87 protein-coding genes (1 of these 87 running past the window's edge) are annotated in these 115,343 nt (G+C 41.1%); 32 read left to right on the forward strand and 55 right to left on the reverse strand.

The window, feature by feature from the left end; all coding sequences use genetic code 11:
- The first annotated feature begins 39 nt into the window (after positions 1 to 39).
- On the forward strand, positions 40 to 618 hold the full coding sequence (locus tag N7E81_RS16655; RefSeq protein WP_263050730.1) for a hypothetical protein: 579 nt from the start codon (positions 40 to 42) through the stop codon (positions 616 to 618).
- A 355-nt stretch (positions 619 to 973) separates the two neighbouring features.
- On the opposite strand, the gene N7E81_RS16660 is transcribed toward N7E81_RS16655, so the two are convergent.
- The gene (locus N7E81_RS16660) at positions 974 to 1,369 is read right to left on the reverse strand and encodes a hypothetical protein (RefSeq protein WP_263050731.1); all 396 of its coding nucleotides are present in this window, start codon (positions 1,367 to 1,369) and stop codon (positions 974 to 976) included.
- A gap of 208 nt (positions 1,370 to 1,577) precedes the next feature.
- Between N7E81_RS16660 and N7E81_RS16665 the strand changes: the two genes are divergently transcribed.
- On the forward strand, positions 1,578 to 2,177 hold the full coding sequence (locus tag N7E81_RS16665; RefSeq protein ID WP_263050732.1) for a hypothetical protein: 600 nt from the start codon (positions 1,578 to 1,580) through the stop codon (positions 2,175 to 2,177).
- 188 nt (positions 2,178 to 2,365) lie between these two features.
- Here N7E81_RS16665 and N7E81_RS16670 read toward each other — a convergent pair whose 3' ends face one another.
- Positions 2,366 to 4,885 carry a PspC domain-containing protein gene (locus tag N7E81_RS16670; protein WP_263050733.1) on the reverse strand — a complete coding sequence of 840 codons (2,520 nt, stop codon included), beginning with the start codon at positions 4,883 to 4,885 and terminating at the stop codon, positions 2,366 to 2,368.
- A 77-nt stretch (positions 4,886 to 4,962) separates the two neighbouring features.
- Positions 4,963 to 5,319 carry a PadR family transcriptional regulator gene (locus N7E81_RS16675; RefSeq protein WP_263050734.1) on the reverse strand — a complete coding sequence of 119 codons (357 nt, stop codon included), beginning with the start codon at positions 5,317 to 5,319 and terminating at the stop codon, positions 4,963 to 4,965.
- A gap of 475 nt (positions 5,320 to 5,794) precedes the next feature.
- On the opposite strand from N7E81_RS16675, the gene N7E81_RS16680 reads away from it, so the two are divergent.
- Together N7E81_RS16680 and porU2 are read left to right on the forward strand one after the other, a co-directional pair.
- Positions 5,795 to 6,871 (forward strand): putative type IX sorting system protein PorV2, encoded by a 1,077-nt coding sequence (locus tag N7E81_RS16680; RefSeq protein ID WP_263050735.1) that lies wholly within the window; start codon positions 5,795 to 5,797, stop codon positions 6,869 to 6,871.
- Positions 6,858 to 11,903: a putative type IX secretion system sortase PorU2 gene (gene porU2 / locus N7E81_RS16685; protein ID WP_263050736.1), complete on the forward strand. Its 5,046-nt coding sequence runs from the start codon at positions 6,858 to 6,860 to the stop codon at positions 11,901 to 11,903. The genes N7E81_RS16680 and porU2 overlap by 14 nt, the downstream gene beginning before the upstream one ends.
- Before the next feature lies 1 nt (position 11,904).
- On the opposite strand, the gene N7E81_RS16690 is transcribed toward porU2, so the two are convergent.
- The gene (locus N7E81_RS16690; RefSeq protein ID WP_263050737.1) at positions 11,905 to 12,789 is read right to left on the reverse strand and encodes a phytochrome family protein; all 885 of its coding nucleotides are present in this window, start codon (positions 12,787 to 12,789) and stop codon (positions 11,905 to 11,907) included.
- Between the two features lie 9 nt (positions 12,790 to 12,798).
- Positions 12,799 to 13,695, reverse strand: a complete 897-nt coding sequence (locus N7E81_RS16695; protein ID WP_263050738.1) for a hypothetical protein — start codon at positions 13,693 to 13,695, stop codon at positions 12,799 to 12,801.
- Between the two features lie 217 nt (positions 13,696 to 13,912).
- On the opposite strand from N7E81_RS16695, the gene N7E81_RS16700 reads away from it, so the two are divergent.
- Together N7E81_RS16700 and N7E81_RS16705 are read left to right on the forward strand one after the other, a co-directional pair.
- Positions 13,913 to 14,455 (forward strand): pyridoxamine 5'-phosphate oxidase family protein, encoded by a 543-nt coding sequence (locus N7E81_RS16700; protein ID WP_263050739.1) that lies wholly within the window; start codon positions 13,913 to 13,915, stop codon positions 14,453 to 14,455.
- 1 nt (position 14,456) lies between these two features.
- On the forward strand, positions 14,457 to 15,344 hold the full coding sequence (locus tag N7E81_RS16705; RefSeq protein WP_263050740.1) for a cation diffusion facilitator family transporter: 888 nt from the start codon (positions 14,457 to 14,459) through the stop codon (positions 15,342 to 15,344).
- A gap of 166 nt (positions 15,345 to 15,510) precedes the next feature.
- Here the strand turns inward: N7E81_RS16705 and N7E81_RS16710 are convergent, their stop codons facing one another.
- The 6 genes from N7E81_RS16710 to N7E81_RS16735 all read right to left on the reverse strand — a co-directional run bounded on the left by N7E81_RS16710 (position 15,511) and on the right by N7E81_RS16735 (position 23,192).
- Complete coding sequence (locus N7E81_RS16710; protein ID WP_263050741.1) at positions 15,511 to 17,517, reverse strand: ATP-binding protein; 2,007 nt, start codon at positions 17,515 to 17,517, stop codon at positions 15,511 to 15,513.
- A gap of 142 nt (positions 17,518 to 17,659) precedes the next feature.
- On the reverse strand, positions 17,660 to 18,142 hold the full coding sequence (locus N7E81_RS16715; RefSeq protein WP_263050742.1) for a hypothetical protein: 483 nt from the start codon (positions 18,140 to 18,142) through the stop codon (positions 17,660 to 17,662).
- Entirely contained in the window at positions 18,139 to 20,754 is a 2,616-nt protein-coding gene (locus N7E81_RS16720) for a thiol protease/hemagglutinin PrtT (protein WP_263050743.1), read from the reverse strand. Before N7E81_RS16720 ends, N7E81_RS16715 begins: the two co-directional genes overlap by 4 nt.
- A 55-nt stretch (positions 20,755 to 20,809) precedes the next feature.
- Positions 20,810 to 21,667, reverse strand: coding sequence for an IS3 family transposase (locus tag N7E81_RS16725; protein ID WP_263050744.1), 858 nt, complete (start codon positions 21,665 to 21,667; stop codon positions 20,810 to 20,812).
- Complete coding sequence (locus tag N7E81_RS16730; protein WP_263050745.1) at positions 21,667 to 22,038, reverse strand: transposase; 372 nt, start codon at positions 22,036 to 22,038, stop codon at positions 21,667 to 21,669. Before N7E81_RS16730 ends, N7E81_RS16725 begins: the two co-directional genes overlap by 1 nt.
- A gap of 245 nt (positions 22,039 to 22,283) precedes the next feature.
- Complete coding sequence (locus N7E81_RS16735; protein ID WP_263050746.1) at positions 22,284 to 23,192, reverse strand: hypothetical protein; 909 nt, start codon at positions 23,190 to 23,192, stop codon at positions 22,284 to 22,286.
- A gap of 237 nt (positions 23,193 to 23,429) precedes the next feature.
- Between N7E81_RS16735 and N7E81_RS16740 the strand changes: the two genes are divergently transcribed.
- Complete coding sequence (locus N7E81_RS16740) at positions 23,430 to 24,449, forward strand: IS110 family RNA-guided transposase (protein WP_263049634.1); 1,020 nt, start codon at positions 23,430 to 23,432, stop codon at positions 24,447 to 24,449.
- A gap of 213 nt (positions 24,450 to 24,662) precedes the next feature.
- Here N7E81_RS16740 and N7E81_RS16745 read toward each other — a convergent pair whose 3' ends face one another.
- The 7 genes from N7E81_RS16745 to N7E81_RS16775 all read right to left on the reverse strand — a co-directional run bounded on the left by N7E81_RS16745 (position 24,663) and on the right by N7E81_RS16775 (position 34,991).
- Positions 24,663 to 25,559 (reverse strand): hypothetical protein, encoded by an 897-nt coding sequence (locus N7E81_RS16745; protein WP_263050747.1) that lies wholly within the window; start codon positions 25,557 to 25,559, stop codon positions 24,663 to 24,665.
- Between the two features lie 137 nt (positions 25,560 to 25,696).
- Positions 25,697 to 26,551, reverse strand: coding sequence for a hypothetical protein (locus N7E81_RS16750; protein WP_263050748.1), 855 nt, complete (start codon positions 26,549 to 26,551; stop codon positions 25,697 to 25,699).
- A 22-nt stretch (positions 26,552 to 26,573) separates the two neighbouring features.
- Complete coding sequence (locus N7E81_RS16755) at positions 26,574 to 26,978, reverse strand: UPF0158 family protein (protein WP_263050749.1); 405 nt, start codon at positions 26,976 to 26,978, stop codon at positions 26,574 to 26,576.
- A gap of 294 nt (positions 26,979 to 27,272) precedes the next feature.
- Positions 27,273 to 28,340, reverse strand: a complete 1,068-nt coding sequence (locus N7E81_RS16760; RefSeq protein ID WP_263050750.1) for a DUF1254 domain-containing protein — start codon at positions 28,338 to 28,340, stop codon at positions 27,273 to 27,275.
- 212 nt (positions 28,341 to 28,552) lie between these two features.
- The gene (locus N7E81_RS16765; protein ID WP_263050751.1) at positions 28,553 to 31,831 is read right to left on the reverse strand and encodes a DUF4297 domain-containing protein; all 3,279 of its coding nucleotides are present in this window, start codon (positions 31,829 to 31,831) and stop codon (positions 28,553 to 28,555) included.
- 234 nt (positions 31,832 to 32,065) lie between these two features.
- Positions 32,066 to 33,799 (reverse strand): amidohydrolase, encoded by a 1,734-nt coding sequence (locus N7E81_RS16770; protein WP_263050752.1) that lies wholly within the window; start codon positions 33,797 to 33,799, stop codon positions 32,066 to 32,068.
- A gap of 190 nt (positions 33,800 to 33,989) precedes the next feature.
- Positions 33,990 to 34,991 carry an acyl-CoA reductase gene (locus tag N7E81_RS16775; protein WP_263050753.1) on the reverse strand — a complete coding sequence of 334 codons (1,002 nt, stop codon included), beginning with the start codon at positions 34,989 to 34,991 and terminating at the stop codon, positions 33,990 to 33,992.
- Positions 34,992 to 35,097: 106 nt separating this feature from the next.
- Here N7E81_RS16775 and N7E81_RS16780 point away from each other — a divergent pair, with 106 nt between their 5' ends.
- The 3 genes from N7E81_RS16780 (at position 35,098) to N7E81_RS16790 (ending at position 36,498) form a co-directional block, all read left to right on the forward strand.
- Positions 35,098 to 35,445, forward strand: coding sequence for a 4Fe-4S dicluster domain-containing protein (locus N7E81_RS16780; protein ID WP_263050754.1), 348 nt, complete (start codon positions 35,098 to 35,100; stop codon positions 35,443 to 35,445).
- Positions 35,446 to 35,580: 135 nt separating this feature from the next.
- Complete coding sequence (locus N7E81_RS16785) at positions 35,581 to 36,156, forward strand: Crp/Fnr family transcriptional regulator (RefSeq protein ID WP_263050755.1); 576 nt, start codon at positions 35,581 to 35,583, stop codon at positions 36,154 to 36,156.
- 69 nt (positions 36,157 to 36,225) lie between these two features.
- The gene (locus N7E81_RS16790; RefSeq protein WP_263050756.1) at positions 36,226 to 36,498 is read left to right on the forward strand and encodes a hypothetical protein; all 273 of its coding nucleotides are present in this window, start codon (positions 36,226 to 36,228) and stop codon (positions 36,496 to 36,498) included.
- Positions 36,499 to 36,552: 54 nt separating this feature from the next.
- Here N7E81_RS16790 and amt read toward each other — a convergent pair whose 3' ends face one another.
- A complete protein-coding gene (amt, locus tag N7E81_RS16795) occupies positions 36,553 to 38,868 on the reverse strand; it encodes an ammonium transporter (protein WP_263050757.1) in 2,316 nt (771 codons plus the stop codon).
- A gap of 347 nt (positions 38,869 to 39,215) precedes the next feature.
- Here amt and N7E81_RS16800 point away from each other — a divergent pair, with 347 nt between their 5' ends.
- A complete protein-coding gene (locus N7E81_RS16800) occupies positions 39,216 to 40,253 on the forward strand; it encodes an alpha/beta hydrolase (RefSeq protein ID WP_263050758.1) in 1,038 nt (345 codons plus the stop codon).
- Positions 40,254 to 40,333: 80 nt separating this feature from the next.
- The gene (locus N7E81_RS16805; protein ID WP_263050759.1) at positions 40,334 to 40,903 is read left to right on the forward strand and encodes an acyl-CoA thioesterase; all 570 of its coding nucleotides are present in this window, start codon (positions 40,334 to 40,336) and stop codon (positions 40,901 to 40,903) included.
- On the opposite strand, the gene N7E81_RS16810 is transcribed toward N7E81_RS16805, so the two are convergent.
- The 9 genes from N7E81_RS16810 to N7E81_RS16850 form a co-directional block, all read right to left on the reverse strand.
- Positions 40,900 to 41,274, reverse strand: a complete 375-nt coding sequence (locus N7E81_RS16810; RefSeq protein WP_263050760.1) for a hypothetical protein — start codon at positions 41,272 to 41,274, stop codon at positions 40,900 to 40,902. The two genes, N7E81_RS16805 and N7E81_RS16810, sit on opposite strands and share 4 nt — an antisense overlap.
- 74 nt (positions 41,275 to 41,348) lie before the next feature.
- Positions 41,349 to 42,218 (reverse strand): formyltetrahydrofolate deformylase, encoded by an 870-nt coding sequence (gene purU, locus N7E81_RS16815; RefSeq protein ID WP_263050761.1) that lies wholly within the window; start codon positions 42,216 to 42,218, stop codon positions 41,349 to 41,351.
- Between the two features lie 99 nt (positions 42,219 to 42,317).
- Entirely contained in the window at positions 42,318 to 42,554 is a 237-nt protein-coding gene (locus N7E81_RS16820; protein ID WP_263050762.1) for a hypothetical protein, read from the reverse strand.
- Positions 42,554 to 43,147 carry an aminotransferase class IV gene (locus tag N7E81_RS16825; RefSeq protein WP_263050763.1) on the reverse strand — a complete coding sequence of 198 codons (594 nt, stop codon included), beginning with the start codon at positions 43,145 to 43,147 and terminating at the stop codon, positions 42,554 to 42,556. The genes N7E81_RS16820 and N7E81_RS16825 overlap by 1 nt, the downstream gene beginning before the upstream one ends.
- Positions 43,131 to 44,102, reverse strand: a complete 972-nt coding sequence (locus N7E81_RS16830) for an aminodeoxychorismate synthase component I (protein ID WP_263050764.1) — start codon at positions 44,100 to 44,102, stop codon at positions 43,131 to 43,133. The genes N7E81_RS16825 and N7E81_RS16830 overlap by 17 nt, the downstream gene beginning before the upstream one ends.
- A complete protein-coding gene (locus N7E81_RS16835; protein WP_263050765.1) occupies positions 44,095 to 44,409 on the reverse strand; it encodes a DUF6787 family protein in 315 nt (104 codons plus the stop codon). The genes N7E81_RS16830 and N7E81_RS16835 overlap by 8 nt, the downstream gene beginning before the upstream one ends.
- Before the next feature lie 3 nt (positions 44,410 to 44,412).
- Positions 44,413 to 45,150: an RluA family pseudouridine synthase gene (locus N7E81_RS16840; protein ID WP_263050766.1), complete on the reverse strand. Its 738-nt coding sequence runs from the start codon at positions 45,148 to 45,150 to the stop codon at positions 44,413 to 44,415.
- Positions 45,150 to 47,630, reverse strand: coding sequence for a DUF5686 and carboxypeptidase-like regulatory domain-containing protein (locus tag N7E81_RS16845; protein WP_263050767.1), 2,481 nt, complete (start codon positions 47,628 to 47,630; stop codon positions 45,150 to 45,152). Before N7E81_RS16845 ends, N7E81_RS16840 begins: the two co-directional genes overlap by 1 nt.
- A gap of 203 nt (positions 47,631 to 47,833) precedes the next feature.
- Positions 47,834 to 49,417 (reverse strand): peptide chain release factor 3, encoded by a 1,584-nt coding sequence (locus N7E81_RS16850; protein WP_263050768.1) that lies wholly within the window; start codon positions 49,415 to 49,417, stop codon positions 47,834 to 47,836.
- 227 nt (positions 49,418 to 49,644) lie between these two features.
- Between N7E81_RS16850 and N7E81_RS16855 the strand changes: the two genes are divergently transcribed.
- The 4 genes from N7E81_RS16855 to N7E81_RS16870 all read left to right on the forward strand — a co-directional run bounded on the left by N7E81_RS16855 (position 49,645) and on the right by N7E81_RS16870 (position 53,307).
- On the forward strand, positions 49,645 to 49,998 hold the full coding sequence (locus tag N7E81_RS16855) for a phage holin family protein (RefSeq protein ID WP_263050769.1): 354 nt from the start codon (positions 49,645 to 49,647) through the stop codon (positions 49,996 to 49,998).
- Between the two features lie 13 nt (positions 49,999 to 50,011).
- On the forward strand, positions 50,012 to 50,221 hold the full coding sequence (locus N7E81_RS16860; protein WP_263050770.1) for a hypothetical protein: 210 nt from the start codon (positions 50,012 to 50,014) through the stop codon (positions 50,219 to 50,221).
- A gap of 286 nt (positions 50,222 to 50,507) precedes the next feature.
- A complete protein-coding gene (dnaK, locus tag N7E81_RS16865) occupies positions 50,508 to 52,424 on the forward strand; it encodes a molecular chaperone DnaK (RefSeq protein ID WP_263050771.1) in 1,917 nt (638 codons plus the stop codon).
- Between the two features lie 268 nt (positions 52,425 to 52,692).
- Positions 52,693 to 53,307, forward strand: a complete 615-nt coding sequence (locus N7E81_RS16870) for a PorT family protein (protein ID WP_263050772.1) — start codon at positions 52,693 to 52,695, stop codon at positions 53,305 to 53,307.
- Positions 53,308 to 53,392: 85 nt separating this feature from the next.
- Here the strand turns inward: N7E81_RS16870 and N7E81_RS16875 are convergent, their stop codons facing one another.
- A complete protein-coding gene (locus tag N7E81_RS16875; protein WP_263050773.1) occupies positions 53,393 to 54,952 on the reverse strand; it encodes a sulfatase family protein in 1,560 nt (519 codons plus the stop codon).
- Between the two features lie 519 nt (positions 54,953 to 55,471).
- Here N7E81_RS16875 and N7E81_RS16880 point away from each other — a divergent pair.
- Positions 55,472 to 59,050, forward strand: coding sequence for a choice-of-anchor I family protein (locus N7E81_RS16880; RefSeq protein ID WP_263050774.1), 3,579 nt, complete (start codon positions 55,472 to 55,474; stop codon positions 59,048 to 59,050).
- Between the two features lie 178 nt (positions 59,051 to 59,228).
- Here N7E81_RS16880 and N7E81_RS16885 read toward each other — a convergent pair whose 3' ends face one another.
- Entirely contained in the window at positions 59,229 to 59,840 is a 612-nt protein-coding gene (locus N7E81_RS16885) for an FKBP-type peptidyl-prolyl cis-trans isomerase (RefSeq protein WP_263050775.1), read from the reverse strand.
- Between the two features lie 117 nt (positions 59,841 to 59,957).
- Positions 59,958 to 61,499 (reverse strand): SDR family NAD(P)-dependent oxidoreductase, encoded by a 1,542-nt coding sequence (locus N7E81_RS16890; RefSeq protein WP_263050776.1) that lies wholly within the window; start codon positions 61,497 to 61,499, stop codon positions 59,958 to 59,960.
- Between the two features lie 78 nt (positions 61,500 to 61,577).
- On the opposite strand from N7E81_RS16890, the gene N7E81_RS16895 reads away from it, so the two are divergent.
- The 10 genes from N7E81_RS16895 to N7E81_RS16940 all read left to right on the forward strand — a co-directional run bounded on the left by N7E81_RS16895 (position 61,578) and on the right by N7E81_RS16940 (position 68,134).
- Positions 61,578 to 62,891, forward strand: coding sequence for a DEAD/DEAH box helicase (locus N7E81_RS16895; protein ID WP_263050777.1), 1,314 nt, complete (start codon positions 61,578 to 61,580; stop codon positions 62,889 to 62,891).
- Complete coding sequence (locus N7E81_RS16900) at positions 62,891 to 63,190, forward strand: VF530 family protein (RefSeq protein WP_263050778.1); 300 nt, start codon at positions 62,891 to 62,893, stop codon at positions 63,188 to 63,190. The genes N7E81_RS16895 and N7E81_RS16900 overlap by 1 nt, the downstream gene beginning before the upstream one ends.
- Positions 63,191 to 63,469: 279 nt before the next feature.
- Complete coding sequence (locus N7E81_RS16905) at positions 63,470 to 63,904, forward strand: RrF2 family transcriptional regulator (RefSeq protein WP_263050779.1); 435 nt, start codon at positions 63,470 to 63,472, stop codon at positions 63,902 to 63,904.
- 59 nt (positions 63,905 to 63,963) lie between these two features.
- A complete protein-coding gene (locus tag N7E81_RS16910) occupies positions 63,964 to 64,353 on the forward strand; it encodes a group III truncated hemoglobin (RefSeq protein ID WP_263050780.1) in 390 nt (129 codons plus the stop codon).
- Positions 64,350 to 64,871: a hypothetical protein gene (locus tag N7E81_RS16915; protein WP_263050781.1), complete on the forward strand. Its 522-nt coding sequence runs from the start codon at positions 64,350 to 64,352 to the stop codon at positions 64,869 to 64,871. The genes N7E81_RS16910 and N7E81_RS16915 overlap by 4 nt, the downstream gene beginning before the upstream one ends.
- Positions 64,801 to 65,538, forward strand: coding sequence for an iron-sulfur cluster repair di-iron protein (gene ric, locus N7E81_RS16920; RefSeq protein ID WP_263050782.1), 738 nt, complete (start codon positions 64,801 to 64,803; stop codon positions 65,536 to 65,538). The genes N7E81_RS16915 and ric overlap by 71 nt, the downstream gene beginning before the upstream one ends.
- Positions 65,539 to 65,621: 83 nt before the next feature.
- A complete protein-coding gene (locus N7E81_RS16925; protein ID WP_263050783.1) occupies positions 65,622 to 65,942 on the forward strand; it encodes a phosphoribosylpyrophosphate synthetase in 321 nt (106 codons plus the stop codon).
- Positions 65,939 to 66,403, forward strand: a complete 465-nt coding sequence (locus N7E81_RS16930; RefSeq protein WP_263050784.1) for a hemerythrin domain-containing protein — start codon at positions 65,939 to 65,941, stop codon at positions 66,401 to 66,403. Before N7E81_RS16925 ends, N7E81_RS16930 begins: the two co-directional genes overlap by 4 nt.
- Positions 66,400 to 66,723 carry a 2Fe-2S iron-sulfur cluster-binding protein gene (locus N7E81_RS16935; RefSeq protein ID WP_263050785.1) on the forward strand — a complete coding sequence of 108 codons (324 nt, stop codon included), beginning with the start codon at positions 66,400 to 66,402 and terminating at the stop codon, positions 66,721 to 66,723. The genes N7E81_RS16930 and N7E81_RS16935 overlap by 4 nt, the downstream gene beginning before the upstream one ends.
- A 166-nt stretch (positions 66,724 to 66,889) precedes the next feature.
- Positions 66,890 to 68,134: a DEAD/DEAH box helicase gene (locus N7E81_RS16940; RefSeq protein ID WP_263050786.1), complete on the forward strand. Its 1,245-nt coding sequence runs from the start codon at positions 66,890 to 66,892 to the stop codon at positions 68,132 to 68,134.
- A 110-nt stretch (positions 68,135 to 68,244) separates the two neighbouring features.
- Here the strand turns inward: N7E81_RS16940 and N7E81_RS16945 are convergent, their stop codons facing one another.
- From N7E81_RS16945 to N7E81_RS16970, 6 genes are all read right to left on the reverse strand, one after another.
- A complete protein-coding gene (locus tag N7E81_RS16945; protein ID WP_263050787.1) occupies positions 68,245 to 68,814 on the reverse strand; it encodes a hypothetical protein in 570 nt (189 codons plus the stop codon).
- Complete coding sequence (murQ, locus tag N7E81_RS16950) at positions 68,807 to 69,622, reverse strand: N-acetylmuramic acid 6-phosphate etherase (protein WP_263050788.1); 816 nt, start codon at positions 69,620 to 69,622, stop codon at positions 68,807 to 68,809. Before murQ ends, N7E81_RS16945 begins: the two co-directional genes overlap by 8 nt.
- A gap of 53 nt (positions 69,623 to 69,675) precedes the next feature.
- A complete protein-coding gene (locus N7E81_RS16955; RefSeq protein ID WP_263050789.1) occupies positions 69,676 to 70,515 on the reverse strand; it encodes an N-acetylglucosamine kinase in 840 nt (279 codons plus the stop codon).
- Positions 70,516 to 70,616: 101 nt separating this feature from the next.
- Positions 70,617 to 70,844, reverse strand: coding sequence for a cytochrome b5 domain-containing protein (locus N7E81_RS16960; RefSeq protein ID WP_263053098.1), 228 nt, complete (start codon positions 70,842 to 70,844; stop codon positions 70,617 to 70,619).
- A 5-nt stretch (positions 70,845 to 70,849) separates the two neighbouring features.
- Entirely contained in the window at positions 70,850 to 73,237 is a 2,388-nt protein-coding gene (locus tag N7E81_RS16965; RefSeq protein ID WP_263050790.1) for an endonuclease MutS2, read from the reverse strand.
- 9 nt (positions 73,238 to 73,246) lie between these two features.
- The gene (locus N7E81_RS16970) at positions 73,247 to 73,810 is read right to left on the reverse strand and encodes a DUF4296 domain-containing protein (protein ID WP_263050791.1); all 564 of its coding nucleotides are present in this window, start codon (positions 73,808 to 73,810) and stop codon (positions 73,247 to 73,249) included.
- A gap of 86 nt (positions 73,811 to 73,896) precedes the next feature.
- On the opposite strand from N7E81_RS16970, the gene N7E81_RS16975 reads away from it, so the two are divergent.
- The 3 genes from N7E81_RS16975 to N7E81_RS16985 are packed head-to-tail and all read left to right on the forward strand — an operon-like array spanning position 73,897 to position 76,706.
- On the forward strand, positions 73,897 to 74,775 hold the full coding sequence (locus N7E81_RS16975; protein WP_263050792.1) for a DUF58 domain-containing protein: 879 nt from the start codon (positions 73,897 to 73,899) through the stop codon (positions 74,773 to 74,775).
- Positions 74,768 to 75,661: a hypothetical protein gene (locus N7E81_RS16980; RefSeq protein ID WP_263050793.1), complete on the forward strand. Its 894-nt coding sequence runs from the start codon at positions 74,768 to 74,770 to the stop codon at positions 75,659 to 75,661. The genes N7E81_RS16975 and N7E81_RS16980 overlap by 8 nt, the downstream gene beginning before the upstream one ends.
- Positions 75,654 to 76,706 carry a vWA domain-containing protein gene (locus N7E81_RS16985; RefSeq protein ID WP_263050794.1) on the forward strand — a complete coding sequence of 351 codons (1,053 nt, stop codon included), beginning with the start codon at positions 75,654 to 75,656 and terminating at the stop codon, positions 76,704 to 76,706. The genes N7E81_RS16980 and N7E81_RS16985 overlap by 8 nt, the downstream gene beginning before the upstream one ends.
- On the opposite strand, the gene N7E81_RS16990 is transcribed toward N7E81_RS16985, so the two are convergent.
- The 3 genes from N7E81_RS16990 to murB all read right to left on the reverse strand — a co-directional run bounded on the left by N7E81_RS16990 (position 76,703) and on the right by murB (position 80,946).
- Positions 76,703 to 78,598, reverse strand: coding sequence for an ATP-binding protein (locus N7E81_RS16990; protein ID WP_263050795.1), 1,896 nt, complete (start codon positions 78,596 to 78,598; stop codon positions 76,703 to 76,705). The two genes, N7E81_RS16985 and N7E81_RS16990, sit on opposite strands and share 4 nt — an antisense overlap.
- 179 nt (positions 78,599 to 78,777) lie before the next feature.
- Positions 78,778 to 79,914 carry an MBL fold metallo-hydrolase gene (locus N7E81_RS16995; protein ID WP_263050796.1) on the reverse strand — a complete coding sequence of 379 codons (1,137 nt, stop codon included), beginning with the start codon at positions 79,912 to 79,914 and terminating at the stop codon, positions 78,778 to 78,780.
- A 12-nt stretch (positions 79,915 to 79,926) separates the two neighbouring features.
- Positions 79,927 to 80,946: a UDP-N-acetylmuramate dehydrogenase gene (gene murB, locus N7E81_RS17000; protein WP_263050797.1), complete on the reverse strand. Its 1,020-nt coding sequence runs from the start codon at positions 80,944 to 80,946 to the stop codon at positions 79,927 to 79,929.
- Positions 80,947 to 81,196: 250 nt separating this feature from the next.
- Here murB and gyrB point away from each other — a divergent pair, with 250 nt between their 5' ends.
- Positions 81,197 to 83,155, forward strand: a complete 1,959-nt coding sequence (gene gyrB / locus N7E81_RS17005) for a DNA topoisomerase (ATP-hydrolyzing) subunit B (protein ID WP_263050798.1) — start codon at positions 81,197 to 81,199, stop codon at positions 83,153 to 83,155.
- 89 nt (positions 83,156 to 83,244) lie between these two features.
- On the opposite strand, the gene N7E81_RS17010 is transcribed toward gyrB, so the two are convergent.
- Complete coding sequence (locus N7E81_RS17010; protein WP_263050799.1) at positions 83,245 to 83,622, reverse strand: DUF423 domain-containing protein; 378 nt, start codon at positions 83,620 to 83,622, stop codon at positions 83,245 to 83,247.
- Positions 83,615 to 84,850, reverse strand: coding sequence for a pyridoxal-dependent decarboxylase (locus tag N7E81_RS17015; protein ID WP_263050800.1), 1,236 nt, complete (start codon positions 84,848 to 84,850; stop codon positions 83,615 to 83,617). The genes N7E81_RS17010 and N7E81_RS17015 overlap by 8 nt, the downstream gene beginning before the upstream one ends.
- 1,369 nt (positions 84,851 to 86,219) lie before the next feature.
- Between N7E81_RS17015 and N7E81_RS17020 the strand changes: the two genes are divergently transcribed.
- Positions 86,220 to 95,822 carry a T9SS type A sorting domain-containing protein gene (locus N7E81_RS17020; RefSeq protein ID WP_263050801.1) on the forward strand — a complete coding sequence of 3,201 codons (9,603 nt, stop codon included), beginning with the start codon at positions 86,220 to 86,222 and terminating at the stop codon, positions 95,820 to 95,822.
- A 57-nt stretch (positions 95,823 to 95,879) separates the two neighbouring features.
- Here N7E81_RS17020 and N7E81_RS17025 read toward each other — a convergent pair whose 3' ends face one another.
- The 13 genes from N7E81_RS17025 to N7E81_RS17085 all read right to left on the reverse strand — a co-directional run.
- Complete coding sequence (locus N7E81_RS17025; protein WP_263050802.1) at positions 95,880 to 96,449, reverse strand: uracil-DNA glycosylase family protein; 570 nt, start codon at positions 96,447 to 96,449, stop codon at positions 95,880 to 95,882.
- A 74-nt stretch (positions 96,450 to 96,523) separates the two neighbouring features.
- Entirely contained in the window at positions 96,524 to 97,561 is a 1,038-nt protein-coding gene (locus N7E81_RS17030; protein WP_263050803.1) for a LacI family DNA-binding transcriptional regulator, read from the reverse strand.
- A gap of 196 nt (positions 97,562 to 97,757) precedes the next feature.
- On the reverse strand, positions 97,758 to 100,421 hold the full coding sequence (locus N7E81_RS17035; protein WP_263050804.1) for an Ig-like domain-containing protein: 2,664 nt from the start codon (positions 100,419 to 100,421) through the stop codon (positions 97,758 to 97,760).
- Positions 100,422 to 100,635: 214 nt separating this feature from the next.
- A complete protein-coding gene (locus N7E81_RS17040; protein ID WP_263050805.1) occupies positions 100,636 to 102,417 on the reverse strand; it encodes a DUF4955 domain-containing protein in 1,782 nt (593 codons plus the stop codon).
- Positions 102,418 to 102,618: 201 nt separating this feature from the next.
- Positions 102,619 to 103,446 carry a helix-turn-helix domain-containing protein gene (locus N7E81_RS17045; protein WP_263050806.1) on the reverse strand — a complete coding sequence of 276 codons (828 nt, stop codon included), beginning with the start codon at positions 103,444 to 103,446 and terminating at the stop codon, positions 102,619 to 102,621.
- Positions 103,447 to 103,485: 39 nt separating this feature from the next.
- Positions 103,486 to 104,232 (reverse strand): carbohydrate-binding family 9-like protein, encoded by a 747-nt coding sequence (locus N7E81_RS17050; protein WP_263050807.1) that lies wholly within the window; start codon positions 104,230 to 104,232, stop codon positions 103,486 to 103,488.
- 21 nt (positions 104,233 to 104,253) lie between these two features.
- A complete protein-coding gene (locus N7E81_RS17055; protein ID WP_263050808.1) occupies positions 104,254 to 105,069 on the reverse strand; it encodes an acetolactate decarboxylase in 816 nt (271 codons plus the stop codon).
- A gap of 141 nt (positions 105,070 to 105,210) precedes the next feature.
- Positions 105,211 to 106,806, reverse strand: coding sequence for a DUF4955 domain-containing protein (locus N7E81_RS17060; protein WP_263050809.1), 1,596 nt, complete (start codon positions 106,804 to 106,806; stop codon positions 105,211 to 105,213).
- 84 nt (positions 106,807 to 106,890) lie between these two features.
- The gene (locus N7E81_RS17065; RefSeq protein WP_263050810.1) at positions 106,891 to 107,877 is read right to left on the reverse strand and encodes a Kelch repeat-containing protein; all 987 of its coding nucleotides are present in this window, start codon (positions 107,875 to 107,877) and stop codon (positions 106,891 to 106,893) included.
- Between the two features lie 106 nt (positions 107,878 to 107,983).
- A complete protein-coding gene (locus tag N7E81_RS17070; protein WP_263050811.1) occupies positions 107,984 to 109,744 on the reverse strand; it encodes a family 43 glycosylhydrolase in 1,761 nt (586 codons plus the stop codon).
- Positions 109,745 to 109,812: 68 nt separating this feature from the next.
- Positions 109,813 to 110,931 carry a glycoside hydrolase family protein gene (locus tag N7E81_RS17075; RefSeq protein ID WP_263050812.1) on the reverse strand — a complete coding sequence of 373 codons (1,119 nt, stop codon included), beginning with the start codon at positions 110,929 to 110,931 and terminating at the stop codon, positions 109,813 to 109,815.
- Between the two features lie 3 nt (positions 110,932 to 110,934).
- Positions 110,935 to 114,165 (reverse strand): chondroitinase family polysaccharide lyase, encoded by a 3,231-nt coding sequence (locus tag N7E81_RS17080; RefSeq protein ID WP_263050813.1) that lies wholly within the window; start codon positions 114,163 to 114,165, stop codon positions 110,935 to 110,937.
- A 2-nt stretch (positions 114,166 to 114,167) separates the two neighbouring features.
- Positions 114,168 to 115,343: the 3' portion of a sulfatase family protein gene (locus N7E81_RS17085; RefSeq protein WP_263050814.1), read on the reverse strand. Its footprint extends 366 nt past the window's final position; 1,176 of the gene's 1,542 nt are visible here — the last part of the coding sequence; its start codon lies off the right edge, out of view — the gene reads right to left on this strand; it ends in the stop codon at positions 114,168 to 114,170.

Here is a 115,343-nt window from a genome sequence, read left to right on the forward strand (position 1 = left end):
ATTTTCACACTAATGACTTTTTTAAAATTTACACTACTAATGCTAGTAGGAATAACTTCAATTTGTAGAGGACAAGAATCCTCGAAATATTTGAAATTGAAGAATTCGCCCGACTACCGTACTGGTTATGTGTTTATTCTTGATTCCACAAAAATTGAGGGACTAATTAAACATGATTTTTTGAATGAGGCCGCTAATTATTCTGTTGTAAAATTCATCCATAAGGACGGATCAAAAGAAAAATACTACCCTAACAATTCTATTTCTTTTGGTTATTCATATCACAAATTTATATCTGACGGCTCATCCTTCTTGGAGCTTATCCAAGCTGGTAAGAATATTTCACTATACAAGAATGTCACAAAATCCTCATGGAGTGCGCCTGGTGCGCCTGGGATGAGCTCAACGACCTATTCATCTACTTTTGAGCATTATTATGTTAAAAGAGACAGTGAAGATTCATTTAAGGAAGTTCAAAACAAAAAATTCAAAGAAGTTTTTTCCGAGTACTTTTATGATTGTGAGGCATTGAGCGTTGAAATTTCAAAAGAAGAACTAGGCCTAAAGGACATAAAAACAATTGTTAGAAAATACAATGCCTGCAAATTAAATCGCTAATATCATCCCTCTCTCTAACCCTAGGCTAAACACAAAAATCCTGTAATCTAAAATAAACAAGGGTCTCTGCCCCGAATGATTCGTTAGCTTTTGAGTGATAGTGACAACCAAGCAGATGCTCTCATTGGTTTTGAACCGTAGCAGATCCTACGTGTCTGCTACGGTTCAAGTGTTCTTCAAAAACACTTGAAACTACAAAAAAATAATATACAATCTCTAGAATACTTAGTTCCAGACTTTTGCCATCCTATCCTTTTTTCTAACTCAGAGTTTAAAAAAACTTTAAGGTAAATCGGTAGATCAATAATATGATTTCAAAGTCAATCTAACAAAGGGTAGTCTCTGGATTACTAAATTATTTCACACCTGGATCTATCCCATCTTTGATCCAGCTAATACCAATTGCCTCCCAGTTACCGTTGCTAGAAGCGTCGATATACCTCTCCCATTCGTCGATACCTGTGGTTTTTGCGATTCTTTTGAACTGCATCGTAGAGATCGCACTGCTCAAGACTACGACAGACCTCTCCATTCCTTTTCGCTTGTAGTTCATCTGTCCTTCTTCCATGATACGTTGACTTTCTGCCGGGAGAGGTTTCATTTCTCTCAAGTCAGCAAACAAACCGAAATTTTCAGGAGATTTTTCTAGCAATTCAAGAGATTCTTCATACCATTCTTGCATTTCTTCTTGTTTAATAAACCCGCTAAACGTGAGGTAGTAACCGTAGCTCTTCTGCTCAATTTTATACATAATTAATAGTCTTTATTGTTCTTTCAATAACTGTTGAAATTTCTGGCAAGATACTTTTTTTTCATAAAAATATAATCTTACAACATGCTTAGATACAAACAAGGACATCCACTTTTGAGTGCAGCAGACACTACAACTAGGGAGGGTAAATGATGATTCATTTGTGAAAATGAAGTAACCTTACAGCACTGTTAGAACAAAAAACGTGATGAAAATATTTAAAATGCTCCTCCTGCTTCAACTCACATTAAGCTATGGGGCTTGTTATTCCCAAAAGACTAAAATGAGCAAGGAAGTAGAAGAAATCATCATGCTTGGAAAAGATTCTATTGTGCAATTAGCATTAGCGCTCATTGATAAAAAAATAGACCCTCAAAATTTTTCATCCATAAAAATAATGTCCAATGAAGAGCAAGTTTATGTCTCATTCATGAATCCCATAAAATACCTCCCTATCAAATCCGCATTTTATTTCGACTTAGGTGTAGCTATTTTAGAGCAAACCATCACATACAGTCCTGTTTTCAATGGTGTTGACGAGACCCAAGCACAGATTCCATTCTATATTCCAACCAAGGAAGCAGAGAAAAACATTCAGTTTGTGATAGAAGCCATAAATAAGAGTAATGAAATTGATGCCTTCGATCCGTCTAGTTTTGACGATGATATGATCATTCGCGAACACGAAAACTATTATGCTATACATGTGATTTCAGAGACCACAGAATCATCATATAAAATTGAAAAAACATCTGGAAATATATATGACATGGCGCATGCTCATCTTGCCCCTCCTCCTTTTGACTAACCATATATCATTCCTGAAGAAGCATAGTTTTGTAATTCTACTTGTAGAAACAAAAGCACTTATCTCAAAAATGGGTGGAAATAGAATAACATGGGTAAGGCAATTAGTAAATCTACAATACAAACAAGAAAGGCGGCTTTGATCATGTGATCAAAGCCGCCTTTGGTTTATCTATCCTCGGTAGTTTCTTACCTACCTGATCTGCGTACAGTACTGAGTTCATCTTCGTTGATCACATGCGCATCGGCATCTCCATCATAGCGCACAGTACTGAGACCTGAGGCATCCACCACCAGTCTTTTGTTCGCATTCACTTTGGCATTGGATGCACCAGAAGCTGATACTTCTACAGTTTCGGCTTTTAGCTCAAAGGCCTCCAAGCTAGATGCACCAGACACTTCTGCTTCCAAGTACGATGTGTTACCTTCGAGCCCCATCGAACTGGCGCCATTCAAGTACACGTAGAGTTCTTCTGCTCGGATATTCATATCCGCAGATGAGGCTCCTCCCAAATCGATCTCTAGGTCTTCGACTTCAAAATCTTTGACTTCGAAATAACATAAGCCTTTGCTGCTCAATTTGGTCAATCCAGGCATGGTGATGTATACATCCAATCGCAAATCTTCATCCAAGTCTTTGAGCAAATCCCATTTCTTTCCCGACATATCGATCTCCAATACATCTCCATATTTTTTGATCAACACGTCTTTTTTGTATCGCTCACTCCCTTTCACGCTTATGCTATATTCATCTGCTTGGTTTACGTAGACATTGTATATACCTCGGACTTCTATTTGATCAAAATCTTGAATTTCAAAAATCATCGGTTCACCTGTGTATGTTTTTGACTTAGATTTCGAATGGTATTTGAGTTTGGACTTGTGCTCTTTCGTGTCGTCATGGTCTAACAAACCCCCAGACGTATTTTGCCTTTCGCAAGTCAAGCAATTGAGCCCCTCTTCGGTAAAGATCCATTCATTTTCTTTGTTAATTTGCCAGCTTCTATATCCGTTTCTATTGAAAGTATGCTCAATGATATCAATCATATCGTCGTCCAACACAAACTTTCGGTTGTAAGGAATGTAAAGTGTCATATCCAATTCTTGCGCTCTGAATTTCGCTTTTTCTTTAAACCTATAATCCGAATCAAAAATCAACTCGTTGCCTTTTTGACGTACGTCATAAGTCACCATTTGTGCATTTTGCTCGGCTTGTTGTCTGCTACGACCGTGCGCTTCGTAGCGCATATCCAATCGCACAACAGAATCCTCATTCCCTCGCAGCTTAAGACTGGTGGCATCAATGCCATTAAAGTCCACATAGTCTAGTGTCAGCAAGAGCGGCTGAGAAACCTCCACATCGAAAGTACGTGTCTCTTGATAAGAACCTTCATTTCTAAACTCACCCACCAAACCTGGAATAGTGATAGACAGGCCAACCAGACAGATAACCCACACGCCAAAAATAGACCAGCCTAGTGGTGCACGAAGCACCATTTTCTTGATCACAATGGATATGCCCAAAAGCCCAATGACTAAAAATGGAATGAAGGCTGTCAGGAATATAGCCAAAAAGGTAAACCCTGATATGCTCTCCATTACAATATCAGCTGGGAAAAAAGATGCACTGCCCCAACCGCCAAAGCCTGCAAACAAGCCGAACAAAACACCAGCACCTATAAACAAGCCCATCATACCAGAAATACCGATCATAGCAATAAACAAACCTGCCAACACCCTAATGGCATGCATCAATACATTAGAAAAAGGCCCCAACAATCCCGCTAACGCCGCAAACAAAGCCGCGATTAACCGAAAGGGAAAAAGGAGTACTTTAGCCAATGCACTTTCTTCTCCATCTTCCTGTTTAAGATTGCGTTTCACCTTTTGCTCTATATTGGACAAGGTAACTGGCTCGCCCTGCATCTGCATTTTGTCTGTAATAGACTTCGCTACAGGTGTGATCATCCAAAGGATAATGTAGAGTATAACCCCTGTACCCCCTAGAAAGATAGACACTACGAATAGCAAACGGACGAGCGTAATATCCGTACCGAAGAAGGCCGCAATACCGCTAGCCACTCCACCCAACACCTGATGATCTGGATCTCGAAACATCTTCTTGACCTCTTCGTCATCACCCAGATTTTTAGCCCCTGGTATCACAATCCACAAGACAATATATGCCAAAAAGACCGCTCCACTCAAAGCAGAAATGAAGACATTGAGTAGCATCATAACGGCTATCAGACGGACCCAAAGTGGATCGATGCTGAAATAGTACGCAATACCTGCGGCTACTCCTCCAAGCACCTTCCGTTTTTCGTCACGATGCAGTCGCTGCTTACCAAAATCATTGGCATGATCCGTACGCTCTTTTTGCCCTTTCTTTTCTTGTTTAGGTGTTTCCTCCTCTGCTGAGGATGTCGTAGGTTCATCGTCTTCAATCGCCTCAAAATCCGCCACGGTTCCCATGGTATCGATCAACGCTTGCACGTCTAGTTCGTTGATGATCTGTTTGCCATCATCGAGTTTGGACAAAAATATTTCTGCCACCCTGCTTTCTATATCGGCAATGATCTCGGCGCTGTCTTCATAGGAAGAGAAGTAGTTGTTGATGGTTTCTAAATACCCTTTGAGCTGAGCATAACCATCCTCCTCTATATGAAAAATAATACCGCTTATATTGATACTAATATTTTTTTTCATTGTCTTTTATTTAATACTTGATCTAATAGGCAGGCACCCTATCAGTCCATTTTTGGTTTTAGATTTATTGATGATTGTCATGTTTTGACTGTTTTGTTTTTTGCAGACCGTTTGGCACTGATTTTTTTGGTAGAGGACATCAATTCTTTCCAAGTCTCATCTAGTTTTCCTAAAAAATCGCTACCCTCTTCTGTAATAGTATAATACTTACGTGGCGGTCCTGATTTAGACTCTACCCATTTGTAATCTACTAATCCAGCTTTTCGCAATCGAGTGAGCAATGGGTACAATGTACCCTCTACCACCATGATTTTTGCTGAAGTGAGCTCTTCGAGCATATCCGAAGCATACACTTCTCCCCTTGAAATAATTTGCAAAATGCAAAACTCAAGAATGCCCTTCCTCATCTGTACTTGTGTGTTTTCTATCTTCATATCCTATCTGCTTGAGAATAGCTCAGCTTATCATACTACCTACATAATGGAAGACTAAAGCGAACAAGAGAAAAATTAAAATAATCATGGTCTTGAGTTTTTTGAGTTTAATCGAAGCAATTCTACAAACGAAAGCTGGTTTTGAGTCAGACCAATTCGTCTTGTTTCCTTGCTCCTATTTTAAATTTATTTTCAACCTTGATAACTCTATACGCAATAGTACCTTGCAAGGCCAAGTACTGGGTGAAATATTTAAAAAAACACTCATTTTCTTTATTAAATTCAATCACTTATTTGAATAATTAAAATTTTACCCTTCCTATTCAGCATATTCTTCTATCAACTTTGCTACGTTCACCTTCTCGACAAACAACACTTGTCACTCATCAACCGAGAAATATGCCTGACTGGTAGAATATAATTGAATAGCTAGAGGAGAGTATTTAGATTTGTAGAGACAGATAAGAAGACGCACGTGAGAATAGTCATTGCTGCCATCGTGGGATGGCTAAGTATAAGCACCTCTTTTGCACAGTCCAATACTCCCAAATACAGTAATGAATTTTTGGCTATTGGAGTGAATGCTCGTGCATTGGGCATGGCTAGCGCTTTTACTGCTGTAGCAAACGACGTAAGCGCTGGCTACTGGAACCCCTCTGGACTGACCCAGCTCGAATACCAATACGATGTATCCGTAATGCACGCCCAATATTTTGCAGGCATAGCCAACTACGACTACCTGGGATTTGCAACCAAAATTGACTCTGTGAGCTCCCTTGGACTTTCCGTGATTCGTTTCGGCATCGACGACATCCCTGACACCCGTTTTCTCTACGACGCCAACGGCGCGCTCAACTACGACAACATTCAATTTTTCTCTGCTTCAGACTATGCCTTCTTGTTTTCATATGCTCGTAAATTAGACTGGTTGGGCGGATTAGATGTAGGAGGCAATGCCAAAATTATCTATCGCCATGCGGGGAATTTTGCTACAGCCTGGGGCTATGGCATAGACCTAAGCGCCACCAAATCCTTCAAAAACCTGCAACTTGCTGTGATGCTCAAAGACATCACAGGCACCTACAACGCTTGGTCGCACAACACCGAACTGGTCGCTGACATCTACACTCAAACAGGGAATGTGATCCCCGAAAATTCTATTGAAATCACACTGCCCCGAGCCGTCATTGGTGCCAGCTACACCTTTGCGATCAAACAGAAATTTGGCCTACTGCTTGCCCTCGACTTAGAGACGACCACGGATGGTAAGCGAAACACACTCATCAAGACCAACTCCGTATCGATAGACCCTAGGTTTGGCTTAGAAGCCAGCTACCTATCCTTATTTTTCTTACGGTTTGGCGCAGGCCAATTTCAAGAAATTCAGAATTTCGACCGTTCTACCTCCATGGTTTACCAGCCCAATTTTGGCATTGGTGTCAAGCTCAAAAACTTCAACATCGACTATGCACTGACCGACATTGGCGATCAAGCAGAAACCCCTTACTCGCATGTTATTTCACTTAAACTTGGATTTGATGATAAGAAATAAGTGTTATACCGTACTCTTCCTTCTCCTTGTAGCGTTTCAAGCCGCAGGTCAGCCCTATGGCAATGAATGGATAGACACAAACCAACGTTACTTCAAAATCAACATTGGAGAAAATGGCATCTACCGCATGTCTCGCACGGATTTGGCCGATTTCGGATTTCCTGTAGGTAGTGTAGACCCTAGAAAAATTCAGCTCTTTCACCTAGGACAAGAAGTAGCTATCCATCTCGAAGGTCAACTCGACGGCACCTTTGATCTGTCTGACTATCTGGAATTTTATGCTGAAAAAAGTAATGGAAGTACAGACACGCCACTCTACACTAATCCTGCGACACAACCACATACGTTTTACAATATTTTTTCGGACAGTTCTGCCTATTTTCTGACTTACAAACTCGATCTACAAACAGGCAAGCGGATGGGAGATTTTTATGAAAACAATGTGGGTGGACTTGCTGCACAAAATTATCACATCAGTGAAAACCTAAACCTACGAACAACTACCTACTACGAAGGACAGAGCTATGGATCAGGGGAAGAGATCGTACTACCTACCTACGACGTAGGAGAAGGCTGGACGGGACCATTTGCGTCTCGCGGACAAAATATAGACAACAATATCACAGGACTTATCAACGAAGTGCAAGCCGACTACACCCCCAACATCAAGGTACTCCTTGTAGGAGGTAATAACAACAGTCATGATGTAACAATACTGGTAGGCCCAAACTCTGGGTCGCTACGAACAATAGCCACGGCTACATTCGATGCCGACGAAAATTATTTGGTTTCAGAAAACATTGCATGGACAGACATTTCTGCCAGTGGGAACCTGACCGTAAGGGCTACAGTAAATGGTGTATCAGGTGCTGCCGATCGTGTTTCTGTATCCTACATCTCTGTAAACTACAGCAAAGCCTACAACATGAATTCAGAAACAAGTGCACGAATAGTCATGAAAACCAATGCTGGAAACAAATCCTATATAGAAGTAACCAATGCTCCAACCAGTGTAACTCTCTATGACATCACCAACCCCACAGATCCTATAGACATCGGCATCAACGAAAGTGCAGGCACCTTCCATGCGATGGTCAATAACACCAGCACCCAGCGTACTTTGTATGCTCAGTCGGGACAAAAAGCGGTGACCAACTTCGAAGAAGTTTCTTTCAACCATTTTAACCCCGCTAATTTTAACTATTTGATGGTCAGCCATACGTCACTGAGAGGCAGTACTTCCAGCGGACAAGGCGATCAAGTCACTGCGTACAAAAACTACCGCCAATCTGTAGCTGGTGGAGGGCATACTGTCCTTGACATAGACATTCAAACGATCTTCGACCAATTCAACTATGGCAACCCCTCACCTATCGCAATCAAACGCTTTTGTGAATATGTCTACGACAATGGCACACCAGAATTTTTATTTCTGATAGGCAAAGCTTCCAACGTACAGGCTAATTATTATCGACAAGATCCGCTAGCTCCTACAAATCGACATTACATTCCCACTTATGGATACCCTGGAGCAGATGTACCATTCACTGCAGGGCTCGATGGAGGCACAGGCTACGAGACACTTGCCACTGGCCGAATCAATGCAACAGAACCCGACCACATAGAAGCCTATCTCAACAAGGTAATGGAAGAAGAAGCTCTACCGTTCAACACACTTCGTCAGAAAAGTTTGGTTCACCTAAGTGGTGGCAACACAGAATCTGAGTTAAGAACATTCAAAATTTATGTCGATGATTTTGCCCGTATTGCCGAAGGAGAATTGCTAGGAGGCGCCTCTACTCAACTGTCTAAAAACAACAACGACGCAGTAGAACTCATCAACATTTCTGACGAGATCAACGATGGTGTAATGATGGTGACTTTCTTTGGACATTCTAGTGGCAGCGTCACAGATATAGAAATAGGGCTTGTCTCTGACCCTGCTTTTGGCTATGCCAACAAAGGAAAATACCCGATCTTTATGGTTAATGGTTGTTTAGCTGGAGACTTCTTTAGCGAAAACGAGAGTTTTGGAGTAGACTGGATACTAACCCCTGACTTGGGCGCCTTGGGATTTATGGCACATAGCCATGTGGCCTTCTCCAACAATCTCAGAAGGTTTACAAACCTATATTATGAAGTTGCTTTTACGGAAGAGAATTTCATTGCCAAATCTGTAGGCGAAATCAAAAAAGAAACCGCTAGGAGATATATCAACACATACGGCACCTCAGAATCTCCTCTCTCACAAGTACAACTGGTAAATCTACAAGGCGATCCTGCAGTGAAGGTTTTCGGACCAGACAAGCCAGACTTGGATATCAACGAAGCCTACTTACAAGCAGGTACTTTCGACGATTCTCAGCTTTTGGCTACAATCGATTCCTTCTATATCGAAATGAATATTAGAAATTTTGGGATCTACTCCCCCGACACCTTTGCGATCGCAATCAACCGAACTTTTTCCGACGGGCGAGTGCAAACCATCGGCCCCAACCTGTTTGATCAAGTACTTCGCGAAGACACAATACAATTCACCATTCCTAACGATGTGAGCAACCCAGGAGGATTAAATACTTTCAGCATTACCCTAGACCCAGCCAACAAGATCGACGAAATGGATAAATCCAACAATACAGCCTCTCTAGACGTTTTTCTCTCCTCAGGCAGTACATTCAACCTGTACCCTAACAACCTATCCATCCAGACCGAAGCTTTGCAGGAATTCTACTTTCAATCGTCTAATCTACTGGCTGGCCGCAGATCCTTCGACATCCAAGTAGACACTTCATCTACTTTCAACAGTCCATATTTAATCAGTCAATCTCAGTCTAGTTTAGTCATTGGCAAAGCCAACATCAATTTGGAAGCCACTAGCAGCATTCCCAATGGTAAAGTTTTCTACTGGCGCACGAGGTATTCAGACCCCTTGCCTACCGAAAGCGACGACTGGGTAACCAGCTCTTTTGTATTTGATAAAACCAAAGGGGAAGGGTGGGCACAAACCAATCCGGCTCAATTTTCCGAATCGTTTACAGAAGGTTTATCCTTAGATCCCTCCACTGGGCTTTGGAGTTTTCTTACTTCACAGCTGCACTTAGAAGTTCAAAACTACGGTTCCAATCACCCATCAGCCGACTATCAGGACACAGAAGTGCTACTAGACAACAGAAACTATTTCAATACCAATTCTAATTTAGATGCTGGATGTAGAAACAACACACTAAATTTTATGGCATTCAAACGCCAATCAAACGTCCCTTTCAAAGCTGTACAAACCCCTGGATATGATGAACTCAACTCGTTGGTATGTGGACTAGTACCACAAGTCATCTACAACTACACAGAAGGCGATGTGCCTGGTATTTACGGCCCAGAAGTATTGCTCAACAATATAGAAAGTGGTGACAAAGTACTGATTTTTTCCTTGGGCGATTTCGATTACACCACGCTACCTACTACCCTGCTCGACGACTTGGAGACATTAGGCCTGCAACGTAGTGAACTGAATACCATTGCGAGCGGAAGCGACGAACCAATTATCATGCTTGGTGTAAAAGATGCCGCAGCCAATACGGGACTTATCATTCGAGCAGCGACAACACCGGCAAACGAGCAACAGCTCAACCTAGACGAACAGCTCAATGGCAGTTTCGATTCTGGGGTGATTTCATCCACTCTCATTGGTCCTGCCCTATCTTGGGATCAAATGACAGCTAACATAGGCGACTCCCCTAACCCTGCGGATGACACAAAAAATATAACCTTATATGGTGTGAAATCAGATAAAACCGAAGAAGTGTTGTCTCCACCTACCTTAGGCACTGATGGGTATGACCTAAGCGCATTGAGTGTGAGCGACTATCCTTACCTCAGACTACAACTGGATGTAGCTGACCCTGTGCAACAAACTCCTCTTCAACTCAACTCATGGCAAGTAGACTATGAGACTACTCCCGAAGGCCTCCTATTGATCAGCAGCCCCGAAGGTATAGCTGAGTCGGTAGAAGTACAAGAAGGTCAACCATACAGCAGCGACTATACTTTCTGGAATTATTCAAAAAAGGACTTTCAGGATTCTATCAAAATCAAATATAATCTACTCAATGTAGGAAGTTCAATTCAATTTTCTGACTCACTCAATCTACCAGCACTAGCCAGCGGAGACTCTGCCCAGTTTGAATTTAACTTGACAACCATGGGCAATCAGGGACTGAACGACATGATCTTAAATTCAAACATCGACTACGCTCATGAATTTTATTCTTTCAACAACACTGTCCGCTTTTCCAACTACCTCAAGGTAAATGCCGACGAAACCAACCCATTAGTAGATGTTTCTTTTGATGGTGTACAAATCATGGATGGAGATATCGTATCGCCTACACCGTCTATCGAAGTGTATATCAATGACGACAATGCCTTCTTGCTCATGCAAGACACCACAGGGATCAATATCTATCTAAAACAACCTTGTGAAGATTGTGATTATGAACGTGTGGCTTTTAGCAACCCAACAGTACAATGGAGCCCTGCTACTACTGATGAAAATTTTAAAGCAACGATCAACCCTGAGCGATTAGAGGATGGCCTGTATGGACTTCGTGTATTGGCCAATGACGCCTCTGGAAATCCTTCTGGTCTAAAGCCCTACGAAATCAACTTTGAGGTCATCAATGCCTCTACCATCACCAATTTCTACCCATACCCTAATCCATTTTCATCAAGTACTCGATTTGTATTTACACTTACAGGATCGGAGTTTCCTGAGGATATTAAAATTCAGATACTTACTGTGACTGGTCGTGTGGTAAAAGAAATTTTCATGGATGAACTAGGAGCCATCAACATAGGCAATAACAAAACAGACTACGCTTGGGATGGACGAGACAACTATGGAGACCAGTTAGCCAATGGCGTATATCTTTACCGTGTACTCATCAAAAATGCTGGAGAAAATTTCAAACATCGAGAAACCTCTGCTGATCGTGGATTCAAAAATGGATTTGGCAAAATGTACTTACTGAGATAAGTTATTTCAGTATAGAATTGATCTTTTGCACCACTTTATCAAGGGCTACCGCTTGTTCTTGAATATTTTTCAATTGTGGCTCGTTAGTTACGCTGCCTTTTTCATGATCCAGGATTTCTAATAAACTTAGTATATTAGATAGCGGACGACGCACCACATGGGCATTGTCATAAGCATAATCCTCCAACTCGCGATTACGATTCTCTAATTCAATAGTACGTTCATGCACCAGTTCTTCTAGGTTGTTTTGAATGCGTTTGATCTGGCGCTGCTGATTGGTAAGCAACTCATGTTTCATTGACAATTCTTTGTTCACCAAATCTAGGCGTCTATTGTTGGCCTCGATATGCTCACGTTCTTCATCAAATTTTATCTTTATGTATATAATAACCCCTGCTACTATAACCGAGTTGACCAAATAGCTCGCAGCTAATGGGCTCATCAAATTTTGTGGTTTAGCGATGGTAATCAAAATTTCAGCTTCCGAGTCCAACGTTAAAATCACATTGGTCAAACATAGCGCAAGCACCATATAAAATCTGGTTCGCCCTTCTAATACTCCCAAAAAAAGAACTAGTAATGAAAAATACACATAAGAAAAAGCTCCATCAATACCACCATAGAATTTCCAATACATCACATACAACGGCACCCAACTCAAACAATAGAGTTTTACCAGAAGACTCAAATAGACCCCTCTCTTCCAAACGACCAAAGCCAGCAAGGTAATGGCACATGCTAAGCTATCAATCTTTAGAATGTTCACATCTCCCCCGAGCCACAAGCTTTTTAAAATATTTAAAAGCAAAAGGGTAGCGCCACACAGCAAGGCCACTTTGAATAGCTTACTGTTATCATGGGTGATATTTTGGTCAATAGAATCCACGTATTACCACTAATTTTCAGGGTTGTAATACACTCCTTTTTTTAATTTGTCTGTCACAGACTTGATAGCCAACTGCAAATGATCCACAGACTGTATCAATAAGCTGCCCATCGTCGTTTCTTTAGTTTTATGATCTAATTTATCAATAGACTCTACTGTCGATTCTAAATATGGGCCTATTTCAAAAAGCGTAACAGAGAGGTATTGTTCGATAGATTTTCTTTGATGTAAAAGCTTATCACTTCTTTGCTTAATGTTTTCTTCAAGCCATTCATTAGACAGCTGCAACATCTTCTTTTGCTCCTCCAGCTGTATATTTTGTCTATCTAAGGTCTCTATTTTGCTTTCAAGGTTTTTCCTCTTCTTTCGTAAATTCTCTCGTTTAATATCAAATTGAGTCTTATGATAAAGTAACGCAGTGGTGACTACAATCATAATCCACAAATAATGGCGTGTATTTTGAAAATTAACACTACCATAATTCATCCAATCACTTCTGAAAATCCAGATGTATAACAATCCAATTTCTAACAACACGGAAAGCGTCACAAAGAAAATAAGCCAGCGCCCTTTATGAATAAGAGCCATAAGTACCATTCCTCCTAAAAAATAGTACTCTCCTGTACCATTGAGGCCATTGAGTACAATCCAATTGGCAAACAAAAAAGCCATAACCAAAAAGGAGAAAGGAACCGTGATGTATTCAAACCGAATCTGAAAACGCAGTAAAATAAGGGGCATTCCAAACACCACCAACAATGCACAATCCACTACAAGATCTAAATTGACCGTTTCTAATGGTAAATCACGATAGATAGCAATGACCATGCGTAAAGCTCCTGCTATACAGCCTATCGTAAGTATGTTAGCTTCAAATTGTCGGTTTTGTCGGGCGTGAAAATGCATGGTTAACGGTTAGTGAATACAAAATAAGAAATTTCCCCCGAAAAATCACTACTGTTGTATCAAAACTCAGATGTACAATACCTCATTATTTTTTATTTAAAAACAACAAACTTTTTTTGATATTTTTATTCCAATCAGAGAGATACTCTTTATCTAAATTTGACATCCTAACCCATTACAATTCGTAGAAATAGCCTAAACTAATCATTTAATCATTATGGGAAAACTCCTCCCCTCCATCGATGAGCATACGCTCCAATTTATCAAAACACAAAAAATGTTTTTTGTGGCTACTGCAGCTACTACAGGAAAAGTAAACCTCTCTCCAAAAGGCTCAGACTCTTTCAGAGTACTAAGTCCTAATCAAGTAGCTTGGCTCAACCTGACAGGTAGTGGCAACGAAACGGCTGCCCACTTACTAGAAAATAACCGAATGACCATCATGATGTGCGCCTTTGAAGGAAAACCCAACATCATGCGGCTCTACGGCACAGCCAAGGCCATCTACGAGCAAGACCCCGAATGGACAACTTATAGCCCGCTATTCGAGGACAACACTGGCGCTCGCCAAATCTTTCTCATGGAGGTAAACCAAGTACAGCATTCCTGCGGCATGGCCGTGCCACTATATGACTACATAGAGCAAAGGGATCTCCTTGACAAAACGCATGATAAACTGGGTAGAGAAAAAGTGAAAGAATACTGGAAAGCAAAAAACATGGTATCACTAGACGGATTGCCTACAGGACAAAAAATATAACATGCCACGTCATCACCACGGACACGACCACAACCATCACGATGTAGACAACATCAAGACTGCGTTTTTTCTCAACTTAGGTTTTACCATCGTCGAGATCATAGGCGGACTGTATGTCAATAGTGTGGCCATTATTTCAGATGCCATTCATGATTTTGGCGATAGCGTAAGCTTGGGTATCTCATGGTATTTTCAAAAAATATCTAAAAAAGGAAGAACTCATACGTTCTCTTATGGATACAAACGTTTTTCCGTACTAAGTGCCATTCTCAATTCCGTAGTACTGCTTGCGGGGTCCATTTTTATCCTACGAGAAACGATCCCACGACTCATCCAACCAGAGCAGCCCGATGCTAAAGGTATGATCCTGCTAGCCATCCTCGGCGTAATCGTGAATGGAGCAGCCGTACTCAAAACCAGAAAAGGAAAAACTGCCAATGAGAAAGTAGTGTCGCTGCACCTACTAGAAGATGTACTCGGCTGGATAGCGGTGCTTATAGGTAGCATAGTCATGAGCCTAACGAATTTCCCGATTCTAGATCCCATCCTGTCGCTGATGATTGCTGGCTATATCCTATTCAATGTCTTTAGAAACCTAAAAGCCAGTCTCAAAATTATACTACAGAGCATCCCTCCAGAAGTAGATACCGAATCATTGAAAAAACAGCTTCAGCAAATAACGCATGTGGACCAAGTACACGACATGCACACCTGGACGATGGATGGTGAATATCATGTAATGACACTCCATCTGGTACTCGACGAAGATGTAGACCTAGATATTGGTGCTGTCATCAAGGCTGAAGCCAGACGAATATTGACAGCTGCTGAGATCGATCATGTGACCATCGAACTTGAGTCGCCACAGGAGAATTGTGGCCATCCTTGACTTACTTTCATCCACCTATTGGATCAATAGATTCGACTCCAAAACAGCCAAAAAAATGCATGAAGCATTTTGACTAACTTTATACCGAACAAACCCTGTCCTAACTATTGGGGTATGATCAAAGGGCTCAGGTCGCATATTCATTTTAGTGTTTGTTATGGCCTTTTTATTGGTTTACTGCGAGTCTTGTTAGCTCGTCAGAAGCAGCCCTGTTAATTTCAAATCCTTTCTCTTCAAGTTCCTCAACCACGGACTTTTTAAATTCTAAATTATCAATTAAATGCTTATGATGATGATCGAAGATTTTAAACAAATCGTCCCAAGTCATCGCGTAGATTTCATAGTTGCTCACAGATTCTACGAGAAACTTTTTTCCTTTATTTTTTTGTGATTCGTATTTGCCTTCAATAAACGAGTCCACTCGCTTTCCAACAAGTATAAACTTCCATTTACGTAATTGACTGTTAAAACGAGGTTCATCAATAATGATGTTCATATAGTCTTCCACCTGCCGATATTGATCCTTCCCGATATCAACACTTGGGCGCTTCAACTCGACAATGATATTCTCTTCCAAAGTGTACTCATTCGAGTTTGGGTCAGGAACATCAATTTGTCTACAGATAAAAACATCGGGTCTTTTTAATCGTTTCTTTTCTTCAATCCTGATCTTTTCCTTTTCACCTTTTTCCAGAAAGTACAAGTAGTTACTTAGTACGGTCTCCATGTTTTTATCTGCGGAAACCAAATGATACTGTTCACCAAATAACCAATAATTGTTCTCTATAACTTGTTGAATATGGTCTCTTTCATTTGTGAAAGGTTCAAGATCAAATACTAAGGATTTCAAAATTTGAATTACTGTAAGTCTATTCTCTAGAAGTCTAATTATAGCTGCAACGCTTGTGATTTTAGTTTTCCTTAGAGAATCTGCAAGTTCCTTCCTTTCTTCATCTGAAAGGGAAACAATCCCTTCCATAATATCTAGAACTTTTTCTCGTTCCTCGGAATCAAGAAGTAGGTTCAAAAAGCCTACAAGTGTTTTACTTGCCTCCTTTTTTAAGCCCTGAAAGATTTTGGGTTGAACACAATAGATCTCCCTGACTACATTTTCTAAATCTTTGAGTCTTAACTGCTCATATTCATTACTTCTGAATTTGGGGAAGATGTTCTTGGAATGATAGTCTTCAATGAGTTTTTCGGCTTGCTGTTTCCTTATGAATTCTTTTTCTTTCTCAATAAGAAACTGATTCAGGTTCCGAATCAAAGCTTTGAATGTTCCATCAGCTTGATTCTTACCGTCAAATCCTAGTACGGGTTGATCGGTCTCTGTAAGCTTGAAGTTTTCAAAATAGGAAGACTGGACATAAACAGAATGATGGAAGTCAATAGCCTTGTTGTTGAAAGATGTGTGTTTTCTTTCGACCTCCTTCTTATCGCTGTTTAGAAAATAATAGAAGTATTTGTCACCAATCTTAACATTCCACCTAATGAATGAAACGTTGAAGAGTGTGTCACTAATTGTTACTTGAAAGTCTTCAGAATCGTCAATTATGCTTTGATATTCTAGCGGTTCCCCGTTGATAGATATTTCGTGGTTTGACTCCTTATTCAAATACAAAAACCACCCAAATTCCCCAGCTAAGTAGTCAACAAAATCTTTAGCCTTTAAGTGATCAGAGGAAAGATCGAAAAAGTCATTAAAGTGTACAATTGTGCCTGTGGCAGCTGAATTCGATACCTTGTTTTCAAAGGTGTCAAAAGTGTGCTGCGATGACTTGTTAATGGATATCTTGAATTCTAGGTACTCCCCAGACTCTTCTCTGTAACGGGACTCCCAAACTACATTGTTGCAAAACAGGCTAAAAGAAAAGCGACCTTTTCCCTTCTTTCCCTTGATAAATCCATCAACGTTATAGGAGCTTGTTTTATTTGAGTCCAGAAAGTGTCCAAAGGTTTCTCCAATTTTAGATGAGCTAATTCCTTTGCCATCGTCAGTAATGGTAAATTCGTTTAGGTAGCCTAATTCGTTACCATTGTAATCAATGTTTATGTTAGTTGCACCTGCGTCAAACCCATTCCAAATATATTCGGCAATAGCTTTTTTGTAATCGGAAGGTAATCCGCTTTGCTCTACACTTTTAGATGTAATTTTTGCGTTGTGCTTTTTCATTTTCTATTGTCACTATTGGCCATAACGACCAACTAAAATGAGTATGCGACCCAGTGGCTAGAAGCACCGAAGTATCTGTTTTGTAATGTCCTTTCAGATGACTCAGTTCGCATATTCATTTTAGTGTCTGTTGTGCCTCGTATTATATTTTTCTATACGTTTTGATTTCTCCCGATTTGATCAGTTCGTTAATCTTCTCGATAGTGTTGTTCTGCTCGTTCGGTTGTCCAAGGTTATACAATTCGTCAAATGGTGAAAAGTCAATGATTTTAGATTTCATGGTTTCCAAAGTTGGTGCTTCATCAAGTTCCGAATATTCTTTCAAGGTATATTCAAGATAAACCGTACTTGGGTTCACTCCAATTTGATCAAGAAAGTAGCCATTAGAAAGTTCAAAAGGTTTTAAATCCAAAAATCGTTGAACATCTGATGGTGCCGGATAAGATGTGATTGATCCAATCTTTTCGGAATACATGATTGGTACATTGTTCGAATAATCTTTTTTGCACTTGTAGACAATTACATTTTTTAAATCCATCACATTGAAAGTTGAAACTGCCGTTTTTGTTGAACTACATCCAAATAGCAGGAGACCACAAGTAATTATATAGATCAAAGCTCTCATTTCACTAGAAGTTTTTTGGTTTCAGTTATGCCATTGTAATTTGCTCGTACGAAATAGGTTCCAGAGGATAAATTACTTATTGGTAGTTCTGTTTCATTAGATACATTTTCATTATGCATTATCACCTGCCCTTGAAGGTTGATAATTTCCATTCTATCTATTTTATCTGATCCAGTACCCAATCTTACTTTAAACCTGTCCGATGCAGGGTTGGGGTAAATTGTAAAAACGTCTTGGTTTTGATCCGTACCCAAAACCATTGATCTTTCAAGGTCAATATCAAGTTGATAAGTGCCGCGTTCACCCAAGAAGTACGGTGAAACCACAATTGTTAAAGTCTTATCTCCTTCTGATGTTATTGAGGTTGGCAACAAATCGTCATAAGCCTCTGACCAGTTTTCTCCATCAAACGAATAAAGGAACAGTCCATCGACTGTATACTCATTTCCATTTCCGCTATTGTATGAATCATGCAATCTGATATCAATGGAGTAGTCAAATCCATCATCCAGTTGTACTGAATAAAAATCCCAATCACTTCCAACATGGATGTTTGATCCATTTGTTGAGATGGAAAGGTCATTTCCTGAAAAGTTTGCTGCCAGAGAATGGGCATCCTCAAATTCATCGTTATTTTCATAATTATCTGGATCCAAAGGTGGAACTTGTAGAATCACCTTGAAAGGATTGATGAATGATGAAGATGAACCCGTGATTTCATAATCATAACCATCCCATTGATGAAGTAGAGCCAATAAATAAGTTCCTGGGGGGACGTTTAGGCTGGTTGTTGTGAATGTCAATCCATCAGTGAAATGACATTGAGAGCAAAGGGTAACTCCAGTCTTTTCTTCAATGGTTGCCACAAATTCCCCTTCTAGGTTGTAAAGTGAAACGTCCAAAATTCCAGTGAACTCTTCCGCTGAATAGTTTGCAACATCAAGTTTTACCGAAAGAGTACCTTCATTGTATAAGTTTTCGGTGAGAACATCAATGGTGGAATAAAGGCTTATTATGTTCACATTGACAACTTCAATATCTACATAGTCTGAGGTTAGAAAATCCCAAAAATCTGCCTTCATACCAACCCAATTTCCTCCCGTTGGTCGATAGAAAATGTAGACTCGATATTCACCGGGTAACATGGTAAGTAGTCCGTCAGTACTAAAAGTTAAGCCATTGGTATAGTGAAAGCCGGGTTCTAAGCTCACGCTAGAAATGATTTCAATAAAGTCAACAAAGACATCATTCTCGTCAAAAACTGCTGCCCCATAGTCACCATTAAAAGTATTGTTGCCGTCATTAAGAATATCTGTGGAAATCTCAAAATCTTCTCCGTAGGCAATAGTTGATTTGTTGGAAACAACATCATCGTAGATTTCTAATTCATAAGTCTGGGCTGCATCTGGTGGCTTAATGCCAATCAATGCTTGTTGGTTTTCATTGTATGAACCTGCTCCAGATCCAATTCCGCCAGAACCGGGTGTTAGTGCATCCAGTAAATAATAACCATCCAACTGTCCTCCCCAACCCCAATTCATATGAAAGAAGTCATTGTTGTCATAACCATCACATACCCAAGTGTGACCACCTTGACCAAACCCTGCATACTGTATAGGTCTACCTGCATCAAGTTCTTCTTTGAGTAGGTTTTTCCAATCATTGTCAGAATAATCTGCTCGATATAACCCTTGAATGGATTCTTTGTCATATCCGAAATATGTAATTAGACCATGTTGAACAGTCTGCTCCTCTGGATAGCCGGGGATTATCACATAGCTTCCACTTCCACCTTCAGAGGCAACATTGTACTGCATTTCGACAGCAACACCGCAATGATACATTAAGGTAGCAACAGCATCGTTTGTGCTATTAATCGTATTAGGCATGGATTCCCAGTCATAGTATGTGGAGCTGAAATTGGCTGAAAGTGTTCCGTATTTCTCGTGGTTGTAGGAGTGAAAACCAATTCCTTTGGCTGGATATTTCCAGTACTTCATTATCTGTGCCATAGCGGTTGCTGGACAACCTGTAACGGTTAATTCCTGATATTGAGCATCGTAGGGACATTTGGCATTAACATAGGGACTTTGATCCCATTTTGTTTCAATCAATGGATCAACGGAATTTGTTTCACTAACCCTAGCACTTGATGAAGCATCCTTTAATAAGCTTTCCCATCTTGAAGTTACTTCTTGAGTGGGTTCAATATCATTAGCTTGTATGAACCGAATTTGCTTTTTGTAGGTTTCCAGCCATTTTGCTAGTTGAGGAAAAACTTTATTTTCAGAGTATGTTCCCTCGAAAGAATAACCCAAAATGGGCAATGCAGCATCTTCATTTGAAACGATTATGAATCCAGTTTCTCCGAAATTATAGATGAAGTATGGGTTATTGGTTGGTGAAGAAAGCCTAGCATTGCTGTTAGTTGATGCTGTTGGATATGCTAGAACCAAGTTCAGGTTTTGGGTTGCAATTCTTCCGCTTGAATTTGAAGTTAAACCCGTTAAGAAGTTAGTTGCTACTGCTTTAGCGGTCGGTTCGTCAATCTGCTTGGCAAACCCAGTTACCGTTAGCAGAAGAAGGAGAATTAAGATTTTTAGCTTTGTCATTTTCGTTAGGAGGTATGTCACGTCCTGAAATATGGCTACAGGTTAAAAGTTAAATTTATGCTACTTTGCTGTACACCTGTTCAGGGGTTTTAAGTCCTAAAGATAGGTGTAATCTTTTATTGTTATAGATGTCAATTGCGTTTTTAGTTGCCTGTTTTGCATGGCTTGTATTGACAAAACATTGGTCAAGATAAAACTCATCTTTTAGGATGCCATTCACTCTTTCAGCCACTGCGTTTTCGTAACAATGGTTCTCCTCTGTCATACTGATTTTCATCTTTCGTTTTAGGAGCTCATTGACATATTGTTTACTGCAATATTGGATGCCTCTGTCCGAATGATGAATCAAATTTGATCCTGGTTTCGCTTTTCTAAAAGCAGACTTTAACGCCCTGAGACAGCCTGCTAATTCCAATGAATCACTCACATCAAACCCTACTATTTTCCTTGAATACAAATCGGTAATCAAAGCCAAATAACAGAAGCCTCTGACGGTTCTTATATAGGTGATATCTGATACCCAAACTTGATTGGGAACTGTGATATTCAAGTCCTTTATCAAGTTGTTGTACTTGTAAAAATGATGATATGAATTGGTCGTCTTGCAAGAGACTTTCTTACGCCTGACAAGCATGTCATTGGCTCGTAATATATCGAATAAACGATCTCTGCCTATTTTTATACCTAATCTACTAAAGTCGGTAGCCAGATGCATTTGAAGCTTTTGTGTGCCTACTCTCGATTGAATTTTTCGCTCCTCTTTGACTAAACTGATCACTTTGGCTTCCGTGCTTTTTTGCACCTCAAAACGCTCTTTACATTTGTAGTATGCGTCTCGATTGAGACGCATACTACTACATACTTTTTGAACACTCGCTAGCCCTGTTTTTCTTGATTTTCCTACTGCTCGCATCAGGGCTTGATGTTTAAAGTTTTTTTTAAATCATCCACGCTTTTATAGCCCATATTCTCGGCTGCTACTTCTAAATAAGAGTCAAGCATTAGATTGTCCAGATCTTTCTTCAAGAGTAAGTCTTTGAGTTGCTGGACTTCTTTTTGGAGCTCCTTAATGCGCCCGATTTCGTCTGTTGTTTCCACAGTTACACGAGTGTTCATAAGGTCTTTCCGGTCATACTTTTCGATCCACTTATTGAGGGTGGTGCGGTTGATGTCGTAGATGCGACCTATTTCTGTTTTGTTGTATTTACCTGTACTAAGTTCGGCTAAAACTTTGAGTTTGTAACCTTCGCTGTACCTGCGATTGATTCCGTCATTCTTATACATTTTGCTACGTGATGTGTAGCCTTATTTTAGGACGGGTCATCCTGCACCATAACGTCCATGTATGAGTCGTGGCGGTTTAAAAGCACTAAAGATAGCGGTTTTCTTCAAGCCAATCCTGCGGATTGGCCGCTAATTTTATTCTCCCAAGCGAGCCAGTCCGCAGGATTGGCGGACTATCAGACACCCACTAAGCCTCGACTCTACCACCAACCCGCCATGACTTCATACATTATGTTAGCGGAAGTTTATTCCAGAAATTTTAATCTTTCATTTGTTAAAAACTCATAGATGAAATTCGCAGTTTCTTTGTTCAAAAGTTTCGAAACTGTGAGATCAAATAGTTTGCCTTTTAGCAACTGACTCCATGACTTCTTAGAGAGCCTTTCTTGCATTTGTCTCATCTCTTCGAAATCATCATAAATGATTTCTTGACCAAGTCCGAGTTTGTTCAGTCGTTCAAGTATTTCATCAATTTTTTCATTTAAACTGCTTTCGGTCGCTTGCTTTTCAGTTTTTCGTTTCTTGGAGTTAAGCTTTCTTTCGATGTAATTAGCACCTTTGACGGTTAGCTGAACCTCACTTTTGTTAGAGTACTTGTCTTTTTTGACGACATAGCCTCTTCTGTCAAGATCATCAGCAATTTCAGAAGGTTCGTCTGTTCTGTATGGAATATCATTGTAATCAAGTATTAAAGCAATGTCATAATAATTATCATTGAAAACATGTGATAGTTTTTCCAGTATGTAATCTTGCTTTTCTCTTATACTATTAATCGTTGGTCGTTCTATCCCCTTTAGTGAATCTATCAGCTTTACATAGTCTCTGAAGAATTTAAAAGTCTTCTTCAACCTTGTTACTCGATATTTTTGTTCTTCCAGTTCTGGATGTTTGCTTCGTTCAATATCATACCTAAACCCAAAATCGTCTAATAGACTTATTGTACTGGTGGAAATCATTCCCGTCAGAATTTCAGGTTCAGGTGAGATACTTTTTTGAGCAAAGTCTTCGATCTTTTTCTGAAGTTTCTCAAGTTCCTTTTTAAGCAATTCAGGATTAGTCTGTTGAGAATCCGTTAGAGTGTTGATTGAAATAGAAAATCTATCTAGTTCACCAGTAAAGTCTTGATATTTAATTTTGATTAATGTGAATTTCACGACTTGCAGTAATTTCCGCTAACCTTTAGCTTTCCTGTCTATAATTAATCAAAGAAATAAAGGTTTTACTTTTAATAGTAAAAGAAAGCAAGCCAGAACTACGCGCTAACCAAGTTACCCAGACTTATCGGGCGATTCAGGGCTTGCTTTCCATTGTTAAATGTTCAGATAGATATTCAGGGATCCCGATCCGTCGAGATGCCCTAACATCAAGGTTTTGAACTTAATATTGAAATTATGGAAAATACCACCCCTAAACAAATCTTCTACCCACATATCGTGGGTATAGACATTAGCAAAATGAGTATTGATGTGGCTTTGATTAACAGCTCATCGATGAAGTGCAACAATGCCTTGTTTAGTAATGATAGCGAAGGCTTCCGGAAAATGAAAAGATGGCTTAAACAACATGGCAATGACTGTGGTGAGGACATCCTTTTCTGCATGGAACATACCGGTATCTATACCAGAAACATTGTCAAGTATTTGCTCAAAAGAGGATGCAAAGTTTGGCTGGAATCCTCCCTGCACATCAAAAGAAGCATGGGACTAATCAGGGGTAAGTCAGACAAAATCGACGCTGAAAGAATTGCCAATTTTGCTTTTGATCATCAACGTGATGCCAAACTGGTCAAACTCTCACATCCTACCTTAAACCGCCTCAAAGATCTAATGAAAACCAGAATGAGGCTTCAAAAAAGTTTACACAGTCAGCAAATTGCTGTAGATGAGTTGACCAAAGTAGACCCAAAAGCAGGACGTGAAATCGAAAGAATCAGTAGGTCAGCTATCAGTGGGTTAAAAAAATCTTTAGATAAAGTTGAAGCCAAAATGGACGAATTGATTCAGATAGATAAACACTTAAAGGCCCTCTACGAATTGGTCACTTCGGTGAAAAGTGTAGGCAAGGTTTTGGCCGTGGATCTGATCGTTTATACAGAAGGATTTACTCGCATGTTGGACAACCGAAAGCTGGCTTGTTATTGCGGTGTAGCTCCTTTCGAATACAGTAGTGGAACCAGCATATTTGCCAGTCCAGGCACATCAAGTTTTGCCAACAAACAACTCAAATTTCATCTACACATGTGTGCGATGAATGCCATCAAATGTCACAAAGAACTTCGAGGATATTACCTTCGGAAAACCGAAGAAGGGAAAAGTAAAATGAGTGCACTCAATGCAGTGAGAAACAAACTACTCCATAGAGTAGTCGCCGTAGTAAAAAGAGGAACTCCTTATCAAGAGAAATTGGATTAAAAAAAGACCAATACGCTTGTTTTTACCATAGATATCGCCCAGCTACCCTCCGTGGTGCTTGACGTGTATTTTGTTTCGGTTACAAATTAGGAAAATCTTCGATTTTCATCACTACCTTTTTGATCTAGGTGAGGAAAAGCGAAGATTTTCCGGTGCTGATAGAAACCGCCGCTCTTGACTCTAGCAGTAATCACCATGGAGTGGTAGGTAATGTTATGCCACTTTATGATCTCCAATTAGCTTTGTTTTAGATTCAATTAGATTAAGCTTTTTAAAATCCGGAAACAAGTTACTAACATCCTCAGGTGTATTTAGAGAGGGATGAATTTCTAGGCCTTTGTTGATTAGACTAGATATTGTAACTATTGAATGCTTTAATCTTTCTAAATCCTCGTTATTAGATTCTTTGTAGTATTCATCATTCAATGCCTTTGACTCAGTTTCTATGAGAAGTTCAAGTTGCTTTTTTTGTGCGTCGAGAAATACTTCCTTCTGTTCATTGGCCAGCTCAAGGCTCTTTACGTGTTCTTCAAAAATTTTCCCTTCTTGCTTTTTCTTATGAATAACGGCGCTTGCCCAAGCGATTCCTCCAACCAAGCCAACCGCTAAAGGACTTGCTACAACAACCACAAACCAGATTGATCCATTTTCTACACTTTTGATACTCGTATTTCCGTCAATATTCTTGTGTGAAATCGGAATTGAAATTGATTTGTTTAGTTCATTTGATATTTTGGAAAGTTCAGAAAAATCGTTGGTAGGTGGGAGTTTTATTCTAACAGAATTTTCAAATTCATCCAGAAATACTTCACTCAAAGTTTTGTGCAGGGCTTCAATGGCGATTTTTAAATAGTTATAATTGGTTTCAACTAATCTCCGTTGATTTCCGTCAATTTCGGTTTGATCAGTGGTTTTGCTAACAAAAAAATCACTCCATAGGGGATCTACCTGTTCTGTAAATAATTCATTTTGATGAAGGATTCTAATGGCTTCTTTTGTTACTTTAATTCCAGATACAGAGCCTTTATCCTTACCGTAATCAAATTTTACATTAAGCATCAAATTTGGATAAACTTGCTTAACGATTTGTGAAGTATCTCTAATATTCATTCTTATAGGTTATGTGGCATAACGCCACGCTATCAGGCGTGGGGATTTTTATCTTCTAAAGTTAAATAATGCAATGAACTATCCAACAGTTACAATCTTTCCTAAACAACTGAAACCCCATGACTGATCAGCGAATGTTATGCTCTTTTCTTCGGTTTAAAGTTCTCTTGGTTGATTGTTCTAATAAATCTTGAAAGTTCGTTGGATAATTCTGTCACGTTGTTCATTCGATGATTTTTGACTGATATTCTTTTTGATACACCTTGAAAGTCCAAGTCGATATCATCTGTTGAAAATTTTCGAGTCAAACGTCTCACTTCATCTTTACCGATAACTTCAACTTCGGTTAAAGCTTGAAACTTTATAATATCAGGTTCGTGCTGTGTGTCCACCTCCGCGATAATCTCGAAGTTATCAATCTGACCTGTCAAAATTGGCTCACAAAATTGCCATTTATTTTTATCGTTCTTCAGTTGTTCTCTAAACCCGTGGTTCAATAGCTCTGAAAATGGATGAGTGCTAAATGCCTTTCTTCGTTTATGTAAATCCCAAGTTCCTCGAACAGTTCCAACAACAAGTATGAATAGTGGCATTCCTATTCCTGCACCAAAAATCACTGTCAGAAAGAGTGTTAGTTCAGGTACTTGCCCGTTCAAATAGCCAATTCCGAAAGCTATCAGCACTAGAGCTAGGAAAAGTACTGATGTAAATTTGAACGCAAATACAATTTTAGTCTTATTGAGTTGGAAAAATTCTTTCATGCAGTCGATTGAGCATAACGTCCGCGTATGGCGAGTGCCCTCGCGGTTTCTAAAAGCAGAAAGATAGCCGAATCGCGACAAACCACAAAAGCCTGTATAGCCATTCCTGTTGATTCGAGGCTGCCAGCTAATCCGAATGTCCATTCTACGGCCTTCTACTCTTTCCGAGCGAAGCGGCGGTGCTGTTGCACGCAACGCTTTTGGTAAGGCAGCATGGGCATTCGCTATCACGCTATGTTATGCACCTTTTTCGTTATTCAAGTTGTTCACGAACCCAGCTGATGTATGCCTGTTCCTTGAAGTCAAACCAGTTTTGACGATACTCAGAGTTGTCTATGGCCCAATTGAATTTGCTGAAAGGTTTACGTTGAGAAAGCTGGTTAAAAAGCCGAGTTCGAAAATTCTCGTCAGTTAAGGAGTTCGCAAAGTCTTCCATGACTCTAAATGCCTGATTGGAACCCATCTTCTCAAATCGTTGGTATTCACCCCAATTTGCATCAATTCTGTCTAGGGTCTCTTGCCAAGCTTCGGGATCAAAATATTCACTGTTCGGGTCGGGGTGATGTTCAATCGTACCAGTTGGTTCGTGAAAGAAGCAGAGTTGACCACAATCCAAAAGTTCGGCTATCTCCTTGATATGTTCTTCTGTTGGCTGCATCTGAGTCTTATAGATCGTGGTGCATAACGGTTAGTATATGAAAAGTAGGCGATTTCGAAGCACTAAACTTTCGGTTATGCACAAACTTTGACATGAACCAAAAGCCTTGAACATACTACTATTTCGCCTATTTTTTATATACATTGTTGGCAAATCGTTTTTATTTTCCAAACAGGAATTTAATTTTTGTGAAACCTGAAAAACAGGTTGTGTACCAGAAATTATCATTGAATACTATGGTTCTACAAAAGAGTGATTTTTCCATGCTAATTTTCATTTAAATTAAAAAATGACTTACTTTTTCTCAGCAATCGCAATCGAAATAAATTCATTGATGTAGTCGGCCGTAGCTTTAGGGTCGTTTGGTAAATACAAACGCAAAGAAGCATTCCAACCTTCCACAACATCGACTGAATAAGACGAACCACTATTGAAATCAACGGTTACGGTTCCATCGCCATTGTCTTTCATACGGTCCATGCTGATGTAGAAATTCTCTTTGGCAATCCACGATTTGTCATTATAGGTTGTAATCGAGAAAAATCCGCCATTTTCATAATCTAAGTCAGGCTTAGGGAAGGTTATTGTTTGATTTTTAGCATCGCTCCCTTGACCTTTAATCAAAGCGGTGTACTGCGCATAAGCAGGAGGTAATCCGCCCCAGCCCATCGCGGCACAGTGTAAATAATCTTTTTCGTTTACATCTTCTGGTTTAGTACCAAAACCTGTAAAACTTGAAATCTGCAAACCGTCTTCCGTCACATCTTTAATCAGTTTGTTTCTAAATGCTTCCACGTCTTCTGCTTTATACCCTTTTGCTTCGTAAGGTTTAGCCGATTTGGCATCGATTACCATGCTTTCTTGTGCGCGTTTGGTTTCTTCCATATCGTCAGAAATTCGGGTTCTTGCCAGAATATAAACATAGTCACCACCAGTTAAATCTTCAGATGAAAGGGTTGCCGTTTCTCCTGCAAAAACAACTTTTCTGGTAAAGTGATTTTCATCAATGAGCTGCATCATTTGCATGGCGCCATTTTCCCTTTCGGGGATAGAAAATGTAGCTCCTTTGCTCACATCAACCAACGCCAACGAATAAATAACATCGGCATTAGAGCGGATAATCGTTTGGTTTTCCATGGTTACCGCCTCTTTGTGTAGCCATTCGTTAATCGGTTTTGCATTTTGCTGAATATTGCAATTCCAGTCCGTTTCTGCTTTTACGTAATTATCTTTTGTCACCTCCATCTGCGTTGCGGCAGTTTGTTCGGTTTCTTTTGTTTCTGATTTTGTCTTGTGATTGTTGTTGCATGATGTAAATGCAATCGTGCAAATCATCATTGCTGTAATTGTTATTTTTTTCATTTTACTGGAGTTATAATTATATAAGTTTTGGTTTTTAATGTTTGCCAACGACCAGCTAAAATCCGTAGGCTGGACATCTGTAAATATCTAGAAAGTATCTTAACCCACCAACCTTGGCAAATATCTCAGTAAGCCTATGGATTTTTAGCGTCTGTTAGGTTTTCGTGCATTTTTCCGTCCTGTTTCTGCGTTCTTGTTAGTTCGTTGTTTGCCTAAATTCGTCCAATATTGTAGAGAGGATTATCTTCATCGGTATTATCTTTTTTAAGGTTAAATCGTACTTTAAGAAAATCCCCAACTATTCGGGCATTCTGAATACGAGATTTATTTTCAAGGCCAAGAGTAGGCAAAATGTGAACCGGACTAGTTTCTAAATGCATTCTGAACTCTTCGGTTTTAAAGGCTTCTAATGGAAATTCTATATAGAATTCCTTTTCATCTTGATAAACAATATCATGAAATTTCTTTCCTAATTCTTCTGCATATTCCTCTTCACTTCCCTTAAAATCCTTTAGCTTCTGCTTCGTTTTATAATTGGCAACAAAAAGCAACATTGCCGATAATATTTGCCAATCTAGCCACCCTTCTCGTCTGAGTTCCCAAACAAATTGATGGAAATGCACATTTTGTGTTAGCTTGCTAAGAGTGATGTAAAGACCGTTATAACTATTTTTGTATCGTCCCTTAATGGCTTTAATGGCCTCTTTCTTATCATACTTTTGACTTATATCATTTCGCCAAACAAGAACATCGTTTTGTCTTGGTAAAGAAGCGAATGCGTTGCTATCAATGTTCGCAAGCTCGAATCCATTAAGAAATTCAAATTCCTCTTTTTTAAACAGAAATCTATACATTCTTTGATATAGATTTCCAGACAAGGACCTATTAGGTAAGTCAAAATCCTTCAGAAGTCTTTCAAAAAGGTGTTCAAATTCTTCTTTTTTCAAAAGGCTGAACTCAAGAAGAATCAACTTTAGCGTCAAAGAAACAGATGCTGCGTGAAAATTAATTTCTTCAGGTTTTGGACTATCAAAATGCTTCACAAAAGCTTTCCAAGTATATGCATCAGTTGAGAGTTGTTCAGGAGCTTGTAAATCCTTCGAAAGTTCAAGCTGAATTCTTAATTCACCCTTAACAAAATGGAAATCGAATTCAGAAAGTGCCATTTCAGCTAATAATATCTGGAGAAATGAGCAGAACTCCTCCGCAATTGGGATATTATCAAAATTGTTCTCAAACTCAATTGTCCACTTAATGCCTAAGGCAAGGAATATAATTTCTGAACTATTTCCGAAATCACTAAGTGGATAACTGTCAATTTTTCTGTCAATCAGATTAATAATCTTCTCGTCAGGATACTCTTCTTCAATAATCTCAAATGCGGGTTCTATATAGTTTTCTCCAACTGATCCAAGAGATTTCAAAACTTGTTCAGATAGACCATTTTCATCTTTAGCAATACTTGGAATTGCTTTTAATATGATTGCGAATGCTGAAAAAGTTTCACCGAGCATCTCTTCTTCAAGAATGTTCAAATCATCTGAGCTAAATTCAAATCTGGATGTAATAAAGAGACGAAAATCCCGAATTGCAGAAAGCCACCTTCCCTGCAGAAAATCATAATAAAATAGCATATTGAATCCCTTGATCAATTTGTCAAAATAGATTTCAGTTGTGCCATTTAATAATATCCATAGCCCAGAAAGTGCGTAATTCTTTGCTGCGATATTCAGACCCATAGAGGAGTATAATTGCGAGATGTTTAGAAGAGCAAGAATATGACCTTCGATTGTTTCGCTACGATAGTAGAGGTCTTTTGCTTTATGAAAATAATCCAGAGCTTTTAACAAGAGCCTTCTATCCTTTGATTGCATATAGGAATAACCTCGTTGCACCTGTACTTTAGCCTTACTGAAATCTCCATCTCTTTTGCTTATTAAATCATCCAGTTTTTCATTAAAGGCTTCTAGCTCATTGATCAATTCTAAAAACTTATCGGAATCTATTTTCAATAAGAAAGCACAGTATTTATTGATTCGCTCTCCAAAAGTTGTTACGTGGTATAAATCTGCCTTATCAATATTTTCAAGAACTTTAGAGTAGTACTTAACTAGCTCTTTAGGTATTTCTTTTCTCTTTTCAAGGTTGCTCATCAGAAGAGCTTGGTTGCCTAAAATCTCGTAATAATGGCAGATATCATTTGGATTGATTGAGACTGACAACCTGTTTTCAATTTCTATCTTTAGATTTTTATTCCACTCAATTATTTGTGCAAACTCAATATCTAATTTTTTCGAAAGAGAGGTAGTAAAGCAGATATTGAGTATAGCCTGATAATCTTCGAGTTCTTGTGGATTTTTAAAGTTGTTCAAGTTGCCAAGGTATTCTTTAACAAGGGTCTCATCACCCAATAGATCTCCTGTTGGTTGCTTGAAGTTTTCCTCAGGTAAAACCCTCAGCCAGACATATTCATAAACTGCCTTATTCCTGAGGTACTCGTCTAAGTCAAGTTCCTTGATATAAAAATTCAAAAGGGTAATCCAGAACTCTGAGTGACGATGTAGATGGCTATTTCGTCTACAATGTCTTCCAGCATCAATGATTTCAAATAGCTCTCCAAGGATTAAATGATCAATTTTTTCAACTTCATTCCATCGAGCTTTTACTTCCCAATACCATCGGTCAGTGTCGGAAGAGCTTGACTTTATAAGGCGTTCTAAAATTTTACTGTTAAGATTCCTTTCTTCAGGTATTTTTTGAGTTGCCTTCAGAGAGGCTTCCTTGTAAAGAATACCAAATAAGGACTCTATTTGATGATCTCCTAGATTCAGGTTCAGGTTTTTGAGACGCAGATTGATTCTATCAATTGTTTCGGAAAACTCTAATTGAGGATTTGTTTCTCCAAAAGACCATTTAATATTTCTAACAAAGCTTTCCCATTCTGTATCCTGAATTGATTTTAGTTGCTCTAATGATTCTGAAATTATTTTAGGCTCATATTCCTCTTTTAATTGTTCTGACTTAGATGTTACATATTCAGTAATTATTGCCTTTGTTAATTGTTTACATTTCTCAATTAAATCAGATTCAAGATTATCCTGATTTTCATACCATTGTCTTAGGAGTTCGGCATTGTTGTCTTTGTATTTTCCCGCAATACTGGTATTTGTTTCAAAAACGAATTCTTTGTCAAAATCTTTGTATCCAGTCTTTATGTGGAGAAAAAAGAAGTTTATTAGGCTTTTTACAATTTCCTCACTCTTAAATGAGAAGTTTGAGGCATAGAGTTTGACTTGTCTGAATTTCAATTTTCCATTGGATTCATCTCTTTGAAAAATGTCATCCTCAAATTCACAGAAAATCTCTTCATCCAGCCCGTCTTGATAGTTTTCAATCCATAATTCTAAAGTTCGAAGTATTTGATACTGATAGCCTCTTTGGGAATCAACTGCTTCGGTATTTCTCTGATATATATGGAGTTGGTTATTCATCCTTAGTTAAGTGCGAAAATAAAATTAAAGCTATTTTGCAAGTTTTAGTCTGTGGTTTGGCTTGACTTGCAATTATCAAGAGGATAATCCTCTGCGTCACGGCATGAAACCTAACGGTCTTGTATAACCGCCAGTTATGGGGTTATATGCGTTAATATCCGGTTGAGCATATTCCGATTGGATTTGGACTTAGTAGAATCTGCCGTAATTGCGGTTATATAATGTTGGCAACAGTTACTCTAATTCATATACCTTTTTTCCTTCTTTTATAGATTCTAAGACTTGAATGTCGTGAATTTGAATTGGGTCAATTTTAAGTGGGTTTTTATCTAAAATCACAAAATCAGCTAATTTACCAACTGTAAGTGTACCCTTTCTCCCTTCTTCAAAGTACTGGAAAGCTGCCCAATCTGTTAAGGTTTTCAATCCTTCATAAACTGTAATTCTTTGGTCTGCACCTAGTACTTTACCGCTTCGCGTTACACGGTTAACAGTAGCATCCAATACGCGCATTGAGTTAGGAAAGGTGACTGGTGCATCGTGATGTGAAGTGATAGTAAGTCCAGCGTCAATCACATCTCTACAAGGAGAAATATAGTCTGCTCTTGGCTCTCCCAATACAGACTCTTTATGCCAATCTCCCCAATAAAAGGTATGCATAGGAAATAGAGAAGGAAGGATACTTAATTCAACCAATTCAGGAATTTGATCTTTACGTAAGGTTTGCCCGTGAATAAGTACAGTTCTGTGATCTAGATATCCAAATTCTTTTTCGGCAGCCCCTACAGCTTTTATGTATTGATCTATAGCAGCATCTCCATTACTATGACATAAAATTTGCCATTTGTTTTTAAAAGCCGTTTTTACATATTCGGTTGCTTTATCGTCATCCATAATCGGATAACCTTCATAGCACCCTGTTCTACCTTCAGGATTCACATGATAACATTTGGTAAGCCAAGCTGTTTTTCCTTGTGGAGAACCATCTAAAGTTAACTTTACACCTCCTAATCTAAACTTGTTTTTATACTGGTGTGTTGGTGTATAAGTTCCTTCTGCAACTTGTTCGATGCCTAAAGTCATATCCGGGTAGGCAACGACATCAATATAATAAGCTTGTTCATCGGCTGCTTTTCTAAGTGCAGCAAGCTGATCTGTTGTCGTTCTACCATCTTGTGCTGTTAAGTAGCCTTTTTTGGCATATTCGTCTTGACCTTGCTTAATACACTTGGCTGCCATATCATCGTCAATTTTCCCTAATACAGGGAATAAGACTTTAAAAAAAGCAGCTTCTTCTAAGACTCCGTTAGGATTTCCGTTGCTATCTTTTCTTATGACGCCTCCATCGGGGTTAGGTGTATTTGCTGTGTAGCCCATTAGCTCTAATCCCTTGGAGTTGATAGAAGCTAAATGTCCCGATTGATGAATAATAATAACAGGCAGATCGGTACTTACTTTGTCTAAATCAGAAGCTTTTGGATGATCTTTTTCTGCTAATTGAGAATCATCATAACCGTTACCAATTATCCATCCCAATTTTTCTAAAACATATTTACCTGTTTCTGTTTCCTTGTATTCATTTAATGTTTCAACTACAGAATTAAAGTCTACACCAGGACCATCAGGTGGTGGTAAAATATTCGCACACATAGCTGTAAAGCCTACATTGTAAAAATGCCCATGTCCGTCCAGAAATGCCGGAAGCATTGTTTTTCCTTCCAAATCCACTTGATTTGCTTTGTTGTAATTTTCCGATGCCTCGTCTTTGTTTCCTACAAAAACGATTTTCCCATTTTCTTCTACAACTGCTTCTGCATAAGTTGGCTCATCGCTTTCCATTGTAATAATGTCGCCATTGTAGTAGATTGTAGCCGTTTTTTCAACTACTGAAGTTTCTTTTTTCGTTTGATTGCAGCAAATAAAAACTATAGCAATCAAAATTGTCATTATAAGAAATTTAGTTTTCATATCGCTGTTTTTATAATTGTTGCCAACATCCGGATATCAACCACTAGTGGTTGATATATCCCTTACATCCGGGATTTATCCGTTTTTATACGTTTAAAAATACACTTATTTTTTCAGCATCCTGCAAAGACATCAATAACCTCGAAATATAAGTAGCTAGTTCAGTTTTGGTTTTAATTGCTACTATCGCTTACAACCCAGCCAAAAAAGCCATCGTATCTACCCCATCGGCATAGTCCGCCAGAGCAGGTTTTTGTGCTTCGCCAAATGGAACCTGACCTTGAGCTGCGCCTACTACACACTGAATTTTTTCAGCTGATCCTGACAGCCAGTCATTCAGCTCATTTGTATCCGTATACTCCTGATAAAACAAAACCGAAATCGGAGACACCAATTCTTCGCTGGCTCTGATAAGCAAAAACTCCGTATCGAGATGAGGCTCTCGATTTACCAAATAGATGGATTTGTTATAGTCATAATTGTTACGATACTTGTGATGATTCGCAATAGAAGCAAAGGGTTTCAACCCATCCAAAAATGGAGTAAAACTATACCCCTTGGGTACAAATACTTTTGACACATTGCGACAGCCTAGGCCGTAATATTGAAAAATGTCATGACCTAATTTCTCAAAATCCGCAGACGTCTCCTTTCCTGTGAGCACAGCTACTGAGGTGCGGTTTTTACGAATCACATGGGGCTTGCTTTTGAAATAGTATTCGAAATATCTAGCTGTATTATCGCTACCCGTAGCGATAAAGGCATCTGCCTCATTAAGCCGCTCTACGAATGTGACTTGTGTTTCAAACTCAGGTGCTATTTGAAAAAGAGTATCCAAAACATAGCGCATCAAAATACCATCCTTCGAACTCATCTTGATCATCAGATGGTGACCAGACATAAGCACACACAATACATCATGAAACCCTACCAAAGGAATATTGCCTGCTGCTATCACACCAATTTTTTTCGGTGAGATTTGACTGAAGTCATACGCCTTCAGCCAGATTTCCAAATCTGATTTGTTTAAAAAAAGACCGATTCCATCGAGAGCCCTTTTGACGCTATCCGCTGTAAACCAGGCATTTTCATTTTTAGCGCTCAAGTAGAGCTCGTCGTGCGCCTCCTCTGTGAGATTTTTTAATCGACTTCCTAGTGTTTCAAAGGATATAATTCGGTCTTCCAACAACATAAATGAAATAAATCAGTATAGGTAAACAAAGCTGCCAAACATTTTGGCACGCAAAATTAATCCTTATTTTTGCACACTTATTTTAAGTATTAATAAATAAACGGAAATGGCAATAATTATTACCGACGAATGCATCAACTGCGGAGCTTGTGAGCCAGAATGCCCCAACACTGCGATCTACGAAGGTGGAATCGAGTGGGACTGGGCTGGTGGTACTAGCTTGACCGAAGTTGAACTGGAAGACGGTACTCAGGTGGATGCAAATGCAGCACAAGAGCCCGTTCATGATGACTTGTATTACATCGTTCCTGGAAAATGTACTGAGTGTAACGGCTTCCATGAAGAACCACAGTGTGCAGCTGTTTGTCCGGTGGATTGTTGTGTAGATGATCCTGATTACGTAGAGACAGAAGATGAGCTTTTGGCTAAAAAAGCTTGGTTGCACAACGAGTAAAAAAGACAAGACACCCAAAGCCAAATATTTGGCAACAATGATATATACCACGTCCTTTTCGGACGTGGTTTTTTTTTGCTCTTTTCCTTCTAAATTTAACTAATGAAAGATAACTACAGTCACATAAGGAGCTACATGAATCTAATCTCTCCTATCTCAGACAACTCCTGGAAAGACATACTTTCGATTTTTAAAAAAACAACCTTAGAAAAAGGAGACTATTTCGCCAAAGTAGGCCGTGTAGAAAATCAGTTTGGCATCTTACTAGACGGTGTGTTACGTGCTTATATAACCAATGGAAATGGCTCTGAGTATACCAAAACATTATTCACACCTACCCATTTCAAAACACCCATTTCCTATGTAGGCGCATTAACCTCGTTAGTAACTATGTCTCCTAATCAAGTCAGTATTCAGGCCCTCACTCCATCGGAAATGTTAACTGGCAATTACCTTGATTGGAAATCTTTGATGGATCATAATCAAGAAATAGCTACTTGGAGCAGAAAAATGACTGAATTGTTTTTTATTGGAAAAGAACTCCGTGAATTTGAATATTTCACACTTCATGCTGACGAACGATACAAACTATTCAGAATGCGCTACCCCGAACTTGAAAACCTCATCACTCAATATCAGATTGCTCATTTTTTAGGTATCACTCCTACGCAACTCAGTAGAATCCGTAAAAAAATATTCAGAGAAGACTAATCGCTTTACATATGTAAATGGATTAGTCTATTGTTAGGCTCATATTTGACTCAAACAAAATAGCTAAATATGAAACTACGATTTATTATCCTCTCTCTATTTTTATGCACACTTGCCAGCTGCGAAGAAGACGAACCTGAAACCAATTGCTACAACTGCACCAGACTAATTCAAACGCTCAACAAGGATGCTATACTTATCCTGACCCAAGAAGATCAATATGAACTTTGCAATAAGACAAAAGAAGAAATCACACAATTCGAGTTGGACAATCGCAAAGACGTAACAACAAGCAGTGGGGGTAAACAAGAGTTTTTCACAAACTGTTTTCTTATTGAATAAACGCCCGTTTAGCGTATAATCACACTGTGCCGAGGTACAGTGTGATTATTTAGACTATCTCAATCCAATCCCTACCACAACCACATCGTCGGTCTGAGGACTGTCTTTTTTCCAAGACGTGAAATCTTCTTTAAGTACCTTTTTCTGATCCTCAAAACTCTGTCCATTGAACTGCTTGAGCTGGCTCAACAAGACTTCTTTGGTGATCTTCTGTCCCTGACTATTTTCTTGATCATAATAACCATTGGTAAACAAATAGAGCTTATCCCCTACCTTGTAGTCTATGGTCTTGCGATCAAAGGTAGGATTGTCCGACAGATAACGAAGACCTACCGAAAATGAATTGCCTGGGTATTCCGTTAATGTCCCATTCTTTGAGACTACATGCAAACAACTATTAGCACCTGCATAGTAGATTTTCTGAGCCACCTCTTCTATGATGAGTACCGAAACATCCATAGAGTCCATCAACTTATTGCCCAGCGATTTCACTTTGAGTGAGTGATCGAATTTACGATCCAATAGGCTCAACACCTTTTCAGGGTAATAGACCTTATTGACGCTAAAAATTTCATTGATCAAAGACAATCCCAGCATGCTCAAGAACCCTCCCGATACCCCTGAGCTAGTCGCATTGGATACAATGACTATTTTATAACCTGCCACCTGCTTGAACCAATAAAAATCTCCTGATACATTTTTCTTGGGCTTGAAGTAAATGAAAGAGGATGGAAATAAATCTCGGAAAGAATCTTCATCTCCCAAGATCAGGGTTTGCAATTGGCTCGCATATTTCATTTCGGACGTCATGCCTGCTTGCTTGCTTTTTATTTGATCGCGCTCTTCCTGAACCTTATTTCGCTCTGTCTCCAGAAACAAGCCCAACTGGCGTACGGCGATCAATGGAGGAACCAAATTACCAGACTCATCCATGTATTGGACTTTGTCCTCTTCTATAAGTTGTTTTCTTCTATCTTGAGGAATACCAAGATACTCACTGACCGAATACATATTATACCCTCTTTCTGATATTCTTACAGACACTTGGGTCACGTCCATTTCTGGAGTAGTCATGGTTTTTTCCTGTTCATCCATATCTGCGATAAACGAACCATACCGTTCCTGTAGTGGCGACACTCTCAGCCCAATGGTTTTTTTAATCAAATAAAACATCCCCAAAGCAATAGAACTGGTAAAAGTGAAACACACTAAAACACCAATCGACTGTACGGCAAGCTGAGTCCAACGGTCATTAGCCAATAGGTCAGCATCACCAAAAATTGCTACAGACAAAGTACCAAACACGCCGCCAAAACCGTGCACAGCAATGGCCCCTACAGGATCATCTAGATGCCACTTCTCAGCAATTACTACATAAAAGTAGTTATGAATGATGCCTGCTAAAAAACCGATCGCCAAGCTATTGATAGGCGACACCACATTGCAACAAGCAGTAATGGCGACTAGACCAGTAAGGCTACCTCCTGCTATTTTTTCTATCACATCTTTCTTTTTCTGGAAAAAATAGGCGTGAAAGAAAGCTGCAAAACATGCTGCTGCCCCAGCCAAGTTGGTATTGAGTATAATCTTAACTACGTCATCATTGAAAGCCAATGTACTACCGCCATTGAATCCCCACCAGCCAAGCCAGAGGATCATAACCCCCAAAATACTATATGAATAATCTGAGGATTTCATGGGTTGAATGCGCTTCAAGGCATCGTACCTACCAATCCGTGGGCCTACCATATATATCCCCATCACTGCGATCCATGCCCCCGTAGAGTGCACTACTGTAGAGCCTGCAAAATCCATAAATCCTAAACTAGCCAACCATGGCATGTTGTTAGGATCTGCCAAATTTCCCCACGCCCAATAGCCGAAAATGGGATAGATCACCGTAGCGGTCATCAATGAAGCTATAAAATAAGGAATCACGGCCGTTCGTCCTGACATGGCACCAGATACAATCGTAAGCGCTGTACCTGCAAATGCTAACTGAAACAAAAAGAAGATCAACTCTTTGCCTGTGTCTAATCCTTCGCCGAACAAATACCCGGAACCGAAAAAACCAGACTCAGAAGAGCCAAACATAACACCATAACCAACAAGGAAAAAGGCAATACTACCAGCCACCCAATCCAAAAGGTTTTTGGCTCCGATACCAGCTCGATGTTCTTTTTTGACCAATCCAGTTTCGAGCACTTTGAATCCCGCCTGCATAAAAAAGACCAATGCGGCAGCCACAAGCACCCAGAGATCATTGATATTGAGAGACACTTCGGCCTCTACCTGATCAGACAACGAAACACCACCAAACGATGGCAAACTAAATAATAATATTAGAGTAATGAGGTAAGTTTTCAACATACAAATCCGAGCTTTGGTAAAACAACTGATTGATCATTTTTGGATTTTTGCTGTTAAAAACTACACGGAGATGAGATATACCTCTAGCCACACCTTTGTGCAGGAACAATCACTTTTTCTCTCGCTTAGCTCATCTAAAGGTGGAAAAAAGCCACCCTTTTGATACCTCAAAAATAGATGGTGCACTCATGGATTAAAATGACAGGAAACAGACAACCAACCTCTTTAACCTCAAGGCAAAAACTGTTAAAAAACATATAAATCAAGTAACACACACTTTATCAAAAATTTAAAGTTTCAAAGCTCTGCTTATTGAAAATCTGACCTTTCTATGCGAGATTACAATTATGAATAAGAGTATCAAAATATTCATTGCCCTTGTACTCTTGGTATTTCTGGCTTATTGGCAAGGACCTCAGACCGTTTTTGAGCCCGTATCGAGTGAAATTGTTCCCCTTGATGTTCCCATCACAAAGCTGGACAGTATGCTTACAGCATTCGAGAGTCAATTTCCACATATCAAACCTGAAAATGAGTCTAGAATAATCTGGGCAGACACCGTAAGACAAACACCCTATGCTATGGTCTACCTACATGGCTTCTCTGCAGGCGTCATGGAATCGGATCCTGTACATCGAATACTGGCCAAAAAATACGGATGCAATCTCTATCTGGCGAGACTCTCTCATCACGGATTAAGCGGACAAGATGCCTTCGAGGGGCTTACCCCAGCTGCACTAATGCATTCGGCAGCAGAAGCCGTAGCCGTAGGACGAGTAATAGGCAAAAAAGTAATCTTAATCTCTTGCTCCACAGGAGGCACTTTATCAATCTACCTCACTGCCCACAATCCTGATTTGATCGACGCACAAATCCTATACTCCCCCAATACAGCTATCGATGATCCCACTGCAGCCTTACTCAACAAGCCCTGGGGCAAACACCTGACCCAGCTTGTCATAGGCGACTATAAAATCGGGGATTCTACTCATATAGACACACCCATAGCCCGCTACTGGACGTTAACTTACCGTTCCGATGCACTAATAGCCCTACAAGAACTACTAGACCAGACTATGAAAGATGAAGTATTTGAACAAATCTCTTCCCCCTATTTTATTGGTTATTATTACAAAAACGAAGAGGAGTCTGATCATGTCATCTCTGTACCAGGCATCATAGATTTTGATAGCAAAACAAAAACACCTGCTAATCAAAAGCGAGTGGTCCCCTTCCCCAACGTAGGGCATCATGTCATGGCCTCCGACCTACAGTCCAAAGACATCGAAAGTGTGATAAAAGAAACCAGCTTATTCATAGAACAAGTGTTGGGGCTATCTCCCACATCATACGATTCGCTCAATAGAAACGGCATCAAATTGTAAATATGCTAAAATTGAAAATGAGAGTCGAAAATCAACCCAATATTGTCTAATTTCGAGTTTTGTCATCCAAAATCTATTGTATGAGTATCCCTAAAGCGAATTCTGTAAGTTATTCTAAAACTACCATCACCGAACTGATGATCCCCTCCTATGCCAATTTTGGAGGAAAGATTCATGGTGGAATCTTGTTATCGCTTATAGATAAAGTAGCCTATGCCTGTGCGAGTAAGCATGCGGCCAACTACTGCGTGACTGTATCGGTAGATAATGTGGATTTTTTAGAACCTGTAGAAGTAGGTGATCTTGTACACCTCAAGGCGTCTGTTGTCTATGTGGGCAATTCGTCATTGGTCGTGGGTATCAATGTAATCGCAGAAAACGTGAAAGAAGGCACGGTTAAAAAAACCAACAACTCCTACGTAACCATGGTAGCCAAAGGGGAAGATGACAAGCCAACTAACGTACCTGAGCTCATCCTAGAATCTCAAGAAGAGGTCAGACTATTCTTAGAAGCGATCAAAAGAAAAGAATTGAAAAAAGACTACCGCAAAAAGGTAAAAGAAGTCTCGGATATGCTAGCAGACAATACACCCAAGGACTTGCTAGAAGCTGAAAGATGTGTGCTAGAGTTGAAAAAATTCTCTCTTTAAACCAATTGATGAAGCCCCTCTTTTGTTTTCAACATTTTTGATTTTATACCAAAGGCTTCCATCATTACACGTGCTGCTCCACGAATCAATAAACTCGGCGAAATAATTGTAATGTGACTGATTCTATTTTTGTGTTTTTTCATAGCCGTATACCACTCCTTTCTAGCAGAAGGCTCAAAACCTGTCATTTGGGAGCAGTCCCATACAAAACGGTATGCAACATCTACATTAGCGTCAAACAAGCCAGACCAATACCGAGTCGCATTCTCTGAGGCATCTAAAGTAAACTTATCTTTAAACGAGAAATAAATACAGTTTTGGCCAAGCTCAGGTGCCAAACGTATGGAAATTTTTGGATGCGTATAAGTCATAATGGCTAGATTTTGAATTACATCCCAAGAAGCTGCTTCTCAAATTTAACACATACTTCTTATTGTTTCCACCATCAATCCTCCGTCTCAGGAAACACAATCGTACGATTGCCAGTGACGATGATTCTGTGATCCAAATGATACTTCACCGCTTTGCTCAGCACTTTTCGCTCTATATCCGAGCCTATTTGTGCCAAACTCGCAGGCGTACTGGCATGAGACACTCGCTCTACATCTTGCTCTATAATTGGCCCCTCATCTAGGTCGTCTGTGGCATAGTGCGCTGTAGCTCCGATCATCTTCACCCCTCTCTCATAGGCTCTTCGGTACGGGTTTGCTCCCTGAAAAGCAGGTAAAAAAGCATGATGAATATTGATAATTTTCTCCTGATATTGATTGATAAAATCAGAGGACAGAATTCTCATGAACCGAGCCATCACAATCAAATCTACATCATGCTCAGCTAGCAGTTTCAAAATCACACCTTGCTGCGCCACCCAATTCTCACCATTGATTGGCAGGTAATGAAAAGGCACACCAAACTGATCAGCCACATATTTTACACTTTCATGATTGGCTATAACAAGCGGAATATGACAATGTAGTTTGCCTTCTCCGTGTTTTTCCAAAATATCATACAGACAGTGTGTAGTCTTAGAGGCCATGATGGCGACATTCCTTTTGTCTTCGCTATAGTGCACCCGCCATTTGAGCGCCAACTTATCGGCCACTTGACTAAACCGTGAGGAAAGCTCTTCTCTCCCATAAGTCAAATCTTTGGCATCCAAACTGACACGCATAAAATAGGCCTCTTGAATCGTGTCTGTAAACTGCTGACAGCTAAGGATATTGAAACCCTCTTCGTAGAAAAATGTAGTGACTTTAGAAATGATCCCCTTGCTATCGTGGCATTGGATCAGAAATGTGATTTTATTTTCGGACATAGATTCCCTTACTTATTTTAGTTTTTTGGGGAGTTGTCTTGGCTAAGATAGCCAGACTTTCGCTTTTGCCATTTGAGAAATGGATTAAAAACCCAACGTTTATTCGGCCTCTTCTGCACGCTGAGGCCGCAAGGCATCCCTTACGGCGATCATGTCTTTTTCTTCAATAATCATATAGGCAATGCTGTGCATATCAGTCATATCTTCTGTGCCTATACCCATCGTTTTTATACTCTCCCTTTCGGCAAATTCTTTTAGATGTATGGCATGATGCTCAGCCGTACCTTTGGCATATTGCCCATGCATATCCCAGATCATTTTTATTTTTCTTTCCATTATCGATTTATGTTTTTAATATCAATCTCTACAACGCCCAGATCTAGCATTGCGTTGATAAGGGAAACCTTTTCAAATTTACCCAAATCATCCAGACTAATGGTGGTCTTTTGGATCAGTCCCTGATCGAGCAGTGACTGCCTCCGTACTCCTTCTAGTAGCGGCGAATCTGGCGTCCACCACTCCTCCCCATCATAGAAAGCCAGATTGGCAAAATAGCTATCCGTGACACTTCCGTCTTTCACAATGATAATATTGTCTTGATCAGCCCGCAAAGTATAGAGTTGGTCTAAGGCACGGCGGTTTTCATACTTAAATCGGTAATCAATGTTCCCACCTTCCACGATTTGAAGCGTCTCTATTGTGGGTGTTTGATAAGATTGAAAATCTATTGTGAAATTATCCTTATCATATACCACTTTACATTTGTGTTTCTCTTTGCTAGGTACTTTTCGAATAATTTTGGCCAATTTCATAGGCCTAGCCAGCAAGCCATAATTAGTGAAAAAAGTACGATTCAATCGTGCCTGATGCAAATCCAACAGAAGGGCTTCCCCATCCTCACAACAAATACTCTCAATGAACTGGGACATATACTTTATCTATCATTTCTTGATATTCAGCAGCCGCATCACTCAAAAAATGAATACCTCCGCCACTCTTATAGACGAGCTGCTCGTCTTGTTTTTCTATGTAGCGAATCATCACGCCGCTATCAAAATTCCGCCCATCAAAATACCCTACTATCCCCGTGTAGTAGCCGCGTTGATACCCCTCTACTTGATCGATGATATCCAAGGTTTTCTGCTTGGGTGCTCCACAAATCGAGCCTGCCGGCAATAACGAATAGATGATCTCACCAAGCTGCTTCTGATAATTAGCGGCAAGCTGCCCCGTGATCTTAGAGCTCACTTGTAGTAGGTGCTTTTCGCTCGTGCGAATTTCATCAATGTATCGAAAGTCCTCTACTTTCACCTGATGAGCAAACTGGCTCATATCGTTGCGAATCAGGTCTACAATAGTGGCATGCTCTGCCATTTCTTTGTCGCTAGTCAAGATGGTCTCTGCCGCATGAGGCAACCCTGCATCTATCGTTCCTTTCATCGGATAAGATGATATTTTCCCTTCTTGTATTTTGATAAAAATCTCTGGTGAAAAGACCACAAATTGATCTTTGTACCAAAGTTTGTACTTGGCCTTGCTGTGATAGAATATTTCCTTGAGACTTGCCGTAGTGGTTATCGGTGTAGGCTGAGTCAAGTTCAGTAGATAGGTGTTTCCCTTGGCAATCTCTGCATGTACAGTTTCATATTTGGCTTTGAAATCAGAAAAGGTCATGGGTGTACGATTCAAACGTATAGCCGCAGAAGGTACCACTGACTGCTCGAAATTTCTCACGCCATTGATATCAAACAAAAGCTGATCAGCTTTAATTTGATCGATGGGTAGCACTTGGTTATTTGCACATTGAAAATCAGTGATCAACAAGAAAGGAGTGCCCGACGAGGCCAATAAATTGATTTGCTGAATGGCGGCGGATTTATTCACTTTTGATCTTATGCTTTTGACGGGTCATGCGGTACCACGTCTTCTTTTCGAAGTCCCAAAAGAACGCAAATTGTCCGAAAAGAAAGCCATAGATCAGCAGGATTATGTTGTAGATCGGTAAGATAAAAATGTAATACAAAATGGTGTAGATAGTCTGGTGGCCATCACTTCCGCTAATCCATCCAACAATAGGTGTTTTGAGCCACATCACAGTAAAACCTGTACATGCGAAAGTGACCAAAACCAAGATCACTTGCCTCACACTATCGAGCTTCCACCGTTTTTTCAATGATTGCAAAAAACCCATGATCTAGTAGAGCTTATCCATAAATTTATTCTTCTTAGCAAGCTCCGAAGAAGATTTGTCTAACACTAAAAATTGCTCCCAAAAATCATTGACGGGCACTCCTGCAATCACCTTGACAGGTTCTTTTTTGATCGGGTGAATAAAGTCTAACGATCGAGCGTGGAGATTGATACTGGCGTCTGGATTGGGCTTAGCAAATCCGTACTTGAGATCGCCTCGAATCGGACAACCCATAGAAGCCAACTGTACACGAATCTGATGTGGACGTCCTGTCACAGGCCTTACCTCCAGCAAGTAATGATCATTGAGCTTACCTAATACCTTATAACTCAGTTCCGCTCTTTGTGCTCCATCTCGTGGCACATCATAGGCCGTGGTTTTATTGGTTTTTTCATCTTTTTGTAAGTAATGTACCAATTTATCCTCCTTCTTTGGTGGCTTGCTTTTCACCACAGCCCAGTAGGTTTTATTGATTTTCCGATCCTTAAATAGCTTATTCATACGCTCCAGCGCCTTGGACGTACGGGCAAATACGACCGCACCACTTACAGGACGGTCGAGCCTGTGCACAGTACCGAGAAAGACATCTCCTGGTTTGTCGTATTTCTTTTTGATATACTCCTTGCAGTAATCAAGCAATGGTTTATCCCGGGTCTTGTCTCCTTGCACCAATACCCCTGAAGCTTTATCTACGATGAGCAAATGATTGTCTTCATATATCACTATAAACGGCTTCCCCATTACAAATTGATTTTCATGTTTAACTTAAAAAATAAATTGTCTCTCGTAGACTCGTACGCATACGCACCATATCGATAGACTGCATCAAACCCAAACCCCATGTATCCTACATCGAAATAATTGAGCCTGATTAGCTTTTTGATCCCGATTCCCGATTCAAAATAGCCCTCTTCCATGGTCTTGAATGCTACCCCTTGGTGGCGTTCAGGGTGAGTCAGTCTTCCAATACCTGAGTTATGATACACAATCAATTCGGGCTTCATCACTCGGTTAGAGATCAAAAAGTTGCCAAAGTTATGATTGAAAAACAAAGCAACCTGCTGATCCGACAAAAATTCGTAAATATCCATCGTTTGAAAATACTCTGGCACACTCAAACTCGACGAGGCATTACCCAAGCCTGTAATCATATGACCATAAGGCACATCGCCCGAAACATAGGCTGCCCTGACCAAAAATTCTGACTTACCCAACACATATTTCTTTTTGTATTCTGCACTCATGTCTACTCGGTGATAATTGAAATCCCCCCCCAACCAGCCCGAATTGGCATGACTGTATTTGAAATTGAAAACTGGGAAATCATAATCATAAAGCACCTTGCGCCCATACAAGTCTAAATACTGCTCGTTTTTCACATACCTAAAAGAAAGAGACACCTCATTGATATGATAATAGGTATTGGTATAGTCTGTATTGTTGTATTGGTAATCATAGGTTGGTTTTTGATCCGAAGTAGATACACTCGTCTGCGCATAGAGAAAAGGAGCTATTCGCCTATTCAAACTGAGTTTGTAGGTTTCGTGACGGTCGAACAAACTCCCCTGAAAAGATCGAATTAAATCTTCGATACTCGATATTTTGCCTTCGAAAAACCGCTGTACACCCACTTCTCTTAAATCATTCTGATAAGTAAACAAAAGCCAAGTATCTGTTCTTTTATCAAAATTCCACCTCACATTGGTGCCATATTTCCATTCTTCGTCTGCAAATCCATATCCACCATACCCCCCCAATTTCAATCTTTCAGAAAAATTGTTATTGGTTTCCAACCCTGCTCCCAATCTAAACTTTTCATAATTATTGATCCCAAAGAGATCATCTATACGTAGATCTACCATACCCATCTTCAATCGCATGGTCAGTACGGCTTCTGCCACGCCTTCGATCACTCGTAGGCTCTTGTACATCGAGTCCATGGCCACGAATGTATTCAGCTCCATCGAATCCAATGGCACGGCTCTATTGGCATTCAATATTTGTTCTTGCTGCTTTTTATCTACCCGATTCAGCGCTATTCCTACATCACTAAAGTCCTTTTTTGAGTAATTGGTTTCTAGGTTAATGTCCGACAGATAGCGTCGGTTTTCTAACACCAGATTTCTTCCATAAAATTTAAATTCTTTAAAAATAATATCTGTATTGAGCTGCACTGGAAACCACTGCCCTTTCACCTTAGCATAGCGCTGCTGGATGCTCACGTCGATTTTGGAATTGGCTACCTGAGATTTAGCGGTCACATTGGTTAGGGCGTATTCTTTGGCATGTACCCATAGAAAACCTTCCAACCCATCGAATTTTTTACCTTTTTTAGGTGCATAGCTCACCACAAATACTGTGTCTGTTTCGAAAAAAGTGGTATCTTCTATATAAAAGTCATATTGAGAAAGACCCGACGGGTTGATTGGGTTGATATAATCCTTGTCGAAAATATCCAACACGTCATTGTAAAACCCAAAAGGCTGATACAGACCACTAAAAGCAGCAAACAACCCACCCCTCAAGCCTGAAATCTGTGTCGCCAGTATAGTTTCATTTTTGAGTCCAGGTTCAATAAATTTAGTTTCTGACACAGACTCTGCCACATACAAATGGCGCGTATTAAAGGAACTGTCAACCTTAAAAAATTTAGTATCAGCTTTGGCTATAGTATCAGATTCATCGGTACTATAATCCTCACTTTGTTCTTTCATCAATATTGCCAGAGAATCAGCCGTTTTGGTATCTGCGTCTAGGTGATATACATCTTTGGTGTAGGACTTATAACTATACTGTGGAAACCTCGCTGGGTCGTGTTTCTTGCGGTTGGCGATCACCTGTCGCATCAAAATATTAGCAGGGTTCTCCCCTGCTTCAAAAATCAGTTCCTCCAATTCTGTCACCTCCTTTTCCAAGAAAATAATCGGTGATTGGTTAATTTCAGCCACAGTCAATTGCTTTCGCACAAAACCGACGTGTTGGAATGTGATGGTACCTTGATAACCAGTCGGGACAGCCAAATTGAAACGCCCATCTATGTCTGATATAGTACCAGTGCTGGTTCCACTGATCGCTACAGTCACAAAAGTCAGGGCTTCGTTGTCATCGCTCGAAAATATACGACCAGACACGGATTGAGCAAATAAATTCCCTCCTAGCAGGGTCATCGTCAGCCACGCAGCTACAGCAAAATATACAGTTTTGGCAGAATTGGTGTTCATCAAAAAAATGGCAAAAATTTGACCAGTTATGATTGAAAGTTATATAGATGACATCTTAAACCAAGATTTCCCTCACCCATACCTAAAACAATCAAATCCCTTTAACGTAACTCTTCAAAATTGTTTTAACCTAACTGAGCTGCATTAAAAAAACACACAGACTTCCAAAACAAATTCCAATTACGCACAAGCTGTGAAATTACCTAAAACTCACTGGTAAAGTGGAATTCCATGTCTGGAAAATTATCCTGTACCATTTGTAACCATGCTTTGGATTCTGCCATAAAGACCAATTTGCCATCTTTGTCTTTGGCAATGTGTCGGTACTTGGAATCTATAAACTCGTCTAACTTCTTTTTGTCTTTGCTACTGATCCAGCAAGCCTTATATAGATTCATTGGCATAAATCTACAAGTAGCACCGTATTCGTGTAGCAACCTGTGCTGGATAACTTCAAACTGAAGTGCACCCACTGTGCCCACTACTTTACGAGCGCCCATTTCATAGGTAAAAAGCTGGGCCACCCCTTCGTCCATGAGCTGCTTGAGTCCTTTCTCTAGCTGTTTGGTTTTCATGGCATCCATGTTTACCACTTCTCTAAATATCTCTGGAGAGAAACTAGGAATCCCTTTATACGTTCCTTTTTCACCTTCACTGAGGGTATCGCCTATTTTCAAATTTCCAGTATCATACAGGCCTACGATATCGCCAGGAAAGGCTTCATCGATCACTTCTTTGCTCTGCGCCATAAAGGCTGTGGCATTTGAAAATCTAAATTTCTTGTCTAATCTGGTATGATAATAATTACTACCTCTAGAAAACTGCCCAGCACACACTCTCACGAAGGCAATTCTGTTTCTGTGCTTCGGGTCCATATTGGCATGAATTTTAAACACAAAACCTGAAAACTTGTTCTCTTCTGGCATGATCTGACGCTCTTCTGTATATCTCGGTGCAGGACCAGGAGCGATGTCGATAAAACAATCCAACAGCTCCTGCACGCCAAAATTATTGACCGCACTACCAAAAAATACTGGTGCTACTTCGCCATTTCTATAGGTCTCTATGTCAAATGCAGGATATCCTCCATCTACCAGCTCTACATCTTCTCGCAACGTTTTAGCATATCTCTCTCCAATCAATTCATCCAAAACAGGATCGTTGATATCTTCTATACTAATATCATTGTCTTTATCGAGCTTTTGTTTACTGGCTGTAAATAATTTCAGTTTCTTTTCATACAAGCTATATACGCCCTTGAACGTCTTGCCCATACTGATTGGCCAACTGAGCGGACGCACCTTTATATTTAGTTTGGCTTCGATTTCATCGAGCAAATCGTAAGGGTCTTGACCTTCTCTATCTAGTTTATTGATAAACACCATCACGGGAGTGTTTCTCATGCGACACACCTCCATCAGTTTTTCCGTTTGGATCTCTACTCCCTTCACACAGTCCACGACTAGCACCACACTATCCACAGCGGTCAGCGTACGATAGGTATCCTCTGCAAAATCTTGGTGACCTGGAGTATCCAGCAGATTGATTCGTCGGTTCTTATAGTCGAAGCCCATTACAGATGTAGCTACCGAAATCCCCCTTTGCTTCTCAATCTCCATGAAATCCGAGGTAGCATGCCGGTCGATTTTATTCGACTTTACTGCGCCAGCCGTTTTGATCGCCCCTCCAAAAAGCAAGAGCTTTTCCGTCAGGGTCGTCTTTCCCGCATCCGGGTGACTGATGATACCAAAGGTTTTTCGTTTTTCTATTTCTGCTGAGAGACTCATACTTAAATTATCGCTATTTGGAAAAAGCCAATGGTAGTCACCATCAGCTAATAACTAGTTCCCATTAACCAAGGGAAAATCGGGCGCAAAGATAGTAGAGTTGTGAGTATTCTAGTGCTCAGCATCCAACTTTGATATTATTTATAAAGATGTCATCGCAACAGCTGTGTATAGAATTGTTACATTTAGTAACTTCAAAAGTTGAATCATCTACTTACCTACAAAACATGGAAACTTTAATTAGACTTATTTTATCTGCCATTGCCGTTTTGATCTGTGCCTACATATTGCCTGGTGCGCATGTCGATGGCTTTTTAAGTGCCTTGGTGGCCGCTGGAGTCTTGGTCGTCGTCAACATCATACTCAAGCCTATCCTGATCATACTGACGATACCTATAACTGCAATAACTCTCGGACTTTTCCTACTTTTCATCAATACCTTCATGATCCTCATTGTGAGCTGGCTTGTCCCTGGGTTCAATATAGATGGTTTTTGGTGGGCATTCGCTTACAGCTTTGCCCTATCTATTGTCAACTCCATTTTTGAAGCCATGCAAGGCAATAGTTCAAACAATCAATAAAACAGACAACTACATGAAGAACATCAAATCAGGAATTTTATATTTATTAATTGGGGGATTTTTCGTCTATTGGGCGGAGACCCATTCGCCAAAAAAACTAGGACAAGCCATCGGAAATGTCTTTAGTGGCTCCTATACCATGGATGAAACTTCCTACTATATATGTCTGGGGCTCGGAATAGCCATAGGCCTATTAGGTTTATTTAAGATTCTAAAGAAATAGATCAACCCTTTTTATGCTTACTGGCAAAACATCAGGCATAGACTTTCATAAAAAAACACACCTCACTAATCCAAACAGAGTTTCAACCCCTGCTTGAATTTTCGCACCATTTGTCAGTCTGCCTGAAACCCACCCTCCCAATTCGTCAGTCGACATTCCTAATTTCAAATCCTATTCTGCCAATCTGTCACCACATCAGTCGGTTTTTCGCATTGGCATAGCTGTTGATAAAAGCCTTTACAGTTATTAGAAAAGAATTTAAGAAAGCGATAAATAAATTTATATCATGGGAAAAATAATCGGAATCGATTTAGGAACTACCAACTCTTGCGTATCTGTAATGGAAGGTAATGAGCCTGTCGTTATCCCAAATAGCGAGGGCAAAAGAACGACTCCTTCTATTGTGGCCTTTTTGGACGGCGGTAAAGGAGAAAGAAAAGTGGGTGACCCTGCCAAAAGACAGGCCATCACCAATCCACAAAACACCATTAGCTCTGTCAAGAGATTTATGGGTAAAAAATTCTCTGAAGTTTCTGACGAGATGAAGAATGTCTCTTATGCTGTCGAAAGTGGAAACAACGACGTAGTAAGAGTAAAAATTGGAGACAGAACTTACACTCCTCAAGAATTGTCTGCCATTATTCTTCAAAAAATGAAGACAACGGCAGAAGACTACTTGGGTACTGATGTAAAAGAAGCTGTAATTACTGTACCTGCTTACTTCAACGATGCAGAAAGACAAGCCACTAAAGAGGCTGGAGCAATCGCAGGTTTAGAAGTAAAAAGAATCATCAATGAGCCTACTGCTGCGGCATTGGCTTATGGACTAGACAAGAAAAATGCAGATATGAAAATCGCTGTGTATGACCTTGGTGGTGGTACATTCGATATTTCTATTCTGGAGTTGGGCGATGGTGTATTCGAAGTGAAATCCACCAACGGTGATGTACACCTCGGCGGAGACGACTTTGACTCTGTGATCATCCAGTGGTTGGCAGACGAGTTTAAAAACGACGAAGGTATCGACCTTAGAAAGGATCCTATGGCACTTCAACGTTTAAAAGAAGCTGCTGAAAAAGCAAAAATCGAATTGTCTAGCTCTACGAGCACAGAGATCAATTTGCCATATATCATGCCTGTAGATGGTGTACCTAAGCACTTGGTTAGAACTTTGTCTAGAGCGAAGTTTGAGCAATTGGCAGACACCTTGGTCAAAAGATCAATGAAGCCAGTAGAGAAAGCCTTGAAAGATTCTGGTCTTTCTAAATCTGAAATCGACGAAGTAATCTTGGTAGGCGGATCTACTCGTATTCCAATCATCCAAGAAGAAGTAGAAAAATTCTTTGGCAAAAAGCCTTCTAAAGGTGTAAACCCTGACGAAGTAGTAGCAGTAGGTGCGGCCATCCAAGGTGGTGTATTGACTGGCGAAGTGAAAGATGTATTGTTGCTAGATGTGACTCCATTGGCTTTGGGTATCGAAACCATGGGTGGTGTATTCACCAAGTTGATCGAAGCCAACACAACGATCCCAACGAAAAAGTCTGAGGTATTCTCTACGGCAGCCGATAATCAACCATCTGTAGAAATCCACGTGATCCAAGGTGAAAGACCAATGGCGAAGGACAACAGAAGTTTGGGTAGATTCCACTTGGACGGTATTCCACCAGCACCAAGAGGTATTCCTCAGATCGAAGTGATCTTTGACATAGATGCTAACGGTATCATGAATGTGACCTCTAAAGACAAAGGCACAAACAAAGAACAAAGTATCAGAATCGAAGCGTCTTCAGGATTGACTGACGAAGAAATCGAAAGAATGAAGCAAGAGGCTGAAGCCAACGCTGAATCTGACAAAGTGGAAAAAGAGAAAATAGAAAAACTCAATGGAGCAGATTCTATGATCTTCCAAACTGAAAAGCAGTTGAACGAATTTGGCGATAAATTGTCTGATGACAACAAAGGCAAAATCAGCACTGCCCTAGAGAAGCTAAAAGAAGCACACAAAAGTGCAGATCTAGCAGCTATCGACACAGCTATGGAAGAAATGAACAAAGCATGGGAAGGTGCATCTCAAGAAATGTACGCGGCTTCTCAAGGTGCTGAAGGTGGAGCCCCTGGGGCTGACGCTGGCTCTGAGGCTGGTGCTACCGATTCAGAAGTATCTGATGTAGAGTTCGAAGAAGTAGACGAAGAGAAGAAATAATTTTCGACTCCAGTGAAAATCGAAAATTATTGATGAGCTAGGTCAACTCTAGTAATAGAGCAACCATAAGATCATCACTAGCAATTAGCTAGACTCAATATAGATACAAAGCCTTTCTGGTTTCCCCAGAAAGGCTTTTTTTATGATGTTAAGCCTAAAAATTCACTAGTTAATTAATTCTGCAAGATTGTTTTCTATCTTAGCCAAAGTATTATGAACAAACGATCTTAAGTCGATCAAATAATCTCTTACTATTTCCTAAGACCTAATGAATCCAACCAACTTAAAATCACTTTTTTTTGTATTATTTAGTCTAATATTTAGCTTCTCCAGTTTTAGTCAAGATTCATACTTCGGCATAAAAGGGGGTTACAATAATTCAACTCTTCATTCATCTAATGATGCTAGCCTAGGAATCCAATCTAGAAGCACGTATGGTTTAGGCGTAGTTTTTTGCAGCGCTCCAGACGAGGGAAAGTTAGGGATTGGTTATTCTCTAGAACTTGGATATATGAGAAAAGGCGCCAAAATAGACCACGACACACTCGACTATAAGTTTCACTATATCAACATGCCACTTCTGATCGATTTCTATCCTATAAAACAGATTAAATTAAGCATAGGACCTGAGTTTTCCTTCTTAGCTGGCGCAAACAACCACTCTAACGACTCCACAAAAACGAGTATTTTAAATACTTACAACAAAAAAATGGAGGTTTCTGGCATAGCAAGCATTAGTGGTTCTGTGACCTTTTTCATGGATTTAGGCATGCGATATAGCTACTCTTTCACTAAAATATCGAAATACGATGGCATATTAGATAGACAAGACCTATACAACAGTTATGTTCAGGTTTTTATCTTATTAAAAATCGCCAACTAACAACCCTTTCATTTTTTTATTAAAAAAGGCCTTATGGTTTTGTCAAATGACAAAACCATAAGGCCTTTTAAATATCTGCTCTAATTTATTTCAGTTCTAGCTTTGTTGTGTTTTTACTAAACTCCTCTCCTCTGATAGCAAAAAATCCAGCTTTCATTTCAGCCAGTTTTTCTGGATTGGTCTCAGCCAAATTTTGTTGTTGGCCTAGATCTTCTTTGAGATTGTACAATGCGAAATCTGGCAAATTACCCAATTCGATATTCACCTCTTTGCTGATCGCCGCTCCCTTGTATGGAGGGATCAATACCCAATCGCCTTTTCTGTAAGCCGTACGAGTATTAGCTTCGATCACCAGTTCTTCCCTCGCCGAAGTAGAACGCCCTAAAAAGGCATCGAGAATCGGCTCACTATCCTTGCCCACTGTAGTACTACCCACCAACTGCGCCATGGAAGTCAACAAATCTACCTGACAAACCAATGCCTCAGAAACTGCTGGTTCGATCGTCCCTTTCCAATAAGTGATAAAAGGCACATGAGTACCCGCTTCGAACAAGCTGTACTTGCCTCCTCTAAACGGTCCCCAAGGTTTATGATCGCCTAACTTTTCCACAGCGTCATCATTGTACCCATCATTAATGACAGGGCCATTATCACTAGAAAATACAATCAAGGTATTCTCCAAGATTCCTTCCTCTTCCAAAGTTTTGATAAACTCACCAATACACCAATCCGCTTCCAAAATCACGTCTCCTCTGGGACCCATTCCAGATTTTCCTGCAAATCTCGGATGCGGCGTACGAGGCACATGAGGTTGCTGCATGGCATAGTACAAGAAAAAGGGTGCTTCTTTGTGCTCTTTCACATACTGCTTGGCTTTCGTTAAAAAATGATCTGCCATGTCTTCGTCTACCCATTTAGCAGACTCACCACCTTTCATGTAGCCAATCCTTGGTATCCCGTTCACAATAGAACTATTGTGTCCATGATGCCACATCATTTTAAGCAATTCAGGATTATCTAATCCAGTCGGCTGACCCTCAAAATTCTCTTTGTAATTGATCTCAATCGGATCATTAGGGTCTAACCCATCCACTCTACCATTGTCTATATACACTGTAGGTACACGGTCTTGAGTAGCTGCCATGATATACGACTCGTCAAAACCTACCTGATTAGGACCTGGTGTGATTTCTTCATTCCAATTTACATGGCCAGTACCTAGTCCTAAATGCCATTTGCCTATTACGGCCGTTTGATAGCCATTGGCTTGGAGCATTTTAGGCAAGGTCATCTGTGCAGTATCTATCAACAACGGTGCTGTGCCAGGCAAAATCCTCGCCCCTTTTTTCCGCCAAGGATACTCCCCTGTGAGCAAAGCATATCTACTCGGCGTACAAGTAGATGAAGTAGCGTAGCCATTCACGAATCTCACTCCTCCTGAAGCTAATCGGTCTATATTAGGCGTGCTAATCGTGTTGGATCCATTGGCACTGATATCTCCATAGCCCAAATCGTCTGTATAAATGACTACAATATTAGGCTTAGGTACAGCGGAAGATTCTTCCGATTGCGATGGTTCTTTAGTAGGCGTGCAGGCATACAAACAGCCTAACACAATGGCCAAAAATGTGTGTTTCATATTCATATCTTGATCTCTATTATCTATTAGGAAAGAGCAATATAAAAAGACTTCATTCATCCGTAAAGCAATCCTTGAATTAAAACGTAATTTTTACGTTAATTCATTCTTAGAAATGAAAAAATTCACATTTCAACTTATTTCTTAACGAAACAACACCTACTCTATTTGTCTATTTCAAGGCACCACAGCTTTAACCTGCATGATGGATTAGGACTTGGTGATGAGAGGTTAAAAAGCGATAAATCAGGAAGTTTTGCGAAGAAAGCATAGCACCGCTATGATGACGAGTAAAACGAAACGAAGTGTCTGATTTGAAACTGTTTCAGCTCGGAATAGATTTCATTAATGCATAAAAGCAGGTTTAAATGAAAGTCTCATATTATTTTATATTGAAGTGATTCCTCGGGTTGATTACACTCCATTAACAAACCCTAACGATAGTCAACAAACAGATAACACTACGAAAACCACCAAGCAACATGATAAGATGAGATTTGTTTTTCAATATAAAACAAAGAACTAATGAAACTAAAAAGTTTACTCATCCTTACTTTACTTGCTTTGGGCCTCAGTGCACAAGCGCAATTAACTACTGGAGACATTGCCTTCACGGCTTTCAACACTGACGGAGATGACGATATTGCCTTCGTGACATTCGAGGATATCGCCCCTAATACGACCATCTATTTTGCCGATTCGGAACTGACTGACGGCGCTTTCGGCGACGACGAAGGGGACGTGATCTGGGTATCAGGAGCAAATCCGATTCCTGCAGGCACAGTGATTACTATTTCTTCAATAAGCGATGCGGGTGTTGCATCTATCGGCACTGTGACAGGCGATACTGGTCTTTCATCAAGTGGAGAAGCTGTCTTTGCTTACCTCGGCACTGATGTACGTGTAGTCACTACTTTCCTTGCTGCTATCTCTAATCTAGATTCAGGGTTTGGAGACTTGTCTGGCTCTGGATTATACAAGGGTTCTACAGCCATCGTATTGACAGAAACTGCCGATATAGCAGAATACGTAGGGCCTAAAACTGGGATCGACAAAAACGGATACCTTTCATATCTCAACGATATGTCTAACTGGGTGATACAAGATACTGAAGACGATGATCAAAATGACACTGTAAGCCCAGATCTACCTTTTAACACGACCACATTTGGAATTTCTGCCACAGACGTTACCCCTCCCAATGTGGCTGGTATTGAAGTGGTCTCTCAAAATACAATTCACGTTGTTTTCACTGAAAATGTGGATGAAGTTAGTGCTACTACTACCTCCAACTATGTTTTCTCTCCATCGTCTACAATCAGCGATATTACTTACGATGAGCCTACCCAAACAGCTACCCTCTCTCACAGTGGTCTGACTCCAGGTGCCAGTACTACATTGGCCATATCAAACATCGAAGATTTGGCTTCCAACAGCATGGCTTCTACTTACACAAGCGAAGCTTTCTACTTCAACCCTACGACGCCAGAGTTGATAATTACAGAAATCATGTACAACGCACCTTCCGATGCTTCTAATGATTTAGAATTTATCGAAATATACAACGCTGGAGAAGCTACTGCAGCCCTGGGTGGCATTCAGGTCGTTGACGAAGGAAATTTTGCTTTTTCATTTCCCCAAATGGATTTGGCTGCTGGTGAAACAGTACTCCTAGCAACTAACCCCACCGCAGCAGGGACGTTCTACAGCAAAACTTTCCTTGCGCTAGCCGCCAGCTCTGGCAATTTGCTGGGCAATGGCGGTGAATTGTTGCAAATTAAAAATACAGATGGCACAACCCTATTCGAAGTAGAATACGACGATGCAAGTCCTTGGGCTACTGATGCAGATGGCAATGGCCCTTCATTGGAATTGATTGCGCTAAATAAAGATACAGACGATGGTGCCAGCTGGGTGGCTTCTTCTACGCTCGTAGCTCAATCTGAAGGTCTTGATGTATTTGCTTCTCCTGGTATTTTCACAGAAGTGACTACTCCAGCACTCAGCTTCGACGAAGAATATGTGACAGTAAGCACCGAAGATGCGACAGTGACCATCACCGTCACGCTATCTGATCCTTCTACAAGTGAAATCACTGTAGATGCTGATTTAGTAGATGGATTTGGTTCGTCTAGCATCATTATGGACACTAAGACCTTAACTTTCCCTGCAAATAGTACTGCATCTCAAACTTTCACAGTAGACCTTACTGCTTCTGCTAATAACAATGATTACTTCTTCGTCTTACAACTGGGCAATGCCGCTCATGCTGACCTAGGGTCTCTCACTGAGACAGTAGTCTATGTGCTCAATGAAGACATAGCAGCTCCTACAGCTTCTAGTGAGTTGATCATAGCCCATGCCACTAGCTACCTAGTAGATGAAGATGGTTCTGCAGAGATCGTAGCTTTTGACAAGGACACTGAGCGGTTGTTTGTCTTGAACTCTACGGCCACTAAAGTGGAAATATTAGACTTCAGCAATCCACGAGCGATCACTTCGATCAAAAGCATTGACATGACCTCATATGGTAATGGCGCTACAAGTATTGCCGTAAAGGACGGACTCATAGCTGCAACTGTAGTGGGCGAAAATTTTGCCGATGGTGGCAAAGTCATATTCATGGATACAGACGGAGTTATTCATTCATCTGTGACTGTGGGCAACTTGCCCGACATGGTTACATTTAGCCCTGATGGCAAATACGTATTGACTGCCAACGAAGGCCAGCCCAATGACGACTATAGCGTAGACCCAGAAGGTAGCATCTCCATGATCGATATCTCTGGTGACATTACGGAGTTGACTCAAAGTGATGTAACTACACTTACTTTTAATGCTTTTGATACTCAGATCGATGATTTAAGAACTGCTGGTGTACGTGTATTTGGTTTGAATGCGTCTGTATCTGAAGACATGGAACCAGAGTATATCACCATAAGTTCAGACTCTAAAACTGCCTGGGTGTCTCTTCAGGAAAACAATGCCTTGGCCACCATCAATTTGGAAACAAAGACCATTACTGAAATCAACGCTTTGGGCGTAAAAGATCACAGTTTGGCTAAAAACTCTTTGGATGCATCTGACAAAACAGAGGACGTGATCATGGCCAACTGGCCTGTAAAAGGCATGTATATGCCAGATGCAATTGCTAGCTATACAGTCAATAATGTAACCTATGTAGTAACTGCCAACGAAGGAGACCAACGTGAGTATGATGGAATAGACGAAGATGTGACCATTAGCGATGCAGAGTATGTACTAGACCCTACTACATTCCCTCAAGCTGACTTGATGAAAAAAGAATTTACAATCGGCAGATTGGCAGTATCTCCCTACTCAGGTGATACAGACAACGACGGAGACTTCGACGAAATTCATGCCTTTGGCGCAAGGTCTTTTAGTATTTGGAATACTTCTACAAACGAGATCGTTTACGACAGTGGCAATGACTTCGAATTGATTACTGCTCTGGATCCTACTTATGGAGAGCTATTCAATGCCAGCAATTCGAACAACAATTTTAAAAACAGAAGTGACAACAAAGGACCTGAGCCAGAAGGAATCACTGTAGCAGAAATCGACGGCAAGCAATATGCTTTTATTACACTAGAGCGTACGGGTGGATTGATGACATACAACATCACAGACCCACTAGCTCCAGTATTTGTTGATTATTCTAACAACAGAGACCTAGGAGAAGATGAAGGTGGCGACTTAGGGCCAGAAGGCATCATCTATATCGACCCTGTGAGTAGCCCAGCAGATACTGCTCTGATCGTAATGGCCAATGAAGTAAGTGCTACTGTAAGTGTCTATTACATCAAAAACGTAATAGTGAGTGCTGAAGAAGAGGAAGAAGAAACATCTGAGGTCACTGCTGTGTCTCCAGAAAACTCTAACGCACTAAAAGTGTATCCTACACCAGCATCAGACAAAGTATATTTTAGCCAGCCAACTAGCTATACACTACACGACATGAATGGTGCCCAGCTAAAGCAAGGAACACATGCGGTAAGCTTACATACTTCAGACTTGACCAACGGTATCTATATCCTGAAAAATGCCCAAGGCCAATCGACCAAAATAGTAATTACTCACTAATCAATCGAGTCATCCACAACACAACAACATCAACGTAGTATCAACCACTTATACTACATTTCTAAAGCACAGTCCAAATAGGTTGGACTGTGCTTTTTTATTCTTACTATTAAGTTATAAAACAAAAAGGCCTTAGCTTTTGGCTAAGACCTTCAATATTCTTAATCAGTACTTAAAATTAAGCCACTTCGATCAATTCGATTTCAAAAATCAATGCCGAGAAAGGTGCGATGTCTGCTCCTGCTCCTCTTTCGCCATAGGCCAAATCTTGTGGTATAAAAAGTCTCCATTTATCCCCTGGCACCATTAATTGTAAAGCCTCAGTCCATCCTGCAATCACACCATTCACTGGAAATGTAGCTGGCTGACCACGTTGTACAGAGCTATCAAACACCTTTCCGTCGATCAACGTACCTGTGTAATGCGTAGTCACTTGGCTAGCAGGTGTAGGCTTAGTACCTGACGCATCGCCAGACTCGATCACTTCATATTGCAACCCGCTAGGCAAAGTAGTTACTCCTTCTTTTACGGCATTTACAGCCAAGAATGCTTCACCTTTTTCTTTAGCATCACCAGCAGCTTCTGCTTTCAATTCGCCAATTTTCTTTTGGATCACTTGGTTGATTTCATCAACTGTCAATTCGCTGTGGCCAGCAAATGCATCACCCATTCCACTCATAAAAGCATCCAGATCAAAAATGGTGTTAAATCCTTCGTTGATAAAATTGGTACCTACGCTTTGTCCTAGTCCGTAACTGAATTTTTGCTCTTCAGTATTTAATTCTGTCATTGTCTCTTTTTTTAATAAAGGTGCAAAGGTAGGCCTTTCGAAAAGGCTATCAAACCGATACCGTTTTCATTTTCTTATGAAACACCACAGGCTTTCATTAAGATTTTGAATTCAATACTACCAATCAATCGGAAAGTAGTCCTTTAAGAATTTACCGCACCAGTGCTCGCCCCTATTGATACCATCAAAAACAGGATCCATCACACGAGCAGCACCATCCACAATATCAAGCGGGGGTTGAAAGTCATGTACCTCTTCTTTGAATTTAGCAATTTGAGCAGGATCTTCATCCGTCACCCAACCCGTATCTACAGCATTCATATAAATGCCATATTTGGCTAATTCTCCTGCCGATGTATGCGTCAGCATATTGAGCGCAGCCTTAGCCATGTTGGTATGTGGGTGGCGTGGTTCTTTTTTGAATCGATAAAATTTGCCCTCCATAGCCGTCACGTTCACGATGTGCTTGATACCCGTATTTTCTCTTTTCATCATGGTAGAAAGGCGGTTGCAAAGCACAAAAGGTGCGATGGAATTGACCAACTGAACCTCTAAAAGTTCTGGAGTAGGCACCTCTCCCAATTTAAGTCTCCAAGAGTTGGTCGTACGCAAGTCTACCTGCTGCAGATCCACATCCAGTTTCCCTTCGGGGAAAACCTCTTCATTTTGCAAAGCCCCATCGTAGCTGTATGGAATCTGCGACAATTGTGCAGAAGCACGCAGCCCAAGACCTGGCGCTTTCTCATTCCAAGACACTGCCAACGTAGAAGTATCTTTTCCTGATGAGCTTACCGCTCCGATACGATCGAGGCAGTTGTGATGGCTCGTAAGCAACTGCTGCACATCCACCGAATGCTCGTGAAAAGGCAAACTCTCCTTCTCCATCATATGTGCATAAAACCCTGGCGGACGACGAACAGTCTGAGCGGCATTGTTGATCAGAATATCTAGGCGATCGTAGGTCTGCTCGATGTAGGTACAAAACAGCTCCACACTCGGCGTGTGACGCAAGTCCAACCCATGGATATGCAATCGATCACTCCATTTATAAAAATCTTTTTCTTTGGCAAATCGAATGGCAGAGTCGGCTGGGAAACGAGTAGTAGCAATCACAGTCGCCCCTGCTCGAAGCATCATGAGCGTGACATGATAGCCGATTTTCAGCCGTGAGCCAGTCATCAAAGCTACTTGCCCTGTCAGGTCAGCAGTCTGAAAGCGCTTGGCATAATTCAAGTCTCCACAGGTCTCGCACATGGTATCGTAGAAAGGATGCAGCTTGGTATATTCAGCTTTGCACACATAGCAGTTGCGAGGCGAATTCAGCTCTTGCCCTTCCATATCCAGCTTGGCAGCAGGAAGCAGGATCTGATCAGGAGCTTCGAAGATTTTAGCCGTGCGTGCCGAGCGAATACCTGTGGCTTCTCGGGCTTGCTTGTCTTGCTTCCTGATTTCCGTTTTTTCTTTGTTTTTGAGGTCTTTTCTTCGCTTGCGCAATTCGGTTCTGTCTGGGCGAGACACCTCACCTGCTGCTTTCATCAAAGCCACTCGCTGCTCTTCCGTCAGCTCTACTAGCGCCTCACTATTATCTACCAATCCTTGAAGCGTAGCCAAACACGCCTCAAGTTCTTCCTTACTGATATTTTTCTTCTCTGTTTCCATTCGAGGCGCAAAGATATATTAAAGAGCTTACTTGAAGTAACCTCTTTAATAGGTGAAAATTAACCCTACCTTTGCCGCATGTCAGGACAAATCAAAGATCAAGCGGCCATCCTCAGCAAATTGGGCATCAGCCAACTCAATCCCATGCAAATTGCTGCACAAGAAGCCATCACCCATCATGACGAAGTGGTACTCCTCTCTCCTACAGGTACTGGCAAGACGTTAGCATTTTTATTACCTCTTTTACCTTACTTAGACGTTAGCTTAGAGCAAGTACAACTTTTGATCTTGGTTCCTTCACGGGAATTGGCCATTCAGATCGAACAGGTAGTACGAGAGATGGGTAGTGGCTTTAAAGCCAATGCCGTCTATGGCGGACGCGCAGGGTCTAAAGACAAAATAGACTTGAAACGAGCGCCTGCTATTTTGATCGGTACACCTGGCCGAATCGCAGATCACTTCCGCAGAGAAACCATCGACACTAGCCATATCCATACCTTAGTGCTCGATGAATTTGACAAATCCTTAGAGGTAGGCTTCGAACCCGAAATGACCGAGATCATTGAATCTCTACCCGCTAACACAAAAAAAATACTGACCTCTGCCACCCAAAAAGTAGAAATTCCTGACTTCGTAAGCATTCGTAATCCAGAAAATCTCAATTTTCTAAGCGATGACGAAAGCAAACTCACGCTCAAACTCATTACTGCTTCGTCAAGCGACAAGCTAAACGCACTGATACAGCTGATCGGACACATCGGTGAAGGCAGTGGCATTATTTTCTGCAATTTCAAAGACACCATCCAAGAAGTGAGCGATGCGCTATATGATCACAAGATCAGCCATGCTTGTTTTTATGGCGGACTAGAACAACAAGACCGTGAACGTGCTTTGATCAAATTTAGAAATGGCACAAGCCGATTGCTGCTGGCTACTGACTTGGCAGCCAGAGGGATTGACGTGCCCGCTTTGGACTTTATCATCCACTATCAATTGCCACCCAAAAAAGAAGAGTTTACGCACAGAAATGGACGGACAGCTCGTATGCAGCAGGACGGCACTGCCTATTTACTGAAAGGCAAAAACGAAAAACTGCCTGACTTCATTAAAGGATTAGATGAGGAAACAATTAGCGGTTCGGCTAGGTTTCACGATAGCGAATGGACGACACTTTTTATCTCTGGCGGTAGAAAAGATAAAATCTCAAAAGGCGACATTGCAGGGTTGTTTATGAAACAGGGAAACCTAAACAAAGAAGAATTGGGGATGATCGAACTCAAGCAAGACTGCTCATTTGTGGCCGTGCCCCAATCGAAAGCCAACTCACTTATACAGCAGTTGAACAACAGTAGATTGAAAAAGAAGAAAGTAAGAATTAGCCCATTAGACTAATGAGTGATACTCCAAACGAACAGCCCAACAACCCTCTGCATGGGGTAAAACTAGCAGATATGCTCGAAGAGTTGGTAGAAAAATGTGGCTGGGAAAACCTAGGTCAAGAGGTCAATATAAAATGTTTTACCCACGACCCTTCTATCAAATCAAGTTTGAAATTTCTCCGACAGACACCCTGGGCCAGAGAAAAATTGGAGCGCTTTTACCTACATGTACTCAAGCGTGGCTATAGCCGCCGAGTGAAACCCAAACGCGAACCAGGAAAGCCTAGGTACTACAAGAAGAAATCAGATTGAAAATAGAGCTGAACCTGCTAGTGGGGAGCATCGTCATTCCCCGAAGCGATGCAGGAGCTTTCTGGGAATCCACATCGGCAAGTTATGCTATCATCAAAACTAACCACATCACTGGTGCAAGTTTAGCAAAAGCGTGGCTAATCTAATCAAGCATTTGAAATGTAATCATCCATCCATATTTCCCTCCCCTTATATGATTATTATCATGATTTTAATAAAGGATAAAATTATCCTTTATTAAAGAATAGCTGTACTTTTGATTCATAAAACAAAGCAATTATGTTTTCAAAAGCATGTATGTACGGAATCAGAGCCAGTATCTATGTCTCTTCGCAGTCGCTCAAAGACAACAAAGTAGGTCTGATCGATATTGCCAACAATATAGAATCACCGACAGCATTTACCGCCAAGGTGCTGCAACAATTGGTGCGTAGTGGCATCATAGATTCGACCAAAGGACCTACAGGAGGCTTCCTGATCGACCCCAAGCGAATAGATGAAGTAAAACTTAGTCAAATTGTAGATGCCATAGATGGTGACTCCATCTATAAAGGCTGCGGGCTGGGACTAACAGCCTGTGATGCATCACAACCCTGCCCTGTACATGAGCAGTTTGCCAAAGTACGCAACGAACTCCGACACATGCTCGAAAGCACCAGTCTATATGAACTTGCCACAGGACTAGACATTGGTTTGACTTATTTGAAGAGGTGAAAAATAGATTGAATTAAGGATAATTTGATCAGCTATAATACAAAAGTGACCCACTAATCATGACACAAGAGATTCTACAAATAGAAGACATCAAAAAGCTAGTAAACAGCTTCTACGCTAAAGTACGTAAAGACGATGTACTCGCTGATATTTTTAATGCTCGTATTGGCAACCGCTGGCCAGAGCACCTAGAGAAGATGTATCGGTTTTGGCAAACGGTGCTTCTGGAGGAGCACACCTACTTTGGCAGCCCATTTTTACCTCACGCTAATTTGCCCATAGCAGCAGAGCATTTCGACCGCTGGATTCAGTTGTTTTTTCAGACCATTGACGAGGAGTTTCACGGCGAGAAAGCAGAAAGAGCCAAATGGCAAGGTCAACGCATGGCTGAAATGTTTCTATCCAAAATTGAGTATCACCGCGAAAACAAAAGCAAGCCACTACTATGAAAACCGTAAAATATCCCCTCGTTACTGCGTCTGTATTTCTATGGATAGGGTTTGTAGGTGCCATTAGTTTTATGGAGGCCTGGCTCAAATTTCAAGCACCAGGCATTACGGTCACGCTCGGTTTGGGTATTGGTAGATTGGTGTTTTTCGCACTCAATAAAGTAGAATGGGTACTAGCATTGGCTATAGCGATCTCCTACCTAGCCAACAAAGAACCTCTACTAAACAACCCGAATGGCTACTACTGGATATCCGTAGTCCTACTGACCCTCCAGACCGTCTGGCTCCTGCCTGTACTCGACCATCGAGCCGAACTGCTCATTCAAGGAATAGAAATACCTTCCGCCCCATACCATTTGATATATGTGGGCACAGAAATAGTAAAAATATCATCGCTGATAATATTCGGCATCAAACAATTTAGAGCACATTTAAAAAACGCTTATCATGAAAATCAAAGAGAATCAAATCATTGGCGAACTGGTAGCACAACACTACAAAGTAGCTCGCGTATTTAAAAAGCACAACATAGATTTTTGTTGTAAAGGCAACAGGACATTGGACGAAGCCTGCCAAACCTCTCCCGACTATCTAAAAACAGTGATCGAAGAACTGGAAGCTGAGATCAACCAAACGGAAAGTGCCACAATCGACTTTCAAACTTGGCCATTGGACCTACTAGCCGATTATATCGAAAAGAAACACCACCGATATGTGCAAGAAAAAACAATTGAGATCCAGCCCTATCTCAATAAAATTTGTAACGTGCACGGCGCACAACATCCTGAGCTTATAGAAATCAAAAAGCTCTTTGACGAAGCTGCTGGCGAACTGGCCGCCCATATGAAAAAGGAAGAGCTGATTCTATTTCCTATCGTTAGAAAAATGGTAAAAAAACAAAGCGAAGGTCAGTCATGGGAAGGGGTGCATTTTGGCACCGTACAAAACCCCATACAAATGATGATGATGGAACACGAAACGGAAGGAGACCGATTTGCTAAAATAGCTACGCTCAGCAACAACTACACCCCTCCAAAAGAAGCATGCAACACATATGCTGTCACCTTTGCCTTGCTCCAAGAGTTTGAAGACGACTTGCATTTACATATTCATTTAGAAAATAATATTTTGTTTCCTAAAGCCGTAGTTTTAGAACAAAACATGAATAAAACAACGATCGAATGATCTAACCGTTTAGAAGTATAGGCTGGTTTGAAAAATCATAAACCAGCCTGCTACATGAATTTTTAAAACTAAATAACGATACCATGAGCCAACAAATCTTCTACGACACCGTGAGTGAAGCCACCAAGGGCTTGACCCAACGAGGCTACACCACAGACTTGAAAGTACTCGCTGAGAACGAATGTCTGGTTTGCCAAAGCACAAGCAAACAACTCTCTCCTGATGAATTTGTAATCGACGAAGTACATCGATTCGAAGGAGATACCGATCCATCAGACGAAATGATCGTTTATGCCATTTCGTCTATGCATCACGATATCAAAGGCATATTGGTAAACGCCTATGGGGTAGATGCCGACACCTCCACTTTTCAAATCATTAAGCATCTAAATACACACCTATGAAACCAACACCCATTAAAAGGAACGAACACCTCAAACCCATCAGCCGAGAACACCATCAAGGACTCCTGCTCTGTTGGAAAATCAGAACAGGTCTAAGCCTAAACATACCCATCAAAAGAATCAAAAAATATACAGACTGGTTTTATCAGGAGCACTTACTCCCCCATTTTGAATTAGAAGAAAAACACCTCTTTCCTATTTTGGACGAGCAACACGAAATGGTGACTAAAGCCAAAGCTGAGCACCGCCGACTCAAAAGGTTGTTTGAAGCAAAAGATGAACTCGAAAAAAAGATAAGTCTGATCGAAGAAGAGCTAGAAAGTCATATTCGGTTTGAAGAGCGGGTATTATTCAACGAAATCCAATCCGTGGCTACAGCCGAACAGCTGCAACACATCGATAAAGTACATCAAGAGGAAAAATTTGTAGAGAACCTATCAGACCCTTTTTGGAAAAAATGAAAAACACCATTCAGTTTACCGTAGTTGTAGAAGGTCATAACCACTCTCTTTCCACTTACCCTGATGCTTATCCCAATGTGATGACTCTCATCAAAGACCAGCTGCTCCTCGACGATTTTGGTGAATGCGGCGGCATGGGTAGATGTGCGACTTGCGTGATAAATACCCAAGGACTCTCTGGCGAATCCACCATCAAAGAAAGAAACGAACCAGCTACCTTACACAAATATGGGCTAGATGATCCAGGCACCCGTTTGTCGTGCCAGCTCTTTGTTTCACCTGATCTAGAAGGCACTGAATTGACCTTGATAGAAGTATAGGTACTCACCTACTTAGTAACAAGTCCTCTCTCATGCCATGCACGAAACGAGCCCGCAAGTATTTACTTTCATAATAAAAACTTATTTGGCAACACTTATACCTACCTTTGCGGCATAGAGAGATGCCGAAGTGCATTTCAGCACATTAAAGCACATAAAGCAGGGAATGAAATTCAACGAATTGCCACTCATTGCGCCTATATTGAAGGCGCTCCAAGATAAAAACTACTCCGAACCTACAGCCATACAAGAAAAAGCCATACCGCTGGTATTGCAACAAAATGACGTGATGGGCTGTGCCCAAACAGGCACTGGTAAAACAGCTGCTTTTGCTATACCTATCATCCAGCGTATCCACGAATTGGAAGAAGGAAAAAGCGGAAAGCCTCAACTCCTGTCCCTAATCGTGACACCTACACGTGAGCTAGCCATACAGATCGACGACAACATCCGCCTGTACAGCAAATACACGAACCTGAAACACGCCGTGATATTCGGTGGCGTAAAGCAAGGACAGCAAGTAGAAAAAATGAAACGTGGTGTGCATGTATTAGTCGCCACACCAGGCCGATTACTCGACTTGATCACACAAGGTCATATTTCACTAAGTCAGGTCAAAATTTTCGTACTCGACGAAGCTGACCGTATGCTCGACATGGGTTTTGTAAACGACGTAAAGAAACTACTGAAGCTCTTGCCAACCAAGCGACAGTCGCTCTTCTTCTCCGCCACCATGCCCAAAAGCATCCTCAATCTGGCCAACGAAATACTGACCAACCCTAAGAAAATAGAAGTAAGTCCAGTCTCATCTACTGCTGAGACTATCCAACAATACTTGTATTATACCAACAGATCCGACAAGAAAAAACTGCTGATGCACATCCTCAAGGATGAAAAAATGGATCAGGTATTAATTTTTGGAAGAACCAAGCACGGCGCCGATCGTATCGTTCGGGATTTGCAAAAGCACAAAATCAAGTCGGCGGCTATTCATGGCGACAAAGCTCAAAACCAACGCCAAAAAGCACTGACCGATTTCAAATCGGGCAAGCTCAGGGTATTGGTAGCTACAGATATCGCTGCACGTGGCATCGACATCGACAAGCTCAAGTATGTAATCAATTTCGACGTGCCCGAGGCTGCTGAGACTTATGTACACCGCATAGGTAGATCTGGTCGTGCAGGGGAGTCTGGTATCGCCATCACTATGTCTGAGCCTGAAGAAAACACACTGGTGAAGGACATAGAGAAGCTGACCAAACAAAGCATCCCTGTGATCAAAGATCAGCCGTTTCCCCAAACGGAAAAGCCGATGACAGACGCAGAGAAAAAAGAATGGAACAAAGAAAAACAACGCCGCAAGCAGGAATTTTTCGCCAATAGAAATAAAAACAAATCTGGTAGACGTTAGTCTACCAGATTTGTTTTTCATGTGACTATTTTGAAGAAAATGTTAATCCTCGAATAGATTACTTAACCTCAAATAACTTATTAAACAAGTCTCATCAAGTAACGAGACACCTACATCCCCAACCGTTTCATAACTAAGCTATCTATCGCCTGACACAGAGAGAGTGGCTTTACGGTCCGCCAGTTTTGGATATCGAGCGAACCACCAAAATTGATGTAGCCATCTACGTTATAGTTGGTCATTTCTTCGACCACAAAATCCCTAAAACCTATGCCTACTATCCAGCCATCCTCCACGTCTTCGAGCCACTCTTCGTAGTAGCTATCGTCTGATCCATGAAAATTCAGTACATTTTCACCGATCAAAATATACTTATTGATTCCCTCGAGCTGTAGTTCATCGAGGATGTTTCGTTTGAGGTTCATGATGTCGTTGTTGATGGCATCGTTCCACTCTCCGATAAACTCCAGGATTACATAGCCCAGATCATAGTCTGCAAACAAAGTCTTGAGATACAAGGTCTCTGAGCCAAAATTGTCCCAAGCTGGATCGATATAGTAGCCATAGATCGTCTCTGAATATAGATTGTAGTTGTACTCCTTACCATGAAAAGGCGACAAGGGGTCATTAGCCGAATCATAATGTTTGAGCCAGCCGCTATAAGGTTCTATGTTATGCATCTTCAGCGTTGTAGTGATCGATTGCTTTTCTGACAGACCCCTGTGATTTTACGAGTAGCTCTGCTTTAGTTCTACTTATACCCGTCTCTTCCATCACCATACGAATCGCCCGATCTACCAACTTTTCATTGCTTAACTGCATATCTACCATTTTGTTGCCTTGTACATGACCGAGCCTGATCATGGTAGCCGTAGAGATCATATTGAGTACCAGCTTTTGTGCAGTACCAGCTTTCATACGTGTGCTGCCCGTCACAAACTCTGGCCCTACGACTACTTCTATGGGGTATTGTGCCGTGGCAGCCATTTCGCTACCTGTATTGCAGGTGATGCAACCCGTCACCAATCCGGCCGCATTGGCTTGCGCCAAACCGCCGATCACATAGGGCGTACGCCCCGAGGCCGCAATACCGATCAGTACATCCTTATCGGAAATACCGAAAGCCTGTACATCTCGCCAAGCCTGCTTCGGATCGTCCTCGGCATGCTCCACAGACTTGCGAATGGCGCCGTCGCCACCTGCGATCACACCCACCACTTTGCCTTGCGGCAAACCATAGGTAGGAGGTATCTCAGAAGCATCTACCACACCCAATCGACCACTGGTACCAGCTCCAATGTAAAACAAACGACCACCCTTGGACATCTTGGCTACTATCTGCTGTACGAGGGCTTCTATACTAGGGATGACCTTCTCTACAGCCATAGGCACCGTTTGATCCTCCTTGTTCATATTGGTAAGCAAGTCGGTCACCGACATGTGCTGCAGGTCGGTATAGTTCGAAGGGGATTCGGTCGTATTCTTCATGTTTCAAAAATGAAGGAATCCAACGGAAATGGGAAGGGAAATCAGAGTATTTTTTACTTCGGCTGGTGATAGGCAATGAGCCCATCGATAGGCCCCACCACAATGTCTTTGATTTGGATATCCATGTCGGCACCTACTTTTCTGAGTACCTCTTCATAATAATAGGCTACCGATCCGGTAAAATGTACAGGCACGTTTTTATAGTTTGTGTACTTCATCACGTTGACCTCTATGAATCGTTTGAACGCATCGTACACCAATTGATATATCATAGGATCTTTAAGGTACTTAAAGATAAATTTGGAAAAGCTCGACAGATATAAAATCGGCATGTGATGATGGTAGATATTGTTGAGAATATCAGGTGCCTCTAAGCCGAATTCTTCATCAAACTGTTCTCTAATATAGACAGGAAGTTCTTTTTTGAAATAGTGTTTTAAAAACTGCTTACCTAGGTAATTGCCACTTCCTTCATCTCCTAAGATATAGCCCAGCGACCGTACATTTTCTATGATTCCTATACCATCATACAGGCAGGAATTAGATCCTGTACCAAGGATACAGGCAATACCGGGTTCGATACCGCAAAGTGAACGCGCCGCAGCCAACATATCGTGATTGACCTCAATTTTAGCATTTGGGAAAAGCTGCATAAAACAATCTCTAATCGTCTGCTTATTTCTATTGGACGAGCAACCCGCTCCATAGAAATACACCTCTTTGAATGGCGTATCGATATATTCGATCAATCCCATACGCATCACCTCCAATATACCAGAAGCATCCAAATAATACGGATTGATCCCTCCCGACCGGGCATGAAATACATTTTGTTTGGAATCAATGACCCTCCATTCTGTCTTTGTAGAGCCGCTTTCTGCTATTAGAATCATACCTTTCTTGAGTGTTAAGCACTGTTTGCTTTTGTGCGAGCTTCGAAAATAACAAATTCTGGTAGATTCGATGAGTATGTCAACGATTATATGGTGGATTTTTACGCCAATTTACCAATCACTTCAAACTTCTCAAAGACCTTGGCTGTATGTGGCGCTTCGGCCAATTCTTCGGTAAGATCTTGTCCTGCCCAATGCTCGTAATGCTTACCATCTCTCCACATGCGCGAAGCAGATACATCGTAGATTTGGCCATCTAAAGCCACCCAGATTTCTTCTCTATCTTGCCCATTGCGCAAAGCAAGTTGTTGTTTGGTATATACAGGCAGCTCCATCAATCCCCCAAAGTCACTACCGTGATACCTGCACCACCGTGCTCTATATGTTCATCTTTGGCACTCAGCACTTTAGGGTTTTCACGCAAGACATTTCGAACCAGTTCACGCAAGACGCCATGTCCTTTTCCATGCAGTATTTTCACTTCTACATACCCCAATAGTAGCGCTTCGTCGATGTAGTATTCTACCTTACCTATCGCTTCTTCCGCCCTTACTCCTCGGATATCTAGCGTGGCACTAAAACTCGCCATCTTGTCATTGAGGTTGATACCCGTCATCGTCTGCACTCGCTGATCCGTCGTTTTCTTGAATTCCTTTGAAGATATCTTCACCAAATCATTAAGCTTGACTCTAGACTTGAGACCACCCAGCAACAATTCTGCATGCTTGCCTTTGATGCTATCCACCTCTCCTACTGCCCCAGACTTCAATTGCACTTTGTCGCCTACCTGTATAGGGCTTACATCCACTACTTTTGGTTTTTCCTTTACCGCCTCTTTTTTTACTACTTTTTCGGCGTGTGCTTTGAGCGCTTCGCGAGCTTCGAGTGTACGCTTCTGGTCTGCTTTGGACTCCTTGATGGCTTTGATAGTGGCTTCAATTTTCTTATTCGAAGACTGAATCACACGAGCCGCTTCATCTTGCGCTTGCTTGATGACTTTCGTCTTCTCCTTTTCCAGATATTTTTTCAGATCTTCATAGTCCTTGATAGCATCAGAAAGTCGAGCATTTTTTGCTTCAATCGCCTTTTTATCTTTAGCAATTTGATTTTTCTCTGATTCAAGTTCACTCAGCAATCGATCAAACTGCACGTGTGAAATACCCGCCTTCTTCTTGGCTCGATTGAGCATTTCTGGATTTAGACCAATCTTGCCTGCAATCTCCAAAGCAAACGAACTACCTGGCTTACCGATTTCCAATTCGTACATCGGCTCTAGCTGCTTCACGTCAAATTTCATCGCCGCATTCACAATGCCGTTTTCCTTATCCGCTACTTTTTTCAGGTTGCCATAGTGGGTGGTGATAGCACCAAAAGACTGTGCCTTATTAAGCTCTAGCAATACCACTTCTGCGATGGCTCCGCCAAACTGAGGTTCGGTACCTGTGCCAAACTCATCAATAAGAAAGAGCGTATTTCGTGTGGCGTTTTCCAAAAAATATTTCATGTTCGTCAAGTGCGAACTATAAGTACTCAAGTCGTTTTCTATCGATTGTTCATCTCCTATATCGATAAAAATGGCTTGAAAAGTGCCAAATTCTGAGCTTTCCGATGCTGAGACTGGCAACCCACATTGCACCATATATTGGAGTAGACCTATCGTCTTGATACAGACTGACTTGCCGCCGGCATTAGGGCCAGAGATAAGCATTATTCTTTTTTCTCGCGACAGCGAAATATGAAGCGGAACAATCTTTTTTCCTTGTTCATTTAGAGCTGCCTCTAGTATAGGATGTCTCGCTCGCTGCCAGTTGATCTTTTGACTTTTTGAAAGCTCAGGACAGGTACAATCGAAATCGATACCAAATTTGGCTTTGGCTCGTATGAAATCGATAACACCGAGGATTTTTATACCTTTTCTCACTTCAGGCAAATGCCCCCTCAATTCATCCGTCAGTACGGTCAATATCCTAACTATCTCCCTACGTTCAGCATACTGGAGCTCACGAATTTCGTTGTTGATCTCCAAGGCCTCTGCTGGTTCCATGTACACGGTTTGCCCTGTGGCTGATTCATCATGTACAAACCCCTTGACGTGTCGCTTGTGCTCTGCCAACACAGGGATCACCATTCTACCTTCTCTGATGGTCAGTGCTGGTGTTTCTGGGCAATAGCCATGCTTGCTGGCTTCTTTCAATATTTTATTAACGGCCGTCCTCGCTCGTATTTGGCTTTTGGATATGGCGCTACGAATAGACATCAGCTCACGACTGGCATCATCCCTAAGCTGTCCTTTTTCGTCTATTTTTTTCTCTAGTTCTATATACAAAGAGTCGCCCAAATCAATATGCGACACGCGCTCGCTCAGCACGGGATAATCTTCCTGATGATGTTCAAAAAATCGAAGCATTTTCAATAAAGTACCCAGTACCAATTTTACATCAAAAAACTCATCTTCGTCTAGGAAATTGCCTGGCAATTCGGCCCGCTTGAGGCTAGGGGAAACATCTGTATAATTGGACTGAGGAAATGATGATCCACTGGAGAGAATCTTAATAAACTCACGGGTCTGGTCCATCCACTCATTGATTTTGGACGTATGGGTTGTCAGCGTCAAACGATCCACATAGTCCTCACCTAATGTACTCAAGCACCGGTCTTTGATCAACTGCTTAATTTTGTCAAAACCTAATTTGACCTCAATATCTTTTGGATAAAAATTCAAGAATAATAATTATTTTAATACTGAATCTCGTGTGATTGCTCGTGGCTTAATAGTCGCTTTTCTCTGCCTCAGTGTATCGCTGGCTATAGTCAATGAATCTCGTGGAACCAACAATGAATCAACTATAGCCAAAGAATCTTGTAGCACAAACAGCGAATCTACAGCTAAAGAATCTAGTGATACTGACAAAGAGTCCTGCTCCATTGTCAAGGAGTCTCCCTCAACTGCCATCGAATCATTCTCTAGCTTCACCTGCATCAACTCCGAATCTTCCTGATAGCCGCGCTTCTGTATCACATTGAGACTGTCTACCACTATGGTGTAGATTTTGTCGAGCAAGATTGGATTAGACAAGTAGTATTGATAGCTGACTTCATACTGAGGCTTGTCCACACCACGTTTTTCGAATAGTTCTCTTTCTAGTGTATTGTACACCGCATAGGCGGAGTCATTGGAAAGACGCAACTTATCCACCCTGGCTTCCAGTATGTGTATGTCTATTAGCAATTCGACCATAGTAGCTGAAGGAATAATCTCCTGCTGGTCTTTGGTAGAACTACAACTGAATCCCACGATAACATTTATTAACAAAAAATATTTTTTCACAAACCCATAATATTAAGTAATGGCTTAATTTTAGCGCCTCAAAAGTACAATGAATGAAGGACATCCTCAAGAAGCTTAGGAAATACGAGATCAGGATCAGGAAGGCTATAAATTCCCAGATGCAAGGCGACTTTCATTCGATTTTCAAAGGCTCTGGTCTGGAATTCGACGATGTGCGCTCCTATCAATACGGGGATGATGTACGCTCCATCGACTGGAATGTTTCGGCTAAGGGGCACGGCACTTTTGTAAAAACCTTCAAAGAAGAAAAAGAACAAAACGTATTTTTCATCCTCGATGTCAGCGCCTCTCAAAAAATCGGTAAGGCAGGAAACCAGAAACTAGACATCAGTAAAGAAATCTGCGCACTACTGTCTATCTCTGCCATCAAAGAAAATAGCCAAGTCGGTCTTATTTGTTTTTCAGATCAAAAAGAAAAATATGTAAAACCAGGCAAAGGACTCAAACATTCTTTCAACATCATTTCTAATATTTTTAATTTAGAACCTGAATCTAAGCAAACGAATTTGGCAAAAGCCATCCAGTTTACACTGAATCTACTGAAACGGAAAAGTGTGGTCGTGCTTATTTCGGATTTTGTGGACGAAAACTACGAGCACAATCTAAAATCGCTGGCGAGAGCGCACGATTTGGTAGTGGTGCAAGTATCGGACAAACGAGAAACTACTTTCCCCAATCTGGGTATAGTACCGCTACACGACCAAGAAAGTGGTAAGACCGTATGGAAAAATACCTCCTCGGGATCGTTTAGAAAATTGCTAGACCAGACCTATGGCGAGAGGCAAAAAGAATTAGAACGATTTTGTCTACGAAACCAAGCCAACTACACCAATGTCCGTACGGATGAAGACTACGTACCTAAGCTGATCCGATTGTTTAAAGTGAGAAATAAAATGAGAAAAAGTGGGTAAAGGCATTTCGTTAGGCATATTATTCAGCTTTGTATTTTCGATCAATCATGCACAAGAAATTTCGCCTTTCGGCAAATTTCTAAAAGATAGCGTCATGATCGGCCAAGAGGTGCAGTACTCCCTATCGGTCAAGTACCCAATAGACTGGCAGGTGGTATTTCCAGATTCCACCCACAGCTACGCTCCTTTTGAGTTTTATAGCAAAACCTTCTTTCCTACCCGCACCGACAGCACACACGCATATGATAGTGCCGTATATACTCTGTCTACATTCGAAATCGATCTCGTACAGCAGCTTCAGGTGCCAGTCTACTTGCTCAATGGCAACGACAGTACCGTAATCTTGGCCAACCCCGATTCTATCTTCCTCAAAGAACTCGTAACGATGGTACCAGACTCATTACAGTTTAAAGAAAATGTGACTTTTCAAGCGGTGAGCTATACCTTCAACTACCCTTACTTCCTGATTGGACTAGGCATACTGTTGATATTGGCACTTGGCCTATTTTTCTTCTTTGGAAAAAGCATACGAGCCAAAATCAAGCGCTATCGCATGCGCAAAGCTTATGAAAAATTCTCTTTGGAATTTGAAAGAGGCATTATCAAAATCAAACAAAAACAAAACAACACCCAACTCATCGAAGAAATTCTGGTCATTTGGAAAAAGTATATGGAGAAGCTGGAAGATCGACCATTCACCAAGTATACCTCCAAGGAAATATTGAAAGTAGGGTTTGAAAAAGAACTAAAAGACGTGCTCCAAACGATCGACCGAGCAATCTATGGCGCCATTAGCCATGAAGAAATGCATAAAAACTTCGAAGCACTAGAAGATTTTACATTGGAAAGATATCGCACGAAAACTAAAGAGGTAAGCCATGGGTGAGGAACAAAACAGCGGAGCTAATTGGTATGCATTGGATTGGTTCAAACCATCCACGTTCGAGAATTTTCAATGGGACAATGTAATTTTTCTTTATGCTTTTGCATTGATTCCACTATTCATCCTCATCTGGTGGCTATGGAGTCTGAGCAAGAAGAAAAATTTGGCCATCGCTTTGGTCAGAAAAGATATCAAATGGAGTCCGTCGGCACTACTCAGACACCTCCCTAATCTCATTTTTTTAATTTTCGTCTCTCTATTGGTTATTGCGCTGGCTCGCCCACAGAAAACCAACGAAAAAGTAGAACAATGGACGGAAGGGATCGACATCATGCTGGTGATAGACATCTCAGAATCGATGCAAATTGAAGATTTCAAACCCAATAGACTCGAAGCCGCCAAAGACGTGGCACGCAATTTTATCGCGGGTAGATTTCAAGACCGTATCGGCCTGGTCGTTTTCTCTGGAGAGGCGTACTCTAGGTCACCACTTACCTCGGATTACGAACTATTAGGCGAGTACATCGATGGCATTTCGTTTGACCTGATCGAAAAAGGTGGAACGGCCATTGGGAGTGCGCTGGCCGTAGCAACCAATCGTATGCGCGAATCCGATTCCAAATCGGAGGTAATGATCCTTCTCAGTGATGGAGACAATACCGCAGGGAATATAGATCCTGTAACGGCTGCAGAGCTTGCTAGTGCGTATAACATCAAAATATACACCATCGCCATAGGCAAAGAAGGCAAAGTCCCTTTCGGCAAAGACTTTTTTGGCCGAACCAGATATGTGGAAAATACCCTGGACGAAACCACTCTGCGCAAGATCGCGGAGATAGGTCATGGCAAGTTCTACAGAGTATCTGACAACCAAGCCCTAGAAAGTGTATTCGAGCTGATCGACAAGTATGAAAAGGCAGAAATTAAAGAAAACAGGTTTCGAGACACCACTGATTTCTATCCCATTTATTTAAAATGGGCCATTGTTATGTTATTGTTTTGGATGATGCTCAAATCGACCTTTGTGAGCAACGTACTACAAGACTAGTCTGTATCAGTAGGGAGAAAAACTGAAAATTTAGTCCCCTCTCCTGGTTTGCTTTTAATTTTAATATGACCATTAGACTTCTCCACAAACTCTTTGACCATATTGAGGCCTAAGCCACTCCCTTTTTCATTGACTGTTCCTCTGGTGGATTCATAGATCTGCTCTGAGAGGAGCTGAGCGACCTGATCTTTGGTCATTCCTACACCTTCATCCCTAATTTTCAACCCAACCATCGCTCCTTTTTTTCCTTTTGGTTCTATTTCAACCACACGAATGCTAATTTCTCCTCCCCGTTCAGAAAATTTTATTGCGTTTGATATCACATTCCGACAAATGAATGAAAAAGCTTTCTGATCCACCCTAGCTGAGATATAGGGTAAAATATCCGAATCCACTTCAATTTTCTTGAATTGGATTTGTGTCCTAAAAAGATCTAGAGTTTCCTTCACCACTTCACCAATCAAAACATTAGTCGGCTTAAGCTCGATCCCTCTTTGGTGTGCCAAAGACCATGCAATCAAGTCATCCGTCAGCTGCACAACGGAAGATGCCGACTCACTCAAACCTGATAAAAATTTTGAGCGCTCCGACTTGTCTAAATCCAACCCTTGATCAAGCATTTGTACCATCATTTGAATATTAGCCAGTGGCGACTTAATATCATGAGCGATGAAACCAAACAGTTTGTCTTTCGCTTGATTGGATTGATCCAACAATACTTTATTTTTATATAGCCTAACAAACAGGTAAAGCGTAATAATCAAAAAAAAGATCAACACTCCTCCTGCTAGATATTGAAACTTGATAACTGACTGTTTTGAAGCCAACTCAAGCTCTTTTATCTGATTTTCTTTTTGCAGGAATAAATTCTCTTGCTCTTTTTTTTCAAATTCATATTTACTCATGATGTTCATGAGCTTTTCGTTTTGATTAATGATGTTGAATGAATCCTGAGCAATCGCATAATCCTGATGCACCTGATAGGCTTCATAATATTTACCTTCAGTAGCAAAGCAGGCAGAAATAAGTGCCAACACCCTCGGTTTTTCTCTTAATTCGCCTGTCAGCGCTATGAGTTCAAGGCTTTTGTTATATCGCTCATGTGCCTGTTTATAATTTCTAAGCCCCACCCAACTCTCCCCAATGCAGGAGTTCGTAAAGATTAAACCTGAGTTAAAATTATGCCTTAGCAAAATATCCTCTGATATGGATAAATATTCTAAAGCCTGTTTGTAATCATTCATCCGCAAGTAAGCTTCAGCCAAATTGCCATAAGTAATTCCAGCATCCAACTCGTTCTTTATTTTAAGATTGATTGCTAATGAACTATTGTAATATTTGATCGCTTGCATCATATCGTTTTCAAAATATTTGATTACGCCATGATATTCTAATGAGCTAGCCATACCCGCAGAATCCATACTCGCCATAGCTATGGCTAAAGTTTCTTCATAAATCTCCTTCGCTTTTGAGATTTCTCCTGTGCTCAGATAAATACCCCCTAGAATGTTAGATGCCTCTACGATCTGAACGGTATCTGCCAATGATTTAAACAGGTCTATACTGGAGAGCACTTTTTCAATAGACGCTACATTGTCTCCATATCTCCAAAGGATATGCGACTGCCCCATGAGTGCCGTTGCTTTTTCTTTATAGTACTGATGCTCACCTGCAACCTGAAGTACGAGACCAAACTGCTTATCGGCTTTAATAAAAAAGCCCTGTTTATAATATATCCCCCCGATAAGGTTGTGTAGATTTAAATAGACCTGTAGTGAACTATCCTGTTCATCAAACCTCAAAGCCTGCTCATAATATTGTACTGCATGCTCATAATCCAGCACATTGGCACAGGAATCACCCTTTGATTTATATAAATCACTGGATGCCATAACTGATGATGTAAAAACAGGCCCACTGAATAATAGACCAAGAATTGCCCCTAAATAGAAATGATGTATCCTCAAACCTTCTTCTCTTATTTAATACCGACGAGAAAATACTAATAATTGTGGAATTAATGGGACTTAAGACTCAACTCTTTAAAATAAGAGAAATTTATTTTGTGCTATTATTTATAATTTTCCCACCAGTGTGCACCCCGAACCTCAGAAGGGATGATTAGCATCTCCCCAACGTTGGGCGTATGAGTAGGTAGGTTGTGTTCAGCTGCAGCTTTCAAAAAACGCTGCACAGGCTCCTTCCATGGGTGAAAAGCCAGATTAAACTTTCCCCAATGGATAGGCATGGCGATTTCAGCTTTTACATCTACCGCTGCCTGCACAGACTCCTCAGGCTGCATATGTATATCTCCCCAGTCTTCCTTATTGTAAGCACCGCATTCTATCAGTACAAAGTCGAAAGGACCAAACTTCTCTCCGATGGTCTTGAAACCATCAAAATATCCTGAGTCTCCACTAAAATAGATTTTTTGTGTACTGCCTTCTATTACCCAAGACCCCCAAAGAGTACTCATTTTATCAGACAAGCCTCGTCCTGAGAAATGCTGAGTAGGTGCAAAAGTGAGCCTTACCTGATCGCTCAAAGTAGCATGCTCCCACCAATCGAAAGTCTGAATTTGCTCAGCAGGTATACCCCAAGCCTCCAAATGACCCGCCACTCCCAAGGGTACAAAAAATTTGGTTACACGATCTTTCAAAGCCAAAATGGTAGGATAGTCTAAATGATCGTAATGATCGTGCGAAATAATCACCAAATCCACTTCTGGCAAACGATCTACCGACATGTAATTAGTATAATCAAACTTCTTAGGCCCTATAAACGAAAACATAGACGCTCGCTCACCAAATACAGGATCAGCCAAGATAGTCTTGCCATCAATTTTGAAAATTGCTGAAGAATGTCCAAACCAACTTACCATCAATTCGTCTTCGTTGCGTTGCTGCCAAGTGGCTTTATCGAAAGAGACCGTTTCTATTTGCTCTTGTGGTTCGCGAGGTTTAGTATTCACCATCATCTTGCCCATGATTTCAAAGGATTTGGACAACGGAAAGTTTGTTTCGATGTCTGCCAAATTCACAAACACATCATCTTCATAATACTTGGAAGTTTTCATTTTCTCTAAGCGCTGGCCTGTAGACTTACCTCCGATCTGTGGTGCCGTTTTGAAAAACGTAATAACCAGTACTACTATGGCGATAATAGCCAACACGATAGTCAATAACGTCATTTTAAGTATTTTAAGCATGGGGATTTAATATTAGAGCATGTTTACCTCAGGGGTAATATCTATCTCAAATTTATCTTGTACGGATTTTCTGATCTTCATGGCCAATGCTTTGATATCTTTTCCACTTCCGCCTCCATGGTTCACTAAAACAAGTGCTTGATTTTCATGTACACCGATAGCACCAAACCGGCTACCTTTCCACCCACATTTCTCTATCAACCATCCCGCAGGCACTTTCACTTGTCCATCAGGTTGTGGATAATTAGGCATCTCTGGATAAATCGCTCGCAGCTGTTTAAACTGTCTATTAGAGACTACAGGGTTCTTAAAAAAGCTTCCTGCATTTCCTATTTCTGCGGGATTGGGTAGTTTGGATTGTCTAATCTCAATCACAGCATCGCTCACCTGCTTGATGGTAGGGTTTGTAATTCCTTTTCCTGACAATACATCTCCTATCGCTCCATAGCTGGTATTGAGCTGGTGTACTTTGGTCAATTTCAACACCACTGACGTAATAAAATATTTACCTTTCAGGTCTTTCTTAAATACACTTTCGCGATAGCCAAACTGACAATCAGCCTTGCTGAATTTTTTCACCTCAAAGGTAGTCAGGTGGATTGCTTCTAAAGATTCGAAAACTTCTTTAATTTCTATACCATAAGCGCCTATATTTTGCATAGGTGCCGCTCCCACTGTACCTGGGATAAGCGATAGATTTTCTACTCCTCCCCACCCTTGAGTTATACAATACAACACCAACTGATGCCAAACCTCTCCTGCTCCAGATCGTACCCAAACGTATTCTTCATCTTCTTTGATTTTTTCGATCCCCATGAGTCGATTCACTATGACCAATGGATAACTCGGCTGAGTAAACAAAACATTAGAACCACCACCCAAAATAACAGGAGTCAATCTCTCTTGATCCGCCCACACCATAGATTCTTTAATTTCCTGATTATTAGACACTTCAATCATAAAATCTGCGACAGCATCGATTCCGAAAGTGTTGAATTTGCTAAGAGGAGCTTCCTTTAAAAATTGAGGCATAAGGGATTGAGATTACAGGATTTTTTTATTCGCTTTCGCAATTTACCCAACCGTCAAAATTATCTCAGTGATTATGATAAAAATGTTAAAAAAACGACCGTTTGGGGAGTCATATTTTTGTATTTTTGGCAGATTTTATTCGGGTAATTCATATCCTTATCAAGGATCATGTCTCGGCGGCTTCTAGGCAGCCTTTTATTGAACTAAATGTAGTGCCCTAAACCTGATGAAAGACAATTAAATACGTGAAATGAGCGAAGACAAGAAGAAACCAAACGGAGAATATTCAGCCAGTAATATCACGGTTCTAGAAGGACTAGAAGCAGTAAGAAAAAGACCTGCCATGTACATTGGCGATGTGGGATTCAAAGGTCTCCATCACATGGTTTGGGAAGTGGTGGACAACTCAATTGATGAAGCACTGGCTGGACATTGTGACACCATTACGGTAACGATCAATGAAGATAACTCTATCTCCGTATCTGACAATGGTCGTGGCATCCCCACTGACATGCACGAAAAAGAAGGAAGATCAGCACTAGAGGTAGTGATGACCGTACTTCATGCAGGAGGCAAATTCGACAAAGACACATACAAAGTATCTGGCGGTCTTCACGGCGTAGGCGTATCTTGTGTGAACGCCCTATCAACCATGCTAGAAGTAACCGTCCATAGAGGCGGGAAAATATACCAACAGGAATACTCTAAGGGTATCCCCAAATACTCGGTAAAAGAAACTGGCACAACTGACATCACAGGCACATTTGTTCATTTCATGCCTGATTCAGAAATTTTCACGGTAAGTGAATACAAATACGAAACTGTAGCCACCAGACTCCGAGAACTTTCATTCTTGAATGCTGGTATCAGGATTTCATTAACTGACAAAAGAGAAAAAGACGAAGAAGGCAACTACATCAGCGAGGAATTCTTCTCAGACGGTGGATTAGTTGAGTTTGTGAAATACCTAGACAGCTCTAGAGAAAAATTGATTCCAGATCCTGTGTACATGGAAGGTGAAAAAGGAGACATTCCTGTACAAGTAGCCTTGACCTACAACACCTCATACACTGAAAATGTGGTCTCTTATGTAAACAACATCAACACGATAGAAGGTGGCACACACGTAGCTGGATTCAGAAGAGCACTCACCCGAACATTGAAAGCATACGCCGACAAGTCTGGATTGCTAGAAAAAGCAAAAGTGGAGATTCTTGGTGATGACTTTAGAGAAGGCCTTACTGCTATTATCTCTGTAAAAGTACAAGAGCCACAGTTTGAAGGGCAAACAAAAACTAAATTAGGTAATTCGGACGCCATGGGCGCTGTAGATACTAGTGTAAGCGAAATCCTAAACAACTACCTAGAAGAGCATCCTAAAGAAGCTCGAATGATCGTGCAAAAAGTAATTTTGGCCGCACAGGCAAGGCAAGCCGCACGTAAAGCGAGAGAAATGGTACAGCGTAAGAACGTGATGTCTGGCTCTGGTCTCCCTGGCAAATTGGCCGACTGTTCTTCTCGTGATGCCGCAGAATGCGAACTATACTTGGTAGAGGGAGATTCGGCAGGTGGATCTGCCAAACAAGGTAGAGATAGAAAATTTCAAGCTATCCTTCCGCTAAGGGGTAAAATTCTAAACGTAGAAAAGGCACAAGAACACAGAATCTACGAAAACGAAGAAATCAAAAACATGATCACTGCTTTGGGTATAAAGTTCGGCACCGAAGATGACCCAAAGGGATTGAACATGGAAAAACTGAGATACCACAAAGTAATCATCATGACGGATGCAGATATCGACGGTAGTCACATTCGTACGCTGATTTTGACCTTCTTCTTTAGATACATGAAGGATCTGATTGACAATGGCTACTTGTACATTGCCCTTCCTCCACTTTATCTTTTGAAAAAAGGCAAGCAAGAGCGTTACGCTTGGTCTGAAGAAGATAGAGAAAGAGTGACCAGAGAATTGGCTGGTGATGGCAAAGAAGATGCCGTAGGTCTACAGCGATACAAAGGTCTTGGAGAGATGAATCCTGAGCAACTCTGGACTACCACTATGAATCCAGAATTCAGATCTTTAAAGCAAGTGACAATCGAATCTGCCGCAGAAGCTGATCACATATTTTCTGTATTGATGGGTGATGAAGTAGCACCACGTAGAGACTTCATCGAAAAAAATGCGAAGTATGCCAAAGTGGATGTTTAATCCTCAATAAGTACAAAACTTAAATCGGCTACCTCAATCATCTTAACAAAGACAACTGAAGTAGCCGATTTTTTTATAGTCTACCAGACTTACACCTTGCTTTTCACAATACCAGCAATTAGGCACAACCACCCTCCCATCAGCATCAAACCACCTATAGGAGTAATCGCTCCAAAAATCGCCACGTTTGTAATGCTCAAAATGTATAGCGAACCACTAAATACAAGTACCCCAATCGAGAACAAATAAGTGGCCTTTGCCACCCAGGAGCCTACCAATTTCTCATCCAGCAGCCCGCAGACTAATAGTGCTATTGCATGATAAAATTGATACCTGACACCTGTCTCAAATACCTCTAAGCGACCATTTTCTTCCAAAAGGTCTTTCAAAGCATGTGCACCAAAAGCACCAATCATCACTGTCAGCAAACCAAACACTGCCCCCAACACTAAAGCTTTCTTATTCATTTGTTAATGTTTTATCCAAGTCTAATAAAAACTGATCGAGTATTCCCTCGGTCACATGATCCATTACAACTATTTTCCACCACATAGGATCATCATGATCATCAGGTACCAAAAAATATTTTTCCGCCAGCAATGGATCAACTTTATCTGGCCTCAACGTTACAATATTCATTTTCGGGTGTCTATAAAAAGATATTCCTCTTTTGGTCAATTGCTCACAAAGCCAATCTGTGCGCTCTAGTAAATTTGCAATCTTAGCTTTCCATCCATCGGAACCATAGGCGCGCATAATCATCCATATAGCTACTGCATTAGCTCCAGAGCGACTACCTATGAGCGTATAGTCTTTTCCTTTTACATAATTAGCCTCCTTCGTCATCGCATAGCTGATATAACCTTTTCTAATCAGTACGACACCTGTCCCATAGGGAGACAACAACATCTTATGTGCGTCTAGGGAAAACGAAAATACATGCTGATTCTGAAAAGAATACAGCGGATCTTCCGCTGAAAAGGGGTAAATAAAGCCACCATATGCACCGTCTACATGGATTTTAAAATTCAAATCGAGTGATTGGAATAAATCAACAGCTCCAGCCATATCATCGACCGAGCCAAACATGGTCGTAGACATATTCATTACCAAAATAAAATGCTTGACCCCTACTGCTTTTGCCTTTATCAAATCTGTTTTTAGGTCATCCAACACAATCAAACGAGTCTCATCATCTACAGATGCTACAATAGATTTTATATTCAGCAGGTTAACTCCTTTGGGCATAGAATAGTGAGCATCGCTAGAATACACCATCGCAATCTCCTCATGCCTAGCCTCATGCGCTTCCACAAAGTAATTTCTCATCACCCAGAATGCTTGAATATTGGCCTCTGTACCTCCCGATGCCACGTAGCCATCTACAGCATCAGAAGCCGCACCAAATATTTCCGTGGCACACAATGCTATAAGTTCTTGTTCTAAGGCTTGCGTACCTTTAAATACTGGTTCAGAGTCGCCCATGGTATGGCAGCCTATATGGTTAGGGTTAGCCAACATGGTACTCATAAATGGTGCCTCAGACAAAAAAGGAGCATCTGAATAAAAAACCTTGGGATCGAGGTAAGATGCAGGCAAGCCTATAGGTGGCGACACCCGGTAATTTAGATTTCTATCGATCGACTCAAAGACGATGTCTCTTATCTTCTGCCTGCTGTATTTTTCCCAAAACATATGGTATCTATCATTTTTCAGCAAAATTACACATCCAAAAACAGGATTGTACAACTCCCTCTTCTAAATACTAAAAAAGAAGATCCTTATCATTTTATATTCAACAATGACAGATCATTATTCTGATTCATCTCCGCCCCTCCTTACCCTCATGTACCAATACATTTCTTGATTTGGTTTTCACCATTTTCCCAAATTATATTCTGATCTAATATTTAATTCAATAATGTCAGGAAAAAGACAATATTTTTTTACGGTATTAAATGCTGATACAACAAACTAACCGATCAGTATGAACAATAAAATTCTGCTATCTCTTCAACCCATAATATTTAATTGGCCAATCACCACCTACCTCAGCTACTCCCCTAAAAGCACCTAAAAATAAGAGTAGGGGGATTGTTTTTAGCAAATGTTTTGGGTGTGTTAAAGGTTAAACTCCGCATATGTTGATCTACCTCTTGGTATATCTGACAAAAAAAGCGAGCTTATAAGTGTCGCAGTCTTACAGATAAAGAGTCAAACATTTAACATCCAAAATGCTGGTTTTTCTATTGCTAACATTCGAGAAAAATCAGCCCCATTACTCGATTGGGTTAAACGAAATTCAATCAGTAATTTTCTCATAATAATAAAAAGCGAGGTTTTGGTTTACCTCGCTTTTTTCTACCCTTCATAAAAGAAAAGAAAAACACAATCTATCACCCAATAGCAACTACTTGTTTCGAGCTTTCTTTAACTAATATATTTGTCGTAATTTTACGATTATTCATGATCTCTTAGATGAGGAGTTTGATCATAACAAACCTATTCAGAATAAATAATTCGTGTATTTTCCTCTTAAACAATAGGGTTTGATTTCATTCGACGAAAAAATCAAATCATTCGTAGGAAAACACCTACTTATATTAGGAGAATAACCGTTTTTTTGTAAATAGGGTATTTTACTAATGCAAACACAATAAGAATAGGATAATTTGGCAGAAATTTACTCATTGGGAGTGACACACTATGAAAAGGGGAAAATTTAAACTAACACTATGCTTTTTTGCATTGTATTATACAACCAGTATGGTACCGCATATCATAATCTCTAATGAGAGTGAACTTAAAGAAACACCCTTCCAACTACCCTACAAAAGTACTTTTGAACAATATTTGCCACTCACCTGGCAAAATACCACCAACAACCCTACCTACATTATTACACTTACCAACCCTACCTACCAACAATCAATTGACGGTAACAAAACATTACTGCCAATTTTCTGAAATTAAAAACCAGCCTCTATTTCTATCACCTATTGCATAATATATAATAGTTACACGAACCAATCATACTCAAAATTTTAGTTCAATTTATCTTCATATGAAAAAGTTTCTCTTAGTAGCACTCATTCTAATCATTGGCAACACACTGTATGCCCAGCAGTCAGGCCCTGCGGGACTAGGAACCACCGATGGCAGCTCGCCTTTGGAAATATGGCTCAGAGCTGACCAAGGTATATCCACGATCAACAACAAAGTACAAACTTGGGCAGATTTGAGTGGAAATGGTCGAAACATGACACAAACCACTGCTGGCCGAAGACCCTCTTTCATCTCTGCGTCACCAGACCTAAACGCCAAACCTACAGTCGACTTTGTTGCCTCTTCTAACACTTATCTGAATGGAGCACTCACTCAGGACTTTTTTGGTGTATCAGGAGAACCTACCGAAATTGGAGATGTATTTGTGGTATTCAAACAACCCGCTACTAACTCTGGCTATGTAGTACAGTTTCCTAATACAACTGGCAACAGTAGCTTTCTCACGCTCCTATCTAATGGTGGCGATAGCGCTCCTGCGGATAACAACGTCCTAAACGATGTTCAATTATTTGTAAGGCAAAGTGATGCTTCATTTTCAGTGCTGTCTACTCACAACGATGCAACATACAACGACCATTTCGTTGTTGATCAATTCCATTTAGCTAGGTTTGGTATTGACCCTACTACAGAAGATTTTTGGTTATATGACAATAGTGAGCTACTAAAACAGGCGACTACCGCCAATCAAATTTCATATAATGGAGGTACAGGAGATGAAGTCCTTAGACTTGGTGGGTCTGGTTCCGGCAGCTATTATGATGGAGAAATTGCCGAATTTTTCGTGTTTAGCGAAAAACTCAACAACGCTCAGTTTGTAATCATACAAAACTACCTTAACTCAAGGTATGGCATAAGCACTAGCAATGATCTCTATGCAGGAGACTTAGACATCAATTCCAACCATGATCTCGGTGTATTTGGTATTGGGCAAGCATCTGGTTCCGAAGTTATCAGCAGCGCTACCTATGAAGGTCTCACAATAGAAGCTACCGCTGGTCTCGAAGACAATGACTATCTATTTGCAGGTCACAAAATACTAACAAATACCATCCTAGATACAGACATCGCTGGACTTGCTGGAGCTTCACCAGCCAGAGTTGAGCGTGCATGGTACTTTGATATAACTGACGCAAATACATCCCTTACTACTACCATTACTTTCGATTTGGATGACGCAGGGCTAGAAGATGTAACTTTAGCTAACGCATCCAATTACAAATTAATCTCCCGCTCTACTCCTAATAATGGGAGCTGGTCAGATGCTGGAGGGACTGTCACTATCAATGATTTAGAAAACACCATTTCATTTTCAGGAATCACTGTAACCGATGGCAACTACTATACAGTAGCTACTACCGACAACAACAACAGTCCTTTAGGACATACCAGACAAACCTGGTATTCTTTTCAAACTGGCCCATGGGGAGATCCTAACTCTTGGACACTAGATGGAGCCACCACTCCTCTTTTTGACAATAATGGAAATGAAATTCCTGGGCTAGGCGATAAAGTAATCATCACTTCTGGACGTGTCATATCTATGTATGAAGCAGATGGATCCACCATTCTTGATAATATATCTGTTGAATCCGTTGCACTTAAACCATCTGGCAGGTTAGATTTATTAGCATCTACTGGGCATAATTTTGGTGCTATATCTGGCTCTGGCACCCTGACCTTAACAGGTATACCCAACACAGGCACTCCAACAGCATATATAGAAAACCTACCCGACGGAGATTACAGTGCGTTTGCGGATCAATTACTAGGAGGTACTATTACCTTAAATACCGCTACAAACAATATTCCTCTGGTTCTTAACCAGACCCTTAGCGGAGGTATCTCCCCCGATCCTAACGGAGCCGTGTCAAGAAGTATGACTGTGAATATGGGAGATGCTGATGATATTGTCATTTTACAAAGAAGTCTATACCTCACTCGCAACCTTAACATCACGCAAGGGGTTCTCCAAATTCACAGAAACACTACTGACAGCCATACTGGCATCACGTTTACAGATAGCAACCTGAATATAGACGTAGTCAATAACATAACGATAGCAGCCAATGGCTCTATCACGACAGGCAATGTCAACCAGCGTCACCAGCTCAATAGTTATGGAAATGTTTCAATCAATGGGTCTACCAAATTCACTCAGCGCACCAGTGCTACCCTTACCTCAACTGCTACAGACGGTATCGTAGATCTCAATTTTTTAAATACAGAGGCCGATCAATCTTTAACTTGTAATGCAGTTGCTCATTTTTACAGAATAGAAATCGACAAACAATCAGCGTCCCACACACTAAGTATTACGGCTTCTGCTGATGGAAATTTCAATCTCAACGGTCGAGCCAATTATACTGTTGATTCAGATTTAAACTTTAGGGGTACAAACAATAATGCTTTCGCATTAGTAACTGGAACAGCAAAAATCGGCTCTAATGTCAGCATCCTTTTGAACCAAGGAGGCAACTACTCCATCTCTTCTTCAGCCATGCTATGGGTAGATGGTGGACATGTTTTAAAAACAAATGGATCTGCACTCGTACCTTATGGTACTTTTAAAATTTCAGACGGTGTAGCAGAATTTTTGGTGCAAAGCGGAATTACCATTAGAGATGCAGGAGCCATAGAAGTAACTGGAGGCAGCCTTTATGCCAACCAAATCAGAACATCTATCCAAGCTACCGACGATATCGGTAGTTACCTTCAGAGCGGCGGACATGTGTATGTAAACGGAGGTAGTGGCATAGGATCGTCAACTACTGGCGGTGGTGGCACTCAGACAGATTATTATACTTTTTGTTTGCCAGAGGAAGCCAACGTATTCAGAATGTCTGGTGGTACTTTAGAGATCCAAAGATCAAACTACAATACGACCAGCTCTACTGGCACACCTAACGACGAAGATGCAACAGATGATCTTGGTGGTGGTATATTCATCAACTCTGCTAAACAAAATATTGAAGTAACTGGTGGTACAGTCATCATGAACATGAACAATACTGTCCCTTTCAAGGTCACTTCAAAGGCTCCCTTTTACAATGTTATAATGACCAACTCTCAGGGTAATGCGATCAACGACGCAGATGGCAGCACTACTGTAAATATCAAGACTACCGATGACAATATTGTATTCTTAGCTGGCGGACAATCTGGAGACGGATCAGGCTCAGATGTCATCATGCAAGCGCAGCCATTGGTGGTACTAAACGACCTTACGATTGGTGACGACACAAACCCAATCAGATTTGATCACTTAGGACAAGATGTAACTATAGGTAGAAATTTCACAATCACACACAATGCCCAATACTATTTTGGGAATGAAGACTTACTACCCTCTACAGGTACCTCTGGACTAAACACCGCTGAAAATACAATTATACCTGCAAGTCATCAAAATACAACCACTTTCAACGGAACGTTGAATAGCACCCTTTCATTGGCCAACTTGGATGTATTGACAGACAACAGACCTAGTGGCTACAATGAAGCTGAAAATAATGAGCAAGTTTTCTTCAACATGACGATAAGTAAAGAAAACAATACCACATTAACACTAACAGCTCCCAACAAACCAGTCAGCACAGTATCCAATATTCACAACGCATTAAGGACTGGAGACAATAGTAACTTTAGGTTGGAATCGGGTATTCTGAATCAAGGAAACCGAAGCATTAGGTTTTATGGAAATGTATATAATGCGAGTCAGCTAAGTGTATATGAGGAAGGAGTGACTGACATCAATGCCTTATTAAAATTCAGACCGGCTACATTCACCATAGAAACTGAACCTGGTGCAAAATTTGGCAATTTCAGGTTAAACTGTCAAGACCAAATCATCTCCATCGACAACGACGTTACAATAGAAAGATTGGAATACCTACACGGCCGACTCTACATTGGGAAAAATAGATTGACAGTAGATGAATTAGATGTAAACCTTACAGGTAATGCGGATTATGGAAACTGTAATGGCTGCTTCTCTGTAGAAGATATGATTATCACTGATGGTAACGCATCAGACGGTGGTCTGAGTTTAAAGATCTCCGCAACAAATAACACCACTATAAATGGTGATACTAATTTCGACGGAAACAGTACCATTCAAAGTATTCCTGAAACAGACTTTTTATTCCCCGTAGGTATCGGAGGAGGGGTTCCTAAGTACACGCCTTCCCTACTCAGCATCTCTGATGTTGGTGATCTGGGTGAAGATGGGGAAGGGTACATCATCGTAAATCCAGTCCAAGGTGCGTTAAAAACCACCAAGCAAACAGGTGAAATCCTAAACTACCATTGGAGAGTCAGAACCGAAGGATTTGATGCTGAACCCGAATTGAGTTATATCCAATTCTTTGGAAACAATGCTGACGACCCTTCTTCAGGAGTTAACCTATTGAGCTATGTAGCAGGCAAAGTGCTCGATGGAAGTGATTTTGCAAGAAGCTTCGAGCCTACAAATACAGTAACCACCCCATCACCTCCTTTTGAAAACGTTGATTATTCCATTTTATTCAATGGCTCTGGCTCTGGATTCACACTTGAGAATACTAACTTCACGGCTGGCGACCAAGCAAGATTTGAAGGCTACCCAAGAAAAATATATGCTAGAAAAAATGGACAATGGCACGACCCTACTACCTGGTCTGAAAATGGAAACGGCAGCCCAGCACTTACTTTGGTTTCTGAGCTCCCACAGCTCGGGGATATCGTAATACTCGGTTCTAATGACGGCGCAGCAAACAGACTAGTAGCCATAGACCCTAACAATGCAAACTATGCTCCGATTGATATCGCACGACTCGTAATATTAAGATATCATACAGGTGAGAGCTCTCTATTGACATTCGGAGATAGCGAGGTACAGCGAGATTTACATGATTTTGGTTTTGTGACCAACCAAGACCCTGACATTGCAGACCCAATAAATACAATAAATCATTCTTCTAAGTTGAAATTTGCAGGACCAGGGCTTCCTAAAGGTGACTTTGGTGAATTCGTAAGTGCTCCAAATACCCTTTGGACATATAGTCGCCAATTCCCAGGGACAACCGTAAACATAAGCAACATGGCAGGCGGCAATGTCGCTACAGTTAATTTTGATGGGTATACGATTGACAACTCTATTGATGAGTACCCCACTCTTCAATTTGATGCCTCTGGAAGCACCATCGCAGGAACCAATCGATACATCACATTACCAGATATCGACATCACGGTCAATCAAGACATAAGACACTTTATCGGCTCCAATAGAGTCAAATTCAACACCTCTGCAACTGGCGGAGACGTTCATGTAAAAGGTAATTTAGTTTTTAACTCAGGTACTAACCAATTAGAGTTTCAGGCGACAGGTACTTCTCGTACACTTACCGTAGACGGAGACATCAACTTCAATAACAACGCAGCCTCAAACCGACTTCTAGTAGAGGATGCGGCAAGTTCATTGACACACAACGTGGTATTGTCTGGAAGTATAATCAATAATAACAATTCCTCTAGAGTAACTTTATATCATTCGGCCACCAACACGAAAGCAAACCTGACAGTGGCTGGAATGAGCGATGAAAGCTTGCCTGATTTCAATACCAATATCGCCCTCAACAAACTCATTGTTAACAAAGGAGAAGATCAAACCAATAGCTTTACTGTCCAGGATGTTATTACTTTTCCCGACATTAATGTTTCTGACGAATCTCCAATAGAATTACTAAATGGTAGACTAATTATCGATCATGCAGGCATAGACCTACTGTTGGCCAATGCGGGAACAGGTGATTTCAACCTACCCAACCTACTCAACTCTGAGGCATCCTCTGGATCTGCTGGACTTGAAATCCAACAAGGAACTCTTAGGATTGAAGGTGACGACACAGGAATTATCCTTGATGGTTCTCTCGTTTTAAATGGAGGAAATTTAGACATGAGCAGTGGTGTTGGCAATGGCAACAATTTCATCGAATACTCAGCCACTGGCAATGCAGTAATTGAAGTAACAAACGCATCATCTATACTCTCAGTAGGCTCACAGATAAGAAGAGGTTTTTTCTCAGAAGCTGGCGTTTTAGACCTTAATATTACAGATGGTTCGCTCCTTATAGGTGTATCGTCTAAGGGCGACTACCGAAGAGGTATGCTCGAAGTGGTCAATCCAGGTAGTAACATTACTTTTACAGGTGGTTTGATTGTATTTACCAATCAGAACGGCGTAAATGCCACAGAGGCGATAAAAGCATCCCTCCTACTAGAACCAGACACCTATGATCTCACCGGGTCTACCATCTACGTTGACCTCATAGAGAACACCAATAACAACTTCAGTATCAATAGTGCTATTCCTCTTTACAATTTAACCGTTCAGAGTGATTTTGGTTCTGAGAGCGAAGTGGTACAATTGAAAACTAGAAGCCTGACCATCGAAGGTGACTTGACGCTAAGCAATGATGTAGAATTAAGGTCAAACAACCTCGGCCTTACCTTACAAGGTGATTTAGTAATCAACGACGATGCGGTATATTCTGCAGGAATCAACAAAACCACCTTTAATATCGGTGCTGGAGAAACTAGTATATTAACAGGAACAAACACTAGTGCAGTCTCTTTCTACAACTTCGAAAAGACAGGAGAAGGCACACTTGATCTAAACAAGGACATCAGTATCACTGGTGCTACATTTAAGCTTTCTCAAGGTACTTTGTCAGACAACGACAATGCCATTCACTTTCTGGGTCAAACCATGTCTAATGACGGAGTGCATACATCAGGCAGCAACCTAACGAATGGAGGTATTATATTCGAAAGAACAAACGATGCTCAAGTATTGTCGACCTCTGCAGAAGGCATATTTGGTAACCTCACTATCAACAATGTGAATGGTGTTGCGCTACCAGATGCTAACCAAGACTTTCAGATCACAAATAACTTGACTTTGAACGCTGGTGTTTTCGACATTGGCCCTGCACTACTTCTAATCACCTCTACAGGTACCATCACGAATGGAACTGGAAATGGCAGCAGCCTAAACAACTTTGGGGAAGCAAACCAAATTCAAACCAATAGTTCTATTATTGACTTTGGGTTAGAGAAGGAATTTGCAGCCAACAACACGGCAAATTTTGTATTCCCTGTAGGAGAAGGCAACAGGTACACTCCTGTATTGGTTGATTTCACAAGCCCTGGAGGCAACTCTGGTTCTACCATAGGTAAACTTAGAATAAGACCTAGAAATGCCGTTGCTCCTATCATGCTGAGCGAAGATCAAACCGTACAGGATGCCATTTTACAATATCACTGGTTGATCAATGGAGATAATCTGACCAATTTTTCAGCAGACATCATTGGCAGTTATGACGACGATGTGATTGGAACAGATGACGAAAACACATATAGAGGTGCCAGAGCTATATTCTCTGATCCAGATTTAACCGTAGAAAACCCTTTCCCGAGCAACGACGCCGATTTAGTAGACGATGTAGAAAATACCATCACCTTCCCTATTGCTTCTGAAAGTGATTTCTCTGGAGAGTATTTTGCAGGTAATCCAGACATCATACCAGACAATTTCGAAACGTTAATCTTCGACGGTTTGACAAACACAAATTACGACATCGCTAACAACTACTTCTTTGATGAAAATGACAACGGTGTTTTTGATGGTATAGACGTTAGACAAACAGACCTAAGTGCCGTCATTGGTGGAGCAATAGAAATTGCCTCTACCAAAACCATGGCACTGAACATTGACAATATAAGCTTCAGTAGACTCATCATCCCTGCCGACGGAGTGTTAGAAATCGCAGGAACCAACGGTCATATCTTGGGACAAGTAAGTGGTACTGGTACTATCAGAATTAATAGTGATGGCTCTACTGCAGCTCTACCCGCAGGTGATTATCTCAACTTCTTCGATTGCTCTGGTGGTGCATTAGAATACGGAGGATCGGGTGATTACACCATTTTGGTGGAATCGAATAAAGTAAGACAACTTACTTTGAATGGTTCTGGCACAAAGACATTTGTAAGCAATAGTAATATAGAGATTTGCGAAAATCTGATCATGAATAGTGGTACGCTGAATCTTGCGAGCGAAAAAACGTTTTTGATAGGAGGAGATTTCAATATGAACGGAGGCACAATAAACATGGCTACAGATGGTCTTTTCAAAGTATTGGGTGATGTAGATCTCACAGCAGGTATAATGACTACTTCTGACAATAGCTATTTTGAACTACTCGGTGATTTAAATAGAACAGCGACTACCATATCCTCTGTAGGTGGTACTTCTACGGTATTGTTTTCTGGATCCACAACCCAAAACATTACGGGAGATTTCAATATTGCAAATGTAATCATCAACAATACTGCATCAGGAACAGCAATTAATATCACGGGAGGATCTATCTTTAAAATCAATGGTAGTATCAACTTCCTTGATGGTATAGTAGCTACAGACAATACCAACTTCAAATCTGGTTCATTTACCATCAATAATGTATTGGAGTTTGCAACAAGTGCTAGCTTTACAGGAGGAAGTAGTGCCAGTTTTGTAGATGGGGTAGTAAGAAAAGAAAACCTCGTAGCTAACTCCAACTTCACATTCCCTACAGGAGATGGTTCTACATATGCACCCATATCAATACAAGAAGATGGTACTGGGGGAGAAACTTGGACTACAAGATACATAAGAGTAAATCCAACTACTTATTTGAGTAACAACTACTCTAACATTGGAACGACGGCAGTGTCAACTATAGAGTTCTGGGTCGTTCATGCCTCTACTCCAGGTCAATCCGCAACTATAGGACTGACCTACGGCACACAGTCTAACGTATTGACTCCCGACGAAACCACAGTTGTATCTATTTTCGACAACATAGGTGGTGGAAATGGCGTGGACAATATAGATACTTGGTCTGATGCTGGCAGAGGTGGGTTGTCTTCTGGCGCATCTACTACATCTGGGGTCATCAGTACAAACCCTACTACGATCGGTTTAAACTTCTTCACACTTGGCGGACAATCAGACACTGCCTTACCTGTTGAGTTGGTTAACCTAGAAGCAGAGGTTGTAACAAACGCCGTACAGATCAACTGGTCTACAGCTTCAGAATTAAACAACGATCGATTCGAAATCGAGCGTTCGGCAGATGGGGTGACCTACGAATATATCGGGATAGTAGAAGGACATGGTACAACTAGCGAATTGCAGAAATACACGTTTGTAGATGAGTCTCCATACTACGGAGTGGCCTATTACAGACTGGTACAAGTAGACTATGATGGAGCTGAGGCTATCTATGGCCCAGCTAAAGTAAATAACGATCAATTTCATCAAGGACTAGAACTTGTGTTCTTTCCGAACCCTACAGACGCTAGCAACGTGAATTTGAGACTGGTGAGCGGCGACGAAAACTCTCCTGTACAGATCGTAATGTTTGACCTTACAGGACATATGGTATATAACCAAACTATAGCAGCCACCTTAGGAGTATCAGAACACAGTATTCCTACCAGACTACACTCTGGCATCTACCAAGTGATCATCACACAAGGCAATAACAAACGAATAGAAAGACTAGTGATCAGCAACTAAGTCTAGTATAGAACAAATGAAAACAGCTCCTTGACCGAAAGTCAAGGAGCTGTTTTTTTATAAGCACTCGCTGATTTTATGCTGTAACGACGGAAGAACCTCTTGGTCGAACCAAGGATTTTTTGCTCGCCAAATATTGTTACGTGGAGATGGATGAGGCAATACAAAATATTTAGGCAAGTAATCTTCAAAATGCCTAACCGTTTCGGTTAACGTATTATAAGCCTGACCTCCTAGATAATACCCCTGTGCATATTGACCAATCAACAAGGTAAGCTTTACCTCTTTCATTTCCCCTAATACTCTACTGTGCCAAGTAGGCGCACAAGTAGGCATAGGAGGCAGGTCTCCTGACTTGCCTTTGCCAGGATAACAAAACCCCATGGGTACAAGTGCTATTTTTTCTGGATCATAAAATGTACTTTGGCTCACACCTAGCCAAGCACGCAGATTCTCCCCACTCTTATCGTCCCACGGCACTCCCGTCCGATGCACTACCGCCCCTGGTGCTTGTCCTATAATCACCAACTTGCTCCGAGTATGTGCAGCCAATACTGGCCTAGGATCATGAGACAATTCATCCTTACACAGTTTGCATTGCCTTATTTCGTGTAGTAATGTATTCATAGGGTAATCAACAATAGCTTTGGCCAATAAGTTTATAAACCCTGACTATGGATTATAAGCGCCTAACCCTCTTTTCAATAATCACAGTACTTGAGATTTTCTTTAGTAATGATGTCTAATGGAAGGTATTGGTTTTTTGTCACTTCTGATTTTAAAATCAAATATTTGTAGAGCGACTGAACTGCCAAATACCCCTGCATAATTGGCTGTTGATCTATGACTACATCTACCCAGCCCTTTTGCAAACAGTCTACATTTTCATCTACCAAGTCATAACCAATCACACGCATTTTGGCTTGCTCCCGTATGTCGTGCAACTCATTCATAAGCAAATGAGATTTCGAATTGGGAATAAACAGATGCACCGCCAGTTTGGCCTCGCGCATTTGACGCTTGAGTTCATCTATTGACAACCCGTCCTTTTCTAAATTTATATGAATGATTTTTACTGTAGGATCATTTTTATAAAAAGACTCCAATCCCGCTATTCTTGTTTTGATGGCTTTGTTTTGGGCATCTGATTCCGACAAGGTGACCACCCAAACAGAATAATCATGAGTATAAGGATTCTGCAATATACTCCCTGCCATTCGGCCACTCTGAAACGTATCCTGCCCTACAAAAGATAGATTGTCTACGCCTTCCATGTCTGCATCTACAAACACAAACGGTACCTCTGTCTGGCTGAGTAGCTCCATCGCTCTCCCTCCTATCTTCAACATATTGGGCGTCAGGATCAAACCATCTGGTTCATCAGCCAAGGCCTGTTCGATAGCAGCAATCCGATCCGCTTCCCTCGTGGTAGATATGCGATATTCCTGCTGAGCAAATCCCATATCGCCAAACTCCGACATCCCCCGACTGATACCCGCCCGGTGTTTATCCCAATAGGGGTTGTTGTCGGGCAGTACCACTGCTATTTGGTATGTTCTGTTGAGCTTGAGGCTTCGAGCGTAAATATTAGACGAATAGTTGCCCTTTTTAGCAATTTCAAGAATCTTATCCTTAGTCGCTTGGGCTACTCTGCTACGATCATGCAGCGCTCGATCTACAGTACCTATAGATACATTGGCCAGCTTTGCAATTTCTTTAATTGTGATTCTTTTAGGCATCGACGTGCAAATAAGTTCGGACTGATTTTCACGCAATATAATACAATTGCAAGCAAAGTGATCGTACACGCACTGTAGGGTCACTTTCAGATTTACATGCCTACTCATCGCAAAAAAACAACTGACATAAAACAAGAAGAGGTTGCCTTGAAAGGCAACCTCTTCTGTAATCGTATCTTTAGCTATTTACGCCAAATTATTCACTGAATTTTCTAACCTTAAACGTTTGGGTTTCTTCTCCCACCAGTCTGAGTAAGTAGATCCCATTTTCAATATTTAGATTGTTTATTTCCAACTCCTGCTGACCTGACACAATCGTTTGTTTAAATACTACACGACCATTGATATCAACCAAACCCACTTCTCGCACTGGGGCAGCTCCAAAATTAACTTTGATCTGATCTGTGAATGGATTAGGGAAAGCGACAACTGATACGGTATTCAAGGACTCGCCTACAGGTGTTTCGCTTGTTCGGGCTCCACTCGCTGGTGTGTATGTAATCTCCAACTGCGGGGCTGTAGCTGTATTTTCCTTCGAAGCAAAGGCGGCATCGTTGCCACTGGTCTGTGTCACGATGAAACTCACATTTCCTCCAGCAGACAAAGCAGAGGCATTCAAGTCCCATGTATAAGTAGTACCTACGACATAGCTACTGTTGTTGCTACCCAAAAGTGCCGATGAGGTAGGTTTGTTCCCGCTTGACAAATTAGTCTCTGTCCAGTTGTTGGAGTTGCCTAGGTCAATATTGACATTGCCATTGCCACCATCTCCATTACATTTCAATTTCAACTTGGCCTCTGTGATGGTTCCATTCACACTACTCAAATCATACTTCAGATACCCGACACGATTACCCGACTCCACTCGAATCAGCGTATTATTGTTTAGAGATGTACCTTGCAAATAAGCATCATTTGTAGGAGTAAATGTGGTGGTCACTGGCGTGCTAGTAGATCCAGCATAAGTAGTCCAACTGATATCATCAATGGCAATGCTATTATTTCCACTTCCCGATGATGCATTCTTCAGTCCAATGGTCACAGAACCTGTAATGTTGATGTTATTCACTGAAAAAGTATAAACGGAAGATCCTGTATGATTCATACTACCCACTACGGTTCCATTCACTAGCAACTGTATCGTACGCTGTACACCAGAGCTCCATAAATCTTTGCATTTTACAGAAAAAGAAGAGATCCCTCCTGCAATAGCATTGGACACCACTCCCGTACTACCTGTATTGAAGTATATACCCTTAGAACTGTCGATATTCCCTGAGGCTCCTTTGGCATTGACATTCCAAACGAACCCTCCATCGCCAGTGTAAGTCTCCGTACCCCAGCCATCTAATGTCAAATTCCCGAAAGTTTCCGTATGTGTAGTCCCTCCTGAAGACCCTCCACTTGTCACGGTAATAGCCGATGTGTCTGTTTTGTTGCCATCATTGGTTTTGACCGTGATCGTGGCAGACCCTGCAGATACACCTGTGACTACACCATTGCTATTGACTGTCGCTACTGAGGTATTGCTCGAACTCCAAGTTACCGTCTTATTAGTAGCATTGGTTGGCGATACCGTCTCTGATAATGTAGTGGTGGCTCCTACTTGTATCGTCTTGGATGAAGGTGATACAGACACCCCTGTGACAGATACACTAGTAGAGCCTCCTAAATTCACCGCATAAAGTGTTCCTCCACTCGGCACTCCTTTTCCATTAGCAGGAAAATTATCTATGCGCTCTTGAATCGAGAGTCCTTTCTTCAATGGCCCCACATACACTTTGGTATCGTCAGACCATGGCGTAGAACTTCCATGGTTGTGGTTATTTTGCACACAATCGTTTCTGAAAGCAAAGTTGGGATTGGCAGAATTCGTGTGCATAGAAGACCAAGGCCCCATCAGTGCAAAATACACAGGCAGGTTATTTCTCGCTTCTACAGGAGTGACTGCATCAGCATCCCCTGGAGCCACTGGAGGCATATCATATGGCAACGTAATTCTATTGTACTCCACCAGGTTGTTGCCATTATCTCCAGAGTGATAGCTGACCTCTTGATGAAAGTCATTGTCGTATAACACGTTGTACTCCACGTTGCCCCCTTGCAGTGAAATGTGACGCAAGTGCGTAATCTGACATCCTGTGATAAGATTGTCACGACCTTGGATGAAAAAGTAACCTTCTGCTCCTCCTGCTTTGCGCTTACAGCCATCTACGATTAGATCTCTGAAGGTATTGTGATCGGCTGGGCACCTGAGTGGATCTTTTGCACTATTGAGTATAGTCACTTTATCTAGCCAGCAGTCTTCTGTACCACCTTTGAGACGTACCGACACGTTGGTATTTGTAAATTCTCTATTCTCATCCAAGCTATAGTTCCAATTATAAATTGGCTGCCCCCAACTGCCTTGGATCGTGAGTTTGTATATCCCACAATTGCTTACATTATTGAACAGAAATGCATCATTACTACTCATTGTAATATTACAAATCACTCCATTTCTACTTTGCCCTATGATAGAGACATTCGATTTCATATTCACCGTACCATTGATGGTATAGGTGCCATTATTCAAAGTCAGCAACCCTGTTTCTCCACTAGAGAGAGAATTAGAAAGGCTGGTAATAGCCGCATTGATCGCCGAACTATTACCGGCATTCATACTAGCCGTTTTATCAAAAGAACTGATAAAAGGAATCCCACCTCTCACCCCTGCATTGGCCCAGCGGTTCATCTGTGGATAATCCGTGTCAAATTTACTCTGATCTACTGTGACCCCAGGGTCTCCTACTCGGAGCTGTGCCTGGCTTGTAAAAACCAGTAGATTCATCATTAATACATAAAGTAACTTTTTCATCATTTAAAATAGTTTTGTTTGAAATTATTGTTTTGTTTCATGCTGTAGTCTGTATCAAACCACACCAGAATGTATGATGAAACAGCAAATAGGATGTATCAAAATCGTTCAAAAATGTATGAATATCATTCAATCGCACATCCTGTGCTATAGCGTATAAAAAAGGCCACTTTTCTTAAAGAAAAGTGGCCTTTTTTATACGCATGATTTCATGTAACTACCTCTGTTTCAGTCGATATTCTAATTGTGCTTGATACAATGACTCTGGCTGAACCTTTCCGGTATTGAGCGATTCTACATAAACCCCCTCATCTGTTCGGTCAGCAGGGCTACCCTCTATGACAAACTGCTTGCCTTCACCATAAAAACCTACCACAATAGAACCTGGGTAATACTTGTAGTGATCTGATTTTATTTCTTTGCCTTCTTTATAGTTTTTATAATATTGAATGATTTCTGCATACTGGCCAGTTGGGCTTGCCTCAATATTCCAAAACACATTGCCACGAGAGGCATTGGGTAAATTGTGCTGTGCTCCCGATCCTCTGATGGCATGAATTCCCTTAATATTTTCAAATAAATTATACCCCATTGGTGAAAAAAAACGATCCGAAAATCCATGAAAATCTATCTGAGCTTCGCCGTCTCCATCTTCATCTTTCAGCTCATAGGTCACATATCTAAACACATTGCCGTAGCCATTGCCCTCTCCACTGAGTATGTGTCGAAAATGAGTATTGATGGTTATATTCTCTATGAGATTGTCTTCTGAATGCCCATACAGTTTGATCCCTGCATGTCCATTGTACCCTCGTAGCGTAACCTCACTAATGGTCACATTTCTACTATCCTGTAGGTAAATCGCATTAGTAAAATTCTTAATACAAACGTTTTTTACCCACCCGTGCGCTACACGAGCCATATTGATGGCATTCCACCCATAGTCCATAATTCTTGATTCTCTTTTATCAGAATCCTCACAGCCATGATGACAAAATTCTCCATCCCAGCCACTTTCGAAACGTACATTTTCAATACCTATGCCTGTGAGCATAGGAGCCATAGCCACTACTGGCTCATAGATCATCGGCATGTCTCGACGCAAGGGCTGCACCAGTTCAATACGGTTTTCAGCATCTGCCGCCTTCACTTCTACCAAAACCTGATAACTGGCTGCCTGTTCTGGTCCAGCTTGTAAGGCCGCCCCCATATAGGACTCGAATGAGTCCATCGGACTCAAAAGATCCTTGATCAAATTACCATCTTCGGAGGTATTGTACATCCCCAATAAAAGAAAGTCTCCAGGTCGGACATCGATGGTTTGATCTAGGTAAATGACTGTATCGCCTTTCTTCGCTTCTTTGGCAAAAGACGCTATTGCTTCTGCTTCGTAGATGGTTCCGTCTTGATTGGTCTTGGCTTTGGCTTCTGCCAATGCGGATTGGTCTATTTTTCTACTTTTGAATCCCCACATTTTTTTGGTTCCCTGTATCTGATAACCTGTTCGAATCATAAAAGGAGAAATCCACGGGGACTCGTCCAGCTGGACAGTATTTGATCCGCTATAGAGTATGGTGCCATTTTCGTCTGTGCCTTCGCCACGTATCACTATATGATCATAGTCTATCGTAAGAAACTGCACTTGACTCGTATCCATATTAAAAGCATAACGTCCCTTTGGGAAAAATACTACACCTCCTCCTGCTTGTCCTATCGAATCCAAAAGAGCTTGTACAGGTATGGTCAAATCTTCGCCTGTATTCGGCATAATACCAAAGTGATTGACATTGATTAAAGAGCGGTCTTCTAATATTGTCTTTTCTCCATAGCCATAACCAGCATAAGAAAAATCTTGTAATTGACTCTTGATCGGATCATTTACAAAGTCATCATAAATCTTAGCATTAGGTGATGGTGGATGTTGACAAGTCGTATATAGGGTAACTCCTAAGATGACTAATAAGGCATATTTCATAGCGTGCTGGTTTTTGTCTTTCATATATTTTTCTCATTCTACCACTTAGCCACCAAATATAAAGTTGCCTACCTGTCCAACTGTTGCACGATCGTACAGAATATGAGACCTATCTGCCCAACTATATCGCTACAGTCTGAAATACTCTGGGTGTAGATATATGGCGCTAGGGCTCAGTGAAAACAAGCGTATTAGATCCCATACGGGGAAATTAAAAACAACCCGCTATGATTCATCTTCCATGTTCTTTCCTCTTTTTCTACGCTGCCGATACTTTCTGGCATAATCACTTGGGGTCATCTGATAATATTTTTTGAAATTGTCAATAAAAGGAGCCCTTCCTGAAAAACCCACCTGCAGGTATATTTCTGTCATGCGCATACCGCTCTCTCTGATGAGCTGAGCTGCTGTATGTACCCTAAAGGATCTAACCAATTCACTTGGAGTAGTGTCCATCAATTCATGCAATTTCCTATTGAGCTGTGTTCTGCTTACTCCTACCTGCTTGCTCAACATTTCAATAGAAAATGCATCATTTGAGAGGTTTTCGTTTACAATACGTTGTACCTCCTCGACGAATTTTTCTTCCTCTTCTGTATATCTATGATTAGCAACAAACCGTTGCCTCGCTGTATCCCTTCTTGCTTTTCGTTTTTTCACAAGTATTAAAATGAAAACTGCAAAAAAAAATGCCAGTACAGACCACAGCAAAACAACGTTCCAAAATGGAGGGATAACGACTATAGACAGTGAAGACTCGGGGGCATCCGACCAAACATGCAAGGTGTAAGTTCCCGATTCTTCACTCGTATATATTGCTATGGTATGTGTTTTATCTGTATTTTGATTATCCAGAAAAGCATAACTTTTCCCTGAATACAAGGTTTCACCTTCAAGGTTTAACTCCTGCATCGAAACTTGATCGGACAAATTACAACCCTCCAAAACCGTTTTATTCATACGATCATTTTCAAAAAACATGTCCTGGTTTTGGGACACACCTCTTCCTACAGCACTCATGACAATCACTAGGCAGTAGAGATAGGTTTTCATTTTTGAAGTCTTGTATTTTTCATATCCAAATCGCATCTATTATTCTACAAATTTCAACCAACCAAAATTGCTTGGGGTATGGATATTAGCAACCGAGTCTTCCAATGGAAACATGACGGATGACGTACGCCTTGTCCCAGAGACTTCGTTGCGATCTTGTCTCACGATCATCACTGTCCACTTTGCGCCAATTTCTGCCTTGACAAATGTTTTGGGATTGTGAAAAAGCTGGAGAGGCAAAGCCATTTCCATAGACCATCCCATATCTACATCCTCATTGTTATTTAAGGTACCTTGATAGTATACACCCAGCTCATAAGCTGGATTGTAGGATTTGACTACTCCAGATTTCCCATCAATAAACTGACTGACATAGATAAAGTCGTTAGGCGTTTTATACAGGTTGACTTCGAATCCAAAGTGCATCCTGCCTATACCTGAGGCTGGTGTGATAAAAACCTCCGCACAGTCATCGAAAAAGGTTTTACCATTTCTAGTTCTTTCTCTAGCTGTCAAATATTTGTCTTTACAGTAGAAAGAGATATATACATTTTCGTCATCCCAAAGCAACTTTACCTCCGTTTGCTGTCTGTCCGACGGCTGTTCTACTCCATAGAAATAGTCCAAAGACTTAGGCATCGTTTTTTGCCAAGCAGGTTCGTTTAGCTGACCATCGATAATTATAGCGGTATGAATGCGACTAGCATACACAGAGCCAGCAGGTTGGGACTGCACCTGCCATACACTGATTAGCCCTAGGCTTAAAAAAAGTAGTTTCCTTTTCATTTAGCTGCTTTTGTATACTTGTTACTTCTGGCATTGTAACTCCTTCTCAAAATTCCCTTGAAGAAACTCCTCAGAACGAGGCAAAACCAATTGATAGTCGTACATATAATCCATCTCAACAATGAGGTTTTCGGCTTCTACCTCCATCACATGCCCAGCAAATGCCCGATCCTCTGATACGACATGCAGATGATAGTTTGCCACATTGACATTCTCAACAAAATCTGGACAGAAGAAACCAACCATCGTTCCTTTAAAATTTTCACGTACGAAAACAGGGCGTTTTTGTATCAATACGTCTTCTCCTTCTGTGAAAGGCTGCCCTTGCTTGTGTAGTTTTCCACATTTCATTTTAGAAAAATGACCCTTGATTTTAAAAGCATAAAATATATTTTTAGAAATCATTTGAGCCTTGATCGCTTCTCTTAGCTGCTTGTAGTTGTTGATTTTGGGTAGTGCAAATGACTGATCTGTTTCAAAAAATGCAGCTGTCGCATACGCTATTGGGGTATGATCCTCCACGGTATTCACCTGACCGTTTTCAGAGGCTCGAAAGAGTATCCCGTTTAGCATAATCAGCTCTCCGTCCAAGTCGTCGTACGACCCCAAAGCCAAATCACCTTTCGTTTTCAGTTCCTTGGCAGTCAGTGCACTAGCAAATATTTTATTGACAAAAGCCTTCCATATAGAATAGTGATAGAGTACATCTGATTGGGCTGCACCTGCTCCTTCAGTAGCTGGCAGTGCTATATTCGTAGGCTCTTTTTGGTTTTGCACACACGCTCCTAACCCTACCAGTATTCCGATTATTAGTACTAAATAAAGCGTATGTTTCATGTTTTCAAGCTTAGGTTAATTGGTTTATCCGACATTTTGACCCTGCCACGAAGACTTGACAAGCAAAGTTTTTTCACCATTGGCTACCACACGGTCATCATCCATGCATGAAAAAGCTATGAATCGAAATTTTCTCATCCGCTATAGGGGTTCTTTCAAAAAATCTGGGATATCAAACCCTCTCAGCTTCAATTGCTGCACATACAAAGACGCTGGAGCTATAGGTGTACCTAAGCTCTCGATGTAGCCAAGGCTACTTGCATCAAAACTGGTGGGTACACCATGAAAACCCACTACAGTAGGATTGACTGCTGTAAGTGGGCCGTATAGCTCTTCTGGGGTATTTTCTAATAAATCCCAGAAATTGAAATTAGACACTGGCAAACCCGTTTGGTGATAGTTCCAGATCACCAATCCATCGAGATGGTTGGGTAGATTTGTATAATGAGCGCCATGACTCGGCTTGCCCACTCGATCCCCAGTAAATCCCCCTATTTCGCACTGATCAAACAAGGTGACCCTCGGGCTTTTCCCATGGAGGTTGATCCCTGAGTTTTTTCCTTTGAATTTAAAAATAACTGTGCCTACAGAAGCGTGTGATGTATTGGGGCCATGCCACTGCAGCGAATTGTCTTGGCAATAAGACATCATGCAGCGCGTACTCGATATAAAGCTGAAGCTTTCATGTCCCGAATTGCCAACAGTCTGGCATTTGAGCACCGTGCTAGACAAGTTGCTTCTAAACACAACCGCAGCGCTTACATTCCTAAATGTACAATTTTTCACCCATGAGTTTCTGCAACGAATCATTTGTAGTGCCTTGTAGCCCGCATCATGACGGGCATTTTTCAAATGCTCGAAAGGTTCCAAAAAATTGGCGGTAAAATTGATTTGCTCAAAACCACAATTAGAGATCATATGGTATTTGACAATACGCCAAGATTGGCTAATATCTACATCTACCAGCACTGGCGCTCGCAGTGTTACTACTTTTCCATCTACAGATTTCACCTCATGATACTCGTTTACTCTAGCTCCATTTACATTGATTTCCTCCCATACGTCTCGTGTTTTTAGACCTTCCAGCAATTGAGCATTGAGAAATGTGCCTTTTGCTTTGAGCAACAATACATCTCCTGAAGCCAAATCAGGTACTTGATCAAATATCATCTTATCATCCCCTTTTTGGATGTTAGCCGCCAGTCTAGCGACTAGTTCTGTTTCGATATGTTCTCCTTTAAAAACAACCTTAGCAGGTGTAGTCCATGTTTTAGTCGTATCACGAGGAGTCATGTGATCTTTCATGTAAAATTCCGTACCGCCACTTTGGTCCCCTTTTAGGATGATATTGCTAGATGTGATTTCCAGACTTCGCTGTATGGCTCGGGATTCACTCACTAAGAATCTCCCTTTAGGGAAAGTAACCACTCCACCACCAGCTTCTTCGGCGGCATCTATCGCCTGCTGAATACTTTCAAAATCTGAGATATTATCATCTGGCTTGGCACCAAAATCTAAAACATCGAATTCGGACAACCAATACTTAACGGGTATATCACTCTCACCAAAATCAAAACCTGCATATGAATAATCAACCAAATCCGAGGTCAGATGCTCCTCATTTTGGGCACGCCAGTAGGTATGCCACAGAGTCGATTCCTGCTGTACCTGTTTGTGCTGACATGCCAGAGCTAGTACACAAGAGGCTCCAAATACGATCAGGTTTTTAATTTTCATAGCGGGTTTTTCGAGTAATTATTTTTTTTTATACAGCTAGACTAATGATTCCAAATAGTAATAATCAGCGTAATTGAGGGTCATCTATTTTTTCAGTTCGAATACCTCGATGGAATTCATATTGCCTCCACCTCTCTTGGGACTGCCTGCTGCTAAGTAGATTTTGCGTTGGTACTGCACAGCCTGACTACCATGTCGTCCTACTACCAGCGGAGACCATGTCCTCCACTGCCTTGTCTTCACATCGAAGACTTGGGTCTCGCTGTGTGCTGTATCTTGAGCAGATTCTCCTCCGATATAAAAGATATAATCACCCCTACTCACTACTCCAGCACCAGCAGTAGCTATCGGCAATTTTTCTTTGAGGGTCACCCATTTGTTCGCATCGAAATCGTAGACATCTATATCGGAAACCGTAGCTCCAAAAAAAGCTGTAAAATCAGCTGGGTGATGTACACTAGTATTTCTACCTCCGATACAATACAACTGATTCTCTACTATCACAGCCGTAAAATGATCTCTGACATGAGGGGCTTTGGTCAACGCTGTCCATTTTGAGTTTCCCAAATCATAATAACTCATCGCATTGGTGGTACCACTGGTATGACCATAGGTGATGCCACAGACCACATATATCCTATTCGACCTCAATACCGCCCCTGCTCCCCCTCTTTGAAAAGCAGCAGGTATTTCGGATCCTTTTTCCCAAACATCTCTGGCTGGGTGATATATCCATACATGGCTGATGGGCACTTCCGTAGGGTATGGTCCTGTAAGTGCACTCACGATGTAGATTGCTTTTTGATATACGACTGGCTGAAAATGATGAAACTCTATTGGCGTATTGGCTTTTTGCTCCCACTCATTGGTGCTCGGATCAAATACATTGACAGGTTTGATCCCTCTCCCTCCCATCAAGTAAAACTTACCTTCAAACTCCACAAAAGCATTTTCGTGACGTGCCACTGGTTCGCCTGTAGCTGCTATGGCAGACCACTGGTAGTTAGAAAAATCACCGCTCTGTGCCTTGATGTTTCCCGAAAGGACAGCAGATATAAAAAGGCTTATCATTAATACCTTTTTATTTCGGCACATCGACCAGCTGGTCGCTCTAGTACGACCAGCCAGAGGATGTATAATGTGTTTTATGATTTTCAAAACCACTAGCATCAAATAGTTATTCTACTTGTTTGGTTATTTCACTAGGAGTAATTCCATTTTCATTGAATGATTCTATGGTGAAAAAATACGGCTGCTTACTATCCAAACTACGGATGGTCACTTCTGTATCGGTATAGACCATATAACTATGGTATAGCTTGTCGGGGTGCGAACCGAAGCTGATGTTGTAACCTGTAGCGTTATCAGACTTCGTCCATTTAAGCGTGACCATTCTACGGTCTTGGATATTTCTTTCTACTTCCAATTCATTTACTTTGATCGGCTCAGCTCCAGTACCTTTTCCAAATATTCTTAACCCTGAGATGGCAAAGTTGCCGTCTGGTACTTTCACATTTTTGATTCTGATGTATCGGTAGCTTACAGGTTCCGAAAGTTGGGTATAATCATGCGAACGATCATTGTCGTTGTCAGACTTATCTAGCACCATCTGCCAGTCGGTTTTATCATCAGAGCCTTCTACCACATACTGGTGACGCAAGCCCTGCTGGCGATTTAGTATTTGTGTATTGTACTCTGCAAAGTTGGCCTGAATGGCATAAATGCTACTCGACTCACCTAAATCTACACTCAGCCACTCTCCTGCAGCTCCACTCTGTGCGGCCCAATAGGTACGGATGTTTTCGTCGTTGGCATGGGCAGGAGCAAATGAATCGACCGCCGAAGAAACTTCAACAGGCTTATTGTAGGACAAGAGCATCCATCCTGGGAAAATTTCATCGAAGCTTTCTATGCGTTTGTTCGGGATAATAATCGGGTAATCTCCATATTTATTGACTGTATGAAGCACTCCATCCGCATCGAAAAAAGCAGGGTAAAAACCGATTCGACGTTCAAACTTGTGCTTGACCGAAACCGAAATAGTACCAGTATGCCAGAGGTTGCCATAGTCGTCGTAGAACGTACTACCATGCCCTGCTCCACACGCAAAACCTTCGGGCTTGTATGAAAATGGGTTGTTGGAAGCCAAAGTAAAAGGCCCAAGTGGGTGGTCAGATTCATAGACCCCATCGGCATACGATTTTTCGCGTGTGCCTGGCGCCGAGTATTGCAAGTAGTATTTGTCGTTGTGCTTATTCATCCAAGAGCCTTCCAGCCAGGGTGCATTGTCATACTCATCGTTGTAGTCTCCACGCACTTCAAAACCTAGCTGCGCTGGATTAGGAAAAATCGTTTCGCTGGTTTCGCTTAAAAACTGAAACGTCTCCTTGTCTATCTCTGCGGCATAGAGCGGTTTCACATTTGAGCAGCCCCAATACAGGTACAATCGATTGTCTGTATCGAGAAAAAAAGCAGGGTCTTCTACTGCAAAAGGCAAGGTATGGCTGGCTTCCCACTTGCCACTCTTAGGGTCTGAAGAGCTATAGACTTTGTTGTTTTTCTTAGAGGAAACGGCCAAATAGATTTTGTCTCCGAGTACAATAGTCGTGGGTGCATAGTCTTCAGTTGGGATCTCGTTGGTCTCTACGAAGATCCAATCAGCTAGATCTTTCGAATACCAATATCCCCCAGATTTGGAAGCAAAAAGGTAATATTCACCTTTAAATTTGATTACCGTAGGATCGGCGGCTTCTCTCCGAGAAGGCAACTCTGGCCTAAACCTATAGCTTAGATTCATCGGGTTACTAACGGTTTGAAAGGATGGTGCTGTCTGCACGGATACCTCCTTAGATTGATCTGACACGGACTGTGTACCACACCCCCAAGCTAAAAACACTAATGAGTACCATACCCACTTACACATACTATACTTTCTCATATCACTTTTTATTTTCACTAATTAATCTTCTCTACTAGGCTTAAGGCCATTTTTTTCTTGTATGCAAATCAATACCCTGTGATTTCTTTTACTTTATTAAAAAAACTCTTTTTTCGGTCAGAGTTGATTTCCCAGCTCACAGGTACGGTTTGAAAACCATTTTCAAAAGCTTCTCCTTCTTTTCTGAAATCAAAATACCCCCAAGAAGTATAAGCCTTCACGGCATTAACCATGTTGTTGCTCTCTGCATCAAAATCATAATGATCATCCTCATTGAATAGGATTGGTTTGGGGGTGTAGCCCTGCACATTTCTAGTTTCTTCCACCAGGGTGTAGATGTCTTCGGGATGCTCCATTTTGTTGCCATGAATCAGAAGGAAATCTGCGATTTCGACCACATTAGACTGTGGTGCTCTTCCTCCACGGTAACTGGTACTGGTTAGCAATCTGTACCCGTCTTTTTCTATGCCTTGTACTCTGGCTACCAACTCATGTATCCGCTCTGCAGTCAGGATGCTGTGCTCATACTTAGGATAATCCACTTCATTGCCTATCTCTACGAGTATGTTTTTGTACCCCTTATTTAATAGCCAGTTGGTGATATTGTCTACCCCGTTGATCACTGCCATTTCATCAGCGAGTACCTGATCTTGTCCAAAATAGAAATAACCCAAAATAACCACCATACCCAATTCATCTGCTTTATCTAAAACCTTGGTTAATCTAGCCATATAAGCAGGCCGCAGATTACCCAACGAATCGAAGGTAGAGTTAATGCTATTGAGGTTGCCATATCCCATGGGACTACCGCCTTGTAGGTTGAGCGTGAAAGCCAATAGACCGTGGCGCTTCCATTCAGGCATAGCTGCCACAAACTCAGCCGTGTTTCTTTCTGGATCCCAAATCCCTGTATCTGGATATTTGAACCTACCAGCCGATTCAGGGTTGACATCATCATAAATGCCCTGTACCATTCTGGAATTCATCAACAAGCCTTCAATTTTATGACCGTTCCAATACCGTCCTTTGTAGGTTAGCTCTCCATTGATATAAAATTGTTCTCCCTTGATCGTCACTTCGGTACGTGCCGGAGCATCTGTTTTATTTGTACACTGAAAGAGTGTACCTGCTCCTACAATCAGTGCTACAGCAACAGCAGCCACGTTTATTATTTTTAAATTTCTCATCTTTTACTTTTTAGGGGTCAATAGTACTTCTGCGCTCAATCCATCTCTACACTCGAACTCGATCACTGTTTCCGACCTATTGGTACTCAATACTTTTACTTCTTTTATTTCAGCAGTTTCTATCCATTTGGTTTGCTCAGCTATAGCCCATGAGCCTCTCAGCGTGAGCCGAACAGTATGCGGGCGACTAGGCCAAAAGAACCACTCATGCTCATAGATAGACAGCTCTACTCTGGAACCATCAGGCAGGCGATCATCCTGTCCTTCGTAGATATTGAGATCTGGATCGGCCACGGATAGCCTGAGTAGATTGCCTTCCGACTCAGTGATAAAGGTCGAAGACTTATTTACTGCTTTGACGGTTCCTTTTTTGAAACCCAATCCTGATGGAGCATAGACCGCATAGGCTGTAGACTGCCCCTTGGCCCAGTGAACAACATGCGCATTTTCATCACTTTGCAAAACGCTAAATGGCGGCGTCTTCTCATTCATCTCAGTAGCAAATGTCTCCATTTTAGCTGGTGTAGCATCGGCCATCACGATGTATTGATAAGACGCTTGATCTGGCGCTGAGCCATGGTTGATATAAGCAGATACAAAATCTCCACTCAGCTCTTTCTTACCTATAGCATCAGGATTGGTCTGTGTGTTTCTATAAAACTGAATCCCCTTTTTCATCATCTCACCAGAAAGAAAATACCCTGATCCTCTACTATCGATTGCCCAAAATGATTGATTTCCAATCATTTGTTTTTCTATAGGAAAATCGGACAGACTCCCCTCCGAAGTAGCAGTAGGTAGACTGGTATCTACCAGTGCTGTTTGAAACAGGGTGGTTTCTACATCATGTGCTGTCAAGCCACTGGTAATATCACTTCCTATACAAACGACATATTCCCCGAAAAAGAAATAAGATTTTTTTCCTGTAAAGGACTCTAAACCAAACTTATCATGTCCTTTGAACTGAAAGGCGTACAAACCTAATCCAGTAGTAGACGAAACCCCACCGCTAAAGGCTTGATCGCTCAATAAGTACTCTCCTCCTTCGTCTCTTACCTGCCCTGGGTTGGTCTCCATCTGATCATAAGGCAAACGAACAGTCGTACTGCCTGGCCACCTGTGCCAATCAAACCCTGGCACCCAAGTAGTACCATCAGACGGGGTAGAACTATCTAAACTGCTCGGGTAAGCAATATCTAAATAACCATGGGCTATGTACAATGGATAGGCAAAAAAAGAAGATCCCCAACTCTCGAATGGTATCACGTACTTGCTATGCCCACGAACGGTGATCATCCAATCATTTTGCTGTCGTCTGATACCCACATTGGAATAAGGCAACATCTTGAATCCTACATATTGAAAATCACTGGTAATTTTATTCCTTCGTTCTATCTTGTCTAGCCAATATTGAAACTCAGGTTTATACGGTTTCTCTTTTCCTATTAACTCTAAGTATTCTGACTCCATCACTTCGTCTCGTGCTGGACTAGCCAGAGCCATCAAAGCTGGTATAATGTAAAACTGTTCGTTTAACTCATAAATACTGAAACGTATGGAAGCAAAAGCCTTGGGGGCTTCGCGTTTTTCAGTACCAAATAAACCTAAATAGAGTGTCTCTACAACATTACTCATTCGATCATAGGCAGGCTGAGTAGCTGAAAATGACGTAGATGACAACATATACAGAGTAGCTACCGTACCAAAAACTGCACGCCCGCCATACCCGTAGGCATGTCCTGCATGATGAAAAACAGTACCGTCTGGTTTGAAAGTTTCGTCTAGTGCATGAGCATATGCTGTAGTGATATTTGAAAAATAGGACGAAAAATGTTTTAAGTCTCTGGCTTTTTCTGGGGAATCCTCCATCAATAATGCTGTAGTAAGCCGCTGACTCAAAAGCCCTTGCGATTCATCAGCATTGATACCCGTTCTGCCTTCGAAGCCATAAACATATGCTTCGTTGTACACCTGATTGAAGCTATAAAACCACTTACATATTTCAATGGCTTTGTTGAGCTTATCATGCTTGAGTAATACCTCTTTCATCAGAAACATGGCTGGTGCATAAGCACGTATGCAATAAGAATAATGATGCATCCAACCCAACCCTGCTCCTGTATCGAAGCCTTGGTCTATTCCGTAATCGAACAGGTCGATAAACATGCTTTCGAGTTCTTTTTTAGATGTCTCCGAATTAGTCCAGCGGTAGGCTTTTGCCAAATCCCCCATGAGGGCATCAAATTTGGTTTTCCAAATCATCACCCCTTCCAATAGCTCCTTGTTCGACATATCCATTTCGTTGAAATGGTCTGTCATGATGTGCGATTTAACCAAAGGTCTACCATAAATCTGATCACCTGATCTGGTAATCTCAAAAGCCTCGAACCGCTTGCGAATACCTGCTATTTTTTGTTCGTTCCATTTTTGCTGCTCGTAGGCGGGCAACCAAAATTCCAAGGCTTGCGCTTCCAACGTTCTGAAATCCGCCACTACTTCATCAGTCAAAGGCTCTAGGGGAAACGTAGGCCTATACTTACTGTATTCGTACAAAAGATGTGGGTACTGCGACACCAGTCTAGGATGCATATCTATTTCTGGCAATTGAGGATTGGGGTTGACTGTACGAGGATTCATGGGTACAGATAGCCCCATCACATCTAAATAAAAAGTACCACTACCTGTAGCAGGTGCATTGATAGTCAATCTGGTCATGTCCTCTCTTGGTACGCCACGCATGTCTCCTCTGTCGTAGCCTACTACTACCGTGCGCCATCCTTTAAAATTGAGATTATAATCAAATTCACAATCCACCTCATCTCCTCTTCCAAACTGGAATCGAATGCGCTGATTGCTCGCCTTGTCGTTGTATATCCATAGAAAAAAACCTCTTGGAGGTGCTAAAACTGGGTTTTTCTCACTCCCTCCGTGGCCATTGCTAAGCTTACTCAAGTCTGTGACCAATCGCTGTTTTTGATATCCTATGGGTGTATCGAAAGTCAAAACGGCATTGCCCGACCAATCCCACTTCAAGGATTTTTCGCCATATTTCATCCGCAGGGTGTCTATACTTATGCGCCCCCCTGTAGACTCAAGCCCTGCAGGTATGCCTTCTTCAAAACTCTCCATCACTCGGACAGGTGTCTGCACATCCTGACCATGAGCTGATAGGCATACACCTAGTACAATGGCTACTAATAATTTAACTTTCTTCCCCACTTTCAATACACTCATTATTAATTATAATTTAAAAAATTGGACGCTACTTTTTCTTGATACCACCTGTCGTTGGTCTGTTTCAATAGACGCTCAAGCGAAGATTTCAATTCACCCCCCACAGTACTGTTTAGTTGTTCAAAAGCTATTTTCTCCAGTTGATTGGGATCCTTTTTATTGTCATAACAATAAATTTCGGATGCTTGATTTTTGTCTTCTCTAACTACAAAAGTATAATCGCCCGTGAAGACTCCACGTGTTTTATAATTCATAATGAGAACGGCTTTGGGTTTTTTGTTTTCATTTTCTTCTGGTTTTTTAATGACATCCGCATAGTTTGTACCTTGTACCTCTGCAGGGATTCGGTTTTCCATACCTGCTAAAGCTACTAACGTGGGCAAGACATCTGGTGCGCCCATAATGAGGTCTTCTACCCGGTGCTTGAGTTTGTCTCCCCATTTCACCACAAATGGAATATTGAGCGATTCGTTTTCTGGTACATTTTTGCCACGCTTGCCATGGCTACCGAGCATTTCTCCATGGTCAGATGAAAAAACGATGATGGTATTGTCGGCTATGCCCATAGCCTCTAGCTTGTCCAATACAAGACCTATATAGTAATCTACAGCACTCACATTGGCAAAGTAATAAGGGGCATACTGCCCTATTTCATGATCTGCATTTTCATGCGTAAGCAGTCTATCCAGATCGACCTCACCATTGTCAGTGTACTGATCAAAATACTCCATTTTGGTACTTTCCTCTGTCCATGGATTGTGAGGAGGATTAAGCGACCAAATCATAAAGAAAGGCTTTTCTGTATCTCTCTGTTTGTGTGTATTGTCTAGGTAATTGATAATATTTTCTGATTCAAACTCCGCAGAGAACCGTTTGGGGTAGAATAGTTCTCCGTCTTTTTTCCCACCGATGATTTTAGGGTCACTAGCATAGACCAACGGATCGAAGTGTACGTCCTTGAGTACCTGACAGAAATAGTCAATACTGTGACGGTCTGGCCCTTGAGGGATGTAGGTATCATATCGGTTGATATACTCCCCACCAGGAGGGTCTGTAGTGCCATGATAAGTACCATTAGCATCAAAAAGTGGTTCATTTTTCAACCAATGGCATTTGCCAAAATAGGATACATTGTACCCTCCTTGGGCAAACACATCTGTAATCGCTGTCACGTCAGA

This window comes from Reichenbachiella carrageenanivorans (assembly GCF_025639805.1).
In the GTDB taxonomy this organism is placed as follows: Bacteria; Bacteroidota; Bacteroidia; order Cytophagales; family Cyclobacteriaceae; genus Reichenbachiella; species Reichenbachiella carrageenanivorans.

Bases quoted from the DNA above. Each gene is read 5' to 3' on its own strand.
- N7E81_RS16670 (WP_263050733.1), bottom strand. From the start codon at position 4,885: ATGAAAAAAAATATTAGTATCAATATAAGCGGTATTATTTTTCATATA.
- N7E81_RS16745 (WP_263050747.1), bottom strand. From the start codon at position 25,559: ATGAATATTAGAGATACTTCACAAATCGTTAAGCAAGTTTATCCAAAT.
- N7E81_RS16930 (WP_263050784.1), top strand. From the start codon at position 65,939: ATGAAACCAACACCCATTAAAAGGAACGAACACCTCAAACCCATCAGC.
- N7E81_RS16940 (WP_263050786.1), top strand. From the start codon at position 66,890: ATGAAATTCAACGAATTGCCACTCATTGCGCCTATATTGAAGGCGCTC.
- N7E81_RS17040 (WP_263050805.1), bottom strand. From the start codon at position 102,417: ATGAAAGACAAAAACCAGCACGCTATGAAATATGCCTTATTAGTCATC.
- N7E81_RS17045 (WP_263050806.1), bottom strand. From the start codon at position 103,446: ATGAAAACCTATCTCTACTGCCTAGTGATTGTCATGAGTGCTGTAGGA.
- N7E81_RS16985 (WP_263050794.1), top strand. From the start codon at position 75,654: ATGGGTGAGGAACAAAACAGCGGAGCTAATTGGTATGCATTGGATTGG.
- N7E81_RS17015 (WP_263050800.1), bottom strand. From the start codon at position 84,850: ATGTTTTGGGAAAAATACAGCAGGCAGAAGATAAGAGACATCGTCTTT.
- porU2 (WP_263050736.1), top strand. From the start codon at position 6,858: ATGATAAGAAATAAGTGTTATACCGTACTCTTCCTTCTCCTTGTAGCG.
- N7E81_RS16730 (WP_263050745.1), bottom strand. From the start codon at position 22,038: ATGTATAAGAATGACGGAATCAATCGCAGGTACAGCGAAGGTTACAAA.
- N7E81_RS16785 (WP_263050755.1), top strand. From the start codon at position 35,581: ATGAATCTAATCTCTCCTATCTCAGACAACTCCTGGAAAGACATACTT.
- murQ (WP_263050788.1), bottom strand. From the start codon at position 69,622: ATGAAGAATACGACCGAATCCCCTTCGAACTATACCGACCTGCAGCAC.
- N7E81_RS16995 (WP_263050796.1), bottom strand. From the start codon at position 79,914: ATGCTTAAAATACTTAAAATGACGTTATTGACTATCGTGTTGGCTATT.
- N7E81_RS16825 (WP_263050763.1), bottom strand. From the start codon at position 43,147: ATGTCCCAGTTCATTGAGAGTATTTGTTGTGAGGATGGGGAAGCCCTT.
- N7E81_RS16800 (WP_263050758.1), top strand. From the start codon at position 39,216: ATGAATAAGAGTATCAAAATATTCATTGCCCTTGTACTCTTGGTATTT.
- N7E81_RS16890 (WP_263050776.1), bottom strand. From the start codon at position 61,499: ATGGAAACAGAGAAGAAAAATATCAGTAAGGAAGAACTTGAGGCGTGT.
- N7E81_RS16710 (WP_263050741.1), bottom strand. From the start codon at position 17,517: ATGAAAAAGCACAACGCAAAAATTACATCTAAAAGTGTAGAGCAAAGC.
- ric (WP_263050782.1), top strand. From the start codon at position 64,801: ATGAAAATCAAAGAGAATCAAATCATTGGCGAACTGGTAGCACAACAC.
- N7E81_RS16955 (WP_263050789.1), bottom strand. From the start codon at position 70,515: ATGATTCTAATAGCAGAAAGCGGCTCTACAAAGACAGAATGGAGGGTC.
- N7E81_RS16860 (WP_263050770.1), top strand. From the start codon at position 50,012: ATGAAGAACATCAAATCAGGAATTTTATATTTATTAATTGGGGGATTT.
- N7E81_RS16820 (WP_263050762.1), bottom strand. From the start codon at position 42,554: ATGGAAAGAAAAATAAAAATGATCTGGGATATGCATGGGCAATATGCC.
- N7E81_RS16870 (WP_263050772.1), top strand. From the start codon at position 52,693: ATGAATCCAACCAACTTAAAATCACTTTTTTTTGTATTATTTAGTCTA.
- N7E81_RS16765 (WP_263050751.1), bottom strand. From the start codon at position 31,831: ATGAATAACCAACTCCATATATATCAGAGAAATACCGAAGCAGTTGAT.
- N7E81_RS16655 (WP_263050730.1), top strand. From the start codon at position 40: ATGCTAGTAGGAATAACTTCAATTTGTAGAGGACAAGAATCCTCGAAA.
- N7E81_RS16705 (WP_263050740.1), top strand. From the start codon at position 14,457: ATGCCACGTCATCACCACGGACACGACCACAACCATCACGATGTAGAC.
- N7E81_RS16760 (WP_263050750.1), bottom strand. From the start codon at position 28,340: ATGAAAAAAATAACAATTACAGCAATGATGATTTGCACGATTGCATTT.
- N7E81_RS16975 (WP_263050792.1), top strand. From the start codon at position 73,897: ATGAAGGACATCCTCAAGAAGCTTAGGAAATACGAGATCAGGATCAGG.
- N7E81_RS16720 (WP_263050743.1), bottom strand. From the start codon at position 20,754: ATGACAAAGCTAAAAATCTTAATTCTCCTTCTTCTGCTAACGGTAACT.
- N7E81_RS17070 (WP_263050811.1), bottom strand. From the start codon at position 109,744: ATGAGAAAGTATAGTATGTGTAAGTGGGTATGGTACTCATTAGTGTTT.
- N7E81_RS16895 (WP_263050777.1), top strand. From the start codon at position 61,578: ATGTCAGGACAAATCAAAGATCAAGCGGCCATCCTCAGCAAATTGGGC.
- N7E81_RS16660 (WP_263050731.1), bottom strand. From the start codon at position 1,369: ATGTATAAAATTGAGCAGAAGAGCTACGGTTACTACCTCACGTTTAGC.
- N7E81_RS17075 (WP_263050812.1), bottom strand. From the start codon at position 110,931: ATGAGAAATTTAAAAATAATAAACGTGGCTGCTGTTGCTGTAGCACTG.
- N7E81_RS16855 (WP_263050769.1), top strand. From the start codon at position 49,645: ATGGAAACTTTAATTAGACTTATTTTATCTGCCATTGCCGTTTTGATC.
- N7E81_RS16755 (WP_263050749.1), bottom strand. From the start codon at position 26,978: ATGCAGCCAACAGAAGAACATATCAAGGAGATAGCCGAACTTTTGGAT.
- N7E81_RS16915 (WP_263050781.1), top strand. From the start codon at position 64,350: ATGAAAACCGTAAAATATCCCCTCGTTACTGCGTCTGTATTTCTATGG.
- N7E81_RS16725 (WP_263050744.1), bottom strand. From the start codon at position 21,667: ATGCGAGCAGTAGGAAAATCAAGAAAAACAGGGCTAGCGAGTGTTCAA.
- N7E81_RS16935 (WP_263050785.1), top strand. From the start codon at position 66,400: ATGAAAAACACCATTCAGTTTACCGTAGTTGTAGAAGGTCATAACCAC.
- N7E81_RS17030 (WP_263050803.1), bottom strand. From the start codon at position 97,561: ATGCCTAAAAGAATCACAATTAAAGAAATTGCAAAGCTGGCCAATGTA.
- N7E81_RS17065 (WP_263050810.1), bottom strand. From the start codon at position 107,877: ATGATAAGCCTTTTTATATCTGCTGTCCTTTCGGGAAACATCAAGGCA.
- N7E81_RS16945 (WP_263050787.1), bottom strand. From the start codon at position 68,814: ATGCATAACATAGAACCTTATAGCGGCTGGCTCAAACATTATGATTCG.
- N7E81_RS17055 (WP_263050808.1), bottom strand. From the start codon at position 105,069: ATGAAACATACGCTTTATTTAGTACTAATAATCGGAATACTGGTAGGG.
- N7E81_RS16840 (WP_263050766.1), bottom strand. From the start codon at position 45,150: ATGGGGAAGCCGTTTATAGTGATATATGAAGACAATCATTTGCTCATC.
- N7E81_RS17080 (WP_263050813.1), bottom strand. From the start codon at position 114,165: ATGAGTGTATTGAAAGTGGGGAAGAAAGTTAAATTATTAGTAGCCATT.
- N7E81_RS16790 (WP_263050756.1), top strand. From the start codon at position 36,226: ATGAAACTACGATTTATTATCCTCTCTCTATTTTTATGCACACTTGCC.
- N7E81_RS16695 (WP_263050738.1), bottom strand. From the start codon at position 13,695: ATGCATTTTCACGCCCGACAAAACCGACAATTTGAAGCTAACATACTT.
- N7E81_RS16990 (WP_263050795.1), bottom strand. From the start codon at position 78,598: ATGGCATCCAGTGATTTATATAAATCAAAGGGTGATTCCTGTGCCAAT.
- N7E81_RS17010 (WP_263050799.1), bottom strand. From the start codon at position 83,622: ATGAATAAGAAAGCTTTAGTGTTGGGGGCAGTGTTTGGTTTGCTGACA.
- N7E81_RS16880 (WP_263050774.1), top strand. From the start codon at position 55,472: ATGAAACTAAAAAGTTTACTCATCCTTACTTTACTTGCTTTGGGCCTC.
- N7E81_RS16835 (WP_263050765.1), bottom strand. From the start codon at position 44,409: ATGGGTTTTTTGCAATCATTGAAAAAACGGTGGAAGCTCGATAGTGTG.
- purU (WP_263050761.1), bottom strand. From the start codon at position 42,218: ATGTCCGAAAATAAAATCACATTTCTGATCCAATGCCACGATAGCAAG.
- N7E81_RS16665 (WP_263050732.1), top strand. From the start codon at position 1,578: ATGAAAATATTTAAAATGCTCCTCCTGCTTCAACTCACATTAAGCTAT.
- N7E81_RS16905 (WP_263050779.1), top strand. From the start codon at position 63,470: ATGTTTTCAAAAGCATGTATGTACGGAATCAGAGCCAGTATCTATGTC.
- N7E81_RS17050 (WP_263050807.1), bottom strand. From the start codon at position 104,232: ATGAAAAGGAAACTACTTTTTTTAAGCCTAGGGCTAATCAGTGTATGG.
- murB (WP_263050797.1), bottom strand. From the start codon at position 80,946: ATGCCTCAATTTTTAAAGGAAGCTCCTCTTAGCAAATTCAACACTTTC.
- N7E81_RS16805 (WP_263050759.1), top strand. From the start codon at position 40,334: ATGAGTATCCCTAAAGCGAATTCTGTAAGTTATTCTAAAACTACCATC.
- amt (WP_263050757.1), bottom strand. From the start codon at position 38,868: ATGTTGAAAACTTACCTCATTACTCTAATATTATTATTTAGTTTGCCA.
- N7E81_RS16875 (WP_263050773.1), bottom strand. From the start codon at position 54,952: ATGAATATGAAACACACATTTTTGGCCATTGTGTTAGGCTGTTTGTAT.
- N7E81_RS16715 (WP_263050742.1), bottom strand. From the start codon at position 18,142: ATGAGAGCTTTGATCTATATAATTACTTGTGGTCTCCTGCTATTTGGA.
- N7E81_RS16810 (WP_263050760.1), bottom strand. From the start codon at position 41,274: ATGACTTATACGCATCCAAAAATTTCCATACGTTTGGCACCTGAGCTT.
- dnaK (WP_263050771.1), top strand. From the start codon at position 50,508: ATGGGAAAAATAATCGGAATCGATTTAGGAACTACCAACTCTTGCGTA.
- gyrB (WP_263050798.1), top strand. From the start codon at position 81,197: ATGAGCGAAGACAAGAAGAAACCAAACGGAGAATATTCAGCCAGTAAT.
- N7E81_RS16675 (WP_263050734.1), bottom strand. From the start codon at position 5,319: ATGAAGATAGAAAACACACAAGTACAGATGAGGAAGGGCATTCTTGAG.
- N7E81_RS16900 (WP_263050778.1), top strand. From the start codon at position 62,891: ATGAGTGATACTCCAAACGAACAGCCCAACAACCCTCTGCATGGGGTA.
- N7E81_RS16925 (WP_263050783.1), top strand. From the start codon at position 65,622: ATGAGCCAACAAATCTTCTACGACACCGTGAGTGAAGCCACCAAGGGC.
- N7E81_RS16910 (WP_263050780.1), top strand. From the start codon at position 63,964: ATGACACAAGAGATTCTACAAATAGAAGACATCAAAAAGCTAGTAAAC.
- N7E81_RS16740 (WP_263049634.1), top strand. From the start codon at position 23,430: ATGGAAAATACCACCCCTAAACAAATCTTCTACCCACATATCGTGGGT.
- N7E81_RS16700 (WP_263050739.1), top strand. From the start codon at position 13,913: ATGGGAAAACTCCTCCCCTCCATCGATGAGCATACGCTCCAATTTATC.
- N7E81_RS16775 (WP_263050753.1), bottom strand. From the start codon at position 34,991: ATGTTGTTGGAAGACCGAATTATATCCTTTGAAACACTAGGAAGTCGA.
- N7E81_RS17035 (WP_263050804.1), bottom strand. From the start codon at position 100,421: ATGATGAAAAAGTTACTTTATGTATTAATGATGAATCTACTGGTTTTT.
- N7E81_RS16770 (WP_263050752.1), bottom strand. From the start codon at position 33,799: ATGAAAACTAAATTTCTTATAATGACAATTTTGATTGCTATAGTTTTT.
- N7E81_RS16780 (WP_263050754.1), top strand. From the start codon at position 35,098: ATGGCAATAATTATTACCGACGAATGCATCAACTGCGGAGCTTGTGAG.
- N7E81_RS16845 (WP_263050767.1), bottom strand. From the start codon at position 47,630: ATGAACACCAATTCTGCCAAAACTGTATATTTTGCTGTAGCTGCGTGG.
- N7E81_RS17020 (WP_263050801.1), top strand. From the start codon at position 86,220: ATGAAAAAGTTTCTCTTAGTAGCACTCATTCTAATCATTGGCAACACA.
- N7E81_RS17025 (WP_263050802.1), bottom strand. From the start codon at position 96,449: ATGAATACATTACTACACGAAATAAGGCAATGCAAACTGTGTAAGGAT.
- N7E81_RS17060 (WP_263050809.1), bottom strand. From the start codon at position 106,806: ATGAAAATTAAAAACCTGATCGTATTTGGAGCCTCTTGTGTACTAGCT.
- N7E81_RS16850 (WP_263050768.1), bottom strand. From the start codon at position 49,417: ATGAGTCTCTCAGCAGAAATAGAAAAACGAAAAACCTTTGGTATCATC.
- N7E81_RS16885 (WP_263050775.1), bottom strand. From the start codon at position 59,840: ATGACAGAATTAAATACTGAAGAGCAAAAATTCAGTTACGGACTAGGA.